This window comes from Microbacterium sp. Y356, from assembly GCF_059445355.1.
On record NZ_JCAIUE010000001.1, the window covers coordinates 1,944,244 to 2,056,194 of the forward strand.

At 63.9% G+C, this 111,951-nt stretch carries 115 protein-coding genes, 2 tRNA genes and 1 pseudogene (2 of these 118 cut by a window edge); 59 read left to right on the forward strand and 59 right to left on the reverse strand.

Going from position 1 to position 111,951, the window contains the following annotated elements; genetic code table 11:
* From AC1C2Q_RS09330 to AC1C2Q_RS09345, 4 genes are all read left to right on the forward strand, one after another.
* Positions 1–10, forward strand: partial view of an acyl-CoA thioesterase gene (locus tag AC1C2Q_RS09330; protein WP_495449876.1) — the end only. It extends 401 nt beyond the left edge of the window; the window shows 10 of its 411 coding nt (coding positions 402–411); the start codon falls outside the window, past its left edge; it ends in the stop codon at positions 8–10.
* Positions 11–177: 167 nt separating this feature from the next.
* Entirely contained in the window at positions 178–1,227 is a 1,050-nt protein-coding gene (locus tag AC1C2Q_RS09335) for a phosphotransferase family protein (protein ID WP_495449877.1), read from the forward strand.
* Complete coding sequence (locus AC1C2Q_RS09340) at positions 1,227–2,441, forward strand: acyl-CoA dehydrogenase family protein (RefSeq protein WP_495449878.1); 1,215 nt, start codon at positions 1,227–1,229, stop codon at positions 2,439–2,441. Before AC1C2Q_RS09335 ends, AC1C2Q_RS09340 begins: the two co-directional genes overlap by 1 nt.
* A gap of 56 nt (positions 2,442–2,497) precedes the next feature.
* Positions 2,498–4,072 carry an AMP-binding protein gene (locus AC1C2Q_RS09345; protein ID WP_495449879.1) on the forward strand — a complete coding sequence of 525 codons (1,575 nt, stop codon included), beginning with the start codon at positions 2,498–2,500 and terminating at the stop codon, positions 4,070–4,072.
* Here AC1C2Q_RS09345 and AC1C2Q_RS09350 read toward each other — a convergent pair.
* Entirely contained in the window at positions 4,038–4,976 is a 939-nt protein-coding gene (locus AC1C2Q_RS09350) for an MmyB family transcriptional regulator (RefSeq protein ID WP_495449880.1), read from the reverse strand. The two genes, AC1C2Q_RS09345 and AC1C2Q_RS09350, sit on opposite strands and share 35 nt — an antisense overlap.
* Positions 4,977–5,119: 143 nt before the next feature.
* Between AC1C2Q_RS09350 and AC1C2Q_RS09355 the strand changes: the two genes are divergently transcribed.
* The 3 genes from AC1C2Q_RS09355 (at position 5,120) to AC1C2Q_RS09365 (ending at position 7,137) form a co-directional block, all read left to right on the forward strand.
* Positions 5,120–6,100, forward strand: a complete 981-nt coding sequence (locus AC1C2Q_RS09355; RefSeq protein WP_495449881.1) for an SMP-30/gluconolactonase/LRE family protein — start codon at positions 5,120–5,122, stop codon at positions 6,098–6,100.
* A 171-nt stretch (positions 6,101–6,271) separates the two neighbouring features.
* On the forward strand, positions 6,272–6,751 hold the full coding sequence (locus AC1C2Q_RS09360; RefSeq protein WP_495449882.1) for a hypothetical protein: 480 nt from the start codon (positions 6,272–6,274) through the stop codon (positions 6,749–6,751).
* Positions 6,751–7,137, forward strand: coding sequence for a hypothetical protein (locus AC1C2Q_RS09365; RefSeq protein WP_495449883.1), 387 nt, complete (start codon positions 6,751–6,753; stop codon positions 7,135–7,137). The genes AC1C2Q_RS09360 and AC1C2Q_RS09365 overlap by 1 nt, the downstream gene beginning before the upstream one ends.
* Before the next feature lie 65 nt (positions 7,138–7,202).
* On the opposite strand, the gene AC1C2Q_RS09370 is transcribed toward AC1C2Q_RS09365, so the two are convergent.
* From AC1C2Q_RS09370 to AC1C2Q_RS09390, 5 genes are read right to left on the reverse strand one after another with little or no spacing between them, the layout of a single operon-like run.
* Positions 7,203–8,489 carry an ABC transporter substrate-binding protein gene (locus tag AC1C2Q_RS09370; RefSeq protein ID WP_495449884.1) on the reverse strand — a complete coding sequence of 429 codons (1,287 nt, stop codon included), beginning with the start codon at positions 8,487–8,489 and terminating at the stop codon, positions 7,203–7,205.
* Positions 8,490–8,501: 12 nt separating this feature from the next.
* Positions 8,502–9,662: a branched-chain amino acid ABC transporter permease gene (locus AC1C2Q_RS09375; protein ID WP_495449885.1), complete on the reverse strand. Its 1,161-nt coding sequence runs from the start codon at positions 9,660–9,662 to the stop codon at positions 8,502–8,504.
* On the reverse strand, positions 9,659–10,537 hold the full coding sequence (locus AC1C2Q_RS09380; RefSeq protein ID WP_495430825.1) for a branched-chain amino acid ABC transporter permease: 879 nt from the start codon (positions 10,535–10,537) through the stop codon (positions 9,659–9,661). The genes AC1C2Q_RS09375 and AC1C2Q_RS09380 overlap by 4 nt, the downstream gene beginning before the upstream one ends.
* Entirely contained in the window at positions 10,537–11,271 is a 735-nt protein-coding gene (locus tag AC1C2Q_RS09385; protein ID WP_495449886.1) for an ABC transporter ATP-binding protein, read from the reverse strand. Before AC1C2Q_RS09385 ends, AC1C2Q_RS09380 begins: the two co-directional genes overlap by 1 nt.
* On the reverse strand, positions 11,268–11,981 hold the full coding sequence (locus AC1C2Q_RS09390) for an ABC transporter ATP-binding protein (protein WP_495449887.1): 714 nt from the start codon (positions 11,979–11,981) through the stop codon (positions 11,268–11,270). The genes AC1C2Q_RS09385 and AC1C2Q_RS09390 overlap by 4 nt, the downstream gene beginning before the upstream one ends.
* A gap of 898 nt (positions 11,982–12,879) precedes the next feature.
* Here AC1C2Q_RS09390 and AC1C2Q_RS09395 point away from each other — a divergent pair.
* On the forward strand, positions 12,880–14,343 hold the full coding sequence (locus AC1C2Q_RS09395; protein WP_495449888.1) for an HNH endonuclease signature motif containing protein: 1,464 nt from the start codon (positions 12,880–12,882) through the stop codon (positions 14,341–14,343).
* An 80-nt stretch (positions 14,344–14,423) separates the two neighbouring features.
* Here the strand turns inward: AC1C2Q_RS09395 and AC1C2Q_RS09400 are convergent, their stop codons facing one another.
* The 9 genes from AC1C2Q_RS09400 to AC1C2Q_RS09440 all read right to left on the reverse strand — a co-directional run bounded on the left by AC1C2Q_RS09400 (position 14,424) and on the right by AC1C2Q_RS09440 (position 23,339).
* Entirely contained in the window at positions 14,424–15,059 is a 636-nt protein-coding gene (locus tag AC1C2Q_RS09400; RefSeq protein ID WP_495449889.1) for a flavin reductase family protein, read from the reverse strand.
* A gap of 63 nt (positions 15,060–15,122) precedes the next feature.
* Positions 15,123–15,857 (reverse strand): glucose 1-dehydrogenase, encoded by a 735-nt coding sequence (locus AC1C2Q_RS09405; RefSeq protein WP_495449890.1) that lies wholly within the window; start codon positions 15,855–15,857, stop codon positions 15,123–15,125.
* Positions 15,854–16,861, reverse strand: a complete 1,008-nt coding sequence (locus AC1C2Q_RS09410; protein WP_495449891.1) for an NADPH:quinone oxidoreductase family protein — start codon at positions 16,859–16,861, stop codon at positions 15,854–15,856. The genes AC1C2Q_RS09405 and AC1C2Q_RS09410 overlap by 4 nt, the downstream gene beginning before the upstream one ends.
* Positions 16,845–17,438: a TetR/AcrR family transcriptional regulator gene (locus tag AC1C2Q_RS09415; protein ID WP_495449892.1), complete on the reverse strand. Its 594-nt coding sequence runs from the start codon at positions 17,436–17,438 to the stop codon at positions 16,845–16,847. Before AC1C2Q_RS09415 ends, AC1C2Q_RS09410 begins: the two co-directional genes overlap by 17 nt.
* Positions 17,439–17,496: 58 nt before the next feature.
* Positions 17,497–18,255, reverse strand: coding sequence for an SDR family oxidoreductase (locus AC1C2Q_RS09420; protein ID WP_495430833.1), 759 nt, complete (start codon positions 18,253–18,255; stop codon positions 17,497–17,499).
* 190 nt (positions 18,256–18,445) lie between these two features.
* A complete protein-coding gene (locus AC1C2Q_RS09425; RefSeq protein WP_495449893.1) occupies positions 18,446–20,062 on the reverse strand; it encodes an amidohydrolase in 1,617 nt (538 codons plus the stop codon).
* Positions 20,063–20,150: 88 nt separating this feature from the next.
* Complete coding sequence (locus AC1C2Q_RS09430; protein WP_495449894.1) at positions 20,151–21,041, reverse strand: siderophore-interacting protein; 891 nt, start codon at positions 21,039–21,041, stop codon at positions 20,151–20,153.
* A gap of 44 nt (positions 21,042–21,085) precedes the next feature.
* Complete coding sequence (locus AC1C2Q_RS09435; protein ID WP_495449895.1) at positions 21,086–22,228, reverse strand: aminotransferase class V-fold PLP-dependent enzyme; 1,143 nt, start codon at positions 22,226–22,228, stop codon at positions 21,086–21,088.
* Between the two features lie 52 nt (positions 22,229–22,280).
* On the reverse strand, positions 22,281–23,339 hold the full coding sequence (locus AC1C2Q_RS09440) for an ankyrin repeat domain-containing protein (protein WP_495449896.1): 1,059 nt from the start codon (positions 23,337–23,339) through the stop codon (positions 22,281–22,283).
* 314 nt (positions 23,340–23,653) lie between these two features.
* Between AC1C2Q_RS09440 and ectA the strand changes: the two genes are divergently transcribed.
* The 5 genes from ectA to AC1C2Q_RS09465 all read left to right on the forward strand — a co-directional run bounded on the left by ectA (position 23,654) and on the right by AC1C2Q_RS09465 (position 28,154).
* Positions 23,654–24,103 (forward strand): diaminobutyrate acetyltransferase, encoded by a 450-nt coding sequence (gene ectA / locus AC1C2Q_RS09445; protein WP_495450565.1) that lies wholly within the window; start codon positions 23,654–23,656, stop codon positions 24,101–24,103.
* Between the two features lie 73 nt (positions 24,104–24,176).
* Positions 24,177–25,493 carry a diaminobutyrate--2-oxoglutarate transaminase gene (gene ectB, locus AC1C2Q_RS09450; RefSeq protein WP_495449897.1) on the forward strand — a complete coding sequence of 439 codons (1,317 nt, stop codon included), beginning with the start codon at positions 24,177–24,179 and terminating at the stop codon, positions 25,491–25,493.
* The gene (locus AC1C2Q_RS09455; protein WP_495430839.1) at positions 25,490–25,882 is read left to right on the forward strand and encodes an ectoine synthase; all 393 of its coding nucleotides are present in this window, start codon (positions 25,490–25,492) and stop codon (positions 25,880–25,882) included. The genes ectB and AC1C2Q_RS09455 overlap by 4 nt, the downstream gene beginning before the upstream one ends.
* Positions 25,883–25,935: 53 nt before the next feature.
* On the forward strand, positions 25,936–26,832 hold the full coding sequence (gene thpD, locus AC1C2Q_RS09460; RefSeq protein ID WP_495449898.1) for an ectoine hydroxylase: 897 nt from the start codon (positions 25,936–25,938) through the stop codon (positions 26,830–26,832).
* A gap of 224 nt (positions 26,833–27,056) precedes the next feature.
* Positions 27,057–28,154 (forward strand): 3-deoxy-7-phosphoheptulonate synthase, encoded by a 1,098-nt coding sequence (locus tag AC1C2Q_RS09465; protein WP_495449899.1) that lies wholly within the window; start codon positions 27,057–27,059, stop codon positions 28,152–28,154.
* Between the two features lie 32 nt (positions 28,155–28,186).
* Here the strand turns inward: AC1C2Q_RS09465 and AC1C2Q_RS09470 are convergent, their stop codons facing one another.
* The 3 genes from AC1C2Q_RS09470 to AC1C2Q_RS09480 are packed head-to-tail and all read right to left on the reverse strand — an operon-like array spanning position 28,187 to position 30,145.
* Positions 28,187–28,462, reverse strand: a complete 276-nt coding sequence (locus AC1C2Q_RS09470) for a hypothetical protein (RefSeq protein ID WP_495430842.1) — start codon at positions 28,460–28,462, stop codon at positions 28,187–28,189.
* A gap of 49 nt (positions 28,463–28,511) precedes the next feature.
* Positions 28,512–29,327, reverse strand: a complete 816-nt coding sequence (locus AC1C2Q_RS09475; RefSeq protein ID WP_495430843.1) for an ABC transporter permease — start codon at positions 29,325–29,327, stop codon at positions 28,512–28,514.
* Positions 29,324–30,145 carry an ABC transporter ATP-binding protein gene (locus AC1C2Q_RS09480; RefSeq protein WP_495430844.1) on the reverse strand — a complete coding sequence of 274 codons (822 nt, stop codon included), beginning with the start codon at positions 30,143–30,145 and terminating at the stop codon, positions 29,324–29,326. The genes AC1C2Q_RS09475 and AC1C2Q_RS09480 overlap by 4 nt, the downstream gene beginning before the upstream one ends.
* Before the next feature lie 97 nt (positions 30,146–30,242).
* On the opposite strand from AC1C2Q_RS09480, the gene AC1C2Q_RS09485 reads away from it, so the two are divergent.
* On the forward strand, positions 30,243–31,019 hold the full coding sequence (locus AC1C2Q_RS09485) for a TetR/AcrR family transcriptional regulator (protein ID WP_495430845.1): 777 nt from the start codon (positions 30,243–30,245) through the stop codon (positions 31,017–31,019).
* Here AC1C2Q_RS09485 and AC1C2Q_RS09490 read toward each other — a convergent pair.
* The gene (locus AC1C2Q_RS09490) at positions 31,003–31,368 is read right to left on the reverse strand and encodes an ArsR/SmtB family transcription factor (protein WP_495430846.1); all 366 of its coding nucleotides are present in this window, start codon (positions 31,366–31,368) and stop codon (positions 31,003–31,005) included. The genes AC1C2Q_RS09485 and AC1C2Q_RS09490 overlap by 17 nt on opposite strands.
* Before the next feature lie 145 nt (positions 31,369–31,513).
* Here AC1C2Q_RS09490 and AC1C2Q_RS09495 point away from each other — a divergent pair, with 145 nt between their 5' ends.
* Positions 31,514–32,197 carry an NADPH-dependent F420 reductase gene (locus AC1C2Q_RS09495; protein WP_495449900.1) on the forward strand — a complete coding sequence of 228 codons (684 nt, stop codon included), beginning with the start codon at positions 31,514–31,516 and terminating at the stop codon, positions 32,195–32,197.
* A gap of 57 nt (positions 32,198–32,254) precedes the next feature.
* Here AC1C2Q_RS09495 and AC1C2Q_RS09500 read toward each other — a convergent pair whose 3' ends face one another.
* The 14 genes from AC1C2Q_RS09500 to dnaA form a co-directional block, all read right to left on the reverse strand.
* On the reverse strand, positions 32,255–34,585 hold the full coding sequence (locus tag AC1C2Q_RS09500; protein ID WP_495449901.1) for a rhamnogalacturonan lyase: 2,331 nt from the start codon (positions 34,583–34,585) through the stop codon (positions 32,255–32,257).
* Between the two features lie 154 nt (positions 34,586–34,739).
* On the reverse strand, positions 34,740–35,303 hold the full coding sequence (locus AC1C2Q_RS09505) for a dihydrofolate reductase family protein (protein WP_495449902.1): 564 nt from the start codon (positions 35,301–35,303) through the stop codon (positions 34,740–34,742).
* Between the two features lie 372 nt (positions 35,304–35,675).
* Positions 35,676–35,748 (reverse strand) — tRNA-Ala (locus AC1C2Q_RS09510).
* A 27-nt stretch (positions 35,749–35,775) separates the two neighbouring features.
* Positions 35,776–35,849: transfer RNA gene (locus AC1C2Q_RS09515), tRNA-Ile, on the reverse strand.
* Positions 35,850–35,902: 53 nt separating this feature from the next.
* The gene (locus AC1C2Q_RS09520; RefSeq protein WP_495449903.1) at positions 35,903–36,748 is read right to left on the reverse strand and encodes a DUF4097 family beta strand repeat-containing protein; all 846 of its coding nucleotides are present in this window, start codon (positions 36,746–36,748) and stop codon (positions 35,903–35,905) included.
* Entirely contained in the window at positions 36,745–37,431 is a 687-nt protein-coding gene (locus tag AC1C2Q_RS09525; protein WP_495430850.1) for a response regulator transcription factor, read from the reverse strand. Before AC1C2Q_RS09525 ends, AC1C2Q_RS09520 begins: the two co-directional genes overlap by 4 nt.
* Complete coding sequence (locus AC1C2Q_RS09530) at positions 37,419–38,687, reverse strand: sensor histidine kinase (RefSeq protein ID WP_495449904.1); 1,269 nt, start codon at positions 38,685–38,687, stop codon at positions 37,419–37,421. Before AC1C2Q_RS09530 ends, AC1C2Q_RS09525 begins: the two co-directional genes overlap by 13 nt.
* 160 nt (positions 38,688–38,847) lie before the next feature.
* Positions 38,848–39,252, reverse strand: a complete 405-nt coding sequence (locus AC1C2Q_RS09535; protein ID WP_495430852.1) for a DUF3566 domain-containing protein — start codon at positions 39,250–39,252, stop codon at positions 38,848–38,850.
* Positions 39,249–41,834 carry a DNA gyrase subunit A gene (gene gyrA, locus AC1C2Q_RS09540; RefSeq protein ID WP_495430853.1) on the reverse strand — a complete coding sequence of 862 codons (2,586 nt, stop codon included), beginning with the start codon at positions 41,832–41,834 and terminating at the stop codon, positions 39,249–39,251. The genes AC1C2Q_RS09535 and gyrA overlap by 4 nt, the downstream gene beginning before the upstream one ends.
* A gap of 39 nt (positions 41,835–41,873) precedes the next feature.
* On the reverse strand, positions 41,874–43,943 hold the full coding sequence (gyrB, locus tag AC1C2Q_RS09545) for a DNA topoisomerase (ATP-hydrolyzing) subunit B (protein ID WP_495430854.1): 2,070 nt from the start codon (positions 43,941–43,943) through the stop codon (positions 41,874–41,876).
* Positions 43,944–44,061: 118 nt separating this feature from the next.
* Positions 44,062–44,553 carry a DciA family protein gene (locus AC1C2Q_RS09550; protein ID WP_495430855.1) on the reverse strand — a complete coding sequence of 164 codons (492 nt, stop codon included), beginning with the start codon at positions 44,551–44,553 and terminating at the stop codon, positions 44,062–44,064.
* A complete protein-coding gene (gene recF / locus AC1C2Q_RS09555; RefSeq protein WP_495449905.1) occupies positions 44,546–45,739 on the reverse strand; it encodes a DNA replication/repair protein RecF in 1,194 nt (397 codons plus the stop codon). Before recF ends, AC1C2Q_RS09550 begins: the two co-directional genes overlap by 8 nt.
* Before the next feature lie 66 nt (positions 45,740–45,805).
* Positions 45,806–46,948, reverse strand: a complete 1,143-nt coding sequence (gene dnaN / locus AC1C2Q_RS09560; RefSeq protein WP_495430857.1) for a DNA polymerase III subunit beta — start codon at positions 46,946–46,948, stop codon at positions 45,806–45,808.
* Between the two features lie 425 nt (positions 46,949–47,373).
* A complete protein-coding gene (gene dnaA / locus AC1C2Q_RS09565; protein ID WP_495430858.1) occupies positions 47,374–48,765 on the reverse strand; it encodes a chromosomal replication initiator protein DnaA in 1,392 nt (463 codons plus the stop codon).
* 321 nt (positions 48,766–49,086) lie between these two features.
* Here dnaA and rpmH point away from each other — a divergent pair, with 321 nt between their 5' ends.
* The 10 genes from rpmH (at position 49,087) to AC1C2Q_RS09615 (ending at position 56,203) form a co-directional block, all read left to right on the forward strand.
* Entirely contained in the window at positions 49,087–49,224 is a 138-nt protein-coding gene (gene rpmH / locus AC1C2Q_RS09570; RefSeq protein ID WP_439283287.1) for a 50S ribosomal protein L34, read from the forward strand.
* Between the two features lie 6 nt (positions 49,225–49,230).
* Positions 49,231–49,581, forward strand: a complete 351-nt coding sequence (rnpA, locus tag AC1C2Q_RS09575) for a ribonuclease P protein component (protein ID WP_495430859.1) — start codon at positions 49,231–49,233, stop codon at positions 49,579–49,581.
* The gene (gene yidD, locus AC1C2Q_RS09580) at positions 49,578–49,928 is read left to right on the forward strand and encodes a membrane protein insertion efficiency factor YidD (protein ID WP_495430860.1); all 351 of its coding nucleotides are present in this window, start codon (positions 49,578–49,580) and stop codon (positions 49,926–49,928) included. Before rnpA ends, yidD begins: the two co-directional genes overlap by 4 nt.
* 3 nt (positions 49,929–49,931) lie before the next feature.
* Positions 49,932–51,005: a membrane protein insertase YidC gene (yidC, locus tag AC1C2Q_RS09585; protein ID WP_495449906.1), complete on the forward strand. Its 1,074-nt coding sequence runs from the start codon at positions 49,932–49,934 to the stop codon at positions 51,003–51,005.
* On the forward strand, positions 51,002–51,505 hold the full coding sequence (locus tag AC1C2Q_RS09590; RefSeq protein ID WP_495430862.1) for a Jag family protein: 504 nt from the start codon (positions 51,002–51,004) through the stop codon (positions 51,503–51,505). The genes yidC and AC1C2Q_RS09590 overlap by 4 nt, the downstream gene beginning before the upstream one ends.
* Positions 51,506–51,536: 31 nt before the next feature.
* Complete coding sequence (rsmG, locus tag AC1C2Q_RS09595; RefSeq protein ID WP_495449907.1) at positions 51,537–52,184, forward strand: 16S rRNA (guanine(527)-N(7))-methyltransferase RsmG; 648 nt, start codon at positions 51,537–51,539, stop codon at positions 52,182–52,184.
* Positions 52,185–52,447: 263 nt separating this feature from the next.
* Positions 52,448–53,371, forward strand: coding sequence for a ParA family protein (locus AC1C2Q_RS09600; RefSeq protein WP_495430864.1), 924 nt, complete (start codon positions 52,448–52,450; stop codon positions 53,369–53,371).
* Positions 53,371–54,348, forward strand: coding sequence for a ParB/RepB/Spo0J family partition protein (locus AC1C2Q_RS09605; protein ID WP_495449908.1), 978 nt, complete (start codon positions 53,371–53,373; stop codon positions 54,346–54,348). The genes AC1C2Q_RS09600 and AC1C2Q_RS09605 overlap by 1 nt, the downstream gene beginning before the upstream one ends.
* Before the next feature lie 67 nt (positions 54,349–54,415).
* Entirely contained in the window at positions 54,416–55,858 is a 1,443-nt protein-coding gene (locus AC1C2Q_RS09610) for a sugar porter family MFS transporter (protein WP_495430866.1), read from the forward strand.
* A 9-nt stretch (positions 55,859–55,867) separates the two neighbouring features.
* Positions 55,868–56,203 carry a tryptophan synthase subunit alpha gene (locus AC1C2Q_RS09615; RefSeq protein WP_495430867.1) on the forward strand — a complete coding sequence of 112 codons (336 nt, stop codon included), beginning with the start codon at positions 55,868–55,870 and terminating at the stop codon, positions 56,201–56,203.
* 96 nt (positions 56,204–56,299) lie between these two features.
* On the opposite strand, the gene trxA is transcribed toward AC1C2Q_RS09615, so the two are convergent.
* The 4 genes from trxA to AC1C2Q_RS09635 all read right to left on the reverse strand — a co-directional run bounded on the left by trxA (position 56,300) and on the right by AC1C2Q_RS09635 (position 61,481).
* Positions 56,300–56,623 carry a thioredoxin gene (trxA, locus tag AC1C2Q_RS09620; RefSeq protein WP_495430868.1) on the reverse strand — a complete coding sequence of 108 codons (324 nt, stop codon included), beginning with the start codon at positions 56,621–56,623 and terminating at the stop codon, positions 56,300–56,302.
* A gap of 59 nt (positions 56,624–56,682) precedes the next feature.
* Positions 56,683–57,633, reverse strand: a complete 951-nt coding sequence (trxB, locus tag AC1C2Q_RS09625; protein WP_495449909.1) for a thioredoxin-disulfide reductase — start codon at positions 57,631–57,633, stop codon at positions 56,683–56,685.
* 91 nt (positions 57,634–57,724) lie between these two features.
* Positions 57,725–59,338, reverse strand: a complete 1,614-nt coding sequence (murJ, locus tag AC1C2Q_RS09630) for a murein biosynthesis integral membrane protein MurJ (protein WP_495449910.1) — start codon at positions 59,336–59,338, stop codon at positions 57,725–57,727.
* On the reverse strand, positions 59,331–61,481 hold the full coding sequence (locus tag AC1C2Q_RS09635; protein ID WP_495449911.1) for a DUF6049 family protein: 2,151 nt from the start codon (positions 61,479–61,481) through the stop codon (positions 59,331–59,333). The genes murJ and AC1C2Q_RS09635 overlap by 8 nt, the downstream gene beginning before the upstream one ends.
* A 98-nt stretch (positions 61,482–61,579) precedes the next feature.
* On the opposite strand from AC1C2Q_RS09635, the gene AC1C2Q_RS09640 reads away from it, so the two are divergent.
* Together AC1C2Q_RS09640 and AC1C2Q_RS09645 are read left to right on the forward strand one after the other, a co-directional pair.
* Positions 61,580–63,091: a class I SAM-dependent methyltransferase gene (locus AC1C2Q_RS09640; RefSeq protein ID WP_495449912.1), complete on the forward strand. Its 1,512-nt coding sequence runs from the start codon at positions 61,580–61,582 to the stop codon at positions 63,089–63,091.
* 201 nt (positions 63,092–63,292) lie between these two features.
* Positions 63,293–64,345, forward strand: a complete 1,053-nt coding sequence (locus AC1C2Q_RS09645; RefSeq protein WP_495449913.1) for an LLM class flavin-dependent oxidoreductase — start codon at positions 63,293–63,295, stop codon at positions 64,343–64,345.
* 13 nt (positions 64,346–64,358) lie between these two features.
* Here the strand turns inward: AC1C2Q_RS09645 and AC1C2Q_RS09650 are convergent, their stop codons facing one another.
* Positions 64,359–65,831 carry an alkaline phosphatase family protein gene (locus tag AC1C2Q_RS09650; protein WP_495449914.1) on the reverse strand — a complete coding sequence of 491 codons (1,473 nt, stop codon included), beginning with the start codon at positions 65,829–65,831 and terminating at the stop codon, positions 64,359–64,361.
* Positions 65,832–66,196: 365 nt separating this feature from the next.
* Here AC1C2Q_RS09650 and AC1C2Q_RS09655 point away from each other — a divergent pair, with 365 nt between their 5' ends.
* The gene (locus AC1C2Q_RS09655) at positions 66,197–67,624 is read left to right on the forward strand and encodes a CCA tRNA nucleotidyltransferase (protein ID WP_495450566.1); all 1,428 of its coding nucleotides are present in this window, start codon (positions 66,197–66,199) and stop codon (positions 67,622–67,624) included.
* A gap of 104 nt (positions 67,625–67,728) precedes the next feature.
* Entirely contained in the window at positions 67,729–69,051 is a 1,323-nt protein-coding gene (locus AC1C2Q_RS09660; RefSeq protein ID WP_495449915.1) for a GAF domain-containing protein, read from the forward strand.
* Between the two features lie 16 nt (positions 69,052–69,067).
* Here the strand turns inward: AC1C2Q_RS09660 and AC1C2Q_RS09665 are convergent, their stop codons facing one another.
* A complete protein-coding gene (locus tag AC1C2Q_RS09665) occupies positions 69,068–69,502 on the reverse strand; it encodes a MerR family transcriptional regulator (protein WP_495449916.1) in 435 nt (144 codons plus the stop codon).
* Positions 69,503–69,630: 128 nt separating this feature from the next.
* On the opposite strand from AC1C2Q_RS09665, the gene AC1C2Q_RS09670 reads away from it, so the two are divergent.
* A complete protein-coding gene (locus AC1C2Q_RS09670; RefSeq protein WP_495449917.1) occupies positions 69,631–70,356 on the forward strand; it encodes an SDR family oxidoreductase in 726 nt (241 codons plus the stop codon).
* A gap of 233 nt (positions 70,357–70,589) precedes the next feature.
* On the opposite strand, the gene AC1C2Q_RS09675 is transcribed toward AC1C2Q_RS09670, so the two are convergent.
* The gene (locus tag AC1C2Q_RS09675) at positions 70,590–71,714 is read right to left on the reverse strand and encodes a hypothetical protein (RefSeq protein ID WP_495450567.1); all 1,125 of its coding nucleotides are present in this window, start codon (positions 71,712–71,714) and stop codon (positions 70,590–70,592) included.
* Between the two features lie 109 nt (positions 71,715–71,823).
* Positions 71,824–72,684: a hypothetical protein gene (locus AC1C2Q_RS09680; RefSeq protein ID WP_495449918.1), complete on the reverse strand. Its 861-nt coding sequence runs from the start codon at positions 72,682–72,684 to the stop codon at positions 71,824–71,826.
* 112 nt (positions 72,685–72,796) lie between these two features.
* Here AC1C2Q_RS09680 and AC1C2Q_RS09685 point away from each other — a divergent pair, with 112 nt between their 5' ends.
* The 11 genes from AC1C2Q_RS09685 (at position 72,797) to AC1C2Q_RS09735 (ending at position 83,641) form a co-directional block, all read left to right on the forward strand.
* Positions 72,797–73,777: a glycosyltransferase family 2 protein gene (locus AC1C2Q_RS09685; protein WP_495449919.1), complete on the forward strand. Its 981-nt coding sequence runs from the start codon at positions 72,797–72,799 to the stop codon at positions 73,775–73,777.
* Complete coding sequence (locus AC1C2Q_RS09690) at positions 73,774–75,162, forward strand: polysialyltransferase family glycosyltransferase (protein ID WP_495449920.1); 1,389 nt, start codon at positions 73,774–73,776, stop codon at positions 75,160–75,162. The genes AC1C2Q_RS09685 and AC1C2Q_RS09690 overlap by 4 nt, the downstream gene beginning before the upstream one ends.
* Entirely contained in the window at positions 75,159–76,373 is a 1,215-nt protein-coding gene (locus tag AC1C2Q_RS09695; protein ID WP_495449921.1) for a cytidylyltransferase domain-containing protein, read from the forward strand. The genes AC1C2Q_RS09690 and AC1C2Q_RS09695 overlap by 4 nt, the downstream gene beginning before the upstream one ends.
* A 70-nt stretch (positions 76,374–76,443) precedes the next feature.
* Entirely contained in the window at positions 76,444–77,316 is an 873-nt protein-coding gene (locus AC1C2Q_RS09700; RefSeq protein ID WP_495430894.1) for an N-acetylneuraminate synthase family protein, read from the forward strand.
* Entirely contained in the window at positions 77,313–78,746 is a 1,434-nt protein-coding gene (locus AC1C2Q_RS09705) for a DUF6716 putative glycosyltransferase (protein ID WP_495449922.1), read from the forward strand. Before AC1C2Q_RS09700 ends, AC1C2Q_RS09705 begins: the two co-directional genes overlap by 4 nt.
* A 178-nt stretch (positions 78,747–78,924) precedes the next feature.
* Entirely contained in the window at positions 78,925–79,293 is a 369-nt protein-coding gene (gene rpsF, locus AC1C2Q_RS09710; protein ID WP_438253718.1) for a 30S ribosomal protein S6, read from the forward strand.
* Between the two features lie 5 nt (positions 79,294–79,298).
* Positions 79,299–79,826, forward strand: coding sequence for a single-stranded DNA-binding protein (locus AC1C2Q_RS09715; RefSeq protein ID WP_495430896.1), 528 nt, complete (start codon positions 79,299–79,301; stop codon positions 79,824–79,826).
* Between the two features lie 80 nt (positions 79,827–79,906).
* Positions 79,907–80,161, forward strand: a complete 255-nt coding sequence (gene rpsR, locus AC1C2Q_RS09720) for a 30S ribosomal protein S18 (RefSeq protein WP_017829850.1) — start codon at positions 79,907–79,909, stop codon at positions 80,159–80,161.
* 11 nt (positions 80,162–80,172) lie between these two features.
* Positions 80,173–80,625, forward strand: coding sequence for a 50S ribosomal protein L9 (gene rplI, locus AC1C2Q_RS09725; protein WP_495430897.1), 453 nt, complete (start codon positions 80,173–80,175; stop codon positions 80,623–80,625).
* 500 nt (positions 80,626–81,125) lie between these two features.
* On the forward strand, positions 81,126–82,499 hold the full coding sequence (gene dnaB, locus AC1C2Q_RS09730) for a replicative DNA helicase (protein WP_495430898.1): 1,374 nt from the start codon (positions 81,126–81,128) through the stop codon (positions 82,497–82,499).
* A gap of 641 nt (positions 82,500–83,140) precedes the next feature.
* Positions 83,141–83,641, forward strand: coding sequence for a hypothetical protein (locus AC1C2Q_RS09735; RefSeq protein WP_495449923.1), 501 nt, complete (start codon positions 83,141–83,143; stop codon positions 83,639–83,641).
* 315 nt (positions 83,642–83,956) lie between these two features.
* On the opposite strand, the gene AC1C2Q_RS09740 is transcribed toward AC1C2Q_RS09735, so the two are convergent.
* The gene (locus AC1C2Q_RS09740) at positions 83,957–84,712 is read right to left on the reverse strand and encodes an MBL fold metallo-hydrolase (protein WP_495449924.1); all 756 of its coding nucleotides are present in this window, start codon (positions 84,710–84,712) and stop codon (positions 83,957–83,959) included.
* A 21-nt stretch (positions 84,713–84,733) separates the two neighbouring features.
* Positions 84,734–85,177, reverse strand: a complete 444-nt coding sequence (locus AC1C2Q_RS09745) for a nuclear transport factor 2 family protein (protein WP_495449925.1) — start codon at positions 85,175–85,177, stop codon at positions 84,734–84,736.
* A gap of 96 nt (positions 85,178–85,273) precedes the next feature.
* Here AC1C2Q_RS09745 and AC1C2Q_RS09750 point away from each other — a divergent pair, with 96 nt between their 5' ends.
* Positions 85,274–85,867 (forward strand): TetR/AcrR family transcriptional regulator, encoded by a 594-nt coding sequence (locus AC1C2Q_RS09750; RefSeq protein WP_495449926.1) that lies wholly within the window; start codon positions 85,274–85,276, stop codon positions 85,865–85,867.
* Positions 85,868–86,514: 647 nt separating this feature from the next.
* On the opposite strand, the gene AC1C2Q_RS09755 is transcribed toward AC1C2Q_RS09750, so the two are convergent.
* The 3 genes from AC1C2Q_RS09755 to AC1C2Q_RS09765 all read right to left on the reverse strand — a co-directional run bounded on the left by AC1C2Q_RS09755 (position 86,515) and on the right by AC1C2Q_RS09765 (position 89,355).
* On the reverse strand, positions 86,515–87,399 hold the full coding sequence (locus AC1C2Q_RS09755; RefSeq protein WP_495449927.1) for a phosphotransferase: 885 nt from the start codon (positions 87,397–87,399) through the stop codon (positions 86,515–86,517).
* A 361-nt stretch (positions 87,400–87,760) separates the two neighbouring features.
* Complete coding sequence (locus tag AC1C2Q_RS09760; RefSeq protein WP_495449928.1) at positions 87,761–88,693, reverse strand: CPBP family intramembrane glutamic endopeptidase; 933 nt, start codon at positions 88,691–88,693, stop codon at positions 87,761–87,763.
* A gap of 20 nt (positions 88,694–88,713) precedes the next feature.
* A complete protein-coding gene (locus tag AC1C2Q_RS09765) occupies positions 88,714–89,355 on the reverse strand; it encodes a hypothetical protein (protein ID WP_495449929.1) in 642 nt (213 codons plus the stop codon).
* A 96-nt stretch (positions 89,356–89,451) separates the two neighbouring features.
* Here AC1C2Q_RS09765 and AC1C2Q_RS09770 point away from each other — a divergent pair, with 96 nt between their 5' ends.
* On the forward strand, positions 89,452–90,063 hold the full coding sequence (locus AC1C2Q_RS09770) for a TetR family transcriptional regulator (RefSeq protein WP_495430903.1): 612 nt from the start codon (positions 89,452–89,454) through the stop codon (positions 90,061–90,063).
* A 180-nt stretch (positions 90,064–90,243) separates the two neighbouring features.
* Here the strand turns inward: AC1C2Q_RS09770 and AC1C2Q_RS09775 are convergent, their stop codons facing one another.
* Positions 90,244–91,101, reverse strand: coding sequence for a helix-turn-helix transcriptional regulator (locus AC1C2Q_RS09775; protein ID WP_495449930.1), 858 nt, complete (start codon positions 91,099–91,101; stop codon positions 90,244–90,246).
* A gap of 85 nt (positions 91,102–91,186) precedes the next feature.
* Between AC1C2Q_RS09775 and AC1C2Q_RS09780 the strand changes: the two genes are divergently transcribed.
* From AC1C2Q_RS09780 to AC1C2Q_RS09795, 4 genes and pseudogenes are all read left to right on the forward strand, one after another.
* A complete protein-coding gene (locus tag AC1C2Q_RS09780; RefSeq protein WP_495430905.1) occupies positions 91,187–91,972 on the forward strand; it encodes an SDR family NAD(P)-dependent oxidoreductase in 786 nt (261 codons plus the stop codon).
* A 219-nt stretch (positions 91,973–92,191) separates the two neighbouring features.
* Positions 92,192–92,953, forward strand: coding sequence for a helix-turn-helix domain-containing protein (locus AC1C2Q_RS09785; protein WP_495449931.1), 762 nt, complete (start codon positions 92,192–92,194; stop codon positions 92,951–92,953).
* A gap of 118 nt (positions 92,954–93,071) precedes the next feature.
* A pseudogene (locus AC1C2Q_RS09790) lies at positions 93,072–93,536 on the forward strand (GOLPH3/VPS74 family protein); the annotation flags it as partial.
* A gap of 115 nt (positions 93,537–93,651) precedes the next feature.
* Positions 93,652–94,239, forward strand: coding sequence for a small multidrug efflux protein (locus AC1C2Q_RS09795; protein ID WP_495449932.1), 588 nt, complete (start codon positions 93,652–93,654; stop codon positions 94,237–94,239).
* Between the two features lie 63 nt (positions 94,240–94,302).
* On the opposite strand, the gene AC1C2Q_RS09800 is transcribed toward AC1C2Q_RS09795, so the two are convergent.
* On the reverse strand, positions 94,303–95,088 hold the full coding sequence (locus tag AC1C2Q_RS09800) for an SDR family NAD(P)-dependent oxidoreductase (RefSeq protein ID WP_495449933.1): 786 nt from the start codon (positions 95,086–95,088) through the stop codon (positions 94,303–94,305).
* A 96-nt stretch (positions 95,089–95,184) separates the two neighbouring features.
* Here AC1C2Q_RS09800 and AC1C2Q_RS09805 point away from each other — a divergent pair, with 96 nt between their 5' ends.
* The 7 genes from AC1C2Q_RS09805 to AC1C2Q_RS09835 all read left to right on the forward strand — a co-directional run bounded on the left by AC1C2Q_RS09805 (position 95,185) and on the right by AC1C2Q_RS09835 (position 99,508).
* Positions 95,185–95,811, forward strand: a complete 627-nt coding sequence (locus AC1C2Q_RS09805; protein ID WP_495449934.1) for a TetR/AcrR family transcriptional regulator — start codon at positions 95,185–95,187, stop codon at positions 95,809–95,811.
* A gap of 170 nt (positions 95,812–95,981) precedes the next feature.
* Entirely contained in the window at positions 95,982–96,551 is a 570-nt protein-coding gene (locus AC1C2Q_RS09810) for a dihydrofolate reductase family protein (RefSeq protein WP_495449935.1), read from the forward strand.
* A gap of 135 nt (positions 96,552–96,686) precedes the next feature.
* On the forward strand, positions 96,687–96,926 hold the full coding sequence (locus AC1C2Q_RS09815) for a hypothetical protein (protein WP_495430910.1): 240 nt from the start codon (positions 96,687–96,689) through the stop codon (positions 96,924–96,926).
* Between the two features lie 62 nt (positions 96,927–96,988).
* On the forward strand, positions 96,989–98,038 hold the full coding sequence (locus AC1C2Q_RS09820; RefSeq protein ID WP_495449936.1) for a LacI family DNA-binding transcriptional regulator: 1,050 nt from the start codon (positions 96,989–96,991) through the stop codon (positions 98,036–98,038).
* 26 nt (positions 98,039–98,064) lie between these two features.
* Complete coding sequence (locus AC1C2Q_RS09825; RefSeq protein WP_495449937.1) at positions 98,065–98,400, forward strand: ArsR/SmtB family transcription factor; 336 nt, start codon at positions 98,065–98,067, stop codon at positions 98,398–98,400.
* Positions 98,397–98,888, forward strand: a complete 492-nt coding sequence (locus tag AC1C2Q_RS09830; RefSeq protein ID WP_495449938.1) for an SRPBCC domain-containing protein — start codon at positions 98,397–98,399, stop codon at positions 98,886–98,888. Before AC1C2Q_RS09825 ends, AC1C2Q_RS09830 begins: the two co-directional genes overlap by 4 nt.
* On the forward strand, positions 98,885–99,508 hold the full coding sequence (locus AC1C2Q_RS09835; RefSeq protein ID WP_495449939.1) for a dihydrofolate reductase family protein: 624 nt from the start codon (positions 98,885–98,887) through the stop codon (positions 99,506–99,508). The genes AC1C2Q_RS09830 and AC1C2Q_RS09835 overlap by 4 nt, the downstream gene beginning before the upstream one ends.
* Position 99,509: 1 nt before the next feature.
* Here AC1C2Q_RS09835 and AC1C2Q_RS09840 read toward each other — a convergent pair whose 3' ends face one another.
* A complete protein-coding gene (locus tag AC1C2Q_RS09840; RefSeq protein WP_495449940.1) occupies positions 99,510–100,454 on the reverse strand; it encodes an AraC family transcriptional regulator in 945 nt (314 codons plus the stop codon).
* A gap of 112 nt (positions 100,455–100,566) precedes the next feature.
* Here AC1C2Q_RS09840 and AC1C2Q_RS09845 point away from each other — a divergent pair, with 112 nt between their 5' ends.
* Complete coding sequence (locus tag AC1C2Q_RS09845; protein ID WP_495449941.1) at positions 100,567–101,319, forward strand: SDR family NAD(P)-dependent oxidoreductase; 753 nt, start codon at positions 100,567–100,569, stop codon at positions 101,317–101,319.
* Positions 101,320–101,407: 88 nt separating this feature from the next.
* Here AC1C2Q_RS09845 and AC1C2Q_RS09850 read toward each other — a convergent pair whose 3' ends face one another.
* Together AC1C2Q_RS09850 and AC1C2Q_RS09855 are read right to left on the reverse strand one after the other, a co-directional pair.
* Complete coding sequence (locus AC1C2Q_RS09850) at positions 101,408–102,142, reverse strand: SDR family NAD(P)-dependent oxidoreductase (protein WP_495449942.1); 735 nt, start codon at positions 102,140–102,142, stop codon at positions 101,408–101,410.
* Between the two features lie 2 nt (positions 102,143–102,144).
* Positions 102,145–102,771: an NADPH-dependent F420 reductase gene (locus AC1C2Q_RS09855; protein WP_495430919.1), complete on the reverse strand. Its 627-nt coding sequence runs from the start codon at positions 102,769–102,771 to the stop codon at positions 102,145–102,147.
* Positions 102,772–102,993: 222 nt separating this feature from the next.
* Here AC1C2Q_RS09855 and AC1C2Q_RS09860 point away from each other — a divergent pair, with 222 nt between their 5' ends.
* Positions 102,994–103,656, forward strand: coding sequence for a TetR/AcrR family transcriptional regulator (locus AC1C2Q_RS09860; RefSeq protein ID WP_495430920.1), 663 nt, complete (start codon positions 102,994–102,996; stop codon positions 103,654–103,656).
* A gap of 68 nt (positions 103,657–103,724) precedes the next feature.
* Entirely contained in the window at positions 103,725–103,970 is a 246-nt protein-coding gene (locus tag AC1C2Q_RS09865) for a hypothetical protein (RefSeq protein ID WP_495430921.1), read from the forward strand.
* Positions 103,971–104,046: 76 nt separating this feature from the next.
* Here AC1C2Q_RS09865 and AC1C2Q_RS09870 read toward each other — a convergent pair whose 3' ends face one another.
* The gene (locus tag AC1C2Q_RS09870) at positions 104,047–104,583 is read right to left on the reverse strand and encodes an SRPBCC family protein (RefSeq protein ID WP_495449943.1); all 537 of its coding nucleotides are present in this window, start codon (positions 104,581–104,583) and stop codon (positions 104,047–104,049) included.
* A gap of 1 nt (position 104,584) precedes the next feature.
* Positions 104,585–104,932 (reverse strand): ArsR/SmtB family transcription factor, encoded by a 348-nt coding sequence (locus AC1C2Q_RS09875; protein WP_495449944.1) that lies wholly within the window; start codon positions 104,930–104,932, stop codon positions 104,585–104,587.
* A gap of 189 nt (positions 104,933–105,121) precedes the next feature.
* Between AC1C2Q_RS09875 and AC1C2Q_RS09880 the strand changes: the two genes are divergently transcribed.
* Positions 105,122–105,790, forward strand: coding sequence for an alpha/beta fold hydrolase (locus tag AC1C2Q_RS09880; RefSeq protein WP_495449945.1), 669 nt, complete (start codon positions 105,122–105,124; stop codon positions 105,788–105,790).
* An 85-nt stretch (positions 105,791–105,875) separates the two neighbouring features.
* On the opposite strand, the gene AC1C2Q_RS09885 is transcribed toward AC1C2Q_RS09880, so the two are convergent.
* The 5 genes from AC1C2Q_RS09885 to AC1C2Q_RS09905 form a co-directional block, all read right to left on the reverse strand.
* Positions 105,876–106,970, reverse strand: a complete 1,095-nt coding sequence (locus tag AC1C2Q_RS09885; protein WP_495449946.1) for an ABC transporter ATP-binding protein — start codon at positions 106,968–106,970, stop codon at positions 105,876–105,878.
* A 97-nt stretch (positions 106,971–107,067) separates the two neighbouring features.
* A complete protein-coding gene (locus tag AC1C2Q_RS09890) occupies positions 107,068–107,649 on the reverse strand; it encodes an NADPH-dependent FMN reductase (protein WP_495449947.1) in 582 nt (193 codons plus the stop codon).
* A 40-nt stretch (positions 107,650–107,689) separates the two neighbouring features.
* Positions 107,690–108,373 (reverse strand): NADPH-dependent F420 reductase, encoded by a 684-nt coding sequence (locus AC1C2Q_RS09895; protein ID WP_495449948.1) that lies wholly within the window; start codon positions 108,371–108,373, stop codon positions 107,690–107,692.
* A 23-nt stretch (positions 108,374–108,396) separates the two neighbouring features.
* Positions 108,397–109,482: an LLM class flavin-dependent oxidoreductase gene (locus AC1C2Q_RS09900; protein WP_495449949.1), complete on the reverse strand. Its 1,086-nt coding sequence runs from the start codon at positions 109,480–109,482 to the stop codon at positions 108,397–108,399.
* A 39-nt stretch (positions 109,483–109,521) separates the two neighbouring features.
* Complete coding sequence (locus AC1C2Q_RS09905; protein WP_495449950.1) at positions 109,522–110,634, reverse strand: LLM class flavin-dependent oxidoreductase; 1,113 nt, start codon at positions 110,632–110,634, stop codon at positions 109,522–109,524.
* An 89-nt stretch (positions 110,635–110,723) separates the two neighbouring features.
* Between AC1C2Q_RS09905 and AC1C2Q_RS09910 the strand changes: the two genes are divergently transcribed.
* Complete coding sequence (locus tag AC1C2Q_RS09910) at positions 110,724–111,209, forward strand: MarR family winged helix-turn-helix transcriptional regulator (protein WP_495449951.1); 486 nt, start codon at positions 110,724–110,726, stop codon at positions 111,207–111,209.
* On the opposite strand, the gene AC1C2Q_RS09915 is transcribed toward AC1C2Q_RS09910, so the two are convergent.
* Positions 111,193–111,951, reverse strand: partial view of a sugar nucleotide-binding protein gene (locus AC1C2Q_RS09915; RefSeq protein WP_495449952.1) — the 3' portion only. The gene runs 105 nt beyond the window's last position; only the last 759 of its 864 coding nucleotides appear in the window; its start codon lies beyond the right edge, outside the window — the gene reads right to left on this strand; it ends in the stop codon at positions 111,193–111,195. The genes AC1C2Q_RS09910 and AC1C2Q_RS09915 overlap by 17 nt on opposite strands.

Sequence of the window (111,951 nt, forward strand, 5' to 3'; positions counted from 1 at the left end):
CGTGCACTGACCCCGCACACCTGCAGGGCCGATGAACGGATGCAGTGCCATTCACCGGCGTTTCGCCCTGCATCCGTACGATCTCCTTGCATCTGTGCGAGGAGTAGTCGCACATACCGACCATCCGGTATGGTATTGGTGACGGCTCATCGACGAGCCGCAGGAAGGCGGGCGCAGATGCCTGAGGTACCAGGGCTCGACGTGACGGCGCTGACCGCATGGCTGGCTGCCGTGCATCCCGACCTCGCGCCTCCGCAACGTGCCACGGGTGCTGCGCTGCGCGCCGAGGTCATCGCCGGCGGGCGCAGCAACCTGACGTACGCCGTCGAGGGGGCGACGATTCCACTGATCCTGCGCCGTCCCCCGCTCGGACACGTGCTCTCCAGCGCGCACGACATGGGGCGGGAGCACCGCGTGATCTCCGCCCTCGCGCACACAGCGATTCCGGTTCCGGCGGCGGTGGATTTCGTCGACGACACCGGCGGGATCATCACCGGCAGCCCGTTCTTCCTGATGGAGCGCGCGCCTGGGCGTGTACTCGCATCGCCCACCCAGAACGCCGACTACTCCCCCGCGAGCCTGCACGCGCTGAGCCTCGAGCTGGTGCGACATCTCGCCGACCTGCACGCCGTCGACCCAGCGGAAGTGGGCCTGAGCGACTTCGGTCGCCCCGATGGGTATCTGCACCGTCAACTCGCCACCTGGCGACGGCAGCTCGATGCCTCACGCTCACGTGAGACCCCTGACCTCGACCGCCTGCAGGCGACGCTCGCCGGCGGCGTACCCGAGACGGTGCGCACCGGCATCGTGCACGGCGACTATCGCCTCGACAACGCGCTCGTCGATGGCCCGCGCGACCGCCCGCACATCTCCGCGATTCTGGACTGGGAGATGGCCACCCTCGGTGACCCGCTCGTTGACCTCGGCATCTTCGCGCTGTACTGGGACGTCGCCGATCTACCCGGTGGCGCCGGAGTCGTTGCAAGCGCCGTCGACCCGGCAGCCGGGTATCCCGCATTCGGCGAGCTCGCCGACGCATACGCGGCGCACGCCGGCATCACCCTGCCGAACCTCGACTGGTATCGCGCCTTCGCGGCGTACAAACTTGCCGTCATCCTTGAGGGCATCCACTACCGCTTTCGCGCAGGCGACACCGTCGGCGAGGGATTCGAACGCATGGGTGGGCTCGTCGAGCCGCTCGCGAGAAAAGGACTGCAGGTGCACTGATGGACTTTGCTCTGGATGCACGAACGATCGAAATCACCGCGCAGGTGCGCGCCTTCCTCGATGAGGAGGTGTTCCCGGCCGAGCCCACCCTCGACGCGCAAGTTGCCGCAACACCGGGCGAGTGGACGTTCCGTCCGATCGTTCGTGAGCTGCAACAGAAGGCTCGCGAACGCGGGCTGTGGAACTTGTTCCTGCCGGGCGACGCCGCCGCGACGGGAGCAGCCGGGCTGACGAACCTGCAATACGCCCCGGTGGCCGAGCTGACCGGATGGAGTCCCCGGCTCGCGCCGGTCGCGTTCAACTGCGCGGCGCCCGACACCGGCAACATGGAGGTGCTGAACGACTTCGGCACCCCCGAACAGAAGAAGCAGTGGCTCACCCCGCTGCTGAATGCCGAGATCCGCAGCGCGTTCTGCATGACCGAACCGGATGCCGCATCCAGCGATGCCACGAACATCGGCACCAGCATCCGCCGTGAGGGTGACGAGTACGTCATCAGCGGACGCAAGTGGTGGTCGACGGGAGCGATGAACCCGGGCGCCGCGATTTTCATTGTGATGGGCAAGACCGATCCGGATGCTGCCCGCCACCGCCAGCAGTCGATGATTCTCGTGCCACGGGACACTCCTGGAGTGCAGATCGTGCGCCCACTGACCGTGTTCGGTTACGACGACCGTGACCACGGCGGCCATGCCGAGATCGTCTTCGAGGACGTGCGCGTGCCCGTTTCGAACCTGATCGGGGAGGAAGGCGGCGGCTTCGCGATCGCGCAGGCGCGCCTCGGCCCCGGTCGAATCCACCACTGCATGCGCGCCATCGGCATGGGCGAGCGAGCTCTGTCGTTGCTGATCACTCGCGCCAACGAGCGGCACGCGTTCGGTCGCGCCTTGGCCGAGCAGGGCGTGATCCGCGAGTGGGTGGCCGAGTCGCGCATCCAGCTGGAGGCCCTGCGCCTGCTCGTGCTGAAGACCGCCTGGCTGATGGACACCGTCGGCAATCGGCAGGCATCGACGGAGATCCAGTCGATCAAGATCGCGGTGCCGCGCGCGGTGCAGACGATCATCGACCGCGCAATTCAGGTGCATGGCGGTGCCGGCGTCTCTGGTGACACCCCGCTCGCCGAGCTGTATGCCGGCATCCGCTCGCTGCGAATCGCCGACGGTCCCGATGAAGTGCACCTGTCGAGTCTCGGGCGCGCGCAGCTGCGCCTCTGACCGACTCTCAACCACCATCCGCACACGCACGCACCATTCACGTCAAAGGAGACATGATGACCCACACCCCTGACCCCGCCATCGACGGCCCTGGTTTCCCGACGCTGTCGGTCGCCGGGATCCTCGCCGAATCTGCCGTTCGGCACGCCGACCGCACGGCCGTGCATTTCGCCGGCACCGCGACCACTTACCGCGACCTGTGGGACCAGACACGTGCGTACGCCGGTGCCCTGCGAGACCGCGGCATCGGCAAGGGCGACCGCGTGGCGATGCTGATCCCGAACGTGCCCGACTTCGCCCGCGTCTACTACGCAGTGCTGTCGCTCGGCGCGATCGCGGTGCCAGTGCATCTGCTCTTCAAGTCAGAGGAGATCGCCTACGTGCTGCGCGATGCCGAGGCGGATCTACTCGTGGTCGCTGCCCCGCTGCTCGGTGAGGCGATTCCTGCCGCGCAGCAGGCTAGCGTTCCCCTGACCACCGTGCTGCTTCCTGCGGATGCCGGTATCGAGCTTCCTCGCCTGGAACGTGAGGCTGGTGCAGCCGAGCCGATCGTGCGGCACGTCGCGACCGGACCGCTTGACCCTGCGACCATCCTCTACACGAGCGGCACGACGGGCACCCCGAAGGGCGCGGTCGGCAGCCATCTGTCGATCATTGAGCAGGTGCACTGCACCCTCATTGATGCCTTCGACATCCGCGCGACCGACATCGTGTTCGGCGGGCTGCCGCTGTTTCACACCTTCGGCCAGACCGCGGTGATGAACATCGCGTTCCGGGTTGGCGCTGCGGTGATCCTGCTCCCCCGGTTCGATCCAGACGAAGCGCTCACACTCATGGTCGAGCATCAGGCGACCGTGTTCACGGCCGTACCGACCATGTATGTCGGGATGCTCGAGGCTGCTCGCCGCTCGCCCGCGCGTCCGCCGCTGCGGTTCGCAGTCTCTGGCGGTGCCGCGTTGCCGGTCGCCGTGCTGGAGGCGTTCCACGACGCCTATGGTGCGGATGTGCATGAGGGGTACGGTCTCACCGAGACTGCGCCGACGGTGTCGTCGAATCCGCTCGGCATTCCGATCCGACCTGGCACCGTCGGTCGCACCCTGTGGGGTGTCGATGTGGCGATCGCGGATGCCGAGATCGATGACCGCATCGTGCTCGATGAGCAGCCCGGCGCACTCGGTGAAATCGTCGTGCGCGGGCACAACCTCTTCAAGGGTTATCTCGGGCGCGCGGAGGCCTCGGCCGCCGCGGTCGTCGACGGATGGTTCCGCACCGGTGATCTCGGCACCTACGTCGATGGCGTGCTGACGGTCGTCGACCGCAAGAAGGACATGATCGTACGCTCTGGGTACAACGTGTACCCCACCGAGGTCGAGGCAGTGCTCGCCAGGCATCCTGGTGTCGCTTCCTCCGCTGTGTTCGGTGTGCCGGACGACGTCAAAGGCCAGGAGGTGCACGCCGCGGTCGTGGCCCTCGAGGGTGTGGAGCTCGACCCCGAAGAGGTCATTGCCTTCGTGCGCGAGCACATCGCCGCGTATAAGTATCCGCGCGTCGTGCACCTCGTTGCGGAGCTGCCCCTCGGCAGCAGCGGCAAGGTGCTCAAGCGTGCGCTGGTGGAGCAGTACTCTCGCTGAGCGCGCTCGGAACGGCGTGATCTAGAGCGGCACGGTCTAGAGCTGCATGGTCTAGAGCGGCATGGTGCAGAAGTGTCAGTCCCTCCCGCGATGCCGATCCGACCGGGGCGGTGTGCGTCACCAGCACCTGTGCAGAGATGCCAGGCGACTGCAACGACTGCTTCGTCACCGTGAGCGAGCCCACCAGCGGATGGCGCAGTTCGTAGACCACGGTGTTACGAGCCTGCACACGATTGTCCGCCCACAGCCGGGCGAACTCCGGACTCTTCATCGACAGCATCCCGATCAGCGAGGCCAACCCGGTGTCGTCCGGATACTTGCCGACGGCCAACCGAAGGTCGCCGACGACGGCGCGGCTCTTCGCCGGCCAATCCACGTAGAGCATCCTCAGTGCCGGGTCGAGAAAGACCAACTCTGCAAGCACGGGCCGAGACTGCGGATGCTGAGGGGTGTCGTAGCTGAGATGCGGAGTGAGCAGCGCATGACCGAGTCGATTCCAGGCGAGGACCTCGCTGCGACGCCCCAGTACCATCGCCGGGATGTCCGGCATCGAGTCGATTAGTTCGAGGAACGCCGGATCAGCTGATTCCACGCTGCGTGGAGCGCGAGCGCGAAGCGTCCCCGCATGATGTCCTGCCAAGGTGTGCAGGTGCGCACGCTCGTCGGCGTCGAGCAACAGAGCCGCTGCGAGGGAGTTGAGCACCTGCGCGGAAGCGCCACTTGCCTGGCCCTGTTCAAGGCGCGTGTAGTACGAGGCGCTGACTCCGGCCAGCATCGCAAGTTCCTCGCGGCGCAACCCCTCCACTCGGCGGTTGTCGCCGTACAGAGTCAACCCTGCCTGCTCGGGGGTGATCCTGGCACGGCTCGCACGCAGGAACATCCCGAGCTGATTCATCTCGGTCATCACCCCATTGTGCCTGCGACCGCCACCGTGTGGGTATCCCGCTCAGGGATACCCACACGGCGGGCTGGCCCGTTCTTGACCACGGTCGCACAGTGGAACCCGGGCATCCCCCGCACCGACACCAACCAAAGAGGTACACACTCATGTTCACCAATCGACTCGCCACTACCAGTCTCGGCCTGCTCACTGTGGGGGCTGCACTCACGCTCAGCGCCTGCGCTGCGCCAGCGGCCCCTGCCGACGCGACACCCGCAGTCTTCTCCCACGCGACCGACGCCAGCATCGTCGCGTCCTTCGACCTCACCGCCGGGCAGCTGCCCGAAAACATCGTGAGCACCGCCGGCGACGCCGTTGCGGTCACCTTCGCGGCCAGCCGCCAGATTGCCGAAATATCCGCCGCTGGCGACGTCGACATACTGGGCACGCTCCCCGCACCCGCCGGGAGCGGCACCGCCACCCCCGTGCTCGGTTTCCCCCTCGCGACCGGCCTCGCACTCGTCGACGACGCGTACTACGCGCTGTACGCAACCGGGGAGGCAGACACCACCGGTTTGTGGAAGCTCGACGCCGACGGGGAGTTCACACTGGTTGCATCGCTCCCAGCGACCGGTCTGCCGAACGGGCTCGCCTACGACGAGCAACACGACCAGTTCCTCGCCGCAGACTCGGTGCTCTCTGCGATCTACAGCATCACGCTCGACGGAGAAGTGTCGACCTGGTCGAAGGATGCCGAACTCGCTCAGGACGGTTTCCTTGGTGCGAACGGCGTGCAGTTGCACGGCGGTGATGTCTACGTCTCGAATCTCGACGCCGGAACGATTCTCCAGATCGACATCCAGGATGACGGGGCTGCAGGCGAGATCACCGTCGCAGCCGATGATCTTGTTGGCGTCGACGACTTCGCCTTCACCGGACGCGAGGACCAGATCGTCGCGACGCTCGATCCCAGCAGTGAAGTCGTCCTGGTGACCAACGGCGAGCGCACCACGGTACTCACCGAAGACGACGGCCTCAGCAATCCGACATCGGTGCTCGTGCAGGATGACACGATCTACGTGCCCAGCGCGGCCTATGTCACCCAGGACAACCCGAACCTGTTGACCGCCACCCTCACCGGAAAGTAGTAGGCGGCAGCGGGAAGTAGTCAACGGCACCGGGTAGTCACTGCCGTTGACTACTCGCTGCCAGCCGGGAGCCAGAGAGGCGTGAACCGCGGATGCTCTTGACAGCCTCCGACGCACCGTTCATCCTCACAACTAGATACACGCAGGTTGTGTCGAAAAGGATGTCTGCTCATGACGTCGTTCGCCCTCTCGCTCACCGCGCTCGTGCTGATCGCGCTCCTGCTCGGCGTGCATCTCACCGGCTACTTTGCATTGAACCCTGCACTGCGGATGATGGACGCGAGCGTCTACGTTCCGGTGAAGCGCGCGATCGACCTCACTGCGCCCCGCCTCGCGAAACCGTTGATGCTCTCGTGCCTCACAGTCACCGCCGCGGCGCTGATCGCAGCCGCCTTCACCGGCGCCGTGATCGTTGTGGCAGCCGACGCCGTCACACTCGCCGCCCTTGTGTTGGTCCTCCTCGCGATTCTGCGCGGCGACCTGCCAATCAACCGAGGGATGGCGAGCTGGTCGGCGGATGAACCACCTGCCGAGTGGCGCACAATTCGCGCCCGCTGGGAGCGCTTCTTCGGCCTGCGAGTCGCGGCGAACACTCTCGCGCTGCTCACAAGCGGTTTCGCGGTAATCGTCGGCGCGATAGGACTGGCCTGATGGCTTCGTGGGTACCCGTGACCGCACTCCTTGGGTGGATCGGGTTGTTCGTCCATAACCTCGCGGACTTGCCAGGTCAGACGATCATGAGCGCAGAATCACTCATCCCTCTGCTCATCACCGCCGCACTTGTCGCCCTCTGGTTCACACCGCTGCGCGCGGGCGCAGCGTGGGCACTGCTGGTGTGGGGAACGCTGAACCTCGCGGGTGCGATCGTCACCGTTCTGCCGCTGACGATCCTGCCCTTTGACCCCGACCAATCGCTCACCCACTACGCCTTTCACCTCTTATACGGGCTCACTCAAATGCCGATCATCGTCACAACCGTCATCTGGCTCCGGCGACGGCGCACACGGAAGAATGTTGCGCCCACGGCGATGAAGTAGCCGGGCCGTACACGAAGCGGCCCGGATCGGAGGATCCGGGCCGCTTCTTCGTGAGGGACGTGAAGTCAGGACCCTGGCACGCCCTCAGCGGTGAGCGCCACCGGCGCCGGTTCGGCCGAGGTGACTTTGCCATCCTCGACCGAGTACGTCGTGCCGACGTAGTCCTGCACACCCTGATCGACGGTGCTGATGCCGACGCCGAGGTAGGCGGCGTGGCTGTCCTCGCTGAATGAGAGCGGCAGGATGCCGTTGCCGGCGAGGTCACCGGAGCGCACAGCATCCACCAATGATTCGCGCGTCGGGTTCTCGCCTGCGGCCGCCAGCGCCTCGGCGAACAGATACGCGACACTCATGCCGTAGATCGTGTTGCCGTCGAACGGCGCACCATCGTTGTACTCCTCGTTGACCGTCTGGAACAGTGTCACCCAGTCACTGTCGCCACCGAGTGCGGGCAGGTAGTTCGTCCCCACGAATCCCTGCAGCAGCTGCGGTCCGACTTCTTCGCCGAGATAGCCGATGAGGGTCGGGTAGTCAGCTCCGGAGGAGGAAGAGAACCACTGCGGGAACCAGCCGAGCTGTGCAGCCGTACCCACCGCGAGAGCGGTGAAGCCGTTGATGGTTCCGAGGATGTTGATCTCGCAGCCGGCGGCCTTGAGTGCTCCGATCTGCGCGGTGACGTCCTGGTTGGAGGTCGAATAGCGCTCGACGTGGGTGAGTCCGCCCTCTCCGAGAACGAGTTCCGCGCCCTCGATCATCTCGTCGCCGAAGTCATCGTCCTGTCCGAGCAGACAGACCTTCTTGCCCGCGTACTCGTCGGTGGCGTACTGCGCGAGGGCTGCCGACTCGACGATGTAGTCCGCGTTGAATCCGAAGGTGAAGGGGTACTTCTCCGGATCGTTCCAGTTCGTGGAGCCGGAGGCGACGAACAGGTCTGGGACCTCGTTCTGGTTGAGGAAGTCGAGCACGGCCGTGTGCGGTGCGGTTCCCAGGCCGTTCACGATGGCGAATACCTCATCCTCCTGGACGAGCTCTCGAACGACCGTCTGGGTGGTGGCGGGGTTGTAGCCGTCATCCTTGACGATGTATTCAATCTCGCGCCCGTTGATGCCACCCTGCTCGTTCAGGTAAGCGAAGTAGGCGGTGGCCGCGGCCGAGATGGACGAGTAGCCAGCAGCTGCCGGGCCCGTGAGTGGCGTGTGCGTGCCGATCGTGACGGTGTCGTCGGTGACGCCGGGGGTTGCGGCGGCGGGATCATCTGCCGGTGCAGGAGTGCTGCATCCGGCGAGTGCGATAGCAACAGCGGATGCCGTAGCGATCAGTGCGATCCTTCGACGCGGGGTGTGCTGTGACATGGGTCACCTCTTTCATTGGGTACGGGATTGCAGGATTGGTTCAGACGAGAGCAGGGGTGCGGATGCCGAGGCGCCGGATGCCTCATCGGGGCCGGATGCCGTGACCGCCGCCGTCGGTGCGAGCGCTGTCGGCGTAGCATCCGTCGTTTGCCGACGTATCGCGCGCAGACGAAGGCTGGCGAGCCCGCCGGGCCGCACGAGCATCGTGATGATGAGCAGGGCACCGAAGATGAGCACGGGGAGGTTGCCGGCGAGGCGCTGCGCGATCTCTGTCGGTAGCGGAAGCGCCGAGGTCGCGGTTCCGATGAGCCACGGCAGCAGCACGATCAGCGCAGAGCCGATCGCGGCACCGCCGATGCTGCCGAGGCCACCGAGCACGGCAGCGACAAGCAGCAGCAGCGAGAACGCCAAAGTGTAGGCGCCAGGGCTCACCGACTGTGTGACGAAACAGAGCACCGCGCCGCCGGCACCTGCCGCGACCGCGCTCACCACGAACGCGGTGACCTTTACCTGTGCGGCGGCGACGCCGTTGAGCCTGGCCGCCGTCTCGTCATCGCGCACGGCGCGCATCCGCAGCCCCAGCGTGCCGCCGCGCAGCACCGCGAGCGTCGTGACGACGACTCCGGCGACGATGACGGCGACCCACGCCTGCCACTGCTCGAGGGCGATGATCGTGCGCAGTGCCTCCGGCACGCCGTCATAGGCGATCTGCAGCCCCTGGTCGCCGCGGAACACTCCGGAGAACACCGCAGTGACCGCAGGAACCGCGATCACGAGCGCCAGAGTGACGCCGGCGAGATATGGACCGCGCAGGCGAGCGGCGGCGAGACCCAGCAGCAGACCGAGAACGCCGGCCGCGAGGACGGCGACGATGAAGGCGATCAGGAATCGTGGCGCGCCCGCGACGCCTGCCTCAGTCAAGGCATTGGCAGTGAGGGCATAGCCGTAGCCGCCGGTCGCCATGAGGGCCGCGTGCCCGAGCGAGAGCTGACCGCTCTGGCCGACCAGCAGCGTGAGTCCTGCCACCGTGCAGAAGGTGGCGGCAATCGTGGCGAGCTGAAAGTTGCGGTACGGATCGAGCAGGAACGTGCCACCGATCGCGAGGATGGTGAGAATCACGCCGAACACGATCGTGCGACGCGGGCCGCGCAGCGCGGGCAGGATGCGGTTCATGCGCTGCGCGCCTCTCGTAGGGAAAACACTCCGCCTGGCCGCAACAGCAGCACGGCGACGAGCAGTACGAGTACGCCGATCGGGGCGACCGTGGCACCGAGGTATCCGGTGACGAGCGTCATCGCAACGCCGACGACAAGGCCGCCAAGCATCGCGCCGGCGGGCGAATCCAAGCCGCCGACCACCGCGACCGCGAAGGCGTAGACGAACAGCATGTCGGTGGAGTGCGGGTTCAATCCGAGTTCGGTCGGTACCAGCAGGATCGCCGCGAGGGCCGCGACGGCGCTCGACAGCATCCATCCGATCGTCACCATCCTGTTCACCCGCACCCCGAGTACGCGCGACACTTCGGGGGCGAATGCCGCTGCGCGCAGCTGCAAGCCAAGCGAGGTGCGGGTGAACAGGAGTGCGAGGGCTGCCATCACAGTCAGCGCGACGAGCAGGATGAACAGATCGTTCGGAGAGAACAGCGGCACTCCGCCGACGGTGATCGGTGCGTCGTCGAACGGCGCCGCCATGGGCCGATACTGCGGTCCGAACAGGATGCCGAGCAGTGACTGCAGCACCATGACGATCCCGATCGCGACGATCACACCGGTGAGCGGACTGGCATGCGGGGCGAATCGCATCACTCCGCGTTCGATGACGAGCCCGACAACCGCGCCGGCGATCAGGCCAGCGCCGAGTCCGGCGAAATAGTTGCCGGTCAGCGCGCTCACTGCGAAGGCGACGTAGGTGGCGACGAGCGCCATGGCTCCCTGCGCGAAGTTGATGATGCGCGCGGCACGCCAGATCAGCACGAGCGACAGCGCGAACAGCGCGAAGATAGCACCGCGGGCGAGGCCGGTGGCGAGAAGGAAGGCGAGACGATCCATCAGAACCCCAGGTAGGCGTGTCGGAGGGCGGCGTCGCCGGCGAGATCAGATGCCGGAGCATCCGCCACCACACGACCGAGGTCGAGCACGACGCCGCGATCGGCGATGGAGAGGGCTCCGGTGACGTTCTGCTCGGCGAGGAGCACGGTGATGCCGCGCTGCGATGCGGCATCGCGGAGGGTGCCCATCAGTTGCGCAACCACGAGCGGTGCGAGGCCGAGCGAAGGCTCATCGAGTGCGAGGACGCGCGGCTCGGAGACGAGCGCGCGGCCCAGTGCAAGCATCTGCCGTTCACCGCCGGAAAGCTGATGCCCATCGGCGGTGCGGCGCCGGGCGAGCGGTTCGAACATCTCGTAAATGCCATTGATCGCGCGCTCGCGAGCGGCACCGCGATGCCGCCATAGGGCGCCGAGGCGCAGGTTCTCCTCGACGGTGAGCTCGGCAACGACACTCTGACCTTCGGGCACCAGGGCGAGGCCGCGTCTCGCGCGATCTTCTGTGCGGAGGACGCCGAGATTGGTTCCGTCAAGCGTGATAGAACCGGATGCCGCAGGCACGAGCCCCGCGAGCGTTCGCAGCAGCGTGGTCTTGCCTGCGCCGTTGGCGCCGAGCAGCGCGACCACCTCACCGGGGCGAAGGTCGATGCTGACGTCGTGCAGAACAGGTGCGCCGCCGTACCCGACGGTGAGATCGCTGATGTTGAGGGCGGCGCCGGTGCGCGTGATGGTGGTCATGAGCTGACTTCCTCTGGGGTAGCAGCATCTGCCCTCACGCCGAGATAGGCCTCTTCCACGCGAGGGTCGGTTCGGACCTCGTCTGGGGAGCCCTGCGCGATGACGCGGCCGAAGTCCAGCACGACGATGCGATCGGCAAGCCCCATCACGAAGTCGACGTGGTGTTCTACGAGCAGGACGGCGCATCCGCTGTCGGTGGCGGCGCGCACGGTGGTGGCGAGTGCATCGATGTCATCGGTGCCCAGACCGCCGGCAGGCTCGTCGAGCAGCAACATGGTGGGGGAAGAGACAAGGGCTCTGGCGAGGGCGACGCGCTTGCGGTCTGGGTAGGCGAGCGCCGCGACCGGACGATCAGCGAGCGCCGTGAGGTTGAGAGCTTCGAGCTGCGCGCTCACGGTGGTCTCGGCATCCCGTCGTCCGGCGAGCGGAACCCGGACGTTCTCGCGCACAGTCAGGCCGGGAAAAAGCCCGAGACCCTGCAGGGTGCGTGCGAGCCCATGCCTGGTGAGGCGTGCCGTGCGGCGCGGTGCCGGACGACCGTCGAGCGAGATGCTCCCCCGGTTGCGCACGAGACCGCAGATCGCGTTGAACACGGTCGTCTTCCCCGCGCCGTTCGGGCCGATGAGGGCGACGATCTCGCCGGGTCGGACGTCGAAAGAGACGTCGTCGACAGCGGTGAGACCGCCGAAAGTCACGGTGAGATGACTCACCTCTAGCCTCGCGGAAGGCTGGTCGGATTGCTGGTTTTGCGGGTACATCGGCACCTCTTCGTGTCGTTGGTTCGACCACTGTACCTCAGAAACCGACCGGGCGGTATGTAAATGTTGCAGAGTGTTGGATGGACCGACTGAGTGTCAGCGAGAGGTGCCAACCACGTGCCACCATCAGCTAAGACTTCACCTGGCTGAACGGACCGGCCCACGGAACCTACGGCTACACCATCGGTTTCTCTGCCAATCACTCCACAGAAACCGAGTCATGCGATGCTTCCAAGTTCTCCAGAGAGCAACTGATCGCCCACGTGCAGAATTTTTTGAACTCGTTCTACGAAGACGGCGGAATCGGCCAGGAGGATTTTCCCGATCATGTCGCGGCACGGAGGCGTTGAGGCGGAGGCGTTGAGGCGGAGCCGTCTACTTCCGAGAACGTGTCTCATGACCTTGATGTCTCGAGACCCACGGGGATGCCTGGTGGCGGTGTCCCTTCGATGCAACAATCGAGTGTATGAGCACAGCAGCTGTAGCGATCGTCTGCGCACTCGGCATCCTCGTCCCAGTGCTCCTCGGTCTCCTCCCTAGTCAGCGCAAGCGGCACACCGCCCGCTGACGCATTCGGGTGCGGGGCTGCACAAGGCGTCAATCTAGGCGAGGACATTTGCTGAGCGCTGGGATTGTGCCGGGCCGGCTGGTTCGCATTCCGGCTCCTAATGGCGACCAATGATCCCACCCGGCCGCGGTCCCAACGAGGACCCGCCGCAGGCGCAACGGTCATCGAGCGTGAGCGCCTGCAATGAACGGATCACCGCCAACGGGAGCAACGTAGAAAAAGTTCGCTGACCTGGTCGAATATCGAGTTCGAATGTCTGTGGCCAGGTGTTCAATAGTAAGTATGAACAACGTCGTCGCACAGCTCGAGGGTCTCGATGAGACCCTCGCCGTGCTGACGCGCGACGCGTTCGGCCGCGAAGTCATTCCCGATCTCTCCGACGAGGATCTGGCTGCGCTGCTCGAGGCATCCGGTCGGATCCAGCGACGAATCGAGAGCCTGCAGATCGAGAGCGCGGTCCAGGTGCAGGAGCGCTCGGCTCCGATGCGCGATGACCGGATCACCCTCACCTACGGGTGCGCGACCGCGGTCGACCTCATTCGAATGCTCACCTTGGTCGACTCCCGCCAGGCTCACCGGCTGGTGCGGGCCGCCGGTTTCCTGAGGCGCACCCGCAGCATCACCGAGGGTGTATTCCTTCCTGCGCGCTACCCCGCGTTGCGCGAAGCGGTGATCGACGGGGCGCTGGGACTGTCCGGTCTACTAGCCGCGATCACTCCGCTGGAGCAGGCACGCGCGCGCATCCTCGACGATCAGCGGCTCGAGGCTGACCGGCGTCTCGCATCCATTGCCAGAGGGATCGACACAGACCTCGATTCGCCCACGGGCCGAGGCCCGCTGCCGACGCCGGAAGACATCGGTATTTTCTCCCAGGTCCTCGTCGCCTACCTCGACCCAGACGGCGCAGAACCCACCGACAAGCGTGCCGCCCGTGGGCGCGGACTCACTCTCGGGCGGCTGCGCGATGGGCGCGTCCCGATCTACGGCGACCTGCTGCCCGAAGTCGCCGGCCAATTGAACTTGCTGTTGGACAGCCTGCTGAACCCTCGGGTCAAGGGGCCGGATGACGCCAGCAACACCGGTGTGCAGTTCGTGCAGTCGACCGAGGACGACCATCAAGCCGAGGACGACGGTTCGACCGAGCCCGTCGATACGCGCACGCGCACGCAGAAGCGTCACGATGCATTCGCCGCCATTCTCAACACCGCTGCGCGTACTGGCGAGTTTCCGACGCTGGGCGGTGCTGCGCCAACTCTGGTGGTGACCGTCAACGCAGACGACTACGCCACCGGCACAGGTCACGCGAGCGTGTTGAACACCGGTGACCTCATTCCTGCAAATGTCGCCGCACAGACGGGATGCGCGGGCGGCATCCAACGCGTCCTCTTCGACAGCCAGGGCAGGATCGTCTCGATCGGCACCTCGGCCCGCATCTTCAACGCCCTCCAACGGCGGGCGATCACGCTTCGGGACGGTGGCTGCATCGTTCCCGGTTGCACGATTCCTGCCACCTGGTGTGAGATCCATCATGTTCGGGAGCACGCCGATGGCGGTCCGACACACACCGACAACGGCGTGCTGCTCTGTTGGTGGCACCACCGGAATCTGCACCTGTCAGAGTGGCGAATCCGCATGAGCGGCGGCGTTCCTGAGGTGCGCGGCCCGCTGTGGTGGGATCGCGAACAACGCTGGCGTCCGGCCGGGAATCTGCGTCCCCGCCGACGAAGACTCGCCACCGCCGAATGATGGTGGACCGGAACGAAGAGCGTAACGATTAGAAGAGCGCAACGATGCGAAGATCCTAGTGATGCGAAGAGTTCAGTGATCTAACGGTATTGCTCTTCGTCGATCGTCGACAGCCGTGAGGAGTGCACCTCTGCGCCCAGTCCGTAGAAGTGCTGGAAGCTCATGATCAACGGTCTCCACCGATCCGGATCGATGCGGTTCTTCGTTCCCGGCGCGCGAATGCTCTCATGCACATGAACTCGAGTGATGGCAACGGTCAGCAGATGCATGTCTGTGAAGTGATCGGCGATGAGTTGGGCTTCCATCGCTACCGGTGTCTGCGCCACGCGCGGCGCTGCGACAGTGTCGGAAGCGATCGAGTCCACGCCAGCCAGTCCGAACTTGTCAGCGTGGTGGCGATACCCCGCCGCGAGCTTCCATCTTTTCACCTCGGCTGCTCCAGTTGTCAGGGCAAGTGCGTCCACGAGATCCGCTTGTTCTGCGGATGGCAGGTTCAGAACGCATTCTCCGGTGCGCAACAGGTTCGCTGCGGTATGCGAGCTGCGGCCGAGGCCCAGAACGCCTGTATGGCCGAGCCAGAACGCGGACGACATCGGCGCCAGGTTCGCAGTGCCGTCTGGATTGATTGTGGAGATGAGGACCACGGGCGTGCCCCAGTACAGAATCGCGGGGTCGATTGTGATGTGGTGAGGGGACGTCAGCAGCGCGCGTGTCATGCGCTCAGTTCACCAGCGCGGCGGCCCCAATGCTGGCGGAAATCCGACGCGACATTGAAGATCTCAGCGGTGCGGGATGCCGGCGATCATGCCGCCGTCGACGACGAACTCCGCGCCGCTCGTGAACGACGACGCATCGCTCGCAAGGAACACGATCGTTCCCGCCAGATCCTCCGGCTCACCGGGCCGCCCGAGTGGAATGTCGAGATGTGCAGGGTCGATCCTGGTCGTCATCGAGGTATTGATGAACCCCGGATGCACTGAGTTCACCCTGATCCCGAACGGTCCGAGCTCGACCGCGAGCGATGCCGCGAGTCCGCGCACCCCAAACTTCGCCGCCGTGTAGCCATGCAGACCTGCGCTACCGCGCATCCCCTCGACCGAGGAGATGTTGATGATCGATCCCTTGCCCTGCTGCTTCATGATCGGCACCACCGCGCGGCATCCGAAGAAGGTGCCGGTGAGGTTCACCGCGATCACCGCATTCCACTTCTCGGTGCTGAGATGCTCGATCGGCGCGGCATTCGCGATACCGGCGTTGTTGACCAGCACGTCGACGGCGCCGAAGGCCTGCACGGCAGCATCCACCGCGGCATCCCACTGCGCCTCATCCGTGACGTCCAACGACACGAACAACGCACGCTCACCCAACTCCGCTGCGAGCGCGCGCCCGGCATCCTCAAGGATGTCGGCGATCACGACCCTTCCACCGGCTGCATGCAGCGCGCGGACGTACGCCTCACCGATGCCACGGGCGCCGCCGGTGACCAGCGCAACCCTGCCATCGAGATCGTTCATGACGAGACCTGGATGACCACGCGGCCCACAGTCGCACCAGTCGCGAGCTTGGTGATCGCAGACGGTGCATCGTCGAACGCCACCACGCTGTCGATCACCGGCGCAATCTTGCCCGCCTCGAACAGTCGGACCAGCTCCTCGTGCGCTTCATCGACGAGGTGCGGCATGCGCTCCTGATAGAGACCCCAATACAGCCCGAGCACGGCATAGTTCTTCACCAGCGCATGGCTCACCGCGAGCTGCGGAATCTCACCGCTCGCGAAGCCGATCACGACGATGCGTCCCTCGAAGGCGACCACACGGGTGGAGGCTGCGAACGCGGCCCCTCCCACCGGGTCGAACACCACGTCAACGCCTCGGCCGCCCGTGATGCGCTTGACCTCGCCGACGATGTCATCGCTGCGCAGAATGACGTGCTCTGCTCCCGCGGCACGAGCAACCTCGGCCTTCACCTCGTTGCCCACCACGCCGATCACCCTTGCGCCTGCGGCGACACCGAGCTGCACGGTGGCAGCCCCCACTCCACCCGCCGCAGCATGCACGAGCAACCACTCGCCCGCTTGCAGCTTCGCCCGACGATGCAGTGCGAACCATGCCGTCTGGTACGCGACGTTCAGACCCGACGCCGCCTCGAAGTCGAAGCTGTCGGGGATGCGGTGCACGGCTGCTGCATCCACTGCCGCGTACTCGGCGAGGACGCCGATCTTCCCCGCGATGACCCTGTCACCGACCGCGTGCGTAGAGACGCCGACGCCCACGGCGACCACTGTCCCGCTGCACTCCACTCCGGGAATGAAGGGGAGATCCGGCTTCACCTGATATTCGCCGCGAGCGAGCAGCACATCCGGGAAGTTCGCCGCAACCGCCGCGACCCGAATGAGCACCTCGCTTTCGGCGGGTACCGGTGTCGGCACGCTCTGCTGCGTCAGCGCATCTGCGGGTTCACCGAGACTGGTGACCTGCCAGGCGCGCATGGACTGCGGAACTTCAGTGGTGGACGGCATCCGTTCTCCTCAGACTGGCGAGGAACAGGTCGGTGATCTGCTCGGCGATGAGCGTCTTGCCTTCCGGTCCCTCGGGTGAATACCAATGCGACAGGTAGTGCACGTCGCTGAAAAAGTGCGCGACGAGCAGGGCAACCGGGATGTCGTCGCGGAAGATTCCATCGCGTTGTCCGGCCTCGATGAGGGCCGCGAACTCGTCGTGATATCCGCGGCGGCGGCGCGTGACATCCTGCTGCCGGGGCGCCGAGAGCATGTTCATGCTGCGGAAGAAGACCGCCCCCTCGGCGATGTGATCGATCGAGGTCTCGAGCACGTCGATGCACGCCGCGCGCAACACCTCGTCTGTCGCCCCACCGCGCGCGATGATCTCGTCGAGATGCGCCTTCTGCAGCGACAGCAGCGAGTCGTAGATGCCGAAGAGCAGATCGTCCTTCGACTCGAAGTAGTGGTACATCGCGCCCTTGGTGACGCCGGCAGCCTCGACGATCTGCTGCACGCTCGTGTTCGCATACCCGCGGATGGCGAACAGCTCGACGGCGGCGCGGGTGACGTCTTCTGCGACGTGTGAATCCTTCATACCCTCATCCTCCCGTGAATCCCGATCGCGCGTCGGACCTGCGCGTCAGAGCCATCCATCAGAGTGGACGGATGCTGGCGCCGCCATCGATCGACACCGTCTGTCCCGTCATCCATCCAGCGTCGTCAGAGAGCAGAAAGGCGACGGGACCGGCCACGTCAGCGGGTTCGCCGAGGCGTGCGAGTGGATAGCCCGCCGCGACCTCGCCCTCGTGTCCTTCGTAAAGCGCTCGCGCGAACGCCGTCTTGATCACGGCAGGGGCGACGGCGTTGACGCGGATGCCGGGGGCGAGCTCGTAGGCGAGCTGCGCCGTGAGGTTGATGAGCGCCGCCTTGGATATGCCGTAGAACGCAATGCCGGGGCTCGCGCTCAGCCCAGCCACCGACGCGATGTTCACGACACTGCGGGTGAGACCGGCAGAAAGCGCGGCTCGAGTCCAGTCGAGGGCTGCGACCACATTGACCTCGAGGATCTTGCGCGCGGCATCCGCGTCTACGTCGATGATCGGTCCGTAGACGGGATTGATTCCGGTGTTGTTCACGAGGTGATCGAGACGGCCATGCTTCTCTGCGATATGCGCGAAGACAGCAGCGCGGTGATCGGCGTCGTCGGCGCGGCCAGCGACGGCGGATGCGGCGGACCCGAGCTCCGCGACGGCAGCATCGAGCGCCTCCTGCTTACGGCCAGTGATGATCACTGAGCCACCCTCGGCGACGATGCGCTGAGCGATGGCGAAGCCGATGCCGCGGCTCGCCCCGGTGATCAGTGAGACTGTGTCGTTAAAGCGTGCTGTGCCGTCGAATCGTGCTGCGGACATGGCGCCTCCTTGCGCGATCTACATACCGTCCAGTCGGTTTGAGCAACTGTAGCATGTGGTGCGTGCCACCCCGCGTCCTGAGGTGGCGCACATTGCCGTCTCGCCGGCCGCGAAGCGACCATGTGCGACCCCTCCCGGGCGCGAAGCGACCATGTGCGACCCCTCGCGGCCGCGAAGCGACCAGACGCGCTCAGCCCACGAGCGCACCCGCCAGGTACGTCGCCCGCACCACGGTCTCGGCCAGATCCTCCGCAGAAACAGTCACCGGGTCGCGGTCGACGACGATGAAGTCGGCGAACAGTCCCGGTGCGAGCGCGCCGATCTCGTGCTCGCTGAACAGCTGCCATGCCGCGTTCGTCGTCTGGCCCGCGAGCGCCTGGGCGCGAGTGACCGGCGTGCCACCAGGCATCCGGAACCCGCTGCGAGTGGTGCGCGACTCTGCGACCGCCATGTTGCGGAACGGCTCGTTCGGAGTGACCCAGCCGTCGTTGTGGAACGTGGCGCGGTGTCCAGCGGCGAATGCCGCACCGGCATCCGCCCAGGCTCCGCCGTGCGCGGCGCCGAACAGGTCGTCGACGAGCACCTCGCCCCAGTAGGTGATGTGGTCGACGAACAGGCTGACGGTCACACCAAGGGATGCTGCGCGCTCGAACTGCGCCGGAGTCATCGCGCCGCAGTGCTCAAGACGGAAACGATGGTCGGTCAACGCATGAGCGGTGATGATCTGCTCGTAGACGTCAAGCGTGGAGTCGACCGCAAGATCGCCGTGCGCGTGACAGGCGAGCTGCCATCCGCCCGCGGCATAGGGTTCGGCGATCGCGAGCAGTTGCTCTGACGTGTAGTTCGCGGTGCCGATGTGGTGCGGCTCAAGACCCAGACCGCGGGTTGCCTCGGTGTCGAGGTAGGGAAAGGATGTGGCGATGTTGCCGATCCAGGGGGAGCCGTCCGACCAGGTCTTCACCCCGGTCTGACGGAACACCGCATCGTCATCTCCGCGAGGTGCCGCCGTGCCACCTGGCCGCGACATCTCGTACCAGCGCAGCCGCACTGGCAGTGCACCCTTGGCATGCAGCGCCTGGACGAGCGGGTTGAGATCGGGGTTCCACGAAAGATCAGCGACCGTCGTTATGCCCCGACGAGCCAGGTCGCGCAGATGGGTGACGAGCAGCTCAGGCAGATGCTGCTGCGCGCTACCGAGCATCGGGGCGACGACCTGCTCGACCGCTGCTTCTTCGAAAGCGACGCCGGCGAGGCCGCCACTCGCGTCACGAGCGAAACGCGCGCCGGCCGGATCAGGAGTGCTGCCATCGATGCCAGCCGCACGAGCGGCCGCGCTGTTGAAGTAAGCCGAGTGTCCGGAGTTGTGGATCACGACGAGGGGAGTCTCACCGGCGAACTCATCGAGCCAGTGGATGTCCGGATCGGGGAGCCCACGCTGCAGCAGCGAGTCCCACCCGTTCGCGAAGACAGCCTGCCCGTCGGCGTCCGCGACGGCCTGCTTCAGCGCAGCGAGGACGCCGGCTGCATCCGGGATCACCACCGGACGGATGTCGACGACAAAGATCGAGAGCAGGATCGACGAGTAGGCGGGATGACCGTGCGGCTCGATGAGTCCGGGCATAACCCATCCGTCCAGGGCGACAGTCTCGGCATCCGGGAACCGATCTGTCATCTCGATCACCGTGCCGAGCGCGAGGATGCGTCCGCCTTCGACGGCCATCGCCTCTACGAGATCTGCACCTGCAGCGCCGGGCGCATCGACGTCGGTCGTGAGCGGACGGATGTGACCGGTGAAGACTGTCGTCATGCCGTCAGTCTGGCAGGCGCACCCCATGCGTAGCGAGATTCGTGGGCAGCGCGCTCGTGCGCAGCGCGCTCGGGGCAGCGTATGAGCGTCAGTCCGCGAAGATCTGTCCGACGGGACTGCGCTTCTCGTTCTGGAACGCATCCTCGCTGCGACCGTAGGCCCAGTATGCCGATACGGACATTGCCCGACGCTCGATGCCCCACTCGCTGTGCAGGTGGGCGCCGATGCGCTTGATCGACTCGCGCTCTCCGTGAGCGAAGATATCGACCTCGCCATCCGGGCGATCGAGAGCCACCACCGCTGCGACCAGCAGCTCGCCGTAGGGCGTCGCCACACCCGAAACTATCCGATGCAGCCACCGCACCTCGACAGCGGCGGGGTAGCTAAGCTCGATCTGCTCGCTCGCATCCGAGACCTCGATCAGTGCGATGCCACGCGCCGTCGACGGCAGCGCCTCAAGGGCAGCGGCAACGGCCGGGATCGCGGAATCATCCCCGACGAGCAGGTAGGTGACATCGCCCTCAGCCGGTGAGTACTGCGCGCCGGGACCCGAGAGCGCGACGAGGTCGCCGGGCTGCGCCTTCGCCGCCCAGGGCCCTGCGAGTCCTTCGTCTCCGTGCACGACGAAGTCCACCGCGATGGTCTTCGCGTCATAGTCGACCGAGCGCACCGTGTAAGTGCGGCGCACCGGAATGTCGGCGGGGTCGAGCTCGGTGCGCAGGGCATCGAGGTCGTACGGCGGCTGCAGACCCAACTCGGGCTTGGCGAACTGGAACTTCACGTACTTGTCGGTCTTCGCAAGCTTCTCGTCGCCAGCGTTCGTGACGAATGCATCAAACGCTCCCCCACCCAGGTGCACCCGGACAAGCTGAGGTGCGATCAGCTCGGTGCGGACGACTTCGAAGACCTGCTGCACACCACGCGGACGGCCACCGCCTTCGTGACCACCCGATGTCTGCTCTGCGCGCCCTGTCGTCATGCTTCGAGGTTAGGCCATCCTCACCCGAACCTCGAACCCGCGGGTCAGCCTTGGATTCGGTCCAGCGCCGCTTCCAGACGAGCCACCGTGCCATCGATATCCGCGAGCTTGTCCAGGCCGAAAAGCCCGAGGCGGAAGGTCGAGAAGCCCTCCGGTTCGTCGCAGTGCAGCGGAACTCCGGCAGCGATCTGCAGACCCTGCTCCTTGAACGCCGCACCAGACTTCAGCGCAGGGTCAGCCGTGTGAACGACCACGACGCCGGGAGCTGCGAATTCGGATGCCGCCACCGAGGTGAATCCACGCCCGGCCAGTAGTGACCGAACGCGAGTGCCGAGCTCGATCTGCGCCGTACGCAGTGCCTCGAACCCGCGCTCGCGGGTCGCGATCATGGCGGCGAGGTTGTGAGTGAGCGGATCAGTGGGCATGGTCGCGTGGTAGGCCGCTCGTCCGGCGCGATATTCGTCAGCGATCGTCAACCACTTGGCGAGGTCGATGGCGAAGCTCGTCGAGACTCTGGAGCGTGCGGCATCTGCCCCTGCCTCACTGAGCATCACGAACCCGGCGCACGGCGATCCGCTCCAGCCCTTCTGCGGAGCGCTGAGCAGCACATCGACTCCGAGTTCCTTCATGTCGACCCACATCGCACCCGAGGCGATGCAATCAAGTACGAGGAGAGCGCCGACTTCGTGCGCAGCATCCGCGAGGGCGCGTATGTAATCGTCGGGCAGGATCATGCCGGCGGCGGTCTCAACATGAGGCGCGAAGACGACTTCAGGGCGGCGAGCGCGGATGACTCCGGTGACCTGGTCGATCGGCGCTGGCGCCCACGTGGCCTGCAGGTCATCGGTGTCAGGGCGGGCCGCGAGCACCGTGACGTCATCGCTGATGCCGCCGACCTCAAGGATCTGCGACCACCGGAACGAGAACAGACCGTTGCGCACCACGAGAGTACGCCGTCCGCTGGCGAGCTGACGAGCGACCGCTTCCATCGCGTAAGTGCCGCCGCCGGGGACGATCGCCGAAGTGTGCGCGTTGTACGCCTCCTCGAGGATCTCGAGGGTCTGCTGCATGACACCGACGAAGCGGGCTGACATGTGGTTCAGGGAGCGGTCAGTGAAGACCACCGAATACTCAAGCAGGCCATCCGGGTCGACATCATCGTGCGGCAGGTGCGGCTGGGTCATCATGCGCCCAGCATGCCACAGGCCGCGATCACTCGACGGGGACGATCTCCTCCCATCAGCGCTCGTACGAAACCTCGCCGAGGGGAAGAGGAGTGGGGTTGCGCCCGACCCAGACCACGGCATACCGGGCCAGGGCTGCGACATCGTCTTCATACGGTCGGGCCGTGCGCACGCGCGCGGCCCGTTTCGCAGCATCCGCCAGATCTTCATCATCCAGCGGGATGCCGCGACGCAACAGCACGAGGAGTGTGTCGACCATCCGTCGGAAGTGGTCGTCCCAGTTGATGCCTCCGTTGCCGTCGAGCTCGTTGACCACGCGCCCAGTGATGCGGATCGCCTCGCCCTGTGCCGTGGCCGCCGCACCCATCGCCGGGATGAGGGAGTCGAACAGGGCACTGTGCTGTTCGACCCAGTCACCCTCGGGGAGCAGGATCGGTGACGTACCGTCATGGCGCTCAGGGGCGACGATGGGTTCCACGCCGAAGAGTTCGTAGAGGCGGTTCAGTGCAGCATCCGTTGTGGGCAGCGACTCCTCATTGAAGACTTCGCGGATGTCTTCGAAGTTTGCCGCGATTCGGCGCACGGACTCACGCATCCCATCGTCGACCGCGTCACCCGCCGCGAGCAGCAGTTCGGCGATCTCAGCCATTTCCTCGATCGCCGTGGTCGAGCACCGCTGCAGTCCGCGCGCGAGCGGCGTCTGCCCGTCGTCGTTCCGGGCAAGCGCGTCGGCTCCGGCATCCAGCAGAATCCGGACGTTGTGAGTGTGGAACGGGACTGCCTCGTGCAGGACCGTCATCCCGTTGCTGTCGCGGGCGGCGATATCAGCACCGAGCTCAAGGAGCAGCGCGACCTTGCCGTTCCAGGCTCCGGCGTGCGCGATCAGCGGCGTCGCATCCTTCTCATCACCTGCTTCAAGATCAGCGCCCTCCGCGATAAGCCACCGAATGACGTCCTCATCAGCATCCGCGTATCCGATCGCCGTCTGCCGGCGATATCCCCCGTAGGCGTCCAATGCGCTCTTGTCGAACACCTTCTGCACGGCCACCAGATCACCAGATCGAAGGATCTCATCGAAGTTCTTCGGGAGCGTTTTTCGCTTCGTGCGTGCCATGCGGCCAGCCTACGAAATGCCGGGCACTCCCGATCACATATTTGCGGGGCGGAGCCGGGCCCAAATTTGAGGTCTTGGCATGAGCATGACAGTGTGAAGAGCGGACCGAAGCTGTTTCTCAGCGGAGTCCACTCCCCCATGAACATGAACTCGCCAGCGTTTCACCCCTCGATCCGGGATGGTGAAACGCTCTGACTTCCCCCGGCTCGATTGAGCCGAGCACGTCAGCACGGGCCGCGCATATCGATGCGCGGTCGGGCAGGACGAGCCTGATTCGGTCGCCAAGCGTCGCCGAAGGAATCGAGCTCTGGCGCATCGCGCGCGACTCTCAGACTCTCGATCTGAACTCCTCGTACGCGTACGTCCTTTACGCCCGAGACTTCGCCGCAACGTGCCGCATCGCGCTTGTCGACGACCGCCCGGCCGGATTCGTTCTCGGCTACCGTCGCCCGGCCGACCCAGAATGCTTGTTCATCTGGCAGGTTGCCGTCGATGAGCGCTTCCGCGGTCTGGGACTGGCAGGACAGATGCTCGACGATCTGATCCACGACACTGCTGTGCACCCGCCGGTGCGCACCCTGCAGACGACGATCACCGACGACAACATCGCCTCACAACAGACTTTCCGAAGCCTCGCGCGCCGCTGGAGTGACGCGCCCGTCGTCGTCACCCCACTCTTCGAGAGCGCACACCTGAGCCTCGACAGCTCGGATGCCGCGTCCCACGACCCCGAACGGCTGTACGAGATCGGTCCGCCGATGTAGCCGCCACCATCCGCCCGTTCAGGGCGGCGTGCACTCCCCCGCACGTGACCCTCAAGGAGAAGAACCACAGCAGATGAATATCTTCACCCAGCTTGAATCCGAAGTTCGCAGCTATTCCCGCTCATGGCCGGTCGTGTTCGACCGAGCCGTCGGCAGCGCGATGTACGACGAAGACGGCAAGGAATACCTTGACTTCTTCACCGGCGCCGGGGCGTTGAACTACGGACACAACAATCCCGCGCTGAAGAAAGTCCTCCTCGACTATCTGGCCGATGACCGCATCGTGCACTCGCTCGATATGTTCACCTCGGCGCGGCGGGACTTTCTCGAGACCTTCAACGATGTGATCCTGAAGCCTCGCGATCTCGACTACAAGGTCGTCTTCCCTGGCCCGGGTGGAGCGAATGCCGTCGAGGCCGCGCTGAAGCTGGCACGCAAGGTCACCGGCCGTGAATCGGTCATCAACTTCACCAACGCCTTCCACGGCATGACGCTCGGCGCACTGTCGGTGACCGGAAACTCGCTCAAGCGCGGCGGCGCTGGCGTGCCGCTCGTGCATGCGACACCTATGCCGTTCGATGACTACTTCGATGGCGACTACCCGGACTTCTTCTACTTCGAGCGCTTGCTCGAAGACACCGGGAGCGGATTGAACGCTCCGGCCGCCGTGATCGTGGAGACCGTGCAGGGCGAGGGCGGCATCAACGTCGCGCGTGCGGAATGGCTGCGCGCGCTGGCAGCACTCTGCAAGAAGTACGACATGCTGCTGATCGTCGACGACATCCAGATGGGCTGCGGCCGCACCGGTGAGTTCTTCAGTTTCGAAGAAGCCGGCATCGTCCCCGACATCGTCTGCCTGTCGAAGTCGATCTCCGGTTACGGCATCCCGATGGCGCTCACGTTGATCAAGCCAGAGTTGGATGTCTGGCAGCCGGGTGAGCACAACGGCACCTTCCGTGGCATCAGCCCCGGCTTCGCGACCGCAGCCGAAGCACTGCGGCGCTACTGGACAGACCACACGCTGCGCGACTCCACCCTCACCAAGGGGGCACGTGTCGAAGGGTGGTTCAACACCTTCGTCGCGCGGTACCCGCAGCACGACCTCGTCGCCAAGGGCCGCGGTCTCGCGCGCGGTCTGCAGTTCCCGTCGGGTGACATGGCGGAGGCCGTCTGCCAAGCGGCGTTCACACGAGGCCTGCTCATGGAGACCTCCGGGCCCGAGGGCGAGGTCATGAAGATCCTTCCGGCGTTGACGATCACCGATGCCGAACTGGACCGCGGCCTCATGATCATCGATGAATCGATTCGCGCCGTGCTGGGCGAGCCCGATCCGGATGCCGCAGACCACACCCACCACATCGCCGAGAGCAAGGAGCACACCCCCGCATGATCGTCCGCACCATCGATGAGATCACCGACACCGACGCCGACATCAAGACCGAGAACTGGCGCAGCAAGCGCATTGTGCTCGCGAAGGAGCAAGTGGGCTTCTCAGTGCACGAGACCACGCTGTACGCGGGCACCGTGAACCAGTTCTGGTACGCGAACCACATCGAGGCGGTGTTCATCGTCGAGGGCGAGGGCGAGATCACCGACCTGGCGACCGGAGAGACCCACCAGCTCGCACCGGGGTCGCTGTACCTGCTGAACAACCACGACAAGCACGAAGTGCGGCCGCGCACGCAGATGCGCACGGTGTGCGTGTTCAACCCGCCCATCACGGGGCGCGAAGTGCACGACGAAAACGGCGTGTACCCGCTCGTCGCCGAGCCCGCCTGACCCGATCCGATCCCATCCGAACGACACCAGCACGAGAGACAGGAGAAGGACGCATGACCACCACAACGACCGCAGAGGATCTGTTCCCGACCCGGTTGACCCAGCCCTCCGACTTCATCACCCGCACCCAGCCGGCGGTGTGGGGATCTCCGGATGACGGACCGTTCACCGAAGCCGCACTGAACGCGCACGAGCAACGCGGCTTCTCGATCCTTGACGACTTCATCTCGCCGGATGAGGTCGCACTGTATTCCGGTGAGCTCGACAGGCTCGCCGCAGACACGGCGCTCCAGAACGACGACCGAATGATCACCGAACGCAGCACTGGCACCGTGCGTTCGGTCTTCGAGGTCGAGAAGCTGAGCCAGGTACTCGATGCCCTCGCCCGCAGCCCCAAGGTGCTCGACCGCGCACGGCAGATCGTCGGGTCTGAGGTTTACCTGCACCAAACGCGGGTCAACTACATGCCGAGCTTCACCGGCACAGGGTTCTATTGGCATTCGGACTTCGAGACCTGGCATGCCGAGGACGGCATGCCGATCCCTCGAGCCGTCAGCCTGTCGATCGCGCTGACGGACAACTATCCGTTCAACGGCGGACTGATGGTGATGCCGGGTTCGCATCGCACGTTTGTGCCGTCCGTGGGAGAAACCCCCGACAACAACCACGAGCAGTCGCTGCAGTCGCAGGAGGCAGGGGTACCCAGCCATGCGGCCATCACGGCAATGGCGGACAAGTACGGCATCGACCAGTTCACGGGAGCTGCAGGTTCCGCACTGTGGTTCGACTCGAACATCATGCACGGCTCGGGAAACAACATCACCCCGTACCCGCGCTCGAACGTATTCATGGTCTTCAACAGCGTCGAGAACACGCTCGTAGAGCCGTTCGCGGCGAAGACGGCCCGTCCTGGACACATCGCGAACCGCGATTTCTCCCCGCTGACGTGAGTCGGACAGCATGCGCACGCACCCCGTGCGCATGCTGTAGGGTCGTTCGCATGACAACTCGTTGGTATGCGTATTTTCAGTCGGCTCTGGAGGAGCCGTCGCTGATCTAGCGCACACCGACTCCTTCAGAGCTGACAAGCCAGAGCATTTTGCTCTGGCTTTCGCCGTTTCGGCGGGCTCTGCATCCGGGGTCCGCCTTCGCACAGAAGACAGGACCCAGGAATATGAACGACGCCGCCACCATCGATGCCACCGCCTTTGAAGTAACCGCCGACATACACGTCGCGCAGTTCACCACACTCCCCACTCCGGCCGATATCGCCGCTGAGCTTCCGATCGGCGAGGAGCGCGCCTCGCTCGTGTCCCGCACCCGCGCCGAGGTGCGCGCGATCATGGCTGGCGAGGATGACCGACTCCTCGTCATCGCCGGCCCGTGCTCGATTCACGACCCAGCCGCCGGCCTCGAGTACGCAGGTCGGCTCGTGCGCGAAGCCGAGCAGCACCGCGACGACCTGCTGATCGTGATGCGCACGTACTTCGAGAAGCCGCGGACCACGATCGGGTGGAAGGGCCTCATCAACGACCCGCACCTCGATGGCAGCCACGACATCGAGGCGGGGCTGCGCCTGGCGCGCGGGTTCCTGCGTGACGTCACCGCACTCGGGATGCCGTGTGGCACCGAGTTCCTCGAGCCGATCAGCCCGCAATACACCGCCGACCTCGTCACCTGGGGTGCCATCGGCGCGCGCACCACGGAGAGCCAGATCCACCGGCAGCTCGCATCCGGGCTATCGATGCCGATCGGATTCAAGAACGGCACCGATGGTGGGCTTCAGGTGGCGCTGGATGCTGCAGCCTCGGCATCCGCCCCGCAGGCGTTCCTCGGGATCGGCGCCGACGGTCGGGCAAGCCTGGTGGCCACGACGGGCAACCCGGACACCTCCGTCATCCTGCGTGGCGGAGCGGACGGCCCGAACTACGATGCCGAGACCGTGCTGAGCGCGTCGCAGCGCCTCTCAGCAGCAATGCTCACGTCACGCGTGATCATCGACGCCAGCCACGGCAACAGTCGCAAGGACCATGTGCGCCAGGCCGAAGTGGCTGCCGAGCTCGGTGAGCAGATCGCCACCGACGGTCAGGCAATCGCCGGCGTCATGTTGGAGAGCAACCTCGTCGCTGGCGCCCAGAAGCTCGATGTGTACGCCGGCCGTACGCGGCTTGTGCACGGACAGAGCGTGACGGATGCCTGCATGGGCTGGGATGCCACGGCTGTCGCCCTGGGTCAGCTCGCCGAGGGCGTGCGCCGGCGCCGGTCTGCCTGAGGGGTGTGGGCTCCCGCTGGGCCTCGCCGGGCTCAGGTGTTGCGTACGTTGAGCAGTTGCCAGCCCTCGGGCACTTTGGCGAGCAGCGCATCCATGTCATCGGCGTCGATCTGCTGAATCTGGTCACGGCGGGCGAATGTGCCGGTCGCCTTGAGCATGTCCGCACCCTTGATCATCGCGACAGGTGCGGAGATGAGGTCAAAGCCTTCTGGCTTCTGCAGAGCGAGCTGGGTCTGCACAGCGGCGAGATCTGCCGCCTCGACGTCAACAGACTGGGTTTCAACAGGACGCATCAGACCGATCAGCACTCTTCGATCCTACGTTGACCAGGCACGAAGCCTCGGCGCACGCCCCCACCTACGCACGCAGGTTTCGGTAGGCGCGTGCCGAGAGTGGCAAGAACACGAGCGTGATGACGAGCGGCCAGACCGCGGCCATGAGTAGCGCGTTGTCGGTGAACCAGCCCTCCGTTATGCCGGTCGGGTTGCCGAAGAGTTGCCTGGCCGCTGTCGCTGTAGCTGAGATCGGGTTCCATTCCGCAATCGCGCCGAGCCAGGCTGGCATCGTTTCGGGTGCGACAAAGACGTTTGACAGGAAACCGACCGGCCACACGAGCACTTGCACGGCCATCGTCGCGCCCGGGGAGCGGAAGGTGAGCCCGAGAAAGATGCCGACCCAGAGCAGGGCGAAGCGCAACCAGAGCAGCAACAGCACCGCAAGCAGTGCGGATCCGACGCTCGCATTGATCGTCCATCCGATCAGCAGCCCGCCGCCGATGAGAACGGCGAGACTCACAACTGAGGTCGCCATGTCTGCGCCGGCCCGCCCAAGTGAGACTGCCGCGCTACCGATAGGTAGAGAGCGAAAGCGGTCGGTGATGCCCTTCGCGGCATCCGTCGTCATGGCCAGCATCGTGCCCTCGAGCCCGAACATCATCGTGAGTGTGAGTACGCCCGGTAGTAAGAAGGGAATGTAGGAGCCGCCACCAGGCACCGCTATCGCGCCACCGAACAGGAACGCAAACATCAGCAGCAGCATCACGCTGAATGCGATGCCGAAGATCGGTGTGGCGGGCTGTCTCGCCCAGTGCGCGAACTCGCGCTGGGTGAGGATCCAGCCCTCGCGCAGGGTATTAGAGCGTGCGCGGCCCATGTCTGTGGTGAGTTGGGTCATGCCGTGGCCTCCTGGGTTGAATCATTTTCGCTGGGATCTGCGGCTGCTCCGGCTGTGCGGGGTGCGCCCGTGAGTGTGAGGAACACTTCGTCGAGCGTGGGCAGCCGGCGTACGGTCTCGACGACTTCGCCACCCACCCGGCGCTTGAGCTCCTCCGGCGTGCCCTCGGCGATGACGCGCCCGTTGTCCATGATCGAGATGCGCTCGGCGAGCTGGTCGGCCTCGTCAAGGTATTGAGTGGTGAGTAACACCGTGGTTCCTGCTCCGGCCGCGTGGCGCACCGTCTCCCACACCTCGTTTCGCCCGCGGGGGTCGAGACCGGTCGTCGGTTCATCGAGGAACAGCACAGCGGGGCGCAGGATCAGGCTTGCCGCGATGTCGAGACGACGTCGCATTCCACCCGAGTAGCCCGCGACCGGGCGGTGCGCCGCATCCGTAAGCCCGAAGGTTTCGATCAGCTCATCGGCTCTGGTTTGCGCCGCCCGGGTGCGGAGCCCGGAGAGCCGACCAAACATGACGAGGTTCTGCCGGCCGCCGAGTACCTCGTCAAGTGCCGAACTTTGGCCAACGAGGCCGATACGTTCGCGCACGCGGGCGGGCGCGGTGCGCACATCGTGGCCGTCAATGGTCGCGCTGCCGTCGTCGAGATCGACCAGGGTGCACAGCGCGCGCACTGCAGTGGACTTCCCCGCGCCGTTTGGGCCGAGTAGACCGTGGATCGTTCCGGATTCGACCCTGAGATCGAAACCGTCGAGTGCCAACGCTGCGCCATAGCGCTTACGCAGGCCGCTCGCTTCGAGTGAATATTTGAGGGACACGTTCCTCCTAGATCGATCATTCGTCTTTACTTCGTACGCTGTACAAAGTTACTGAGATTGATTAGCGTACACCATACGGAGAAAGTAGGCTAGAGGGATGAACGACGATGATGCGGAGCTCGACGAGAACTCCCGAGTGGCGGATCGCACGCTCGCGCTGCTGTGGCGTCATCAGATCGGCGAGCCGCAGGGAGCCCGTGGCCCCAAGCAGAAGACCAGCGTCGATGAAGTCGTCAAGACTGCTATCGCACTGGCCGACGAGGAGGGTCTAGAGGCCGTGTCGATGCGTCGCGTCGCCGACATGCTCGGGCTCGGCGCGATGTCGCTCTACACCTATGTTCCAGGCAAGACCGAGCTGATTGAGCTCATGTTCGACTCGGTTGCCGCTGAAACGCCGCTCGATCCCCACGCGGGCCTGGTTCGGGCTCGCCTCGAGAACATCGCACGCCAGCAGTGGGCAGAGTTCGGCCGCCATCCCTGGCTGTTGCAGGTCGACTCGAGCAGGCCACCACTCGGCCCAGGAATCTCGGATCGCTACGAGTGGCAACTCGCTGCGGTCGATGGACTTGGACTCAGCGACCTCGAGATGGATCAGGCGCTCACCCTGCTGGTCTCCTTCGTCGCGGGCCCCGCGCGCGCGGCCCGTGACGCTCAGCGCACGAAAGAATCATCGGGTATGAGTGACCGCGAGTGGTGGGAGATCAACGCACCACTGCTCGAAAAGGTGATGGACGGCAGTCGTTTTCCGCTTTCCGGCCGCGTTGGCCAGAACGTCGGCGAACTCTACAACGGCGCGTCGGCTCCCACGCTGAGCTTTGAGTTCGGCCTCGCTCGCGTGCTCGACGGCATCGAGCAGCTCATCGCTTCGAAATAGAGGATGCTTCGCGGTTCGCTCCTGCGAGAGTCGCCTCGTGCTCATGCAGGACAAGGTCGAGCAGTCCAGGAAAACGGCGGTTAAGTTCCTCACGGCGCAACCAGTTTCGGTGACGGGTACCGTCCACCTCTTGCTTGATCACCCCGGCCTCACGGAGCACCCGCCAGTGCCTCGTCAGCGCGGACTTCGATACTCCGAAGTCCGATCCGCTGCACGCTGTTCCGGGCTCTTGAGCAATGTAGTAGACGATCGCACGACGGACCGGGTCGGTCAGCGCAAACATCGCCTGAAACAGGTCCAGCTCACTTTCGGCGGGGATTTCGAGTGGGTGCGACAAGCGACTTGCCACGATCCTCTTCCTTACGTTCCGGCCCGTACCTTATGTACGCGTTTGCATGTACATAAGGTACGGTGATGTACATACTGATGTGTACATCATGTCATGTCCGACGCCGCGGCAGTGGCGCGTGCTCAATGAAGGAAAGTGAGAGATTATGACGACCATTGGTTTGATCGGGAGCGGCAACATCGGCAGTGGTGTCGCTCGCTTGGCCATCGCGGCGGGCTACGAAGTGGTCCTAAGCAACAGCCGTGGCCCCGAGACCCTCGCGGGCCTTGTCGCCGATCTCGGATCGCGTGCTCGAGCGGCGACTCCGGCGGAAGCTGCTACGGCTGGCGACATCGTCATCGTGTCCATCCCATTGGCCGCCTACCCGCACGTGCCCGTCGCCGAACTACAGGGCAAGACGGTCATCGATACGAATAACTACTATCCCGATCGCGACGGCCACTACCCGGCGCTCGACGACGAATCAACGACGACGGCCGAGTTGCTGCAGGCGCATCTGCCGGAGTCGCGCGTGGTCAAGGCCTTCAACAGCATCTACTTCCCCCATCTCACTGGCCTAGCCCGACCGTCAGGAGACCCGGAGCGCTCCGTCCTTCCCATTGCCGGAGACGACCAGGCAGCAAAAGAGACCGTCACAGAATTTCTTGACGCAATCGGGTACGACACCCTGGACGCGGGCGTCCTATCGGAGGGATGGCGTTTTCAGCGGGACACTCCCGCGTACACGCGTCCATACTTTGGTTCGACAGACCCGAACGTCGGTCGTCCGGTCTCACGCGACGAGCTAGCTGCGCGACTGGCTGAGGCTAAGCGGTACCGCGACCTCTGAAACGCCATCGGGCTGGGGGTCTGCAAGACCCCCAGCCCGTCCGGTTGCTTCAGCGGCTCAGTGCTTGCCGCCCTTCTTGCCCGAGCCCAGTGGCACGTCGTCGAATGACATGTCCGAGGCGAAGTAGAACGACGGGTAAGCCGGCTGATTGTACGCCGTCTGCTGGCGCGCGATCTCGGCCCGATACTGCACGTCCTGCATGAGGGTGTACAGCTTGTGTGTCGTGACCTCGGTCGACAGGTAGACGCGCAGCGCGCTCGAGTCGGCCGTGCGCACGACCAGCTCTTCACGCCAGTCCCCGAGCACATCGGCCACGAGCGAGGGGTTTCCCTTCGTCCCGTTGTTGGTGCGGGTGTCGGATGCTGTGAGCACCGTGCCGTCGGTCCAGTCATCGATCGTTGGCGTGACCTCGAGGGCGCCGTTCACGAGCTGCGTCGTCAGGTCGCCGGACCACCGAATCGACATGTTGGTGCCGGGGTTCGTGGGCGACACGATCTCGCCGGTCGCCGACAGCAGGCCGGATGCGTCGGTGCCCGCGGGCATGCTCGACCAGACCTCGACACCCGGCACGTCGCTGCGGACGTCGCCGATCATGCCGCGACCGGTGTCGCGGCCCGAGTAGGCGCCGAAGATCACTTCGCCCGTCGCCGCATCGCGCAACGCAGTGCCGAACGGCGCCCAGGCGCCGCCCTCGTGCACCGTGAAGATCTCAAGACCGGGGCGGTTCGGGTCGATGTCGGCGACGTGCATCGCATCACCGTGGCCGAGCCGGGCCACGGCGCCGGGGTCGCCGCTGCCTTCGGGCATCACGTCGGACGATGAGTACAGCAGGCCGCCGTCGTCGTCGATCGTCGCCGAACCGTAGACGATCTCCTGTTTGCCGTCGTCGTCGACATCGGCTGCGCTCAGGCTATGGAAGCCCTGCGTGGTGATCGTGCCATAGACCGGATCGGTGCCGTCGCGGCCGTGCGGACCGTCGTTGAACGGGTTCGACATCGGCACGTGGCCACTGTCGACGAGCCAGCGCTGGCTCAGCTTCTTGCCGTTCCAGTCATACGTCGCGATCGTCGAGCGTGTGTAATAGCCGCGGGCAAAGACGGCGGAAGGGTGCTCGCCGTCGAGGTAGGCGACGCCCGACAGGAAGCGGTCGACGCGGTTGCCGGGCTCGATACGCGACATCGCGTAGTCTCCCCACAGCAGACCGTCGTCACCGCGTCCCGGCTCGTAGGTCACGGTCTGCAGCTCCTTGCCGGTAGCGCTATCGAACACCGTGAGGTACTCGGGACCGTCGACGATGAAGCCTTCGAAGGCTCGTAGCGCATTGCGCGCCGAGCGCGACGGCGCATAGACATCGATGAAGTAATCGGTGAGCTCCTCCGCGCTCTCGCGCGACAGCGGGTACTCGTGTGTCACCTCGGTGCCCCATGCCTCTTCGAGCGTGGCGGGCCACTGGCCTGAGACGACCTCTTCGCGCGCGGACCAGCCGAGGAACGTCTCGACGAGGTGCGCGTAATAGTCGTCTGCGCTCATCCGGTAGTCATCCTCGTGCGCGTACCCGGCCTTGCGGTCGGCCTTCGGCAGCGTGATGTATGACTCCTTTTTGACCGAGCCATTCGCGCCGTACTGCACCGACTTCGTGCCCGGCGCGGTCTTGAGGATCGTTTCGCTGCGGCCGTCACCATCGAAGTCGTACACGAGGAACTGCGTGTAGTGGGCACCGGCGCGGATGTTGACGCCCAGATCGATACGGTTGAGTAGCGTGCCGTCGAGCTCATACGTGTCGAGGAACACCGGGCCGGTGTAGCCGACCTGCGAGACGTCCTTCGCGTTGGAGGGGTCCCACTTGACGATGTACTCGTACTCGCCGTCCCCGTCGACGTCGCCGACCGACGCGTCGTTGGCGGAGTACGTGTAGGTCTCGCCGGTCGGCGTGACGCCGTCGGCGGGCTTGGTCAGCGGGATGTCGAGATACGACTGGTCGAGTGGCGTAACCTTGTCGCTCTTCTTGCCGGTGCGCCCCTTGACTACTGGGGCCACGCGGTACGTGGCGTCTGCCGAGCCCGCGGCATCCACATAGTTCGTGCTGTCGGTGACGGTCGCGATCTTGCGGTCATCTCGGTACACGACGAAGTCGGTGCCGGTCAGCCCGGTCTCGCTCGCACCGGTCGCTTCGGCTTTCAGCAGTCGCCAGCTGAGGAAGATTCCGGATGCCGTGTCGACGGCGACCAGACCTCGATCGAGGTCTTCGATCTGAGGGCTGGCGGACGTACCGCCGTGACCATGGCCATTCCCCTGACTTGAGGATCCGGCCTGTGCGGCTTGCGCCGGCAGGATCAGAGTGGTTGCCAAAGCCGCGACCAGTACGGTCGTTCGTAGGGGGGTTTTCATTCGCTTCACCTTTGATCGCTGAACGTTGGAATACGCTTTCCCCAGTCACCGCCTTCGAGACTAGGAGGACGCGTCGCGTCGTGTCAACGGTTTCTCTGAATCGTGTCAAAAGTGTCGCGCCTGTCCCGGCGAGAACACGGGTGGGTATCGGTACTCAGTCTCCGGACGCCGCCGCATCCCGCAGGACCCGGTAGCGGAGGTGAACCTCGCTGGCGAATGCGGACGTCTCCATGCGTTCGAGGCGAAGCTGACGCTCCAGGCCTGCGAAGAGAGGGATCCCTTCGCCCAGCACGACCGGCACGACATGCAGCCGGATTTCGTCCACAAGCCCAAGAGAGAGGCACTGCCTCGCGACGCGGCCCCCCAAAAGGCTCACCCACTTCTCACCGGCGTCGCGCCGCGCACGCCGCACGGCCTCTTCGATATCGTCCACGACGAAAATGAACCTGGTCCCGTCTTGCTCGACCGCCTCTTGCTCACGGTGCGTCATCAAGTACACCGGCACCTGCAGGAATCCGCCGTACGGGATCTCCCCCTCCTCGATGGTCTGAGTCTTGTTCGCGCCCCCGACGATGGATCCAATGTCGGAGCAGATCGTTGCCACGATCTGCTCGTCCTCGGGGGCGACGGGAAATCCATTCATCCAGTCCATTCCTCCGTCGGGATCCGCCATGAACCCATCGACCGACACCGTGGCGTGGATCATCACCTTTGACATGCTCTACCCCTTCGTTAAAGTGAGTCACACGACTCGCCATAACGAAAACGTATCCTTCCCTTTAACGTGAGTCGCTCGCGGAGATCGCCAGACAAGCTGGTGTGTCGAAGGCCACGCTGTTCAAGCAGTTCCCCACAAAGGCGGAGCTGTTCGAAGCGACCGTGCTCTCGGCCGGGAGCGTGCCGGGCACCGAACAGGTCGCTCCAGATCCTGAGGACTTCCTCGGCGGCGCTCAAAGACTTCCTCATCGCTGCATTGGACGCAGGGACTGTCGACTTCGACGATGCGGAGGCCATCGACGATGCTCTAGGAACGACGATGCTCTAGGAACAAAAAACCGGTCAGACGTGATGTCTGACCGGTTCTTATTTGTGGAGCCTAGGAGATTCGAACTCCTGACATCCTGCTTGCAAAGCAGGCACTCTACCAACTGAGTTAAGGCCCCAAAAGCTATTTAATTGTGGTGACGGAGTGGGGATACCGGGATTTGAACCTGGGACCTCTTCATTATCAGTGAAGCGCTCTAACCAACTGAGCTATATCCCCGTCAACCTCCAAGACTTTACCCGAGATTTCAGGAAAATCCGAATCGACGATGCTCAGCGGCCGGGGCGCAGAACCGCACTGCCAGCAGAGAGGCTGACCACGACAGAATTCCGCGCATTCGACGACGTCTGCAGGTTGTTGTCGAGGGAACCCGCGCTGACTTCCTGCTGCACGTCGTAGGCGACATCCGGAAGCGTCAGATCGAGAGAACCGGCGCTGACGTCGATGGTTACCTCACTGGGCGCCGTTCCAGCCAGCTCGGCCACGAGCTCACCGGCAGACACGACGAAGTCGGCTTCGTCCACGTCCGTGAGGTTGACGTCAGCTCGACCCGCGCTCATATCGACGTCAACAGATGACGCTGATCCACTCAAGTGGAGCCTGCCGGCCCCCAACTCTATGTCCAGGCCATCAAACGCTCCATCCACGTCGAGGCCCCCCGCAATCAACGTGATGTCAGCGTCCAGCCGGGAATCCTGCAACTCTTCCGGCAGCGTCAACAAGACGCGCTCGTCGTCATTGAACCAGTTGCCGAAGATTCCACCGCCGAACCAGCCGTCAAACAACTCCCTCGGACTCTGTACGATCAGCTCATCGCCGTCACGGCGCATCGTCCAACCACCGCGGCTACCCTCCATCTGGAGCTGCGCCTCGTCGACGTCACCGAAGCGCACGGTGACTCTGCTGGCGCTGACATCCATTTCCAGCGTCTCGATCCCGTCCACATCGATGGACTGGGTTTCGCTGGTGACCGTCGCATCATTCACGGCCGCGACTGCGGCCGTGCCGCCGGCTCCCAGCAAGGCGATGCCCCCCACGACCGCGGTGGTCACGGTGATCGCTGTGACTCTGGCGTAGGTGCGTGTGCCGTCAGGCGTGCGCTGAGGTTCGATGTTCATCGTGTCATTCCCGTCTGGTTACCGAGCGGGGGCGTGCCGCCGGTGTTCTCGATATGAGCAAGCGCTGCAAGCACGCGGCGGTTGCCGGCCTCTGGTTCGAGGCCGAGCTTCTGGAAGATGGCGGTGATGTTCTTCTCAACACTCGCCTCCGAGAGGAACAGCAGACCCGCGATTGTCTGATTCGATTTCCCCTCGGCGATCAGCGCGAGCACTGTGCGCTCACGCTCGGTGAGTTGCAGCATCCGATCGTCGCGATTGCGACGCGTGAGCAACTGCTGGACCACTTCCGGGTCAAGCACAGATCCGCCCTCAGCGATCCGCTCCACGGAGGCGAGGAACTCTGAGACATCTGCGACGCGATCCTTGAGCAGGTACCCGAGAGGCCCACCCTGTGCGGCAATCAGATCGCTGGCATACCGTTCCTCGACATACTGCGAGAGCACCAGCAACGGCAGCGCCGGATGCGTGGACCGCAGCGCGAGTGCCGCACGGATACCCTCGTCGGTGAAAGTCGGGGGCAGCCGCACATCGAGGATGCAGAGCTCCGGGTCCGTGCTGCGCACGGTTTCGGTTAGACCCTCGGTGTCGGCCAGAGCCGCGACCACCTCGTGTCCGGCATCCTCCAGCAGACGAACCAGACCCTCGCGAAGAAGAACCGAGTCCTCACAGATCAGGATGCGCATGGCACGCTCACCTCCAGCGATGTCGGACCGCCCTGCGGGCTGTCGAGGCGGAAGGTACCGCCGGCGGCCGTCACCCGATTAGAGATGCCATCAAGGCCACCGCCGGGCTGCACGTGCGCGCCTCCGATGCCGTTGTCTTCCACGCGGGCCCAGAGCACTCCGCTCTCGCGCATCCGCACGATGACTCGGCATTCGCTGGCTCGCGAGTGTTTGGCGGCATTCGTCAGCGACTCGGCAATGGAGAAGTACACCGCCGCTTCGGCGTCACGACTGCAGCGGCCGGTCATGCGCACATCGAGCTGCACCGGGATGTGCGATCTGCTGGCAATCGCTGAGAGCGCAGCATCCAGACCGCGATCGTCAAGAACAGAAGCATGGATGCCCCGGGCGAGCTGGCGCAGCTCAGTGATGGCGGCCTTCGTGGACGTGTGTGCCTCGCCGATCAGCTGCTTCGCTACTTCCGGATCGCTCTCGATCTTCTGGTGTGCGAGACCCAGGGTCATGCCGACCGAAACCAGTCGCGGCTGAACACCGTCGTGCAGGTCGCGCTCGATGCGGGTGCGCTCGAGATCTGCAGCGCGCACGGCGCCTTCACGCTGCGCACTGGTCGTGCGCACCTGCTCGGTGAGTTCGGCCTCGCGATTCGGCACGACGATCGCTCGAGTAAGAACGCGGTGGAGCAGCGCCAGGCCGACGATGCCGGCAGCAGCAGCGAGAACACCGAGGATGCCGATCACCGGCGCCCACCCGCCGCTCACGACCGCGCCGAATGGGCCGATCGAGGAGTCTCCGAACAGCGGCGAGAACGTGTAGATCGCGGACCAGAACATGCCCCAGAAGAGTCGAAGAACCAGTGTGCCGAAGATGCACGCGATTGCGAAGTTCGCCACTGCCCGCCACATGGTCGCATCAAGCGACTGGCGACCGAGTGAACGCAGCCAACCGCCGAAGCCGGGCCGCAAGCGTCGGCGCGGAGCCAGCGGCGGGAGTCCGAGACGGTAGAGCCCGTCAACGCGAGCGATCTCGAACCACGCCACGCCGTACAGCGCGTAGACCAGCCCGACGAGGAACACCGCGCCGATGCCGAAGGCGAACAGCAGCCCGACGCCGGTACCGAAGAGTGCGGCGAGGAGGCCGATAACACCGGAACCGATCACGCCGAGGCCGGCGAGTTGCAGAATTGTCAGGAAGAGCCGCAGCGGCGGCTTCTTCGCGGGGGGAGCGCCGACTGGGGCCGGGGCGGTCTGAGTGGTCATATCTCAAAGGTAGGCCGCACGCCCCGCTGCCAACACCGTGCCAGCCCGACGCCTAGGTTCGGGTTTCCCCTACTCCTAGATATGCAAATGGGCGCCTGTGGCGCTTCGCCGCAGCGAAGGCGAGCCACACACGCCCACTCGTAAAGGGTCGTACGGGGAACTAGTTCGACATGAAGCCGACGAGCAGGCCCCCGGTCACCTTCACCGCAAGGTTGTAGATACCGGCCACGACCGCGCCGAGCACGGTGACCACGATCAGGTTCAGGATCGATACAACTGCGGCAAACGCCATGACCTGGGGAAGGCCAAGCATCGACGAGATCGACACCGCGCCCTCGGTGATGTTGCCGACCAATTCGTCGGCCCCAGCCAGGATGCTTGTCGCCTGCAGCACCAGGAAGATCAGGAAGAACGAAACCATGGTCACGATTGCGAGCGCGACCGCGGCCAGGAACGAGAGCTTCACGGCTGACCAAAAGTCGATGTAGACCAGACGCAGTCGAACCTGCTTGCCACCGGTCTTACGCGTGGACTTCTTCGCCAGCTTGTCGGCTACTGTGCTCATTCGTCCGTGCTTTCCTCAGAGTTCTGTGTCGATTCGGGAGTCGCCGCCTCTGCGTCTGACTCCGCCTCTACCTCTTCTTCGGCAAGGCCCCGCTCACTGTTGCGGGCAATGGCGAGGATCCGGTCCTTCTCGGAAGTCCGGGCGAACACCACTCCCATGGTGTCTCGGCCCTTCGCGGGCACCTCGGCCACGGCAGAGCGTACCACCTTGCCGCTGGACAGAACCACCAGAACCTCGTCGTCCTCAGCCACGATCATTCCACCCGCAAGAGTGCCGCGATCGTCGTTGAGCTTTGCCACCTTGATGCCGAATCCGCCGCGTCCCTGCACGCGGTACTCCTCGACGGCAGTACGCTTCGCGAATCCGCCGTCAGTCACCACGAACACGAACTGGCCAGGCGAGGCGACGGATGCCGAGAGAAGGCTGTCACCCTCACGGAACTTCATACCCTTGACGCCAGCGGTCGCGCGTCCCATGGGACGCAGTGCCTCATCGGTCGCGCTGAAGCGCACCGACATACCGCGACGGCTGATCAGAAGGATGTCGTCTTCCGCATTGACCATGAGTGCGCTGACAAGCTCGTCCTCGTCATTCAGACGGATCGCGATGACACCGCCCTGACGGTTCGTGTCGTAGGCGTCAAGTCGGGTCTTCTTGACCAGGCCGTTGCGAGTTGCAAGAACCAGATACTCGGCCACGTCGTAGTCGCGGATCGCGAGCACCTGAGCGATACTCTCATCCGGCAACAATGCGAGCAGGTTCGCGACGTGCGTACCCTTCGCGTCGCGCCCGGCCTCCGGCACCTCGTAGGTCTTGGTGCGGTAGACGCGGCCCTTGTCGGTGAAGAACAGCAGCCAGTGGTGAGTGGTGGTCACGAAGAAGTGCTCGACGATGTCATCCGCGCGCAACTGCGCGCCCTTGACACCCTTGCCACCGCGGTGCTGCGAGCGATAGTTGTCGCTGCGCGTGCGCTTGATGTAGCCCTCACGGGTGACGGTGATGACCATCTCTTCTTCGGCGATGAGGTCTTCCATCGACACGTCACCGTCGAAACCGTGCAGGATGTGGGTGCGTCGGTCATCGCCGAAACGCTCGACGATCTCGGTGAGCTCGTCGCGGATGATGGTGCGCTGGCGCATTTCATCGGCAAGAATCGCCTTGAAGTCGGCGATCTTGATCTCAAGCTCGTTGGCTTCATCGACGATCTTCTGGTGCTCGAGTGCCGCAAGGCGACGCAACTGCATCGTGAGGATCGCATCGGCCTGGACATCATCGATGTCGAGAAGCTCCATCAACCCGGTACGAGCTTGGTCGACTGTGGGCGACCGGCGGATCAACGCGATGACCTCATCGAGCGCGTCGAGCGCCTTGAGGTATGCGCGCAGGATGTGCATGCGCTTTTCAGCCTCGCGGAGGCGGAACTGCGTGCGACGGACGATCACATCAATCTGGTGCGAGACCCAGTTCGTGATGAAGCCGTCGAGAGCGAGCGTTCGCGGAACGCCGTCGACGATGGCGAGCATGTTCGCGCCGAAGTTGTCCTGCAACTGCGTGTGCTTGTACAGGTTGTTCAGCACAACCTTGGCGACAGCATCCCGCTTGAGAACCACTACGAGACGCTGACCGGTGCGGTCGCTGGTCTCGTCGCGGATATCGGCGATGCCCGTGACCTTGCCATCGCGAGCCAGGTCACCGATCTTCACTGCGAGGTTGTCGGGGTTGACCTGGTAGGGCAGTTCGGTGATCACCAGGCAGTTGCGGCCCTGGATCTCTTCAACATTCACGACTGCGCGCATCGTGATCGAACCGCGACCGGTGCGGTAGGCCTCCTGGATGCCCTTCGAACCGAGAATCTGCGCACCGGTCGGGAAATCAGGACCGGAGATGCGTTGGATGAGTCCCTCGAGAAGCTCCTCACGCGGCAGACCGGGGTTGTCGAGAGCCCAGAGCGCAGCAGTAGCAACCTCGCGCAGGTTGTGCGGGGGAATGTTGGTCGCCATGCCGACCGCGATGCCGACGGAACCGTTGACGAGCAGGTTCGGGAAACGGGCCGGAAGGACCGTCGGCTCTTGAGTCTGGCCGTCGTAGTTGGGCTGGAAGTCGACGGTCTCCTCTTCGATGTCGCGCACCATCTCCAGCGCGAGCTGAGCCATCTTCGTCTCGGTGTAACGGGGTGCAGCAGCGCCCATGTTGCCGGGGGAGCCGAAGTTTCCCTGACCGAGAGCGAGCGGGTACCGCAGTGCCCAGGGCTGAACCAGACGCACGAGGGTGTCATAAATCGCCGTGTCACCGTGCGGGTGGTACTGACCCATGACCTCGCCGACGACACGGGCACACTTCGAGAACGCCTTGTCAGGACGGTAGCCACCGTCGTACATGCCGTAAATCACCCGGCGGTGCACGGGCTTGAGCCCATCACGCACGTCAGGCAGCGCGCGGCCGACGATGACCGCCATCGCGTAGTCGAGGTAGCTTCGCTGCATCTCCGACTGCAGGTCGACCTGATCGATCTTGCCGTGCTCGTGATAAGGCTGTTCGCGACCGGATCCGGTCGTTTCGCCCGTCGAATTGTCGTCAGTCATTTGTTTCTTTCAATCGTTCGCTGAGCGTTGCCTACGGCGTCAAATGTCCAGGAAGCGGACATCCTTGGCGTTGCGCTGAATGAAGTTGCGTCGAGATTCAACGTCCTCACCCATGAGCACGCTGAAGATCTCATCCGCAGAGGCTGCATCTTCGATGGTCACCTGACGGAGCGTCCGCGTGGTGTGATCCATCGTGGTCTCCCAGAGTTCCTTGGCGTTCATCTCGCCGAGACCCTTGTACCGTTGCACGCCGTCCTTGCCGATGCGCTTGCCGTTTTCCAAACCGTGCTTCATCAGCGCGTCGCGCTCGGCATCCGAGTACACGTACTCGTGCGGCTTGTTCGTCCACTTCAGTCGGTACAGCGGCGGCATCGCGAGGTACACGAAGCCGGCCTCGATGAGTCCGCGCATATAGCGGAACAGCAGCGTCAGCAAGAGCGTCGTGATGTGCTGGCCGTCGACGTCAGCATCCGCCATCAACACGATCTTGTGATAGCGGGCCTTGGAGATATCGAAGTCCTCGCCGATCCCAGTGCCGAATGCCTGGATCATTGCCTGGACCTCGCGGTTACCCAGAGCCTTGTCCAGACGAGCGCGCTCGACATTCAGGATCTTGCCACGCAGGGCGAGGATCGCCTGGGTGTGCGGATCGCGACCCTGCACGGCCGAACCACCGGCCGAGTCACCCTCCACCAGGAAGATCTCACTGATCGACGGGTCTTTGCTGGTGCAGTCCTTGAGCTTGTCCGGCATAGCCGCAGACTCGAACACGCTCTTACGACGGGCGGTCTCGCGCGCCTTGCGGGCGGCCATCCGCGCGGTTGCGGCGTCGATGGACTTACGGATGACGTTCTTCGCCTGCACCGGATTGCGACCGAACCAGTCACCGAGCTGATCGCCGACGACCTTCTGCACGAATGCCTTCGCCTCGGTGTTACCGAGCTTGGTCTTGGTCTGACCTTCAAACTGCGGTTCGCCGAGTTTGATCGAGATGACCGCAGTCAGCCCCTCACGCACGTCATCACCGGAGAGGTTCTCGTCCTTCTCCTTGAGCAGGTTGTTCGCGCGGGCGTACTTGTTGACGAGAGTGGTCAGCGCAGCGCGGAAGCCTTCTTCGTGGGTGCCACCCTCATGGGTGTTGATGGTGTTCGCGTAGGTGAAGACATTCTCGGTGTAACCCGTCGTCCACTGCATCGCGATTTCCAAAGAGATCTTGCGCTCGGTGTCTTCCGATTCGAAGTCGATGATCTCCTCATTGACGACCTCGGCGTGCCGCACCCGGTTCAGGTATTCGACATAGTCGACAAGACCGCGCTCGTAGAGGAAGACATCGGCGCGCTGCTTGGTGACGGTCGTGCCCTCTTCCTCGATCTCATAGGTGGCACCTTCACGCTCGTCGTTCAGCTCGATGCGCAGTCCCTTGTTCAGGAACGCCATCTGCTGGAAACGAGTGCGCAGAGTGTCGTATTCGAAGACGACGCCCTCGGTGAAGATCTGAGAATCAGGCCAGAACGTGATCGTGGTGCCGGTCTCATCGGTCTCGGCACCCTTGATGAGTCCCTGTTCCTGCGGTTCGCCACCGTTGGAGAAACTGTGATTCCAGACGTGACCCTGACGCATAATCTCCACGTCGAAACGCGTGGAGAGCGCATTCACAACAGACGAACCGACGCCGTGCAGACCGCCAGAGACGGCGTATCCGCCGCCGCCGAACTTTCCACCGGCATGCAGGATCGTGAGCACAACTTCCACACTCGACTTCGACGGGTCGGAGGAGTGCGGGTCGACGGGAATGCCACGACCGTTGTCGATGACACGCACGCCACCGTCTGCGAGCAGTGTGACGAGGATCGTGTCTGCGTGCCCAGCCATCGCTTCGTCGACGGAGTTGTCGACGATCTCCTGGACCAGGTGGTGCAGTCCTCGCGGCCCAGTCGAGCCGATGTACATACCGGGGCGCTTGCGGACGGCCTCAAGACCCTCGAGGACCTGGATCTCATTGGCACCGTACTCACCCTGCTGCTTCTGCTGGGGGGTTATGGTGCGCTCGGCGTCGGGGGTTTCCCCGGTTGTCGATTCAGGCTCGTCAGCAGGGGTTTCAGGCGTCATCAGAGGTGATTCTCCACATCGATATCTCGAATGCCCAGTCTACCCTCACTCAGACCCTAAACGTGGCTATACGGCCCTGTGTGGCCCTGAAATCGATCAAGTGGGGTCCGTTGATGCCCTACCCGTAGGTATCGCGCGGGCCCCGCCCTGGAACGGCTCTCGGCCCCCATTTCCAAGAGGGAACGTCCGGGCCGATAAAACGGAGGTTGTTGACTCCCGCCTGTGGATAGCGTCGTCCGATCTCAGTCAAGATGGTCGCGCGCATGAACTGCAGGTTCTTCGCCCAGGCTGTCGAGTCGCACTTGACGGTCAACATCCCATTCTCAAGTCCGACCGGTTCGGAGTGTTTCGCGGTGTCTGCGCCGGCGAATTCCGCCCACTGGCGCACTACATCTTCACGCGCCAGCGTGATCTCCCATCCGGATTCACGACTGAGCTTGTCGAGCACCGCACCGAGCGCCCCAGGGTCGCGACCGGGAGTGAAAGGTGCGTTGTCATCGTCATCTCGAATACGACGCTTGCGTTTCCATGATTTCGAGCTGGGCTTCAGCCCGCGAAGACGCAGGTAGGTCGCGACAGTTTCCGGAGTATCTGATGCTGATTCACTCATCGTCTTCCTCCTCATCATCCGTCTCGCTGTTGTCATTCTCGGCGCGATCATCGCTGATCATGCCGGCGTTGATGCGCACGACGTGTCGGTGCAGCGGCTCAGGGATATCTTCCTCCACCGCTGCGGTGACCACCACTTGCTCATATCCAACTGTCAGAGTCGCCAAGCGCTGCCGTCGATCGGCATCGAGCTCGGCAAAGACGTCATCGAGGATGAGGACCGGATCTCCCGCCGGCGATTCAGCGCGCAGAAGCTCAGCGGATGCCAGACGCAAAGACAGCGCAATCGACCAGGATTCGCCGTGCGAGGCATATCCCTTCACCGGGAGCCCCCGTACGCGCATCAGAAGATCATCCCGATGAGGACCGACAAGAGTGAGACCTCGGTCGAGCTCTTGCTTACGTTTCGCCTGCAATGCCGCGCGGAACATGTCGGCTATCTCGCCACGGGTATCGGATGCGCCTTCTTCGCCTTCTTCGGGGTCTCCTCCTCGAACAGAAAGTGCCCACTCGAGTTCGGGCTGATGGTCAGCGCCGGCGATGGCGGTGTACGCGTCGGCAAGTGGGCGCTGCAGGTCAGCCGCAAGCCGGAGGCGCGCGTCGATGATCTCGGATCCCAGTGCGACAAGCTTGTCGTCCCACACCTCAAGCGTGGTAAGTGCTTCGCCTCGGATGCCGCGTGCGCGGGCGGATTTCAGCAGCGCGCTTCGTTGCTTGAGAACGCGGTCATAATCACCGAGCACTGCAGACATCCGCGGTGCGCGCTGAATCAGCAGTTGGTCTGCGAATCGACGCCGGGATGACGGGTCCCCCCGAACGATCTGCAGATCTTCTGGTGCGAACAACACGACATGCGCGTAGCGGGGGAGTTCGTTGGTCTTGGATGGTGATCCGTTGATGCGGGCTTTGTTAGACCCTTGCCGATTGATCTGCACTTCGGCGAGAACCTTACGTTCTCCGACCGAGAGCCGTGCTCGGATGACTGCGAACTCTTGGCCGTCCCTCACCATCGGAGCATCCGACGACACCCGATGGGAGCCGAGCGTGGCAAGGAACACCACTGCTTCTGCAAGATTCGTCTTGCCCTGGCCGTTGCGGCCGACGAGCACATTCGGTCCAGGGTGGAGGCTGAGTTCTGCGGTCGCGTAGTTGCGGAAGTCCACAAGGCTCAGGTGCTCCACAATCACGGATTCACCCTACCTTTCGGGGCAGACACTCTCCCCGAATTCGCTCGTCGAGCGAGATGGAGACGATCAGCGCAGCAGAAGGTTCGGCTGCAGCAGGTACTTGTAGGAGTCGCTTCCTGCCTGGTCGACCGAGGTCTGGCTCGTGATCAGCACCGGGCTGAGCTTGTTCGCATTGTCGCTTGATGTGAATGTCACGCGCACAAACTCGCTCTTGACCGCGCTGAGCGCCTCGGTCAAATACTGCGGGTTCAAGCCGAGCGTCACATCGTCGCCACCGGTCAGGTGTGCGTCGACCGACTCGGATGCTCGAGCCTGCTCGCTGCCAGAGGCATCCATCGTCACGCTGTCAGATGTGAACGTGAAACGCAGCGGAGCTGCGCGATCAAGCACCAACGCCACACGCCGAACCGCTTCGATTAGGTCGGCGGTGTTGACGACCGCGTAGTGCTCGGTCTGCTCGGGAAACAGGCGACGAACCGGCGGGAAATTTCCCTTGATCAGGAGAGAAGTCACCGTCTTGTTGCCCGACGTGAACGCGATGATCTCGCGGTCGCCGGCGCCGGAGAACGACACCTGGATGGTTCCGGTGTGTCCGAACGTCTTTCCGACCTCGGTCAGCGTGCGCGCGGGAACCAGCGCAGTCTGCTCAGGTGCCTCGCCATCCCACGGCACGTTGCGAAGCGAAACGCGGTAGCGGTCGGTAGCGACGAGGCTGAGGTTGTTCTCGGTTACCTCGAGCTGTACGCCGGTGAGCACAGGAGTCACGTCATCACGAGACGCTGCAAACGCGACCTGCGCGATCGCCGTACCGAAATCGTCGGCCGGAACAACACCCGAAGTGCCAGAAACCTCAGGGATCGACGGATATTCCTCAACCGGCATTGCAGCCAGCGTGAAGCGAGCCGATCCGCAGGTGACGGTGATACCGCCGTCTTCTTCGACAGCAATCTCGATGGGTGCGTTCGGCAGTCGGCTCGCGATGTCTGAGAGCAGCCGCCCGTGAACCAGAATCGTTCCGGGTGTCTCGACCGTCGCCTCGATGGTCGTACGTGCGGATGCTTCGTAGTCGAATGCCGAGAGGGTGAGACCTGACTCGCCTGCTTCGATGAGCACACCGGCCAAGATCGGCTGTGGATTGCGCTGTGGCAGAAGTTTGACGACGAAGGAAACAGCTTCGCTGAAGACATCGCGGTTGACCTGGAACCTCACGGGCGCTCCCTCGTCGTAATTACAGGATCTGAGGAGCATGGGCTCACGTCAGGGGTTCCCATCGTATCCCCACAGCCCGGCTCTGCCATACGACGGGTTTCGACACCGTTGAGGTGCTCGGAATCCGCTCTCAAAGGGTTAACTCCTTAACAGTGTTAACACCTGTGGATACTGTGGATAACTCGGTGGATATCAATCGTCCGTAGGGAACTACATGCGTGTGAGATGTGGAAACCCTGAGGAAACCGCGCTTAAACAGGTGTGTGGTCGAAGCGGCCGTTTGTGGAGTTATCCACAGGTAGCCGCGATTTCCACACATTCGTCCCGATGTTAAGTGTATTCATCCACAAGTTATCCACATGTGTAAACAGGTGTGAATTGCATGGTATGGAGCGTGGTCGAAGCGGCCAATCGGCTGCAAATCGTCAGCGTCGACCGAGCTGCGTCGTGATCTCGGTGACCTGGTTGTAGATGGAGCGACGCTCTTTCATGAGGTCGCTGATCTTCTTGTAGGCGTACATGACGGTGGTGTGATCGCGGTTACCGAACAGCTGACCGATCTTCGGCAGTGAGAGGTTCGTGCGTTCGCGGCACAGATACATCGCGATCTGACGCGACGTCGCGATCTGCTGCGATCGACTTGATCCATACAGGTCGTCGACGGTGAGCTTGAAGTACTGAGCGGTGGCGGTGATGATGTCGGTCGGCGAGATGATGTTGTCTTCTGCCGTGTCGATGATGTCTCGGAGCACCGTCTGAGCGAGGGATATGTCGAGCGCAGAGCGATTCAGGCTTGCGAATGCGGAGACACGGATGAGCGCGCCCTCGAGTTCGCGGATGTTCGACGACACGACGGTCGCGATGTACTCCAGCACGTCGTCGGGGATGTGGAGCGCCTCGCTCTGTGCCTTTTTGCGCAGGATAGCGATACGGGTTTCGAGGTCAGGAGCTTGCACATCGGTGATGAGACCCCATTCGAACCGGCTGCGCATCCGGTCTTCGAAACCGGTCAGGTGCTTTGGGGCGACATCGCTGGTGATCACGATCTGCTTGTTGTGATCGTGCAGGGTGTTGAAGGTATGGAAGAAGGTTTCCTGCGTCTCGGCGCGGCCCTGCAGGAACTGGATGTCGTCGATGAGCAGGATGTCGACGTCACGGTAGCGTGCCTGGAATGCAGACCCACGGTTGTTGGCGATCGAATTGATGAAGTCGTTGGTGAACTCTTCGCTGGAGACGTAGCGAACTTTCACCCCCGTATAGAGAGACTGGGCGTAGTCGCCGATCGCGTGCAGAAGGTGGGTCTTGCCGAGACCGGAGTCGCCGTAGATGAATAGCGGGTTGTAGGCCTTCGCCGGCGCCTCTGCGACAGCAACCGCCGCTGCGTGTGAGAAGCGGTTGGACTGTCCGATGACGAAGTTGTCGAAGGTGTACTTCGGGTTCAGGCGCGATTCGTGGCGCAACTGAGTGGGCTGTTCGACCGGATAGTCGGTGCGCGGGGCCTCTGGGCGTCCGAAGTCCGCGACCGCGATCGGGGCGGTCGGGTGCTCGGCGAGCTCATGGTTGACGACCACACGGAAAGAGGTGACTTCTTCGCCGAGGTGACCGAGAGCCTCCATGATCGGAACGCGTAGTCGTTTGTTGATCTGCGCCGCGGTCAGGTCGTTGGGGACGTCAAGGTAGAGCGTCGCGCTCATGATGCCGGCAGGAACGGCGAGACTCAGGAAGCCCTGCAGTTGGGGGGTGACCCGGTCGTCATGGGCGAGTAGATCCAGAACCTCTGCCCAGATCGGAACGTCGGGCTGGTCAGGAGAGGGCATGGTGCTCCGGGTAAGGGCTCGCGGAGGACAGACCGATTTCGGCAGATCCCCCCTGTGGATAACTTCGGATGCAACGGTAGTCAGCCAACCTGTGAAGGGCAACTACCCACGGAAAATCAACGGTGTGTCGAGTACGTCGGTGGCGACAAGGTTGTGGATAATTATGGTGCGGCGCAACACAGCGCGAAACGGTATGGCGCGGAGATTTGCTCTCTGGGCCGGTACGACGTACGCTTAATCGGTTGACTTATGCCCGAAAAAGGGCAGATCCCTATGTCTCCGGTCGTACACATCCGGTGACAGCGTTCCCGGAGTGATTCCATGAGCAAGCGTACGTTCCAGCCCAACAACCGCCGTCGCGCCAAGAAGCACGGCTTCCGCCTGCGCATGCGCACGCGCGCCGGCCGCGGCATCCTCTCGGCCCGCCGCGCGAAGGGCCGCGTCGAGCTCTCGGCGTAAAGCTTCGTGCTCGCCCGCCCGCTCCGACTAACGCGAGGTACCGACTACCGGTTGGTCGTGCGTCGCGGAGTCCGGTGCGGGGGCGCGACGGTCGTCACCTCTTTGTTGACGACCGATGAAGCACGTGAACCCAGGTTCGGGTTCATCATCAGTAAACAGGTGGGCACTGCTGTGATCCGCAATACCGTGCGTCGACGGCTCAAAGCCGTGTGCGCGGACGCGCTCTCGATGGTGCCAGAGGGCACGGATGTCGTCATCCGTGCCCTTCCTGCGTCCGCCACCGCGACATTTGCCGAGCTCAACGCTGATGTGACGCGGTGTCTCGCACGACTCAACCGCACCAGGACGTCGGCATGAGTGCCCTGCCCTCCTACGCGATGGGATCGGCGCATCTGCATCCTGGTGACCTCGTGCGCAGCATCCCACTCGTTCCACGCAATCTCGTGCTGGGGTTTCTCACCGGATATCGCGCTGTAATCTCGCCGATCTATGGTGATGTGTGTGCGTACTATCCCTCCTGTTCGGCTTACGCTGTAGGTGCTGTGCAGCAGCACGGTGCTATCAAGGGAGCCATGCTCTCGGCGTGGCGCGTGCTGCGATGCAATCCCTGGACAAAAGGCGGCGTCGATGACGTTCGCCCCCACGACCATTTCCGATTCGACCTGACCGCTCGAGGTTTCGTCGTACCTTCTCGAAAGGACTGAACAGTGGGTCTTGACCTTCTGCTCGCCTCTGCGACGCCAACACCGCCCGCTGATTCCGGTGGTGGCTTCGATCTGCTCGGCACCATTCTGTGGCCGCTCAAGTGGGTCGTCGAACTTCTTCTCGTCGCCTGGCACTCGCTGTTCACCACGGTCGGACTGCCCGCAGCAGCCGGCATCACTTGGATCCTCTCGATCGTCGGTCTCGTGATCGTCGTTCGCGGTGCGGTGTTCCCTCTCTTCGTGCGGCAAATCAAGAGCCAGCGCAAGATGATGGAAATCGCTCCTGAGATGAAGAAGGTCCAGGAGAAGTACAAGGGTAAGAAAGATCAGCTGTCTCGCGAAGCAATGAGCCGCGAGACAATGGCGCTGTACAAGAGACACGGCACTTCGCCGATGTCGAGCTGTCTGCCGATGATCGTTCAGATGCCGATCTTCTTTGCCCTGTTCAGCGTGCTAAACGACGTCACCAAGCACGCCGATGCAGGCATTGGCGGTGTGGGTCTGCTGAGCGCGGATCTGACCAAGGAATTCTACGACGCGACGATCTTCGGAACAGTTTCGTTGCACGGCACACTCGGCCACGCTGTCGAGACGCAGAACACCGTTGCGATCGTGCTCCTCGTCATCCTCGTCGTGCTGATGATCGGTTCGCAGTTCTTCACGCAGCTGCAAATCATCTCGAAGAACCTGTCGCCAGAGGCCAAGACCGGCCAGGCGTACCAGATGCAGAAGATCATGCTTTACGTACTGCCGCTGGGCTTCATCTTCTCTGGTGTGTTCTTCCCGCTCGGCGTGGTTGTGTACTGGTTCATCTCGAACCTGTGGACTATGGCGCAGCAGTTCCTCGTCATCCGTGAGATGCCGACCCCCGGTTCGGAAGCAGCCAAAGCACGCGAAGAGCGACTTGCACGCAAGGGTAAGGCGATCGACTCATCCGGCAAGGTTGTTCCGATTGCGGCGTATGAGGCTGAGCAGCAGCGCAAGCTCGACGAGGTAGAGAAGGCCAAGCAGAACGCACCGAAGCGTCAGCAGCCGGTGGGAAAGAAGCGTTCGAAGAAGAAGGGTCCGAACTCATGACCAGCGAGAACGTCGTGGAGCGCACTGAGCGCACTGAGCCCACTGTCGAGCAGCTTGAGAATGAAGGCGATGTCGCGGCTGACTTCATCGAGGAACTGCTGGATATTGCAGACATCGACGGCGATCTGAATCTCGATGTGCGCCAAGGCCGCGCCTACGTCTCGGTCGAGGCCGAGGGTGAAGACATCTCCGTCCTTTCAGACCCCGACACTGTTCAGGCATTGCAGGAGATCACCCGCCTCGCCGTGCAGAACAAGACCGGTTCGTTCTCGCGACTGATTCTCGATGTGGGTGGATCTCGTGATGTTCGCAAGCGTCAGCTCGAGAAGCTGGTGGATGCTGCGCTGGTCAAGCTTGATGAAGGAGCATCGCAGGCATCGTTGCCATCGATGTCGAGCTATGAGCGAAAGCTCGTGCACGATATCGTCGCCGATCGCGATCTTGTTTCCGAATCGTACGGTGAGGGCGCCGAACGTCACACGGTCATCCGCCGCCGCTGATGTTTCACGTGAAACATCGTGAGGAGTGAGCTTGTCAGATACACAGGCAGAACCCGCGGTTGAGGCTGAACCGGAAGTTGCGGCATCACTCTTTCGCGATCGGATCGACGTCGCACGCGCCTTCACTGCGGCACTCGCTGCGCAGGGTGAGGAACGTGGACTTATTGGTCCGCTCGAACTGCCTCGTCTATGGACTCGACACATTCTGAACAGCGCTGTTGCAGCGCCGCTTTTCCATGGCTCGGCCGCGGATATCGGCTCCGGGGCCGGCCTGCCCGGCCTTGTCATTGCCATCGCACGGCCAGATGTGAAGTTGACACTGGTGGAGCCCATGGAACGTCGAGTCAATTGGCTCAACGAGCAGGTCAACGAGCTTGAGCTCGACAACGTCGTGGTCCTGCGGTCTCGTGCAGAAGATGTTCGCACCAGCGAAAAGTTCGACGTTGTCACGGCGAGGGCTGTCAGCGCGCTGCGCACCCTTCTCCCGTACACAGCACCTCTGGTGCGCGATGGGGGAGAGCTTGCACTCCTCAAGGGAAAGAACGCTGAAGTAGAGATTGACGCAGCCTCCAAGCAGATCAAGAAGTATCGGCTCAGTGATGTGCGGGTTGAGGTTCTGGGTATTGGTGTACTGGAGGAGACTACTCGCGTGGTTCGGGCTAAGGTGCGGGGCGCTTAGTCCTTGATGCGTACGGCCATCGGGTGAATGTTTCACGTGAAACATGAGTTCTCGCAGCTCAAAGTGGATGCGTGGACATCACAACTGAGACCCGGATGTTTCACGTGAAACATGGACTGCCGGAAGAGATCGCGGCACATGACTGCCGCGCAATAGTCGAAGTAGACATGCCGGGAAGCCCGAGTCCCAGTAGTTAGAAACCACAACTGTCCGGAACGTCTGACGCAGCGATTAGAGTGGAATACGGCCCTCGAAAGGAGTGGATGTTTCACGTGAAACAGTCCGAAAAGGTAACACCGAACAGTACTTTCGGGGTAGATACGCCACTGGCGCGAGAAATCGCCGATTTGAGCGCTCGTCGTCGCCGATTGGAAACTACCTCAATCGAATTCAGTGGCGAGACGCGTGTCATGACAGTGTCGAACCAGAAGGGTGGCGTCGGTAAGACTACCTCGGCAGTGAACACGGCATCCGCTCTTGTGGCTTTGGGTGCGAAGGTGTTGGTGATCGATCTTGACCCACAGGGAAACGCATCCACCGCACTCGGGGTGCCGCATAACGCAGACACCCCCAGCGTCTACGACGTCCTGATTGAAGATGTTCCGCTCGCAGACATCATCCAGCAGAGCCCGGAATCCGAGAACCTGCTTTGCGCGCCGAGCACGATTCACCTCGCCGGCGCCGAGATTGAACTGGTCTCCCAGGTGGCTCGCGAACATCGGCTACGCAACGCACTGGACGTGTACCTCCGAGAGAGTGCTCTCGACTTCGTCATCATCGACTGCCCTCCGTCGCTCGGTCTTCTGACGATCAACGCCTTCACCGCGGCATCTGAGGTTTTCATCCCGATCCAGTGCGAGTATTACGCGCTCGAGGGACTGAGCCAGCTTTTGGGCAGCATTCAGATGATTCAGAAGCACCTCAACCCTGATCTTCACCTCTCCACGATTCTGCTCACGATGTACGACGGACGCACCCGTCTTGCTCAGCAGGTTGCCGACGAGGTGCGCAACCATTTCCCCGATCAGGTGCTGAAGACGATGATTCCGCGTTCAGTACGTGTATCTGAGGCACCAAGTTTTGGTCAGACGGTGATCGCTTACGACGGAAACTCCGCTGGTGCGATTGCATACCGCGAGGCCGCTGTCGAAATCGCGTCCCAGAAGACGCAGAGCAAGGAGAACTGATGGCCAAGCGCACTGGATTGGGTCGAGGAATCGGCGCACTCATCCCCACGGCGGATCAGTCCGAGCGTCCGGTTGATGTGTTCTTCCCCGGTGCCTCACTTCGCCTGAAGGCGGATGCGGGCAGCTCTGACGTCTCTGCAGCGGTCACGGGGGCGCCCGACCTCGAGGTAGTTCCCGGCATTCATCTGATTCAGATCGACCCGAACAAGATCGTTCCCAACCCGCGTCAGCCGCGCACGCATTTCAGCACCGATGATCTTGACGAGCTTGTGCACAGCGTGCGCGAGTTCGGTGTCCTGCAGCCGGTGATTGTTCGCAAGAACTCCGATGGTGACTACGAGCTGGTCATGGGGGAGCGCCGCACGCGCGCCGCACGCGAGGCTGGTCTAGATGCGATCCCCGCAATCGTCCGCGAGACCGCAGACGAAGACATGCTTCGTGACGCGCTGCTGGAGAACCTGCACCGCTCGGAACTGAACCCGTTGGAAGAAGCGTCCGCCTACCAGCAGCTGCTCGAAGACTTCGGGATCACACAGGAGCAACTGGCGACGCGCATCGGCCGTTCTCGCCCGCAGATCAGCAACACGATCCGCCTGCTGAAGCTGCCTGTTCCAGTGCAGCAGCGTGTTGCCGCGGGTGTCCTCACCGCTGGCCACGCTCGCGCCCTTCTCTCCCTCGATGACTCCGCCGCGATGCAGAAGCTCGCCGACAAGGTAGTCAACGAAGACCTCTCAGTGCGGGCCACTGAAGAAGCTGCGAAATCCTTCCCGAGCGCCGGCACGAAGAAGGTCAAGGCGCAGCCCGGTGCCCGCCGTGCCTACCTCGACGAGGTGTCCGGCAAGCTCGGCGACCGCCTGAACACTCGTGTGAAGATCACGTTGGGTGCAAGAAAAGGCCAGGTCGCAATCGAATTCGCGTCGATTCAGGATCTCAATCGCATCCTGGCTGAGCTGGGCGAAGAGCAGTACGGATCCTGAACTTCTGAACTCTCGCTCGCCTTGTGGTGGGCGTGACTCTTAGAGTGGGCACAATAGGGGAGACAACATGGCAGATAAGAAGAGTCCGGCCGCACGACTCAACGGTCGGGTCATCGGGATCAGCATTGCCGCAGCACTCGGCGGATTCCTGTTCGGCTTCGACACGGCCGTGATCAACGGCGCGGTCACCGCCCTCGCCGGAGCATTCTCGCTCGGACCTGGGCTACAGGGCTTCGCCGTGTCTTCCGCACTGATCGGTTGTGCCGTCGGCGCGTGGTTCGCGGGAAGTTTGGCGAACAAGCTGGGCCGTATCCCGGTGATGGTGATCGCGGCCATCTTGTTCTTCATCTCGGCGATCGGCTCAGGCTTCGCGTTCGGGGTCATCGACTTGATCGTCTGGCGTGTGATCGGCGGACTCGGCGTGGGTGCGGCATCCGTCATCGCGCCGGCCTATATCGCGGAGGTCTCGCCGGCGAAGATTCGCGGGCGTCTCGGTTCTCTCCAACAGCTCGCAATCGTGACTGGTATCTTCACGGCCCTGCTCTCCAACGCCCTGCTGGCCAATATCGCCGGCTCCGCGTCATCCATTCTTTGGTTCGGCATCGAAGCGTGGCGCTGGATGTTTATGGTCGAGGCGATTCCCGCCGTGGTTTACGGGCTCATGGCCCTCCGACTTCCGGAGTCTCCTCGATTCCTGGTGGCGCGGGGACAGCTCGACAAGGCTTCGCAGGTTCTCTACGATTTCAGCGGCGAGACTGACGTAAATCTCAAGATCGAGGAGATCCGCGCCACATTGAACGTCGAGCAGAAGGAGTCGCTGCGCGACCTGCGCGGCGACAAGTTCGGGCTGAAACCCATTGTCTGGGTCGGCATTCTTCTTAGCGTCTTTCAGCAGTTCGTCGGCATCAACGTGATCTTCTACTACTCGACCACGCTGTGGCTGTCGGTGGGATTCGACGAGTCCCAGGCCCTGATGACCTCCGTCATCACATCGGTCACGAACATCGTCGTCACGATCATCGCGATCATGCTGGTCGACAAGGTTGGCCGGCGCCCGATGCTGCTCACAGGCTCCATCGGCATGGCCGTGACCTTGGGCATGATGGCTGTGGCCTTCTCGTTCGGCACACTGCAGGATGGCAACGTCGTGTTGCCCGAGCCATGGTCGCTGATTGCGCTCGTCTGCGCCAACGGATTCGTGGTGTTCTTCGGTGCCACCTGGGGCCCACTGGTTTGGGTGCTGCTGGGGGAGATGTTCCCGAACAGCATTCGTGCCGGCGCGCTAGCGGTGGCTGCGGCGGCCCAGTGGGTGGCTAACTTCTTCATCTCGACGACATTCCCGGCGTTCGCGGAGATCGGGCTGACCTTCGCCTATGGCTTCTACGCGTTCTTCGCGATCGTGTCGTTCTTCTTCGTGTACTTCCAGGTGCCAGAGACGAAGGGTCGAGAACTCGAAACGATGACGGATGTTGTGAACCTTCCGCGCCGAGGCGGGCATAAGCGCGCGTAGGCTTAAGGCATGTCAGAAGCTGTCCCGCGTCGCGCGAGTTTGGAAGTTCTACGCGCAGAGGCGTCTGACGAACTGGCGGTACTCGTGCAGGAGCGACTGTTGGGCGGCGAGGATCCGTGGGATTTCATGGAAGAACTCCCCAGCGTCGATGAGCTGGTCGTTTACCTCTTGCGCGCCGATAACATCGCCGCGAATGACGGTGTTCGGCCCAACGCCGCCCGCAACTACCGCGTGATGCGACAGATCGCGTTGGAGTATCCGGAGCTGACGCCAGCCGTCTGGGGACTGCTCGGCGAGAAGACGCGCCATCGCAAGTGGGACACCACGGTCGCTGACGTGTCCTGACGCGTCCTAGCGCCCGAAGCACTCAGCGAAACGACAAAACCACGCCGAAACAACACGTCTAAGACGTCGTTTCGGCGTGGTTTTGTCGTTTCAGGGTCAGGCGAGGAACGCGGCGAGATCCTTCTCGAGCGCGGGCTTCGGCTTGGCGCCGATGATAGTCGCCTTGACCTCTCCACCGTGGAAGACCTTCATCGCCGGAATCGACGTGATCTGGTACTTCATGGCAAGTTCGGGGTTCTCGTCAACATTGAGCTTGACGATGGTGATCTTGTCGGCGTTCTCAGCCTGGATCTGATCGAGCACCGGTGCGACCATGCGACACGGACCACACCACTCAGCCCAGAAGTCAACCAGAACGGGGCCTTCGGCCTGAAGTACATCCTGGTCGAAGGTCGCCTGGCTCGTTACCTTTGCAGTCATCAGTTTCTCCTTCAATAGAGGTTCACCCGCTACAACAGCGAGTGAAAGGATTGTGTTCCCTAGACGGATGCCCCGACCGGGGCGGTGTCCTCAAGGGCAGCAATGTAGTGCTCGGCGTCAAGGGCAGCAACGGTGCCGGTCCCGGCGGCGGTGATGGCCTGACGGTAGGTCGGGTCGATGACATCGCCGGCGGCAAAGACACCAGGTGTCGAGGTGCGAGATGAGCGGCCTTCGACCCAGATCGTGCCCTCGGGTGTGAGCTCGAGCTTCTCGTGCACCAGATGCGTGCGCGGGTCGTTGCCGATTGCGACGAACAGACCATCAAGCGCGAGATCTGAGAGCGTGCCGTCGACGGTGTTGCGCAGCTTCACGCCTGCGACGCTGTCAGCACCGGTGACCTCGGTGACCTCACTGTTCCAGATGAACTCGATCTTCTCGTTCGCGAACGCGCGATCCTGCATGATCTTCGATGCACGCAGCGTGTCCTTGCGGTGAATGATGTAGACCTTGTCCGCGAAGCGCGTGAGGAAGGTCGCCTCTTCCATCGCCGAGTCGCCACCGCCCACGACGGCGATGGTCTTCTGGCGGAAGAAGAAGCCGTCGCAGGTTGCGCACCACGAGACGCCGTACCCGGAGAGACGCTCCTCGCCCTCGACGCCAATCTTGCGGTACGCCGAACCCGTCGCGTAGATCAGCGACTGGGTCTCGTGCACAGTGCCACTGCCGAGTGTGATCGTCTTGATGGGGCCATCCAGATCCAGCTCGGTGACGTCGTCATAGACGACCTCGGTGCCGAACTTCTCCGCCTGCTCCTGGAACTTCGTCATGAGCTCTGGTCCCTGGATTCCCTCAGGGAAGCCCGGGTAGTTCTCGACCTCGGTGGTGTTCATCAGCTCGCCACCGACCTCGACGGAGCTAGCGATGAGCAACGGCTCGAGGTTCGCGCGCGCCGCATAGATCGCGGCGGTGAATCCGGCGGGGCCGGAGCCAATGATGATGACCTTGCGCATGTGCTCTCTCTCTTCGCCTGGGCAGGACGCTCCATTGCTTCAACCAATGGTAGCCGTGCGTCATTCCCGGGCCTGAGAGCCGCGCTGCACGTCAGCGTCCGGGCAGAACCCGCTTCAGCAGGTCAGCGCCCACCTTGAGCTCCGGTGCCCGCATCAGCGCGAGTAGCGCCACGTAGACGACAACCACGACAAGGCCGATGATGCAGGTGCCGATGGCTCCCAGGAGCTGGCTCTGCATCGTCCACCCGCTGGTGCCGCCGAGCAGGATGAACGCGCCCCATCCGGCGAAACCCGCCGGCACGGCGGCGAGGGCGAAACGACCGATTGCCGTCAACCAGGACCGGACCTGCAGTCCACCAATCTTCCGATGCAGCAGCCAGATGGCGAGGAATGTCTGCAGTGTGCTGGCGATGGACTGACCGAGCGCCACGCACGCCGCCAGGAGCGTCACTGGAATGACGTCGATTGAGTACAGGTACGACGCGAGCAGGGCCGTCACAACGACGAGCGAGGCCTGAAAGATCGTGAACCAGAAGGGTGTGCGGGTGTCGTCGTAGGCATAAAAGGTGCGCTGCACGATGAAAAGGATCGTCAGCGGCAGCAGACCAATCAGATACGCCACCAGAACTGGAGCGGCGGCGAAGGCCTCGATCGGTGTCTTGGTGAACACCCGGGTGGCCGGAAGGGTTGCCGCGGCGACAGCCGCAATGGCGGCCATGATGAAGAAGACAAGGGTGCGGATGCTACGGCTGATGTCCGCGCGCACCTCATCGTGACGCCCCGCCGAGGCGTGCTCGCTGATCTGCGTGAAGTACGGAGTCCCGATCGACAGCACGATGACGGAGTAAGGGAGCATAAACACCAGCCATGCGTTCGCCATGACGGTGGATGACGCGCCGGTGCCGGATGCTGCGGTCGCGATATTGCTCTGGAGGAAGCCGGCAGCGATGCCAGCGACAGCCATCAGCAGCGTCCAGCCAGCGAGGCGGCCGACCGTGCCGAGACCGGCTCCGCGCCAGCGAAAGTCCGGACGAAGTGAGACTCCGGCACGCCGCCAGAAGATGAGCAATACGAGGGCCTGAAGGACGATGCCGGCCGTGGCGGTGCCTCCTAGGACGGCAATCATCTCCGGTGTCCAGGCGGATGCGCGGGTCGGGATGTTGCCGAACAGCAGACCGAGAGCGAGGAAACCCGCGATCGACACGACGTTGTTGATGACCGGCGCCCACGTGAACGGGCCGAAGACCCGGCGTGCGTTCAACGTTTCGCCGAGTAGGGCGTAGATGCCGTAGAAGAGGATTTGCGGCAGGCACCAGTACGCGAATGCGGTCGCGAGGGCGCGCAGCTCCTGCTGCTTCTCTGAAGTGGCGAGCCAAACCAGGCCGGGGGCGGCGATCATCGCGATGACCGTGCAAATCAGGAGCACGACGACACCGAGGGTGAACAGCTTCGAGATGAACGCGCTACCGCCGTCGCGATGCGTCGTCGCCTTGACGATCTGAGGAACGATCACGGCGGTGAGGACGCCGACCGAGATCAGCTGGAAGACACTGTTGGGCAGCTGGTTCGCGACCGTGAAAGCATCCGCTGCTTGAGATATTGATCCGAGCACACCAACGAGAACGATGCTGCGCAGCAACCCGGTTACACGCGAAACCATGGTGCCGGCCGCGATGACGGCGCTGGCGCGCCCGAGGCTACTCACCGGTCACCTCTTCTGTTGAGTCGCCCGAATTTTCTGAATCCGTATCCTCCGCAGCAGCCTTCCGACGCCGCACCACGGTGCGCACCACGCCGAGCACCAGCAGGAGACCGATGATCCCACCGAGGATGCCGAGGCCGATGTTCTCCCATTCGGCGCGGACCGTCACCTTCGCCGTCTGGTCGACACCGATGGGTACGCCGGTAGGCGAGCTGAGGCTGAAGTTCACTTCGAGCTCGCCGCTTCCCACTCGCGCCTCGACCGGCACCTTGACACGTTCGTTGCTCGCGGGCTGTGCCACGAAGTCCTTCGTGGGCTGCACATCGAGGCGGGCATCCGAAGGCGTCGACGTGAGTCGCACATTCACAGGCCACGGCAGATCGTTGCGCACCCACACCGGCAGCGGAGCCGCTGACGTGAACAACTGGATGGGGCTTGGCTGCTGCACGCCCACTGCATTGAGTGTGGTGCTGGTCTCCACTTGATGCGCACTGGCATCCTCTGCATAGCTGTCGGATGCCCCGACGCCGATCAGGCGGAGGATCTGTAGGCGCTCAGGCGAGCGGAGCACGAGCGGGTCGTCGAGGATTGACGAGAACGCGGCCAGGTGCGCCTCGTCCGCAAGCAGTGCGCTCAAGGCCGTCACGCGCTCTGCCGAGGACTCCCCGGCGAGCGTGGCGGATGCCGGTGCCGTGGCCCGAAGCGCATCGAGGTCGATCGGGTCGGCGATCGCACCGAGCGAGAGGACCGTTTCACGCAGAGCATCGGCCGTGCGCGTCTCATCACGCTCGAGGCCGACGAGTAGGGGCGTTTGCGCACCGGCGAAAGCGAGCTGGGCGAGACCCTCCGCGATCTCGCGTTCGCGGAGACCGGCATCCTCCTCGGCGGCGGCATCCGATAGTGCGGCGGAGGCCGTGGCATCCATCACCAGCACATCGTTGCCATCGATCTCGACAACAGCGCCGGTAGCTGCAGCGATGGATGACGACGGCAGGACCGTCGTGAGATCGCTGTCGAAGTACGTGCTGAAAGTGGCGAGGTCGGCGGTGTTCACGTCTCCGAGGGGCCAGAGGATGCCGGATTCCTCAGCGCGAATCGCGGTCAGTTCCTCATCGGTCGGAAGGGTCGGGACGGACGGCGTCGATGTCGGGGACGGCGATGGTGATGGAGATGGTGAGGCGGTGCTGTCACTCTCGACGAAGTTCGCCACGTCGAGGTAAGACGTGAACGGCAGGGGAGTGAGCAGCTCCGGCAGCTCGGCCTGCGCCTGAACGGTGGCGTCTGCATCGCCGTACTGCAGCGCGAAGCGCTCATTGGAGAGTGTCTCAAGCCGGGCCAGCCACTCAGTCGCGGTCAGAGGTGCGGCAGAGCCGAGCACACGAATGGCGGCGGGAATCAGGGGGTCGACGGCGAGCACAGCCGTGGTGCCGGCGATGCCGTTCAGCTGCGCGGTGAGGGCGCCGTCGGGTGCGGTGAGTGTCGTGAGCTCGTCGGCCGTGAGTAGGGCGCCGTTCGCGGGCGTCGCCGTGATCGGCACCATGACGGTCACCTGCGTGGCCGTGCCCGCGGTGACGATAAGCACGCTGCTCGCGGTGAAGTTGCTGGCTGCCGGGGTGTCGGTGTCGGGCCCCTCGTCGGCGCCGGGCGCATTGCCAGTGGTGCCGTCATCGAAGGTCACTCGAAGCGGGTAGACGCCATCAGCCAGCTCTCCGAGCGCGGTCACAGGGGTGAAGACTGACATCGTGGACGACTCGGATGACGCGACGGCCGTGGAGATCTCGCTGCTGAGCGGGACGAATGTGCCGTCGGATTCGTCGGCATCGAGCCACGCCGTGACCGCCGCGCTGTCGATGAGCGGTGTGCGGTTGAGCTCGACGGTGACGCGCCCTGCAGGGAGCTCATCATCGCTGCTGTTGTCGATCGTGACGCTCGTTGTCAGAGGGACACCCGGTTGGATCACGCCATGCAGCCCCGCCGAGAGCGAGAGCTCGACGGTGCCGGGATCCGCGTCTTCGACGGCGGCTGTCGCCGGCGAGGCGACAAAGAACTGCGGTGCAGCCAAGAGGCCGGCGGCGAGTGAGAACGCGACGAAACCGCGTGCACAGCGCTTCGCGCGCGCACGACTGCCGGTTCGGGGGCTGATCAACGTCTCTGGTCTTCCTCGGGTGCCGTGGCGGCCAGCCCGTGAGTTGTGACCTCGTAATTCTAGGCGGGTGGCATCAGGGAACCCTGAAGGCGCGTAGAGTGACGGCCGTGTCCGACGCTCTCCCGCCTACGCCCGATCCGTTCCTCGTCGCCGCGCTGTCGGCCGATCTCGATGCCGCAGATTTCCGCTCAGAGCCGCTGCGACGGCTGTGGGGAGAGGAAGCAGACGACGCCATCGGACGCGGCGTGCGCGAACCGCTGCTGCGCGCGATCCAAGGTGACGATGGCGCCCTCGCCACGCTCGGTCGATTCTTCGTGCTTGGGATGCCGCAGCCGAGTGCGCTCATCGCATCAGCGCTGCCGCGGCTCGGTGTGGACGGCCTGGTCGGGCTCGGATTCGCCACGGTTTCCGGCACGGATGCTGCGCCATCGGTGCTCTTGCATCCGCAGTCCTTCGTCGATGCTGACGGTGTAGGGGAATGGTGGATCGCGAGCGACCTCGATGAACTTGCTCTCGGCGCAGCGCTGCCGGCGGATCATGTGCTCGGTGTGGGCGGGGCATCGCGCACGCTGGCCGAGCTGATCATCCCGAATCCGGTTGCGCGTGCGCTCGACCTCGGCACCGGATGCGGCATCCAGGCGCTGCTCGTCGCACGTCATGCCGGGGAAGTGGTCGCGACCGACATCTCCGCGCGAGCGCTCGCTTTTGCTGAGCTCAACGCACGCCTGAACGGCGTGAGCAACATCACGTTCCGTCAAGGGAGCATGTTCGAGCCGGTCGCCGGTGAGGCGTTCGATCTGATCGTCTCCAACCCGCCGTTCGTCATTACTCCGCGCGTCGATGGTCTGACCGCGTACGAATACCGCGATGGCGGGCTGATCGGCGATGCGCTCGTCGAGCAGTTCCTGCGTGAAGTGCCGGCCCACCTCACACCCGGCGGGGTGGCTCAACTGCTGGGAAACTGGGAGTCGCGCGCCACCGCAGGTCTTGAGCGCGTCGAGTCGTGGGTGGACGACGTCCTTGACGTGTGGGTTGTTGAGCGCGAAGAGCTCACGCCCCTCTCTTATGCGGAGTTGTGGATCCGCGACGGTGGCACCACCCCGCGCGAAGCGGCTTTCGGACGGATGCTGGAGGCCTGGCTCGATGACTTCGCGGCACGTGGGGTCACCGCGATCGGCTTCGGGTACGTGCTGTTGCGGCGTGCACCTGCTGGGCAGGACGTGCTCCGCCGCTTTGAGAGGGTGTCCCAGCCGCTGTCTGCACCGGGGCGTGCGATCCGCGACGGGCTGGCTGCGCACGATGTGCTCGGCGGCGGCATCCCATCGACCCTGATCACGGCGCCGGACGTCACCGAGGCCCGACACTTTATGCCGGGAAACGATGATCCGAGTGTGATCGAGTTGCGTCAGGGCGGCGGTTTCGGCCGCACGGTCTCGGTCGATCCTGCGTTGGCCGGTTTCGTCGGTGCATGCGACGGAGAGCTGACAGTCACGCAGATTGTGGCTGCGCTCGCCGATCTGTTCGAGGTGCCGCTGGTGGCGCTATGGCAGGATCTCGAGCCGCGCATCCGTCAGCTCGTGCTGGACGGGTTCCTCGTCGCTGGGGACTGAGCCACTTCGCCTCACACCGTTGGGCCACCTGCCTCGCACCGTTGGGCGGATTTCGCAGTCTTGGGCGGAGGAATCTCCCGGTTCGGTCCGCCTATCAGTGCGTTCTCCTCCCGAACGGATGCCGTAAGCACGCCTGATCGACGCGGCAAGCACGGCCGATACGCAGGGAATAACACAGCATCCATGCGGTTGAATACGAACATGAAGGCTTTCGGATTCCTCTCCTTCGGGCACTATGCGCCCGTACCCGGATCGGGCACGCGCACCGCGGGTGACATGTTGCACCAGACGATCGATCTCACGGTCGGCGCCGACGAGATCGGCGTGAATGGCGCGTATGTGCGGGTGCATCACTTCGCTCGCCAGGCTGCGTCTCCCATGCCGTTGCTCGCGGCGATGGCAGCGAAGACTGAGCGCATCGAGGTCGGAACCGGGGTCATCGACATGCGGTACGAGAATCCGCTGCAGTTCGCTGAGGAAGCAGCCGCTCTCGACCTCATCGCCCGCGGTCGCATCGCGCTCGGCGTGAGCCGCGGTTCACCCGAGACCGCGCTGCGCGGCTACGAGGCATTCGGCTACGTCGGCAGTGAGGATCCCCGCGGCGGCGACCTCGCTCGCGACAAGTTCGACCTGTTTCTCGAGGCGATCGACGGTGCGGGTGTCGTGCAGGGCGACCCACAGCAGGTCGGCGAAGGACGGTACCTTGCGATCGAACCGCGCTCCGAGACGCTGCGCGAGCACATCTGGTGGGGTTCGGGGTCTCGAGCCACCGCAGAAGAGACCGGACGCAAGGGTTTGAATCTGATGAGCTCGACGCTGCTCACCGAGGCGACCGGGGTGCCGTTCGACCAGCTGCAGCGCGAACAGATCGACCTGTATCGGGCCGCTTACAAGGCAGCCGGCCACACCGGCACGCCTCGCGTCTCAGTGAGCCGGAGCGTCTTCCCGCTTATGGATGACCGAGATCGAGGCTATTTCGGCCTGCGCAACGCCGAAAACGGCGACCAGATCGGCGTCATCGATGGCTTCCGCTCGACGTTCGGTAAGACGTATGCCGCAGAGCCGGATGTGCTGATCGAACAGCTCCTCGCCGACGAAGCCGTGATGGCCGCAGACACTCTGATGCTCACCATCCCGAACCAGCTCGGGGTGGACTACAACCTGCATGTGCTGGAGTCGTTCGCGAAGCACGTCGCACCGGCGCTGGGGTGGAAACCGAACACCGAGGGGCCGGTGCAGGGCGACCCCGTGTGATCCGAGGAAGGCGTCAGCTGGGCGAGCCGAACAACCCCTTGCCGTGTTTCTGCAGCAGGTTGTACGCGTCCTCGTAGGTTTGTGGTTCTTTCTCCTTGCCCGTCCCGTACCGCGCGAGTAGCAAGCCCAGCAGCCCGTTCGCCGGCGGAGTGAGCGGCTTGTCCTTGCTCGCGTGCGCCGGATGCGGCGGTGTCGCCTCTGGGTTCGGCGGCGTGAATCCGGGGATGGTCACGGGCCAGTCGGCTGGGTGGCGGGGCTCATCCAGGTTGATCACCGAGAACATGTCATTGGCGGTGTCGTCACGGTCGGTGAGCGGGGTGAGCCCATGCTGACGGTTCAGTGTGGCGATCACTGATCCGTGGTGCATCTCGTCGTGGACGATTGTTCCGCGGCGCGTGTATGCCGACACGGCGATCGCCGGCACGCGGCATCCGAGACGATCGAAGGTGAATCCCATCTCGCCCGGGCCGTCCGTCGACTTCGGCGGCGTCGCCGCGGGTGGGGGCACATGGTCGTAGCATCCGCCATGTTCGTCGAAGGTGATCAGCAGCAGGGTGTTCACCGCGTTGGAACCCTTGTCCGTTGAGCTGGTGCGGATCGCGTCGTAGATCTCGTGGACGAGCTCGTCTCCGGCGCGGACGTCCGACAGCGCACTGTCGACGACCTCCTCACCCTGGAACTCGCTCTCGCGCAGGTGGCCGAACGGCGGGTGGAAGTCGTTGTGGTTGTAGACCATACGCGGCTCGATGAATGCGTATGCCGGGAGGGTGCCGCCCTTCACATCGGCGTAGAAGTCCTCCATGGTGCCGAAGTGCTCTGTGCGCCAAAACTTCTCCAGCACGGGTGCATGCAGCACACCGGTGAACGAGACCATCTGCAGCTTGTCGAAGTAGACCTTCCAGCTGAGCCCGGCATCCTCAAGTCGGTTGAAGACGGTGGGTGCTTTCGGGGCATCCAACCACTTGTCATAGCCGCCGCCGTGCTTGTTCGTGACAAACCCGTGCGACGTGGAGGCATGGAAGAACGAGCGGTTGCAGAACGTCTGCGAGGGCACGGCGGCGTACCAGTTGTCGTACACCGCGAACTCTCGGGCGAGCGTCGACAGGGTCGGCAGCATCTTCGGCGAGAACGAGCCCATGATGTGCTTCGTCTCGTCGAGCGTCGGCTCCTTCCCCTTCTTGAGGCGTCGGAAGTTCACGACGTAGTCATTGATGAACCCGGACATCGTCGGCTGCTCGCCGTTCTGAGGCGTGTTGTACGGCGCCTTCATCTGCTCCACGAAGAGTCGGTCGTTGCCAGCCGGTTCGATCGTGTTGAAGATCTGCGTGTTGACGTGCGGGAACTCCTCGCCCGGATCCGGGTTCGGGTACCCCATGATCTTGTCCGTCTCGCCCTCGTAGACGTGGGCCGGGACCTCGGTGCCATCGGGAGCCGTGTTGCTGTAGTCGCCGAATGCGAGGCCGTCGAAGCTCTCACCATCCGGCAAGTCGTCTGCGGAGTAAAGGTAGCCGAGCAGATTGTCGAGGAGCGGTTCTCGCCCATCACCACGACGAGATGGTCGAACCCAGGCGCGTGCCGAGGGGAGAGGGCGCTGAACTCGGCCGTGCCGTCGGCGAACCCGTCCCGGCGGCCGATCGCCGCACCGATCGCGGCGCCCGCGCCGCCACCGACCACGGCTCCGGCGAGAGCGGCACCGCCCACCTTGAAGAATCCGCGCCGCGACGTGCTTCGGTCTGCGGGACGGGTGGGCTCAGCGTCATCGTGGGGCACACGCTGATCCTATTGCGCGGGTGGAACCGTGCTCAGTGCCCATGCGAAACGTCGATGAATCCGGCCGGTATTCTGGAACCCATGCTGAATATGGCCGAAGGACTCGCGCGCCTGAGCGCACTGGCCGAAGGCCCGATCGTCGCTGTAGTGGCCCGCGCCTTCCAAGAAGCGGGCTTCGAGCTCGCTGTCGTCGGCGGGCCGGTGCGCGATGCGCTGCTTGGGCGCTCCACGCATGATCTTGACTTCACTACGAACGCCTCACCCGACGAGATTCTGAAGATCGTCACGCCGATCTCGACCACCCAGTGGGATATCGGTCGGGCGTTCGGCACGATCGGCGCTCGCGTGCAGGGCGAGCAGGTAGAGATCACGACCTATCGCGCTGACAGCTATGACGGCGTGACGCGCAAGCCGACCGTCGAGTTCGGTGACACGATCGACGGCGACCTCGTGCGTCGCGATTTCCGGGTCAACGCGATGGCATTGCTCGTGCCCGAGATCAAGCTGGTTGACCCGACCGGCGGCGTGGAAGACCTCGTCGCCGGCATCCTGCGCACTCCGATCGACCCGAACGTGAGCTTCGGCGACGACCCGCTCCGTATGCTGCGTGCCGCCCGCTTCAGCGCGCAACTCGGATTCGATATCGACCCCGAGACCAGCGATGCGATCTCGCGACTGCGTGAAACGCTGAAGATCGTCAGCCCTGAGCGCATCCAGAGCGAGCTGGTGCGCCTCATGCAGACCGACGACCCAGTGCGCGGCATCCGCGTCTTGGTCGACACCGGGCTCGTCGAGGAGTTCATGCCCGAGGTCAGCGCGCTGCGCCTCGAGGTCGATGAGCACCACCACCACAAGGACGTCTACGAGCATTCACTCACCGTGCTGCAGCAGGCGATCGAGCTCGAGCACACCCGTCAGCCCGGCGAGGCCCCTGATGTGGCTCTGCGCCTCGCCGCCCTGCTGCACGACATCGGCAAGCCCCGTACTCGCAAGCTCGAGTCCGGCGGCGTCGTCACCTTCCACCACCACGATGTGGTCGGCTCTCGGATGGCGCGCAAGCGCCTGCAGTCGCTACGGTTCGATGGTGACACCACGGATGCCGTCGCCACCCTGATCGAGCTGCATCTGCGCTTCTTCGGCTACGCCGAGGGCGCGTGGACGGATGCCGCGGTGCGGCGCTACGTGCGCGACGCCGGTGACCTGCTGGAGCGCCTGCACATCCTCACCCGTGCGGATGTCACTACCCGCAACCGCCGAAAGGCGTCACGTCTCGCCAGCGCCTACGACGACATCGAGAAGCGGATCGCCGTGCTGCGTGAGCAGGAGGAGCTCGATGCCATGCGCCCAGAGCTCGACGGCAATCAGATCCAGGGCATCCTCGGCATCAAGCCGGGTCGCGAGGTCGGCGAGGCATACAAGTTCCTGCTCGACCTGCGTCTCGACGATGGCGTGCTCGGCCCCGATGTCGTAGAGCAGCGCCTGCGGGAGTGGTGGGCAGCGCGGGGTTGATCGCAGATCTCCTCAAGTCCGCATTTCTACGGTCAAGGGATGACATGCAGGCGCCGGACTCAATACACTGATGCCACATTCCGTCACTGTCGATTGGGGGGCAGTTGCCGTCGTCATGGTCGTCATCACGTGATGCTTCTCCTGAAGCCTCTCGCCTCATCATCGAGCGTGCACACGAAGAGCTCGTCGCCGGGAACCTGGGCGATCGGCGGCTTGAGCAGGTGCGTCCGCTCGTAAGGGAGTCCTGGGAGAGATCCTGGCGACAGCGCGTCGGAGCGGAAGGTCTCCCTCCCCTCGCGCTCGCAGCAGAGGAGCTCGAACGCTACCGTCTCGAGCATCCGCTCGCCGATGCGATGGCGATGATCCGTGGTCTGCTCCTGCCAGGCGACCCTTCAGAATCCGGCGTGATGGTGGCGGTGGGTGATCATGCCGGACGACTGCTGTGGGTCGAGGGAGATCTGCAACAGCGCATACTCACCGGTGAAATGGGCCTCGTCGCAGGGGCGAACTGGTCTGAAGACGCTACCGGCACCTCAGCGCCTGGCACGGCGCTCGCGCTCGGTCAATCGGTGCAGATACACCAGGCCGAGCATTACAACCGCCTCTTGCATCCGTGGTCATGCACGGCAGCTCCGGTGTTCGATCCGGAAAGCAGGAAGATTCTCGGGGTCATCGACGTCACCGGCGGGTCGGAAGTCGCGACGCACCAAGCACGCCTGCTTGTGGATGCCACAGCGAGGGCCGTCGAGTCTGAACTGCTCGTGGCGCGATTGCGCGCACGCAGTGCCGCTCCTGTCGTCGCGCCTCGCAAGTCCAGGCGCACCGCGACGCCGACGCGTGCGACGCTGCGGGTGCTTGGTCGGGATCGCGCGCGGCTGGAAATGTGCGGCGAGCAGTCAGAGTCGGTCGTCGAGCTCACGGCTCGGCACGCCGAGATTCTACTCATGCTGGCGATCCACCGGCAGGGGGTATCCGCCGATCGACTCGCTGAACTCGTATACGGCGAGGGCGCATCCCCCGACACGCTGCGGCCCGAAGTAGTGCGATTGCGCAAGGTACTGCAGCGTATCGGACCTGAGCTGGTGCCCGAGTCTCGCCCCTACCGGCTCACGGTCCCGTTGGAGACCGACGCACAGAACATGCTGTCGCTCCTTGGCCGTGGCGCGCACCGCGTCGCCCTGACTGCGTATCGAGGGCCGGTGCTGCCGGAGTCGACGGCCCCTGGTATCGAGGAATTCCGCACCACTGTGCGCGCCGCCCTGAGAGAGGCGATGCTCACAGAGGCGAGTGTCGACGTACTGCTCGCCTACGCCGACATCCCCGAGGGTGCAGAAGATGAAGAGATACTTCGGCTGTGTCTCGAGATGCTTCCGGCCCGATCGCCGCGCCGCGCGGGTCTTGTGAGCCGTATCGAGAAGCTCGAGTAGAAGAGCTGCGTCCGGGTCAGGCGGTCGCTGGCTCAGACATCGCCTGGGCGGGCTCGGTGGCGTCGTACGGTGCCCAGGCCGGGTCGCGCAGGGCGGGGCAGTGCTCGGGTGTCGGATGGTTTGCGATGTCGATGAGGCGGTCGAGGGCATCGCGTGTCGCTGTGAGGTCGACAATTGCGGCGGTGATGCGATTGCGCTCGTTCTCGAGCATCTCGAATGTCTCGGGGGTGCCGTGCCCGCTGTCGACGCAGGGCAGCAACTGCAGGATGGTGCGACTCGGCAGTCCCGCGGTGAAGAACTGCTGGATCAGTTGTACGCGTTCAACCGCAGACTCGGAGTAGATGCGCTGGCGGCTGGGGGTGCGCTCTGAGGTGAGCAGGCCCTGCTCCTCGTAATAGCGGAGAGCTCTGGTGCTGACCCCCGCCTTGTATGCGACATCGCCTATTCGCATCGCCGCCGCCCTTCTTGACTGATCTCGTGATCTTCGACTTGCCCTTGACGTCAACGTCAACTTTTAGAGTAGTCGACGCGGCGCCAAAGAGGCCCGCCGAACATCGAGAAGAACTAAAACGGAGAACTATGAACATCGCCGACCAGATCGCCCTCGTCACCGGAGCCAACCGTGGCATCGGCCGCGAATTCGTGCGTGAGCTGCTCGATCGCGGGGTGGGCAAGGTGTATGCGACAGCACGTCGTCTGGAGAGCATCGACTTCAACGACAGTCGCGTGGTCCCGCTGCGGCTGGACCTGCTCGATCACGAGTCGATCGTCGCGGCTGCCGCGGTGGCGAACGATGTGACCCTCCTCGTAAACAACGCCGGCATCTGGACCGGCGCAGCCCTCATCACGGGTGACCTCGATGAGGTCCGTCGCGAGATGGACACGCACTTCTGGGGCACGCTCGACGTGACTCGAGCGTTCAGTCCGATTCTCGCGGCGAACGGTGGTGGCGCGATCGTGAACGTGCTGTCGGCGCTGTCCTGGTTCGCAAGCCCAGGCACCGGATCGTACGCCGCTGCCAAGGCTGCGGAGTGGAACATGACGAACGGCGTGCGCCTCGAGCTCGCCGCTCAGGGCACGCTCGTTCAGGGCGTTCTCCTCGGCGCAGCAGACACGGCGATCTCGGCCCGTTACGACGGCCCGAAGATCGATCCGCGCGATGTCCCGCGCCTGTCGTTGGACGGCCTAGTTGCCGGCTCGATCGAGGTGATTGTCGACGACTGGACCGCGATGGTGAAGGGTGCGCTCGCCAGCGATCCGGCCGAGTTCTACGAGCGGATCACCGAGCTGCTCGGCGCGAGCTGATCCGCATGGTGGTGGGGCCTGACGGGTTCATCCGAGGTTGCAACCCACTGCAACCTGTTTTGGTATACCGTCGGGGTTATACGCCGCGATCGTTCAGCCCCCAGCTGACATCAGGCGTCGAACGGCCTTGGCCGTTCATGCGGAGGGAGTTCGTCTTCTTCTGATCCGGGGGGATGGGGTGGGCGTAGTTCCCCAGACAGCGCTCACCTCCACACCCGCCGATTCTTGAACGGTCAGTTCAGGAATCGCGGCAGGTACCAGAGAATCGCGACGACGACCACGATCACGACCGTCACCCACTGGCCTCTGCGCTTAAGGCGCCGTCCAGTCTGCGCCACGCCCGGTGGAGGCGTCAGCATCCCTGACGGCGCTGCGAACGGCAGCGTATGCGAGCCGGGCGGTGCCGCCTGCTGCGGCGCACGACCCTGCTCTTCGAGCAAGCGCTCATCGCGCCAGCGTGCCCACTGGTCGAGCTTCGTGATCAGTGCGCCGACGGCGCCGAACAGCCACGCCCATGTTGCAGGGTCCAGCGTGGACGCCTCGCGCTTCGTATAGAGGAACAGCCAGTCGTCCACGATCTCGACGTCGAGCTGCGCGGCGTTGTCGACGAAGCGGGCCATGATGTCGGGCGTGAACAGGTACAGCGCATCGCGCTCGTACCCCTGTGGGCAATACAGCGTGAAGTACCTGTCGAAGTCGCCCTCAAGAGACAGATGCTGTTCCTTGCGGAAGGATGCCGGCAGGTTGGTGCCGAACCCGTTGTTGCCGAGCGCATCCAGCACAATGTTGGGCAGGGGGACGTCGAGTTTGACGGCGACGTACCCCCATTTATGGGTCGTCGAGTTCTTGCCGGAGCCCGTCGTGTATTGGTAGTTGCCGAATTCGACGAACCGAGGGGTCGAGCCGCGGACGAGCCGCTCCGACTGCCGTGAATGACCGAGGCCGAAGATCATGCCGGGCAGCGCCGGGTCCTTGATTTGATCTTCGTAGGTCATGTTGTTCGCCGCGGCGAACTGGCTGATTCGATAGCGCGCGATTCGAGCGTTGCGGTTGGTGGACCAGATCAAAAGACCGAATCCGATCGCGAGCGCGGCGATGATCACAACAGGCAGCAAGATGAGGGGCGGCGCGCCACTGCCAAGCCCCGCGAGAAGCAATGACGTCATCGGGATCAGGCTCACGATGAAGACAACGCCGAGGAGAGAGAAGACGACGACCATCAGGATCTTGGTCCCGGTCATCGTCGATCCGCGGCGTGCACGCATCGCGGATACGAACGCGCTCACTGCCGCCGCGTTGACCGGATCGGTCAGCGGACGAGCATCGAACGTGATCGGCTGCGGGCCAGGAGTGGGCATGGTCACCCGTCCACGCTAGCCGCAGAGGCTGAGCCTGACCGCGAGAATGGTCCTACGGCATGAGAAAGGGCTGAGGAAGTCTCGTCTCATGCGGGAAGGCCATTCTCGGTCAGCGGTTGATGTCGTCGGCGTCCCAGTACAGCGAGGAGCCCTCGCGAAGCGGCAGGGCCTCGACCGACGGGTCAGTGCAGATCGCGCGGATCAACTCACTCGAGCCTGCGACGATCGTGGAGTCGTAGTCGATCTCAGTGACCACGACCCACCCCCGGTCAGCGGGCCACAGCAGGCTCAGTGGCTCTTCGTCCCATGGTGCGTCACGTCGCCAGTCGGGCCTTGCGAACATCGACGGCGCGGCTGAGAACAGCACGTGATCGCGATCGGGCAGCGCGAGTCGGGGACCTCTTGAGATCTCGTCAGACAGGATGCCCGGCTGCCACTTCGCACGTTGGAACGGACTGTCGAACGGATTCCGGATGCTCTGCTGCAGCATCTGCTGGTGCCTGGCATCCTCGCTGAAAGTCAATGAAGCCTGTGACGGACCCGTGCCCATATATCCGACCAGCCCGCCCCAGCCTTCCCAGACCGCTGCGAATCCGTCGTCCGGTGTGGTCGTGTGTGCGAGGAGATGTGTGGCGACGTTGCTCAGGACCGCGTCATCCAGATTCCCCTCGCTGGGAGCCGAGAACTCGCGCCCGTCCGGGGCGACGCGTGTATGCCAACTGGACTCCGGAGGCGTCCTCACTACGCGCTGCCAGGATGCCTGGCTGTGCAGGGTCGTGCCGAAGGCCGCCGCAGCATCCGCCCAAGTGGTTGCCTCTTCCACAGCATCCGCCGCCGATCGCACGTCAGGTGCGTGGAAAACGCGCGCGTACGCCTCGAAGCCATGCGGCGCGAAATGGTGGATGCTCCAATCCTCGCTGAGCCGCTCGCGCAGCCATGCACCGACCGAGACATCCGCAATCCACTCCATGTCGTCCACGGTACCCGTCGTGTGCTCGGACACCCGGCGTTCACCCGCACGTCGACAACAGGAAAGGCCCGGATGCGACCATGCCGGACACCGTCGACCCATCAGGAGCCCTGTGCGCACACCCCTTGTCACCGTCATTCTTCCGGCGAAGGATGCCGCGCCCTTCATAGGGACGACATTGGAGACCCTGCTGCGACAGTTCGATGACTCAGGCGCTCTCAAACTGGTCGCGATCGACGACGGATCCGGTGATGACACCGGTGCGCAGATGCGGCGATATGCGGAGAAGTTCGAGCACGCCGAAGTCATCACCAATCCACGTCCAGTCGGTTTGGCAAGCGCCCGCAACCAGGGGCTCGCGCACGTTGAGGGCGACGCGTTCTGCTTCATCGACGGCGACGATTGGATGCAGCCGCACCGACTGCAGGTGCTCGTTTCGCAACTGCGCGATCTGGACTGCGACTTTCTGCGCACCGACCATGTGCGCGTCACGGGCGCCGAGCGCAAGATCGTGCGCGCCCCGTTCGCCTGGCGTGGCACCGTCGCATCTCCTCGCGATGCGATTCTTCCGGCTGATGACACCACGATGGTCGACTACCCGTATGCCTGGGCAGGGATCTTCCACCGTCGCATCATCGACCGTGGGCTCGCCGCGTTCCCAGAAGGACTTTTCACCGCGGAGGATCGCCCGTGGATCTGGCGTCTGCACCTGCAGGCCGAGTCATTCGCGGTCGTGGACGCTCCTGCTCTTCTTTACCGCCGCGGCGTCTCGACGTCGCTCACCCAGGTGCGAGATCAGCGCCAGCTCGACTTCGTTCGCGCTCTCGCGCAGACGGTGGAGATCGTGAAGCAGGATGCCGAGGCGCCACGCTTCCTGCCGAAAGTGGTGCGGACCGCTCTCGCACTCAGCTCGCACCACATGGTCCGCTCGCGGCGGATGCCGCCAGTGCTGCGGGGGGAGATGCGCCGAGGCATCCGCGATCTGCTCGCCATTCTTCCGCCCAGAGACGTCGCCGCTGCCCTTGAACGACTCGACGGTCCCAGGCGTCGCGTACTCGCTCGAACCCTCCGAGGAACGGGAGAGATGAGATGACCCAGCTCTTCGTTCTGCATAGCGCCTACGGACTCGCCACGGCTGTCGCCGCCCTCGACGAAGGCCTCATCGAACCGCGCGGCCAGCGGATCCTCGTCCCGGTCAACTCCGCCCGAGTGCCCGAGACGAGCGTAGCGATCCATGAGCTGTCGAACCTCCAGACGCTGCGCGACCGGTTCGATCGCATCGAACCTCTCGACGACATCCTCTCGCCGCTGCATCCGAGTTCCTGGGAACCGGAGCCAGCCGACCTTCCGGTCTTGAACCGCCTGTTCACTCGCGCCTGGGAACTCGACGATGATCTCGAGCTGTTCGTGCAGAGTCCACAGGTGGCGCCAGCGCGTACTCTCCTGTCGTTGTTCACCGATGCGCGGATCACGATCATCGGTGACGGCCTGATGACCTACTCGCCGATCCGCGTGCAGTTGCCGCGCACTGTCGTCGAGCGGATCGGACGCGTCGTCTACGCGGATGTGGTGCCGGGCGTCGAGCCTCTCGTCTTCACGGGAGCGGCGGCGGTCGCCGGAGCGGATGCGGGAGCCAGCGCGGGAGCCGAGCGGGTGCCGGTGCCGCCGGCCGCTTTCCGGAGGGCGCTCGCCGAGACCGGTGCGGCCGACTCGCAGTTGGACGCCCTCGCGGACGGAACGCCTACCGCGCTCGTGCTCGGTCAATATCTTGCCGTGCTTGGCCTGGTCTCTGCCGACGAGGAGATCGCCATGCAATGCGACATGGTGGATCGCGCGATGGCAGTGTGGCGCCCGAAGCGGATCGTCTTCAAGGCGCACCCGTCCGCGCCACCGCTCATCTCTACTGCGGTGCGTGAGCGCGCGCAGCATCACGGCGCCGATTTCGTCGAGTATCGCGGCGCTGAACCTGCCGAACTCGTTGCCGAGCGGTTGGATGCGCTGGGGGTGGTCGCAGGGTTCTCCACCGCACTGCCAACGGTGCAGTCGTTGTTCGGCCGGCCGATCGCCGCCGCTGGCACAGCGCTCGTGCTGCGACGCCTGTCGCCGTATGAGAACAGCAACCGGGTACCCGCGACCATCGTCGACGCGCTGACCCGGCCCGCATCGCCTTACCGCGATCCGGAGCGGCTGCAGCTGCTCGTCGATGCGGTCGGCTATGCGATGCAACCGATCATCGCGGAGCACTTGCGTCCCCGGGCGGAAGAACTTCTCCGGCAGTTGGATGTGGCCGAACGTGATCGCTACTTTTCCCGTGCGCGACTCGCCGAGCTGCGTCTGCCTGGTGCGCCGCGGGAGGGGATCGTTCGTCGTGCACTCCGATCCGCTGGTGGTGTCGGGCGCGTCGAGGAGCTCCGATTGACGATCAAGGGGGCGCGTCGTCGTGCCGCTCAAGCATGGAAGGCGATACGAGGACGATGACGAATCAAGACATCAGGACACCGCCGGCGGGCGAGGGAATCACGGTCGCGATCATCCCCGCACGTGGCGGCTCCCAGCAGGTGCCCCGCAAGAACGTGAGCCGCATCGGCGGTATCCCTCTGGTTGAGCGCGCAGTGCGCTCTGCGGCTGCGGCCGACGGCGTCGACCTCGTTGTCGTCTCCACCGATGACGACGAGATCGCCGACGTCAGCACCGCGGCAGGGGCCCGTGTCATCCGGCGCCCGGCAGAGCTCTCCGGGAACACCGCATCATCTGAGAGTGCGATCCTGCACGCCCTGGATGAGCTTGAGCGCGGCGGAGACATCGTCGAAGTCGTCGTCTTCGTGCAGGCCACCTCTCCATTCATCCCCAGCGCAGGGATCGATGCCGCGATCGACGAGATCCGTTCCAACCGGTACGACAGCGTGTTCGCAGCTCATGAGACGTACGGGTTCCTCTGGCGCCGCGACGAGAACGATGCCGCGGTCGCGATCAACCACGATGCCGCACACCGTCCGCGCCGACAGGATCGTGAGCCGCATTATTTGGAGACCGGCGCGTTCTACGCCTTCAATGCCGAGGGGTTCCGGCAGGCGGGGCATCGCTTCTTCGGACGGGTCGGGATCGTCGAGGTTCCCGAGTGGTCGGCGGTCGAGATCGACGACGCGCAGCACCTTGCCGTGGCATCCGCTCTTGCGAATCTCGTCGACGAGCCGGGCCCAGCAGACGAGCCGGGCGACATCGACGTGAAGGCCGTCGTGACCGATTTCGACGGCGTGCACACCGACGACACCGCCCTGGTCGACAGTGATGGTCGAGAACAGGTGCGGGTCAGTCGGGAGGATGGGATGGGCGTGTCCCTGCTTCGGCGGGCAGGCATCCCGATGCTTATCCTTTCCACCGAGATCAACCCTGTGGTCCGTGCCAGGGCAAACAAGCTCCGTGTGCCGGTGCTGCACGGCATCGACGACAAGGAATCGGCGCTCGCCGAATGGGCGGCCGAGAACCAGATCGCGCTGTCGGACATCGCCTACCTCGGAAACGACGTCAATGACCTCGGTGCGATGCGCATTGTGGGCTGGCCGGTGGCGGTCGCGAACGCCCACCCGCTGGTGCGCGCACAGGCCCGAGTGGTGCTGAATCGTGCAGGCGGGCAAGGGGCGGTACGCGAACTCATTGAACGCGTTCTGACAGCCGACCGCCGCCGGTAACCCGGGATTCGCGTGGTGTTCATCATCGCGGCGTACTCAGGACAGAAGGCTTGACGACTGGAGGACGATTATGACTGTCAGCATCGGATCGCACGTGATTGGTGGCGGACGACCCGCGTACGTTATCGCGGAGATCGGCTTGAACCACAACGGTGATGTGGACATCGCAAAGCGCCTCATCGACGTCGCTGCGCGCGCCGGAGCGGATGCCGTGAAGTTCCAGAAGCGCACCCCCGAGATTTCCACACCGCAGCACATGCGCGACGTTCCGCGGGAGACGCCGTGGGGAACGATGACGTATCTCGACTACCGCCGCCGCGTCGAGTTCGGGCGCGACGAATACGTCGAGATCGGCGATCACGCCACACTCCAGGGGCTCGACTGGTTCGCCTCCCCGTGGGATGTGCCCAGTGTCGCCTTCCTCGAGGACCTGAACGTCGTCGCCCACAAGGTCGCATCCGCGAGCGTCACGGACATCGAGCTGCTCGACGCTATCCGTGAGACGGGGAAGCCGGTCATTCTCTCCACCGGCATGTCGACGATCGAGCAGATCGACCGTGCGTTGGACACCCTCGGCACCGATCGCGTCGTGCTCATGCACGCCACCTCCACCTATCCGATGGAGCCGGAGGAGGCCAACATTCGCGTCATCGCGACGCTGCGTGACCGCTACCCCGGCGTGCCGATCGGCTACTCAGGTCACGAGCGCGGACTGCAGATCTCGCTGGCGGCCATCGCGCTCGGCGCTGTCGCGATCGAGCGGCACATCACGCTCGATCGGACCATGTGGGGCTCCGATCACGCCGCTTCGCTCGAGCCGACCGGCCTGGAGCACCTCGTGCGTGACATTCGCGTCATCGAGACGGCTCTCGGCGACGGCGTCAAGCGGGTCTTCCCTGGCGAGCAGGCGCCGATGGCTAAGCTGCGCCGCATCCCGGCATGAGCATGGGCGAGTTGCGGGTCGTCGCGATCGCGGATGCAGATTCTTTCGTGAAGTGGTCCGCCTCGCTGCTCGACTCCGTCCCTGGTATTCGTCGGCACCTACTGGTCGTCCGCACACCGCTGACGGTGAGTGCGGCGCAGCAACAAGCGGCCCTCGTCGGCACGTCGTTTCAGGATGCGGCGGTCACGAGGCTCGGCTTCGACGAGTTGGGCGGCTGGTTGAGGGGTCACGTTCCCGACGTCGTCGTGCTGGCAGGGCGGGGGCCGTTCGTTCGGCTCGTCGCGCGACAGATCGACCGACTGACGCATCGCCCGGTGGTCGTCACTGGGCTACCGGGCATGTCGATCCCTGCGCAGCGCGGGGCTCTCGAATACCGCAGAGAGAGCGACTTGCTCGTGCTGCACTCGCTTCGGGAGGAGCGGGCGTTCGCCGAACTCGGCCGCCGGATCGGCGTGACGGTGCCGACGGCGCTGGCGACGCTGCCGTTCGCGCGGCCTACGCAGGGGGAACACGCGTCGGAGCTGCGGCCTGCACGACTCGATGTCGCGACGCCGGAACTCGTGGGAATGGGAGTCCGCAGAAGTTCGACCGCGAGGGGCGCGCTCAGCTCTTCGCGTGCGGGGGCCGCGAACGTCGAACCACTGGCTCCACGCGCATCAGGCACTGACCTCGTGTTCGCCGCCCAGGCGCTCGTTCCCGCTGAGCGCGCCGAGCGTGCCGAACTCGCCGGCATCCTGCGCCGTGCGGCCGAGGCCGATCCGACTCGACGCGTCGTGGTGAAGCTGCGTTCCCGGCCGGGGGAGGCTGAGACGCACCTCGAGCGGGATGCCTACGCCGATCTCCTTGCCGCACGCCCCGCGAACCTGGTGTTCTCCCATCAACCGATGGCAGCCGCTTTGGAGAGTGCTGAGGGGTTAGTAACTGTCAGTTCTACTGCGGTCGTGGAGGCGATTGCCCGTGGCATCCCGGTCGTCGCGCTTGACACATTCGGCGTGCATAAGCCGCTGTTGAACACCGTATTCCTCGGCAGCGGGCTGCTGGGAGGCGCGGAAGAGGTCATCGGCCGGCGATTCCGGCATGCGCACCCGCGGTGGATGCGCGAAAACTACTTCCATCCGGATGCCGAGTCGACCTGGTGGGGACAGGTGGAGGAACTGGTGGCTCTGCGTCGCGAGGGCAGGCTGCGACCGAGGAGCGTGCCGGTCGGGCGAGGTGGCGCGCTGCACGCGGCCTGGCACCGCAAGAGCGTGCTCGGCGTCGAAGATCGCTCGGCCGCGGGCCGTGTGGCACTCGGGCTCGGCAGTCCGTTGGTACGCACCGTCGTCGCGCTACGTCGTGCACGAGGGCGCGCGGGCGAGGACACCTGGGCAGACCCAACCACTGATTACACGCTCGAGCCGACGCCGCACCGGGATCCGATTCGGCGCTAGCGCGGCTTTGATCCGAGCGCGATGACGGGCCGTGCGGGTTCGCCACTGATTTCAGGTAGACTGTTGTGGTTGTCTGCCCATCGGCCTGCAATCCGCGGTCCGCGGACAGACACGTGCACACACCCTCCTGCTCTCGGGAAATTCCCGAAAGCCGTTCTAGTCCGAAGGAGGTGGGTAAGTGACGCACCAGTACGAACTAATGGTCATTCTGACCCCCGAGATCGACGAGCGCCAGGTAGCCCCTACGCTCGACAAGTTCCTCAAGGTCATCACCAATGATGGTGGCACTGTGGACAAGGTCGACATCTGGGGCAAGCGCCGTCTTGCATACGAGATCCAGAAGAAGACCGAGGGCATCTACGCCGTCGTCAACTTCACCGCTACGAGCGAGACCACTCAGGAACTCGACCGTCAGCTGGGTCTGAACGAGCAGATCATGCGCACCAAGGTCCTCCGTTCTGAGGAAGCTCAGGCGATGGTTGCATTCGAAGCGAAGCGCTCCGAAGAGAAGGCTGCTCGCAAGGCTGCCAAGGCAGCGAAGGCCTAAGACTCATGGCTGGCGAAACCGTCATCACCGTGGTGGGAAACCTCACGGCCGACCCCGAACTGCGATACACGCAGAACGGGCTGCCGGTGGCGAACTTCACCATCGCATCCACGCCGCGCAGCTTTGACCGTGCCGCGAACGAGTGGAAGGACGGCGATGCGCTGTTCCTCCGTGCGTCCGTCTGGCGCGAGTTCGCTGAGCACGTGGCTGGGTCTCTGACAAAGGGCATGCGCGTCATCGCGCAGGGACGCCTCCGTCAGCGCTCCTACCAGGACCGCGAGGGCAACCAGCGTACGTCGATCGAGCTGGAGGTCGACGAGATCGGCCCCTCGCTTCGGTATGCGACGGCGCAGGTCACCCGTGCGGCTTCCGGTGGTTCCGGCGCAGCTTCCGGCGGTGCCGGTGGCGGTGGCGGACAGGTGCGCCCCGCGCAGCAGCAGCAGTCGTCTGAGCCGTGGTCTACCCCCGGCTCGTCGACAAGTGCGGATGCGTGGAGCACTCCGGGCAGCTTCGGCGACGACACCCCGTTCTAACAACTTCTGGATCCGTTCTCTGACGCTTCGACACGCTCGGTGCGTCAAGGGTTCGAATCCGCTCATCATAAGGAAAAACCATGGCTGGAAAGTCGAGCGGCGACCGCCGCAAGCCGCGGAAGGGTGGCAAGCCCACCGCTCCCGCGAAGTCGATCCGGGTTGGCGTCATTGACTACAAGGATGTCGCAACCCTTCGCAAGTTCGTCTCGGAGCGTGGGAAGATCCGCGCCCGTCGTATCACCGGTGTCTCGGTGCAGGAGCAGCGTCTGATCGCTACGGCGATCAAGAACGCACGCGAAATGGCGCTCCTGCCCTACGCTGGCGCTGGCCGGTAAGGGGTACTGAGATGGCAAAGCTGATTCTCACGAACGAAGTTTCCGGGCTCGGAAGCGCCGGTGACGTTGTCGAGGTCAAGAACGGGTACGCCCGTAACTACCTCATCCCGCAGGGCTTCGCTACGGCGTGGACCCGTGGTGGTGCAAAGCAGGTCGAATCGATCCAGGCTGCTCGCAAGGCGCGTGCGATCCACGACCGCGACGAGGCAGTGGCACTCAAGGACGCGATCGAGGGCGCGAAGGTTCGCCTGGCCGTCAAGGCCGGCGCTGCCGGACGCCTGTTCGGTTCGATCAAGACCGATCACGTCGCTGCCGCTGTCGAGGCTGCTGGCCTCGGCTCGATCGACAAGCGCAAGGTGACCATCACCTCGCCGATCAAGTCGACGGGTAACCACGAGGCGACCGTGCGTCTGCACGAAGACGTCGTGGCCGTCATCACCCTTCAGGTTGTCGCGGCCAAGTAGTCCGCAACACCTTCGCGAAACGCCTTCTGCCCTCCGGGGCAGGGGGCGTTTCGCATTTCTTGGGCGACATTCGTGGCGGCGCGCCCGGGAAAACAGGGAACGCGCCCGAGAAAATCAAGACTTGACTTCTCCCCAGGTTGTACACAACTCCGCGCAACGGCACCAACCTTCAATCGCGAGTTTAAACAGAATCTCATCCACAGGGTGGGGAGAGTCTAACTGCCTGATCAGAGGCGATAAAGAAAGTTGAAGTTGCCTGTCGCCACAGGGTTATCCACACCTGTTTTACACAGACACTCCGAAGTTCTCCGCACACTATCCACAGAGTTATCCACAGGTGCTGTTGCGTGTGGAAAAGGTCGCTCGTAGCGTGGACGAGCGACGAGATGTCGGTGGTTAGTGGTTGGGTCATTGAAACCGCGGAACACGCCGCCGTCGTACGGCACTGGGGGTCAAAGACTCCTGTGCCACACCAGCCACAAGCGCACCAAAGGAGAACCGTGTCGATTGCCGACATCTCGGAGGAGCGTCTCGGCGGGAACCGCAAACCAGAGCGCGTGCCGCCGCATGACCTCCTCGCCGAACAGAGTGCGCTGGGTGGCATGCTGCTGTCGAAGGATGCTGTCGCCGATGTGATCGAGACGCTTAAAGGCGCCGACTTCTACATTCCGAAGCACGAGCTCATCTTCGAAGCGATCCTCTCGCTGTACTCGCACGGTGAGCCCACTGACGTGGTTGCCGTCACCGACGAGCTGATCAAGACCGGTGAGCTGGGCCGGGCCGGTGGTGCGGATTATCTGCATACGCTCACCTCGATCGTGCCGACCGCGGCGAACGCCGGGTACTACGGCAGCATCGTCGCCGAGCGGTCGATCCTCCGCCGCCTCGTCGATGCCGGCACGCGCATCGTGCAGCTCGGCTACGACGGTCAGGGCGACGCGACCGACCTCGTCAACAACGCGCAGGCCGAGATCTACGCGGTCTCCGGCACGCAGACCACTGAAGACTACGTTCCGCTGACGGTCGCGGTGGATGCTGCGATGGAAGAGATCGAGGCAGCCAGCGGCCGTGACGGGTCGATGACGGGTGTGCCGACCGGGTTCAAAGAGCTCGATGAGCTCACCAACGGCCTGCACGGCGGTCAGATGATCGTCGTGGCCGCGAGGCCCGCTGTCGGTAAATCAACGCTCGCTTTGGATTTTGCTCGTGCTGCGGCGATCGGCCACAACCAGCCGGCCGTGTTCTTCTCCCTCGAAATGGGTAAAAGCGAGATCGCGATGCGTCTGCTCAGCGCAGAGGGCGCGATTCCGCTACAGCACATGCGCAAGGGATCGCTCGATCCGCGCGACTGGACCACGGTTGCAGCGACCCGCGGGCGCATCAACGACGCGCCCCTCTTCATTGACGACAGCCCGAACATGACGCTGGTCGAGATCCGTGCGAAGTGCCGTCGTCTGAAGCAGCGCGAGGGCCTGCGCCTGGTCGTGATCGACTACCTGCAGCTGATGACCAGCGGTAAGCGCGTCGAGTCGCGCCAACAAGAGGTCTCGGAGTTCTCGCGTGCGCTGAAGTTGCTCGCGAAGGAGTTGCAGGTGCCGGTCATCGCGCTGTCGCAGCTGAACCGTGGTTCTGAGCAGCGCACGGACAAGAAGCCGCAGATCAGCGACCTTCGCGAGTCCGGCTCGATCGAGCAGGATGCCGACATGGTGATCCTGCTGCACCGCGACTCGGTGTACGACAAAGACGTGCGCCCGGGTGAGGCCGACCTGATCGTCGCCAAGCACCGCAACGGCCCGACTGCGACGATCAACCTGGCGTTCCAGGGTCACTACTCACGCTTCATGGACATGGCACCTGGCGGGGACTTCAACTGATGTAGGTTCCGCTTATAGATTGCGGATTCCGCGCGACTTTGCGGACGATTCTGCGATTCCGCAAACTGGCGGGGAATCGTTGCGGTGACGTACTGTCCCTTCTCGCTCGAGTTGACAGCGGACGAGCCGCGAAGCCCCCGGAATCTGTGACGAACGAGGCCACCCGGTGCCGGCGACTTGTCTCACGAGACATGTCAGTAGTTGCGTTCTGGCCTCACGCCTCGACTTGTCTGCCGGAAACGTCGCGGGGCCCGTTTCGGCGCGTTAGGTTCCGGAGGGGTGTTTCGGCAGCCAGTTAACTGGCGTGTCGGACGGGCCTCGAGCGGCGATCGGTGACCTGCCCAAAACGATCGTTTCGGCTGTCTCGCAACTAGTGGTTAGTACCCTGCAGGTTGCGAGACATAGATATGAGACCCCGCACGCCCCGGAATCCAGTCGGCTGTCTCTTGATCTGATGAGACGCCCCGTAACCGTAGGGTTACGAGACACCATCGCGGCACAACCCGGCGTAGCGCCACATCACCGAGGGTGCCGGCCTTCCCATAGGTCCCGCGCTGGCCAGTGATTAGCGGATCAAGCAGCGGCGTAGCCGCGGTGCCCGCGTGATTGTGGAATGGTGGAGTAAGGGAGGGACTTTCCCCATGGCCACAAAGAGCAACACCGCCACACGCGCGAGGGGCACCACCATCTGGGGGCCGTTCTTCCGGCGATGGCCAGCGGCCGCAGGATTCGCGGGCATGGTCGCTCTGGTCCCGGCGAGCATTGTCAGTCTCACCGTTCCGGGCCGGTTCGAGCTCCTGAGCATCGCGGGAACGTTGAGTTTATGGTTCTTCGGCGCAGGAGCGTTCGGAGGCACCGCAATCGCACTCCAGCACACCTTCCGCCAACCGCGAGTAGTTGCGCCGCTCTTCGCCGCTGGAATCGTGCTGCTCGTCGGCGGCATCCTGTGGGTCTCGATTGGCCTGCTCGACCCCAGGGCATACGCTCTTTACACTCTTGCGGTGATCGCGCCATTCGTCCTTGTGGTGGTCGTCATCGTGACGTTGACAGCAGTTCTAATACCGACCCGATACCGCAAATGGGTAAGCATCACGGCCGCGGTCGTCAGTGCTGCCATCACGGTATTGAGCCTTCTTACGTAGCCGAAGGCGCACCGAGTGGGTGTCTTGTAACCTCGATGTCTCGTAACGCATGGGTTATAAGACGCTGAAGTGTCTGAGACACATCCGCACATCGCCTGAGGAGATGCGCCCGCATGAGGATCCGTTTGAGGTCGCTGTCCCGGTGAACCTTCCGATTCGGATACGTCAGCGGCCGTGTCTCGCGTGCACTCGGTTGGTGGCGAAGACAACGACGCCGAACACCATCCTGGCGAGTGCCCGATTGCGGCTCCGTCCGTCGGGCCACGCTACCGAGATCAGTCACACGCTTGGGTCGGCGAACACGTCTCCGCTACTTCATGCTGGAACGACCAGACGCTGTCCTGGTTTGATCACTGTGACGGGAACGTCTGGGGCGAGTCGTCGGGCGGCATCGACGTAGAGCGTCGGGTCTTTGTCGCTTTTGAGGATGAGGCGGTCGCCGATGGGGCCGGCCGTGAAGGCGTAGTGCTGCGGGATCGCCAGCTTCGGTTTCAGGACGGATGTGAGTTCGGCGGCCTCCTCGGCGTTCATGACGACCTGTTTGTTGTGCTCCATGCGGATGTGCAGGCCGTTGACGGGGAGCAGGGTCACGTCGAGTGGGCCGAAACGGTCTGTCAAGGTGCGCAATTCCGGGATGAGGAGTGTGTCGCCGGCGAAGTAGACGCTACGGCCGCCACCACTGATCACATAGGTGACTTCGTGGACGCCGTGCTTGCCCGGCGCCGCATTGAAGGTGAGGTCACCAACCTTCGTCGTCTCCCAAGCCTCAAGCGGGGTGACGTTGGTGAATCCGACCTTCTTCGCCATCTGGACAACGGGACCGGCGACGATCATCGGCACATCCTTGTCCGGGTAGCGCTTGAACGCCTCGAGGTCAGCGTGATCGTAGTGCTCGTGGCTGATCACGACCGCATCGAGGTGCGGTAGTTCTTCCGGTTGGAACGCGATGGGTTCGCCGGGGTGATAGAAGGTCTTGTGTGAGAACCACGGGTCTGTGAGTACGGTCAGTTCTCCGATCTCGATCAGGTGGGAGCTGTGGGTGACGCGGGTGATGGCGAGCGACTCAGTCATGATTGTTCCTTTGTGTAGCAGTTAGCGGATGTTGGCGGCGACCACGTCACGGGGGCCCGCGGCGACGGGAGTGCCGAGAGGGGTGATGACCCGGCGACTGATGCGCCACACTCCGTGATGTCGTTGCAGGTCGTCGGCGTGGGACACGGCGCTGAGCGAGCCATCCGCCGTGATCATCAGCCCTCTGGACTGGACCGTCGCCGCGTCGTTCCCAGTGCTCGTCGCGATGATATTCGTCACAAAGTGCGCGAGCGGAGCGTGACCGCTTTCGGCCAGGCGTCCCGCCGCGACGCGGATCGCGTCGATTCCCTGAAATGCTCCAAGACCGCTCGCTGTGGCTGACATGTCGTAAACAGCATCCGGCGCGAACAGATCATCCAAACGATCCAACTGATTCGTGTCCACGATGTATGCGTGGAGCGCCAGAGTCTCGTTGATATCGAGGCGGTCCTGGATGGTGAGCATGAGTAGTCCTTCGTTCGTGAATTGTAATGGCACTCAGTACCATAACAGACTGAGTGCCATATGGCACCAAATACCTCTTTCGTATAGGCTCGAGCCATGTCGCAAACCATCCCCGCTGTTGAGTCCCTCAGGGAGCGCAAACGACGTGTCGTCCGGCAGCGCATCATCGAAGCCTCGGACGAGCTCTTCGCCGCGAAAGGCTTCGACAATGTCTCCGTGACGGACATTGCTGCCCGAGCAGATGTCGGACGCACCACGTTCTTTCGATATTTCGGCGACAAGGCCGAGGTTGTGTTCGCCCACGAGGAAGAGGTGCTTGAACAGATCACCCAATCCGCGGCGAGCGAGTCTATGGGGCCCGCCCGCACCGCTGCGGAGGCCGTCGAGCAGCTGCGAACTATCGTCGTCGCCCTTTGTAATTACGCAAGCGACAACATCGACGGGTATGCACTCCACTACGAGCTGGTTGAGAAGCACCTTGAATTGCGCGCACACGATGCCCTAAAGACGCAGCTGATCGCCGATCGATTTACTCAACTTCTCGTAGGGCGCGGTACGAGTGAGCCCACGGCGGTGTTCGCCAGCCAGGTCGCGCTGGCCTGCTATCAGACAGCCCGACGTCGGGCAACGAGTCCCACCCAGCTTGGCACCGAAACGCAAACCGCGTTCGACCAGCTAGCAGCGCTTTGAACGATCGTCGGGATTTGCGTCGACGAGCCACAGCCGCTGCCCACGTAGCTTTCTTTAAACAGCTAAAGAACGACGCGCGCATCGACACCGTCTCGGGCAGACTCGATCGAGACGTGCTTCCGCGAAGTGCAGGCGACTGACGCAATCACAATCGCAACGGGCTCGAAGTGTCTCGTACCTCGGTGTCTCATAACCCATGGGATACGAGACAGCTGCCGTCGCCTTGCCACGCGAGTACGGCGCTCAGCGCGTCGCCACAAGATCAGCCGGAAACCCTTGCCGTTTGGTGGTTTTCAGGGATGAGACGCTGCAGCTTCTGGCTCCGGGAGGTGGCTGAGGGCACCCGATGAGTATCCAAGGAGGCATGGACGTTCGCTCGCAAAACCCAGATGTAGGAATCCGCCATCTGGTGTGTAATCTTGCCCCGGAAACCACCGCCAACTACCGTGGAATCCTCGACAATCTCCGCAATCTCGACCGGGAACCTACACTGATTGTAGGTTCCGCGTATAGATTGCGGATTCCGCGCGACTTTGCGGACGATTCTGCGATTCCGCACACGTGGCGTGTCGGACGGGCCTCGAGCGGCGATCGGTGACCTGCCCAAAACGATCGTTAGCGGGAGGCACGGGAAAAGAGCGTCGTTCTTATCCCGTCGTCAGGTCGGCCACGTCGCTCAGCACGGCATCACGTGAGCGCCCGTATTTGGTAAACACCTCTTCGGGGGAACTGATGAGGGCCTTCCACAGCGCCCAGGCAGCTCCTCGTAACCATGCATCCTCCGGTAGCTCTAGCCGGTCGTGCAGTCGATCACGTTCGCGAGAACTGCAACTCAACCATGCGAAGGCCAGGTCGCCGGCGGGATCACCAACGCACGTCTGTCCGAAGTCGATAAGCGCCGCCAACTGGCCGCTGCTATCGAACAACATGTTGCCTGGCGCGACATCGCCATGGACCCACACCGGCGGCTCGGTCCACACCGTGGCCACGGCCGCATCCCAGAGTGCCCGACATCCCCCAGCGTGGCGTCTGGCCAGGAGGGGGAGCCGTCCCTGTACCTCCTCGCCAACCGCGCTGATGTGACAGCCGCGGTAAGCAGATGCGCTCCCCGCCCATGGGCCTCCGGCCGTGTCGCAGGCCTGCAACTCCCTCAGCGCGTCGCCCAAGCTACTGATGGCGCTCTCTCGCTCGCGCGTTTCAACCGCGGTTAGTGTGTGCCCCTCAATCCACTCGCGAACGGACCAAGGTCGGTTGAATGCCGCCGAGGGGGCCCCGGTCGCTACTACGCGGGGGATCGCGACGCGAAAGCTGGAGCCGAGGATCGCGAGGGTTTGCTCCTCTCGGACTAGGCCGGCGACGTAGCCGTCAGCGCTTGGGAGGCGGACAGTCATTCGGTTACCAAGCCGGAAGGTGCGGTTGTCCCACCCCTGAACTTCCACCGGGCGGATCGGCAACTCCGACCACTGAGGGAACTGCTCCGACACAAGGGAGCGAACCAACGAAGAAGTGATCTCTTCGGAAGCGGCAGCCATCGCGCCAGCTTAGTAGACGACCCCGCGAGCACTCGGAGATTCGCGTAAACGCCCGAAGCTGATCGTTTTCGATCGGACGAAGAATCCACGCGTCACCGATTGGCGGATTTGTACGGGCGAGGCCCCTGATCGCTGGTGAAGCTCCAGGTCGTCAGCGGCGGTCCCACGATCGTTTCCGGTGCGTGTCCGACCACCGGTCGGCGGTCCGCCATAAACGTGGCCCGATACTGCGGTCGATATGGGGCTGGTGGAATCGGACGTTGTGACGCCGGAGACCGTCGCTGAGGGCGGCTCTCCGGCATCATTCCGGTGTTTAGTGGCGAGTGTGGTGCTTTGTGCTTTGCGAGGTTGTTTTGACCGCTCAGCGCACGGGGGTGCGTGCTGGGCCGGTTTTCCGCGTGATCCACCAGACTGCAGCGGTGATCAGGATCAGTGCCGCGCTGGGGATGAGGTTGGCGACGGATCCTGAGATCTCTCCCCGGCTGTTGAGCGCGCCGCCGAGATCGACGTGCAGCGTTGTGCTGAGCACGAGGGCCGTCACGTTGTAGACGACGTGGAGGACGACTGCGGTCTCGAGCCCTCCGGTGCGCCAGGTGACGATCGCCAAGGATCCGAACAGGACGAGGTACGAGGTGAGGATATAGGGGTCGAGCGAGCCATGGAAGAGAGAGAAGAGGACCGTCGGGAGGACGATGCCGATCACCGCGCCGAGGCGTGCGCCGCGCGTCCAACCGCCGACGATGCGGAACATGAAACCACGGAATCCATACTCCTCGCCGGCTGCCGCCAGTGGTGTCAGCAGCATGCCGATCACGAAGTAAGCGACGAGGTCGAATGTCGACCAGGGGACCTGGTCGGCGGGTACCAGGAGGAAGACGGAGGCGAAGACGACGAGCAGTACCGGGCCGAAGGCGAGCAGCGCTCGTCCGAGCACTCCGTATCGGAAGCGCCCGATTACGGAGTGCATCGACCGGAATGGGATTCCGTAGAGCAGGCGCTGCAACAGCATGCAGTAGGGGATGAGCACGACGAGCGAGAGTGCACCCGCGGCTTGTTGAAGCGGCGTGAAGCCGGTGCGCCCGAGGAGCTCCGTGTCGACGAGACGCGCCCCGATCAGGAACAATTGCGCGAAGCCGACCAGCCCGACGAACACCAAGATGATCGCGAGGATGCCGCGGAGGATGCGGCGCTTCTCACCCGCGTAGACGCGATGGTATTCGACGGCGGGGGGAACACGAGGGCTGGGTACCGGATCGTCCAGCTGGAGGAGCCAGTTCGGTGTGGTGTTCGTCATGGGTGTTTCCTTTCGTGAGTTCAGCTGGCGAGTTCGTCGATCCAGCTCGATCGCATCCGCAACGCTCGCTCCGTGCTGCCGATCACGGCCCCGAGTCCTATGAGCAGGTTGATGTGGAGTGGGAATTGCACCGGGGAGGTGAAGGGTCTGATCGCGTCGGCGACGGCAGGGATCTGCGAGAGTGATTCGATGATCTGCGGCACTTCCACGCACAAACCAACGACGACGACCGCGGTCGAGGCCATGCCGATCAGCCGGCTCAGGCCGGGGTGCCTGTGGTGCAGCCGGGCGCGGCGCCCTTCTGCGGATGCGGGATCGGGAGTCAGTTGCTGCTCGGTGCCGTCTGCGCCCACATAGTGGCAGCGTTTGAGCCCGAAGCCTGTGATGGCGACCTCGATGTGTCCGCCCGGGACGGAGAAGCGGGTAGGCATCTTCGCGTACGACTGCAACGATCCGTTCACGTAGAGGCGTGCCCGGATCTCGCCGTCCGTCATGTCGCCGGCGTGGCGGACATCGACCGTGTAGGTGGATGTCGTGCCGTCGGCTAAGGGCAACGTGATCGACCGGAGCGATCTGCCGAACAGTTGCCACCAGCGATACCGACGCAGCGACTCACCGGATCCGGCGCGAACACGGCGGTTGCGCCAACGTCTGATTCCCATCTTCTCGATCCCCAATTCCGAACTAGTACAGCGTGATAGTCAACGATGGGCTAAACTAGCACACTGTAATAGACAGATGCCAGCAGAAGGGTAGACATGGACGCTGAAACCAGGGAGCCAGGTACGCGCGACAAGATCCTGATCGCTGCGGCGACCATGCTCGGAGAGAATCCGACCGCGCGGCTGAGCGTTCGAGCGGTCGCCTCTCGCGCCCAGGTGAGCACGGGCTCGCTGAGGCACTTCTTTCCCACGCAGCGGGACCTCATCGACACCGTCATCGCCGCGATCTACGACATCGACATCCCCGATGACCCCATCAATGACCACACGATGACGGCGACCGAGCGCCTGATCGCGGGTTTGCGACTGATCCTCGCGCAAGTGGGTGTCGGCGACCGCGCCCGAGCGCAATGGGGCGCTCTTTACGAGGCGTACGTGGCATCGCCCCCTGCAGATGACGAGGCGGCCACCTATATCGCGCTCGAGCGGATGGGTCGCCGCCGTATCGAACGATGGTTGGCGGCTCTCATTGAGGAAGGCGCGATTTCTCCGGGGGGAATCGAGCAGCGAGCGCGATTCCTCGCGACCGTGATGAGCGGCCTCCTGACGGAGCGCGCTCTGCCGGACGAGGCGGCGCGGGTCGAAACCGAAGGCGAGACGCTCCGCCTCGCCGTCCACGCTGTAACGGCTGCATGGAGCGAGGCCTGAATTACTTCGCTTGAGGCTACCGGCGGAGTTCTTCGTCGATCCTCTGCCAAATCTGTGCGCAGAGAAGCCCGATAGACCCGGCGACAGCCGAGATGACGATGGCCATGCTCGCTGAGTTCGCCATGTCGAGCAGGAACCTACATCGACTGAGTTGAAGGTTCCATCTCAACTCGGCAAGACCTATCCGACGTCCTCGGTCGTCACTTTTTGCGTTCCAATGATTGCCAGAAGCGCCAACTTGTCGGCGTCCGGGGTGCCAAGGGGAGCCGTGTAGAGAATCACGTGCTGGTCCAGTTCGGTGAGCGACAGCGAATCGCAGTCGACCGTGATCTGTCCGGCGGGGGTGTTTCGAAAAGTCTTCCGCAGAGCGGGAGATGCGGCCACGTCGTGCTGTTGCCACAACCGCGCGAACTCGGGGCTGCCCTCGAGGAGTTCGGCCACGAGACCGCACACGATCGGATCCGAGGGGTAGCGGGTGAGAGTTGCGCGGAGTTCGGTGACCACGCTGTGGCGAAAATCGACGTCATCGGAGATTCCGTAGAGCCGGTCGCTAGACGGCTCGGCGCCTAGAAAGGCCTTGCGGGCCAGGTTACGGTCACGGGGGGAGAGGTTGGCGAAGTCTTCCATAAGTGCAGCGGCGAGATCGTTCCAGGCGAGGACTTCGAACGCTGCCGACATGACGATTCCGGCAGTCTGGGGTAGTCGTTCCAGAAGAGCGAGGATGCTCGGCCGAACATCCCGTCGGTGCAGGCCGGATCTCGCGGGTGCGGTGCCGGCGAGAGCGTGCAGATGGTCGGATTCGGTATCCGTGAGGCGCAACGCAGCCGCGATTCCCCCCAGCACTTCTGAAGAGGGGCGTGGAGCACGGCCTTGCTCGAGGCGCACGTAATACTCCGTCGAGATGTGCGCGAGCACGGCGGTTTCTTCACGGCGCAGACCCGGAGTTCGGCGGCGGGGCCCAGACGGAAGCCCCACGTCTTCAGGTCGGAGGCGCTCGCGCCGGCTACGGAGAAACGCTCCGAGTTCTTGCTTGTCCATGACTTCATTGTCGTCCCGAAGCGATTCCGGACCCTAGTACCGTTTGTGCCTGTATCCGGATTCATCGCCGATTGACACTTGAAGCATGACAGACAACACCAAACCCAGTTCAGGTGGCCTCCTGGCCGGAAAAGTCATCTTCATCACCGGCGCAAGCCGAGGAATCGGCGCTGCCGCCGCTCACCTTTTCTCCTCCGAGGGTGCCGCCGTTGTGCTCGCAGCCCGTAATACCGAGGCACTCGACCGGCTCGTCGCGGACATCCGAACGGCGGGCGGCACCGCCGACGCCGTTTCCATGGATCTCACTGACGCGGCCAGCATCCGCGCCGCAGTCGCCCGCGTCGAAGAGCTCCATGGACGCCTCGACGGCGCCTTCAACAACGGAGGCGTGAACCAGCAGCAGATCGGCCCGCTCGACACCACAACCGACGACGACATCGACCAGCAGTTCACTGTCAACTTTCGCGCCCACTGGACGGCGATGAATGCCGAAGCCGCCCTCATGCGCGTGGGCGGAGGCGGCGCGATCGTCAACACCTCGAGCATCGGCAGCCGCCGCGCCGTCCCGCCGCTTCCTGCCTACGGGGCGATGAAGCGGGCGCTGAACAGCATCACCGAGACCGCAGCTGTCACCTGGGCCCCCGAGGGCATCCGCGTCAACGGCCTAATGCCCGGAGGAACCGCCACAGAAATGATGGACGAGTGGGAAGCAAAAACGCCGGGGGTCATCGCAGCCAACACCGCCTCGTCGCCGATGGGTCGCATGGCCGAGGCCAGCGAAGTCGCCGAGGCCGCCGCATGGCTCCTTAGCGACAGGGCTTCCGCGGTGACCGGCGCGATCGTGCCCGTCGACGGCGGCTCGGGAGCCTGAGACATTCCCGGACCCGACGCAACTCCCACCAGCGCCAAAGCGACCCGGCGAAGTCGCTTGCCGCGCAATACGCCTGGAACGTGGGTAGCGGTTACGGCGCGTTCTCGGGGGATCGGCTACTGAAGTCCCCTTGACGATGTTGCTACAACACGGTGTCTACTGATGGACGGAGGGCAGCGGGACTAGCCCTCCGCAACGCGAACTGTGAAGGAGGCGACTGTGGCGTGGAGTACGCGCGAGCTGGCCGAGCGTGCCGGGACGACGGTGAATACGATCCGTCATTATCATCGCCTCGGTCTGCTGGAGGAGCCGGAGCGCGAGTACAACGGATACAAGCAGTACGAGGTGCACCATCTCGTGAGCCTGCTGAGGATCAGGCGTCTCGCCGATCTCGGGGTACCCCTTTCGCAGATCCGTGCTGTGCGGGCGGGCGCGGACAGTACGCCACAGACGTTGCGCGAACTCGACGCCGAACTCGAAGAGAGTATCCGGCGACTTGAGAAGGCGCGAGCGGACATAGCCACCATCCTTCGAGATGACGTTCCCGCCGACACTCCCGCCGGGTTCGGGTCGGTGGCATCCCGGTTGTCAGAGAGCGACACGTCAATCATTCACATCTATACGCAGTTGTACGACGAGTCGGCGCTGGCTGACATCCAGAAGATCGCTGAGGATGCTGAGGATGTCGGCGCCGACCTCGACAGGTTGACGGCCGATGCGGACGAGGACACTCGACTTCCGCTCATCGCAAGGCTCGCCAAAAGCCTTGCGCAGAATCTCATCGACTACCCATGGCTGAACGATCCCGCGGCCCACTTGTCCAAGAGCGCGTACATCACTTCACAGACCATGGTGGATGCCATCAACGAGCTGTACAACGATGCGCAACTCGACGTGCTGGTACGAGCGCATGCCGCCGCAAAGGACCAACTGCGGAGATTCCAGGAGGGGACGAAAGAGCCGGCGGATGATGTGACTTGACCCGGTCCTGGGAACACGGCCGAGACTGCACGGGAGAGCCATCCGCGAAGACGAGAAGGGGTTTGAGAATGACTGATGAAGATCGAGAGCCGCACGTCTCCGGCCCGGAGCGGACCGACAGCGCGCCACCTGGGAGTATGTGGCTGACAAGCCCCGAGGGGTGCAGACGGTCCTGGCGGCGATGGGACCCGCCCTGCGTGAGCCGCTCCTGGACCGACTTGTCGAGCACGGCGACCTTCGTCGCCGCACACGCAAGGCTCTCGGCTTCATCGAGACCTCGGTGATCGAAGAAGGGGACTCTGGGCATCGTCGGATGCTGCTCGGCGACGTCCGCGCCGTGCTCGTTGACGGAGCCGAGCCAACGCCCCGGACCGCGGCGCTCGCCGCACTGCTCTACGGCAGCGGCACGCTGCCGCAGTTCGATCGCGACATCCCGTGGACATCGCCGGTCATCGGGCGAGCGGAGGAGCTCAAGGACGGGAACTGGGGAGCGGGAGCAACGGCGAAGGCCGTGGCACGCACCGTCACCTCGATCATCGTCAGCAACGTCATCGTCGCCGCTGCTGTCCTGCCTCGCAATTAGCGCGAGCCTCGTCGACCGATGCTCTCTCTCCGCTTGACCCTGTTCTGAGAACACAGGTTTTACTGGGTCACGCATACACGAAATGACGCACAACTATGGAGAGGAAGTACAGAGAATGAATCCGATTGAGGAACTAGTCCGGGGCTTTCAGGAGCTCGTAGCTCAGGTACCGGAGTTGGTGCAGCCACTGGTCGTCATGCTCGCCGGGGCGATTCCATTCATCGAGGGCGAGGTAGCGGCGATGGTGGGCGTCGTAGGCGGAATCAACCCGATCATCGCCGGGGTCGCCGCCGCGGCCGGCAACTTCATCTGCGTCCTCCTCGTCGTCCTCCTCACTTCCCGTGCACGCACGGCAGTAATGGACCGTCGAGCAGCGCGCATCATGGCGGGCGCCGCTACGGGCGAATCCGAGGAGGTGTTCGAATCCGGGGAGGCCTTCGAATCCGGGGCGGTGTTCGAATCCGAGAAGCCCGAGTCGAAGGGTCGCGCGAAGTTCAAGAGGTACCTTGTGCGATTCGGCGTGCCGGGGGCCAGCATTCTCGGACCTCTGGCGATCCCGACACAGTTCACCTCCGCTATCCTCGTCGCTGGCGGTACTCCCCGCGGCTGGGTGCTGCTGTGGCAGGCCGTGGCCATCGCCATCTGGACGACGGTCGGAACGGTGTCTATCTGGGCCGCCCTGACTTTCCTTGTCGGCGTCTGAACACTTTGTCGTCGATTCCGGGCACGCCGTCCTCCGGCAGGTGCGCATCTTCCGCGTGGTGTATCAGACACTCTTGTCGACGCCAGCGTCCACAATCCAGTTGGAGCCGTGAACGCTGGATGCGAGCGGTGACACCAGGTAGGTGATGGCCGTTGCGATTTCTCGCGGTTCGATGAAACGGCCGGTGAGCATGCCCATTTGTGTGGGAAGCGCTTCGATGAGTTGCTGCTGCGTCACGTTCATCACCGACGCCAGGTCCGCGCCGAAGCTCTGCTCCCCCTCCCACAGCGCCGTCCGGGTCGAGGACGGAGACACGGTGTTGAACCGTACCCCCTGCGGCCCGAACTCTTCTGCCAGTCCTTTCGTGACCGCGTTCAGCGCCGCTTTCGCCGCGCCATACGGCACCGGCGCGGTGTGTGGTCGGCGGGCACTATCGGAGGACACATTCACGACTGCCCCACGGGAAGCAAGCAACGCGGGCAACGCGGCCCGCGTCACCCGGACGGCCGCGAAAACGTTCAGGTCGAAAGTCGATGACCACAGCTCATCGGTGAAGTCCAAGAACCCTGCCCCGAGCGGGGTCCCGTCGCCACCCCCGACATTGTTGACGAGGATATCCAGCGTGCCCGACACCCCGAGGGCGTCCGCGACGATCTGCGCGGGAACGTCGGGGTCCGAGAGGTCGCCGGTCAAGGTCACCGCCCCCGTCGCAGCAAGCTCCGGGGTGATGGTGCGTGAGGCGGCCACCACGGTGACTCCCTCCTGCTGGAGTACGCGCACCACCTCCAACCCGATCCCCTTGCTCGCACCGGTCACGAGGGCAATTTTGTCCGCAAGTTGTAAGTCCACGATGTCTTCTTCCGTTCAGGCCGACCCAACGCCGACTCATTAAGTGGAACATGCATGACGCAGTTAAGTCAATAGGTGTGACAGTAGACTGTTGTCATGTCGGACATTCCCCAACGATCCCCTCGGCCTCTGCGCGCCGACGCCGAGCAATCAATCGCCCGCATTCTCACCGCGGCAGAGCAGGTGTTCGCCGCCGATCCTTCCGCGACCCTCGAAGCCGTGGCCACCGCAGCCGGTGTGGCACGCACCACCGTGCACCGCCGCTTCTCCTCCCGCGACGATCTCCGAGACGCTCTCGTCGACGTCGTAAACACGAAACTCCGCGACGCCGTCGCCGCCGCGAACACCGTCACGGCGCCCCCTCTCGTCGCCTTGTATCAGCTGACCGTCGCCACCCTCGACCTGAAAGCCGACTGGCGGGCGTCCTGGCAGTTGATCGACCTCGGCGCCAACGCCCAACGAGGAATCGACCCCAGCAATATCGCCCACCTCGATGCTCTCCTGCAACGCTCCCAAGACGCCGGGCTTCTCCGCCCCGGAATCGACATCCCGTGGGCACGTGGCGTGTACATGGCGTTGATCCATGAAGCAGCCACCATGCGCCCAGAAAACGAACCCGCATCCCGCTGGGCAAACCGCATCATGCAAACTCTCCTCGGCGGTATCGGCAACACCGGACACGACCTCGAAGCGCTCCTCGCCCATCCACCCACCCCGCACTAAGGCAACTGGAAACTGAAGCCGCAGGGATCTGTCTTTAGGAATCCGCTATCTATCGTGGAATCCTCGAGGCGCCGGATCGTTAGGCTGGTCGGCACGCGACCGGCGTGGTTCGCGGACGAGACGAGCTCCCTACGCAGGGAGAACACCGATGCTCGAGGGAGAGCAACGAGATGAGACCACTTCGATACTCGATTAATGTCACGCTTGACGGTTGCTGCCATCACGAGGCCGGGCTCCCGCCAGACGAGGAGTCGATGGGCTACTGGACCGCCGAGATGGAGCGCGCCGATGCACTGCTATTCGGCCGGGTGACCTACGAGATGATGGAATCGGCGTGGCGGAAGCCGACCACGGGCGTATGGCCTGACTGGATGGATGAGTGGGAGATCCCGTTCGCCGAAACCATCGACCGGGCGAAGAAGTATGTCGTGTCGAGCACGCTGAGCGTGGCCGATTGGAATGCCGAGTTGGTACGGGGCGACCTGGGGCAAGCGGTTCAGCTGCTCAAACAAGAGCCAGGCGAGGGCTTGTGGGTGGGAGGAGTGACGCTCCCCTTGGCGCTGGCAGATCTGGGACTGATCGACGAGTACGAGTTCGTTGTGCAACCGGTTCTTGCCGGACACGGGCCGACATTGCTCGCAGGCCTGCGCGAGCGTATCCAGCTCGAACTCGTGGATCGCCATGAGTTCCGGTCCGGAGCGGTCGCCCTGCGGTACCGACCCACGCGAGCAGCGGCCTGACGCGACCTGCCCTGGCACGTTGGTCGCTGCCTCGCTGATCGCCGGGGTCCGACCGCGTGATCATTCGCGGAACTACTAGCGATCTTTGTACCGGTATAGTAACGTCCTTCTGTACCGATACAGAAGGAGCTGGTGATGGAACATCAGATGATTGCGGCACTCGTCCTTGTCGAGCGCCGAGCTGAGAATCAGGTCGCAGCCCGTGAGCAACGCATCGACGCCCTCCGAGCACGGGATCGCGCATTCGCAGCGCGTTCCAGGGCAGATTGGCGCAGGCGCATGCGAGCGACTCTGGCTCGCGGACTCCGGCGCGTGGCTGAGGCGGTCGAGCCTCGATCTCCGGTGCGCGTCTCCAGCGCGCTCGATCCGTGCTGATTCCCGCCGGGCTGATCTCCCCTTCAGGCAGAATGGGAGAGGAGGTGGTCGAGGTGGCGCGAGTGACGTTGAAGACGATCGCGGAGCACGTGGGCGTGAGCCGTATGACGGTTTCGAACGCCTTCTCCCGGCCTGACCAACTCTCCGAAGACCTTCGCGCACGGATCCTGAGCGCTGCCGACGACCTGGGCTACGCGGGTCCGGATCCGGCTGCACGTGCGCTCGCCCGCGGACGCACCGGCGTCATCGGCATGGTGCTGACGAACTCGCCGCGAGATGCCTTCACCGACGATGTTGCCGTCGGCTTCGTCCGCGCGGTCGCGGGATCGCTCGCCGACGCCGGGTACTCCCTCGTCCTGCTGCACGCCTCCGGGGGCGACGGCGTGGTCCCCGCGCGGGATATCGCGATGGATGGTGCCATCGTGTACTCCTGCGCTCCGGCGATGTTGGCCTTCGCCGCTCTGCGGGAACGGAGGTTACCGATCGTGAACGTCGAGGGTGCACCTGTCCCCGGAGTGCCGGACGTCGGCATCGACAATGCCACGGGTGCCTACCAGGCGGCGAAGCACCTCATCGATCTGGGCCACTCCCGCATCGCGATCGTCGTCGCTGCGCTCGACGCAGACAATCTTCCATCATCAGGTATCTCGCTCGACACGACGTCGCCCACAATCGCCGGACGACTGGACGGGTGGATGCGCGCGCTCGATAAGGCCGACGTCGTCCCGACCGTGATCGGGACTCCAGGCCTCGCGGTCGATGGCGTCCTGCGTGAGCGGATCGACCGGATGCTCGATGACCCTCCGACCGCTGTCCTCGCCTTTTCCGACCTCGCAGCTCTCGAGGTGATGGAGCGGGCGAGGGACCGGGGCATCCTTGTCCCCGAGCAGATGTCCGTCGTCGGTTTCGACGATAATCCGCTCGCGGCACGCGTGTCTCCGGCGCTGACGACCGTTCGCCAGGACATCGATGCGAAGGGGGAAGCGGCCGCGCAGACTCTGCTCAGCCTGCTTCGAGAAGAAACTGCGGTCTCTCCGCAGCGGCTTCCCACCACACTGGTGGTCAGGGCGTCTACGTCTCGCCCGCCGGATCACGCAATACCTTGCCTCTGAGCAAAGTATGCGCAATACTGTTCCGCATGGCTAACTATTCGCAGCCGCTGGACGAGGTCTTCGTGGCGCTCGGCGACCCAACCAGGCGCGAGGTTATTCGCCGTCTGGGGCGAGGGCCGGCGAGCGTGGGGGAGTTGGCGCGTCCGTTCGCGATCACGTTGCCGTCCTTCATGAAGCACGTGCGGACTCTGGAGGCTAGCGGGCTGATCCGCACGGCGAAGTCCGGGCGGGTGCGCACTTGCACGCTCAACCGCGAGCGGCTCGCACTCCTCGATGACTGGCTTGCCGAGCAGCGGCTCGTCTGGGAGGACCGCACCGATCGCCTCGAACAATTTCTCACGAACCCGAAGGAGACACCGTGACCATCGCTGAAATCGATCCGGACTACGACCTCACTTTGCAGCGCGTGATCCGCGCATCGCCCTCCGACGTCTGGCGAGCCTGGACGGATCCCACGCGGCTCGCACAGTGGTGGATTCCCACGCCGATGATCACCAGGGTCGACCAGCTCGACGTCAGCCCTGGCGGAGGGTTCGTCACCCGCATGAGCGAGGACGGCGAGGAGTTCGTGGCGCATACGGACTCGGTATTCCTCGTCGTCGAGGATGGACGGCGGCTGGTATTCACCAACGCGGTGACCAGCGCCTGGCGGCCCGCTTCACCAGAACCGGTCGCGATGACGGCGGAGATCATCCTCAACGAGCATCCCGAAGGCACCGACTATCAGGTCATCGTGCGGCACGGGGATCCCGCGGCTCGCGCGCACCATCAGGAGCTGGGCTTCTTCGACGGGTGGGGCTCGGTCACCGCGGCCCTCGCGGCCCTCGTTGAGCAGGAGGCGGCAGCGTGAGAATCAACATCACTCAGTTCGTCACCCTCGACGGCGTCAGCCAGGGGCCCGGATCCGCCGACGAGGACACCAGTGACGGTTTCGAGCGGGGCGGATGGTTCGTGCCCTACCTGGACGAAGCCTTCGTGAAGACGGCATCCGACTGGCTGGATCTCGCGGACGGGCTCCTCCTCGGGCGCCGCACATATGAAGCGTTCGCACGAGACTGGCCGCACATCCCTGAACCCGACCCGTTCACCGCCCGCATGAACGCCCTCCCGAAGTATGTGGTGAGCAACACGCTCGGCAGCGGTTCCTGGAATCCGACCACGGTTCTCAGCGGCGACCCCATCGAATCGGTGACGTCGCTCAGGAGTCGCCCCGGTGGCGAGCTCCAGATCCATGGCAGTTCTCGTCTCGGCTCCGCGCTGCTCGCCGCGGGGCTCGTCGACAGCCTTCGATTGGCAGTGGCTCCCGTCATCATCGGCCAGGGGCGCCGGCTGCTTCCGCATCCGTCGGCGGATGCCGGGCTTCGCCTCGTGAAGCACGAAGCAACTCCGACCGGGTTGCTCGTGCTCGAGTACGAGACGACAGGCGCGGCGCCGCTCGCTGACTACGAGGGCAGCCCCGCCCTGCCGTGATCTATGCGGCCGAACTCGCTGACTCCCGTGCCGTCTTTCGGAACTGTGCGGGCGATGAGCCAACCACGCGACGGAACGCAGTGCTGAATGCGCTTTCGGACAGATAACCTGTGGCCCAGGCGAGTTCGGAGATAGACATGGTGTCGCGCGCGAGTGCGTCACGCGCGAGGCTCATTCGCCATTGGATGACGTACTCGAGGGGCGGGACGCCGACGTGGTTCTTGAAGGCGTGCGCGAATGCGGAACGCGACATGTGGCTGATCTCAGCCAGTTCCTTGAGGCTCCACGGGTAGGCCACGTCCGCGTGCACGGCACGCAGGGCGGCACCAATGCCGTCCTCGTTGAGGGCGCTCAGCCAACCAGAGGGTCGGTCGGTCTGAGCGGCGTGGGCCCGCAGCATGTGCACGAGCAGAATCTGTGCGAGATGATTTTGTACGAGCGGGCCGCCAGCGGCGGCGATGCTGACCTCCGTCGCAAGGAGATTGATCAGTTGCGCGAGTCGTGCGCCGTGCGGATCGGTCGCGCGGACGATCACGAGCGGAGGCAGAAGATCCGTGAGGAGGGCCGCGTTGTTGTCGTCGAACGCGATATGTCCGGTGCAGAGGTAGAGGTCCTCCTCGGACTCCGGTCCGATCCGCACGAGCTCGTCCTCGATACCCGCCGCCCACGCCGCCGCCGCCGGGCGCGGATCTGCTTCGAGCGTACTGGCGAGCATGTAGGACGGCGGGTTGCCCAGCAGAAACGTGTCGCCCTCCTCTAGGACCACAGGTTCGTGTCCTTCGAGGATTAGCCAGCACGTTCCGCGTACGAGACCGCCGATCCGCACATGCGGGAAGGTCTCAAAGCGCAGCGCCCACTCTCCCGCGGCGCGGAGGATGGGTTCGATGACTGTGCGGGGCCGGAGCAGACCGATCGCGTCAGCTACCGGATCACCGTACCCGAGCATTGGGCTCCCCTTGGACGATCTGTAAAGAAAAGTGGACGCTGTTTAAGCGATCATACGTCATTGGGCGGCAGGATTGATGTGTCAGTTCGATACAAGGAGTGGAGACAGTCACATGGGTCAGTTTGATGGCAAGACAGCGGTGGTTACCGGGGGAAGCAGCGGAATCGGTTTGGCCACCGCTACGCGGTTGGCAGGCGAGGGCGCATACGTGTTCGTCACCGGCCGACGCGAGGCGGAACTGGCGGCCGCCGTCGAGACGATCGGAGCGGACCGGGCTACCGCAGTCGTCGGTGACGTATCGAACTTGGACGATTTGGACGGGCTCTACGAGGCAGTTCGAACGCGTGGAAAGGGTTTGGACGTGCTTGTCTCGAACGCTGCCATCGGCACGTTCATGACGCTGGAACAGACCACCGAAGACCACTTCGACCAAACCTTCGGGATCAACACCCGCGGCACTTTGTTCACCGTGCAGAAGGCATTGCCGGTGCTCAACGACGGAGCTTCCATCGTCCTGGTTGGTTCGACTGCAGCTGACCGCGGTATCGAGGCTTTCGGCGCATATGCGGCTTCGAAGGCGGCCGTCCGGTCGTTTGCGCGGACGTGGTCCACTGAGCTCAAGGGCCGTGGCATCCGGGTGAACGTCGTTTCACCCGCATGGATCGAGACTCCCGGAGGTACTGCGGCTTTCGGCGATGAGGAGACCGCTCGGGCCATGAAGGAGCACGTCGTCGCGACCGTTCCCAAAGGTCGCATGGGTCATCCTGACGAGGCCGCCGCAGTCGTGGCCTTCCTGGCCTCGGAACAGAGCAGCTATGTCGTCGGATCGAACCTTTACGTCGACGGAGGTGCGAACCAGATCTGAGTGGGTGCCGGCCGGTGGGGAAGTCGCGAGGATCGACTTCCCCACCAAGCACGCCACGTGCGGGCGGTGATGCCCGCCGGCGGTGCGCTCAGATCACCGTGGTGCCGCCATCGGCGACGAGCTCCATGCCGTTGACATAGCTCGAGTCGTCCGAGGCGAGGAACAACGCCACCGACGCGATCTCGTCAGGGCGACCCATCTCTCGCCGGGGGATTACAGACTCGAACATCGCCTTCATCTCCCCGCTCAGGGCGTCGCCCATCATCGGCGTAGCAACCTGGCCGGGGGTCAGCACGTTCACTCGAATCTTTCTGTCCCTCAACTCGGCCACCCACACCCGTGCGTAGGCGGGTAGCACCGCCTTGCTCGCTGCGTACACACTCCAATCCGGGTAACCCCGCAGCGAGGCGTTCGACCCGGTCATGAAGATCGAGCCTCCATCGTTGAACAGCGGCAGCGCCTTCTGAACCGTGAACAGCGTGCCGCGTGCGTTCAGCGAGAATGCGGCATCGAACTGCTCCTCCGTGATCTCGCCGAGCTTGCCCTGCTCGCCCCCGCCAGCACTCGTCCACAGCACATCGATCGCGCCCTTCTCCTGCTTGACCGTCTCGAACAGACGATCAAGATCGTCGAGATTGGCCGAATCGGCCTGCACGCCGGTCACGTTCCGGCCGATCAGCGTGACGGCTTCATCCACCGCCTCCTTCCGCCGGCCCGAAATGAAGACGTGAGCTCCTTCAGCAACGAACAACTTCGCACCGGCCAGCGCCATCCCACTTGTCGCGCCCGTAATCACCGCGACCTTGCCATCGAGCTTTCCCACTACTACTCCGTTCGTCCGAGGTTGATACCGAGGGAGATGTTGAAGCCCAGCCCGTTGCGGGCCACGCCCATCTCCAGCAGGCTTGCACTCTCCAGCCAGTGCGCCATGCTGAGGTCACCGGCATCGCGAGGGTGAAGTCCGAGGCTCGTGATGAACGCAGAAACGCTCGCCTTGGCCTGCGCGTTATCGCCGGCCATGAACACATCTACCGGGTCGCCCGCGGCCAGCACGTGGCTGAAGAGGGTGTTAAACGCCTTCACGACGTGAGTGCTTGCAGGGGCAACCTCGGCAACCATCTGCGCGACGGACGTATCTTCAGAAATGGCTAGACCGGAAGCGTCAGCGTTGAAAGGGTTGGTGATGTCGACGACGATCTTGCCGGCGAGTGCCTCCCCGTACTCGGTGACGACCGGTACGGCGCTGGCGAACAGTACGGCCAGGATGACGATGTCCCCGGTTGGTGCGGCTCCCCATGTTCCGACCGAAGCGCCGTTGCCGAGCGCCCGGGCCAGAGACCCGGCCTTGTCCGCATCCCGACCTATGACCTCGACAGTGTTGCCGCCTTTGAGGGCCAGGGTGCCGATGGCGTTGGCCATGTTCCCCGCGCCGATGATGCTGATACTGCTCATGATGTGCTCCTTCGTGATGTCTGTATCGGTTGGCCGTGAGGTCTCGGTTGTATCGAGTGGAGCATCAAGGTGAGGCACCCCTCCGGTTAGTGGGTTAAACCGGAGGGGTGCCTCATGTATTCCGACGGTGTGAAATTTCTCAGAAGGCCGTCCCTGACGTTGTGTGGTGCTCCCTGAGGCGGAATCGGAGGGTACCCTCCGATTCCGAGCTAAAATAGTTGCATGAGCATCAGCAGTGTTGAGCGGACGCGGACGCCCAGACGCCGCGACGCGCAGGAGCGTCATGTGAGGCTCATTGCCGCGGCACGGCGCGAGTTCGCCGCGCGAGGCGTGGATGCCTCTTTGGAAAGAATCGCTCGCGACGCCGAAGTCGCCATCGGGACGCTATACCGCCACTTCCCGACGCGCATGGACCTGCTCCTGGCCGCACTTGAGCCTCAACTTCGGGAGTTCCTCGACGGGTCCAAGGAGGCTCTGGAAATCGATGATCCGTGGGAAGGGTTCGTCTACTACCTGGAGAACCTGTTTCGCGTGCAGGCGGGGGACCGAGGTTTCAACGACTTCCTGTCCCGTCGTTTCCCTGGCAGCGCTGACACCGAGCGCATCCACGACGAGATGTGTCGACAAATCGAAGACGTGCTCACCCGAGCCCAAGAGGCTGGCGAGGCGCGCCCCGACATCACGCGGGCCGACATCGTCAACCTCATCTGGTCCAACGGCCGGATGATTGACGCCACCAGCACCACCGCCCCGAACGCCTGGCGGCGTCACCTCTACCTCATGCTCGACGCCTACCGGGCTGAGCGGGCGCATCCGATCCCCGAGCCGCCGATGACGGAGACGCAGCTCTACGACGCCATGGTCCAACTCAATACGGTGGGCTAGATGTGTTCCCCGCCGCGGCAACGTCAAATCCTTGACAGTGTGCCGACGACATGGTGTGAGATAGCCGCATGACAACAAGCGACGTTCAGCACTGGTTCACACGCTGTGGAAAGACCGCGCAGGATTGGCTTCTGAGCAATCCCGGCTCAGCCCTCACCACGTCGGCTCTTGACGCGGTGATCGGGGCGGGAGGGATGCCTGTGCGCGGAGGCACAACCGAGGATGCCCAGTCGGAGGCGTACTACCTGCGCCCCGCAGACAGCGCGTACCTCGTGGAGTTGCGCGCGGCAGGCTTCGGGAGTGACGGTCGGTAACACGTCGAGCTCTGCAAAGTAGAGGCACAGCCGCCCGCAACACGGCTTCGCGGCGTTTCGGACTGTCCAGGGGCGCTCAAGAACCTACTCGAGGAAGGCGCGACATCCTTCCGATGTTCTGGCTCTCGCCGGAAGATGGCACCAGCCGCTCGAGTGTGACGATCCAACCCTCCCGCATGCCAGTTCCGAGCCAGCTTCGCACCTGCTCCGAATCGAGGTGCTCGGGAAGCGTGACGGTGAAGAGCATCTCCGTGCCGCCATCGAGCTCGCTGAACTGCAGCGTCACGACGGGGGCGTCGTCCACGGCACTCCCGCCAAGCTCGGGCCATCCGCCGACTGCTCCCCAGGTAAAGACCAGCCGCTCCACAGGGACAATTTCGCGGTAGATGCCTCCCGTCGTGTACTCGGTCGCCTCGTCGACCACCATGAGTTGGCGCCATGCGCCGCCGACGCGAAGGTCGACTTCAATGGGCGCGGCGGGCTCAGGCATGGACGGGTTGAAGAACCAGCCCAGGTGGCGCGGGTCGGTCCACGCCTGGAAGACGAGCTCTCGGGGTGCGTTGAACCAACGAGTCTCGGTGAAACCGCTCTCGTGGCCGGGAGGCTGGGTCATGTCATTCCTGCTTTCGTTCACTGTCGCGCTCGGCGACCATAGCGGTGAGGTGGTCTTCCAGACGATCGAATCTCAGGTCGAAAAACTCTCGGAAGGGCGCCATCCACGCGTCGACGACCTGTAGCTGTGACGCCTCGAGGCGGCAGGGACGCCATTGCGCAGAGCGCCCCTTGCTCACGAGGCCCGCGTGCTCGAGCACCTTCAGATGTCGGGAGATCGATGGCAGGCTCATCGCGTGCGGCGCGGCGAGTTCGTTGACCGTCGCTTCACCGCGCGTTAATTGGGCGAGGATCGCACGCCGCGTCGGATCCGCCAAGGCGGAGAAGGTCACGCTCAACACGTCGGTCATAATTTCGCTTCTTGTTAATTAGCTAAGTAGCTAAATGCTGGCGCGATCCAATGCGGCTGTCAACCCTCAATCTCCAAAACCGTGGCGCTGACGTAGACCTAGCGGAGAACCGGCTGAGGGGATAGGTTTCGAACCGATCCCGGTGGGCACCGGGATCTGCTGGCATTCAGAGCGTTAGGGAAGGCGACCATGGCAACATTCGCGCTGATCCATGGGGGCGGTTCGTCCGGATGGGACTGGCACCTTGTCATTCCCCTCCTCGAAAGCGCGGGCCACGAGGCAGTCGCCGTTGACTTACCCATTGAAGATTCACACGCCGGGCTCGAGGACTACGTTCGCGCCGTGGTCGATGCGATCGGCGGAAGGCACCACGTCATCGTCGTAGGTCATTCATTGGGAGGTTTCACGGCGCCTCTTGTCGGCGACGAGATCGACGCTGACGGGCTGGTCTATCTTGCCGGCATGATTCCAATGCCGGGGGAGAGCTTCACTGACTGGTGGGCCAATACGGGTCACGTCCACGAGTCGGTCGACGATGACCCGGCCGTGTCGTTCTTCAACGACGTACCTGAAGCGCTCGCCGCCGAGGCGCAACAAAGAGAACGTGACCAGCAGGGCAACTGGATGTCGAGTCCCTGGCCCGCGGCCCACCGTCCCGATATCCCCACGAGGGCCATCCTTTGCACGGAAGACCAGTTCTTCCCTGCACCGTTCATGAGGAGGCACATTCGCGAGCGCCTGGGGATCGTGCCTGTCGAGATACCGGGCGGACATTACGCGGCGCTGACCGAGCCCGCGGCGGTGGCGGCGGCGCTGAACGATTTCGCAATCGAGATCGCCTCTGCAGAGAGCAGCTGATTGTCGACGAATCATGTTTGTTCGCGGGGAGTGCGCCGCCGGTGTGGTGGCGGCGCACTCCGAGTGAACTGCAGGCGATCGCTGCTCAGCTGACGATCCCGGGGTTCAGCCGTTCTCCGCTGTCCACGTCGAACAGGTGGATCCGTCCTGGTTTGGGTGTCGCCGAGACCGTGTCGCCCGCCTTCGGGTGCGTCCGCCCGTCGACGCGCGCGGTGACGTTCACCCGCTCGTCGTCGATGATCGCGTGCCCGTAGAGGTAGCCGTCGGCGCCGAGTTCCTCGACGAGATCCACCGTTATCGTGAGCCCTGGCTCTGTCTCGACCCCAAGGGTGATGTCCTCCGGTCGGATGCCGATCGTGACGCGGGTGCCGGCCGCGTCCCGTATCTCGCGGTCCACCGCAACCGTCTGTGTGCCGAAGCGCACTCCGCGTTCGTTCACATCCGTGGTGAACAGGTTCATCGCCGGCGAACCGATGAACCCCGCGACGAAGACGTTCCTCGGGTTCTCATACAGATCGCGAGGCGTGCCCAACTGCTGCAGCGTGCCGTCGGCGAGCACCGCGATTCGATCCCCCATGGTCAGCGCCTCTACCTGATCGTGAGTCACGTAGACGGTCGTGACGCCCAGCCGGCGCTGGAGTGAGGAGATCTGCGTGCGGGTCTGCACTCGCAGCTTCGCGTCGAGGTTCGACAGCGGCTCATCCATCAGGAACACCTGCGGACTGCGCACGATCGCCCGGCCCATCGCGACGCGCTGGCGTTGACCGCCGGAGAGGGCCTTCGGCTTGCGCTCCAGGTACGGGACAAGATCCAACAGCTTCGCGGCATCGAGCACGCGCTGCGCGCGCTCCTCTTTGCCGACCCCGGCGATCTTGAGGGCGAAGCCCATGTTCTCCGCGACAGTCATGTGCGGGTAGAGCGCGTAGTTCTGGAACACCATCGCGATATCGCGATCCTTCGGGGGCACGTCGGTCACGTCGCGGTCGCCGATGAGAATGCGCCCGCCATTGACCTCTTCAAGGCCTGCGAGCATCCGCAGCGACGTGGACTTACCGGAGCCGGAGGGGCCAACGAGAACCAGGAACTCGCCGTCGGCAACCTCCAGATCCAGCTTGTCGACGGCGGGGCGTTGCACTCCGGGGAACGTTCGTGTTGCCTGGTCGAACCTCACGGTTGCCATTTCTTCTTTCCTTTCACCGGCAGGTACGTGCCGGACGATCCGTTGTGATGAGGAAGGGCTCTGAGGTCGGCCTCAGGCCCCGGGTTCTGAGGTCGACTCAGGCTGCACGCTCGACGAGCTCGGGGTTGCGTACGTCTTCGAGAGCCTGCGACCACGCGATGAGCTGGTCGAACAGGGTGTTCAGGAGGACGCCTTGAGAGTCGCCCGGGGTGAAGGTGGTGTAGTTCTCGAACTCGGTCGTGAGCGAGAGCGTCAGAGTCTGGCGCACTGTGGCGACGTGGAGTTCGGCCAGCACGAGCCGCAGGTGCTCGATCGCGCGAGCCCCACCGACGCCGCCGTATCCGACCAACGCGGCGGCCTTGTTGTTCCACTCCCGATGCAGGTAGTCGATTGCGTTCTTGAGGACGCCGGAGGTGGAGTGGTTGTACTCGGGGGTGACGAAGATGTATCCGTCGAACTCGGCGATCTTTTCGGACCACTTCCGGGTGTGGTCATTCTTGTACTGGCCTGTTGTCGGCGGCAGCGGCTCGTCGAGGTGCGGGAGCGGGTAGTCGATGAGATCGACGAGCTCGAACTCCGCGTCGCTGCGCCGGGCGGCCTGCTCGAGCACCCAGTCCGCGACCTGTTTTCCGTTGCGACCGGGGCGAGTGCTACCGAGGATGATGGCGATCTTGGTCATTGTGACGGTTCTCCTTCTTGGTGTGGCTGGTCGGTCGAGGTCAGAACGTAGTGGCGGTCGATGAGCCGGCGGAGGCCGTGGCGTCGATGAGTTCGCGCAGGTCATCGATCGGGAGGTTGGCACCGAATGTGGGATTGCCCGGCTGCAGGACGACCCCCGCGGCGAGAGGGCCGGCAATGACGGGATCGAATCCCAGCGCGTCGATGAACTCTGCGATGCGTACGAGGTCACTCTCCCGGTCGCCGGCGATCGCGATCGCCTTGCGGCTCGTGGAGCCTGCAGGCTGAGCTTCTTCCTCGAGGTCGTGGTAGCCCATGTGGTTGAGCGCTTTCACGACGTGTGAACCGGCAAGAAACTCTTGGACAACCTCACTCGTCGACGTGCGAGGGTCGTTGAGGTCGTCTCGGATTCCGTCGGTCTCCCACCAGTAATTCATCGTGTCGACCACGAGTTTGCCGTCGAGCTCTGCCATCGGAACGCTGCGGTACTTGCCGAGAGGAAGCGCGAGCAAGACGATGTCGGCCTCGCGGGCAGCCTCTTCTGAGCGGACGGCAGTCGCGCCTGGCGAGAGCACATCTATCGTGAGCGCGATCCGCTCTGGGTCTCCGGAGCCAGAGATCAGCACCCGGTAGCCCGCGGCGACCGCCAGACGGGCTAGAACCGTGCCAACCTTGCCGGCCCCGAGGATGCCGAGGGTCTCGCGGTCGCCGATGCTGCTGTCCATGTCATTCCTCCCGTTCATCGCGTTCATCGCTGGAAAGCCGCGCCGGTCATGGGCGATTGTGCGGGCGTCTCGGCGAGCAGTTCACGCACCATCGGGATCACCTTCGTGCCGTACAGCTCGACGGCACGAAGACGTGCGCTCGCAGACATGGCGCCGCCGGCTGAGTAGATGAGGTCGAACCGACCGGCATCCAGCGTGCGGATGGCGGCGGCCATCTTCCGGGCGACGGTCTCTGGCGAGCCGATGTACAACGATCCCTGCGCAACGTCGGCCTCGAAGTCGGATCGACTCAGGGGCGGCCAGCCGCGCAACGCACCGATCCGGTCTCGGACCACTTTGTACCCGGGGTAGAAGGTCTCCTTGGCCTCTTCGTCTGTCTCGGCGATGAAACCGGGGGAGTGCATACCCACCGGGTGGGCGGTGGTGCCCAATTGCTCGGTCGCCCGCCGATACAGGTCGACATACGGTGCGAACCGGTCAGGAGCACCCCCGATGATGGCGAGCATGAGTCGGAACCCGTATTGCGCCGTGCGGATCACGGACTGCGGTGAGCCACCGACGCCCACCCAGGTACGCAGCCGTCCCGAATCGGTCTTCGGGAAGACGTCCGCCTCGTGCAGAGCGGCGCGCGTCGTCCCTTCCCAGGTGACCGGCTTCTCGTCGAGCAGGGCATGGAAGAGGTCGATCTTCTCATCGAAGAGCAGCTCGTAGTCGGAGAGGTCATAGCCGAACAGCGGGAATGACTCGGTGAAGGATCCTCGGCCGAGGATGATTTCGGCGCGCCCGTTCGAGAGGGCGTCAACCGTCGCGAAGCGCTGGAAAACCCGCACCGGGTCGTCAGACGACAGCACGGTGACACCGGAGCCGAGACGGATGCGTTCGGTCGCCGTCGCGATTCCGGCCAGAACGGTCTCCGGTGAGGAGATCGCGAATTCGGGGCGGTGGTGCTCTCCGATGGCGACCGCGTCGATGCCCAGGTCATCGGCGAGCACCGCTTCGTCCAGGGTTGCGCGGATCGCCGCGCCGTACGAGACGACAGCGCCCTGGTCATCGCGGGGCAAGTCTCCGAATGTATCGATGCCGAACTCGAGCTTGGTGAAGTCGTTCATGATCTTTTTCCTTTCGCGGGTTTCAGGCATTGGTGGGGTTCAGGCATGGGCGGCTTTGCCGCCCTTGACGATCTCGGCGGCAGTTCGCCCGGTGAGTCGCCAGTCGCCGCGATCCTGCTCGAGCAGTTCGCGCACTCGAGGGACGACGCGTTCGCCGAACAGGCGGATGCTGTGCTCGCGGGCGTCCCGCGGAAGATGCAGCAGGTCGTACTTCAGGTCGAAGCGGGACAGATGGTTGGTGCGGATGATGCTCGCGATCTTCTGCGACACCGTCTCGGGTGATCCGACGTATAGCGCGCCCGTGTTGACTTCCACCTCGTACCGCTGGGCAGTGGGCGGGTAGAAGCCGCGCTCCTCGCTCATCGCGGTCACGACGGGTTCCCAGTACTTCCAGTGGATGTTCTTCGCCTCCTCATCGGTGTCGGCGATGAAGCCGAGGGAGTGCTGACCGATCGGAAGTTCTGGCCGACCGAACTGGGAGAGCGCGCGCAGATACAGCTCGGCATGCCCGGCGAACCGGTCGGGACGTCCGCCGATGATGGCCATCATCAACGGGAGGCCGTTTTGTGCTGCACGTACGACCGAATCGGGGCTTCCGCCGATCCCAATCCAGGTGGGGATCCCTCCCTGCGGCATCCGCGGATGCAGGCGTGCATTCTCCAGCGGCGCGCGGTGCTGGCCGGTCCAGGTCACGCGATCCTCATGCATCAGACGCAGAAACAGGTCGAGCTTCTCGTCGAAGATCTGCTCGTAGTCGGCGATGTCGTATCCGAACAGCGCAAACGACTCGATCGCGGAAGCGCGTCCGAGCACCAGTTGCGCCCGCCCATTTGAGAGCCCGTCGACGGTGGAGAACTGCTGATACAACCGCACCGGATCCTGCGTCGACAGGACAGTCACCGACGTTCCGAGCCCGATCGTCGATGTGGCCTGTGCGGCCGCGGCGAGGATCACAGGAGTGGCCGAGTCGACCATGCCCTCCCGGTAGTGCTCGCCCACGCTGAACACATCGAGTCCCACGGACTCCGCCAACTGAGCCTCATCGACGAGCAGCCGCAGCGTTTCAGCATCCGACATCACACGCCCGTCGTCTGTGGCGATGTCGCCGAAGGAGTTCAGCCCGAACTCGATGTCATCGATCTGAATCACCATGACCAGCGCCCTTCTCGTCTCCGGACTATCCGAATTGACGTGTCAATGCTGCAACATTGGTATTGACACATCCATTCCAAGGAGACGAAATGGCCGAGAATCACCGGACGATGCCCACGCGAGAGCAGTTGCGCATCTGGCGGGACTACATCGAGACGTCGCAGACGCTGCGCACGCGCCTAGACAGTCGGTTGCAGAGCGAGTCGTCGCTGTCGGCGAGGGACTACCAGGTGCTGCTCGCTCTGACGGAGGCGCCGCGCCATACTTTGCGGTCCTCGGAGCTGGCAACGCTGATCGGATGGGAGCGCAGTCGGCTCTCACATCATCTGGGACGAATGGAGAAGCGTCACCTGATCCAACGCGTCCGCTGCGCCGACGTTGTGCATGGGGTGGATGTCACCGCGACGGAATTCGCTCGGACGGCCTTCCGGGCCGGGTCTGTTCCGCACCTGCGCGCGGTGCGCGAGCTGTTCGTCGAGGCTCTCACCCCGGAGCAGCTCGCCCACCTCGATGACATCTCTGCCGCGCTTCGTCGGCATCTGGGTGTGGATGCCGTGCTCAGTGACCCCGACTGACCCGCCCACCATCTTGGCGCGTCGACTCTGCGATCATGTCGGCATACCCCTCAACGTACGTCGGGTACTCGAGAGGGCCCAACAGGGATCGGAGCAACGATCCGTCGTGTACCAGCCCGATCGGGTCGGCTGAGGCGTCGTCGGGCGGCGGGTCGACGCCGAGCGTGCGGGCGATGTATTCGACGACCTCTCCCAGTGGGACGGGCGCCGCATCCACCGCGTGCAGGAGCGGCGGCGGCTCCGGCATCCGCAGCAGCAGATCCAGCGTCCGTACGAGGTCGTCCTCGTGGATGCGGTTCGTGCGTCGACGATGGTTCACAACGGCGCCTTCCCGCACCTGCCGCAGGAGGAATCCTCGACCCCGACCGTAGATCCCGGCGGGGCGCACGACCACCGCGGAGAACAGCTCGATCGCCGCCCGCTCGCCGTCATACAGTGCGCGTGCGCGCTCGCTGGTCGGTGCAGGTTCGTCCTGCTCCGTGATCGGATGTGCGGATGCCGAGCCCTCGAAGACGCCAGTCGATGAGACGAAGAGCGTGCGAGGGGGAACGTTCGGGAGAGCATCCGCGAGGTGTGTCAGCGCCGTGCGGTAGCCGGAGACACCTCCGGGTGGTGGCAGAGTCACAATCATTGCGTCGACGGACGGCAGGCGTTCCTTCAGCGGAGTTGTCAGATCGCCGCGGATGCCGACGACCCCGTTCTGCAGGTCCGCGTCGCTACGGCGCAGTCCGATGACGGCGCC

Bases quoted from the DNA above. Each gene is read 5' to 3' on its own strand.
- AC1C2Q_RS09400 (WP_495449889.1), bottom strand. From the start codon at position 15,059: ATGACACGCGCGCTGCTGACGTCCCCTCACCACATCACAATCGACCCC.
- AC1C2Q_RS09895 (WP_495449948.1), bottom strand. From the start codon at position 108,373: ATGGACAGCAGCATCGGCGACCGCGAGACCCTCGGCATCCTCGGGGCC.
- AC1C2Q_RS09435 (WP_495449895.1), bottom strand. From the start codon at position 22,228: ATGATGACCCAGCCGCACCTGCCGCACGATGATGTCGACCCGGATGGC.
- AC1C2Q_RS09825 (WP_495449937.1), top strand. From the start codon at position 98,065: ATGGCTAACTATTCGCAGCCGCTGGACGAGGTCTTCGTGGCGCTCGGC.
- AC1C2Q_RS09765 (WP_495449929.1), bottom strand. From the start codon at position 89,355: ATGGGAATCAGACGTTGGCGCAACCGCCGTGTTCGCGCCGGATCCGGT.
- AC1C2Q_RS09465 (WP_495449899.1), top strand. From the start codon at position 27,057: ATGAACGACGCCGCCACCATCGATGCCACCGCCTTTGAAGTAACCGCC.
- AC1C2Q_RS09610 (WP_495430866.1), top strand. From the start codon at position 54,416: ATGGCAGATAAGAAGAGTCCGGCCGCACGACTCAACGGTCGGGTCATC.
- AC1C2Q_RS09695 (WP_495449921.1), top strand. From the start codon at position 75,159: ATGACGAATCAAGACATCAGGACACCGCCGGCGGGCGAGGGAATCACG.
- AC1C2Q_RS09615 (WP_495430867.1), top strand. From the start codon at position 55,868: ATGTCAGAAGCTGTCCCGCGTCGCGCGAGTTTGGAAGTTCTACGCGCA.
- AC1C2Q_RS09860 (WP_495430920.1), top strand. From the start codon at position 102,994: ATGAGCATCAGCAGTGTTGAGCGGACGCGGACGCCCAGACGCCGCGAC.
- AC1C2Q_RS09395 (WP_495449888.1), top strand. From the start codon at position 12,880: ATGAACAACGTCGTCGCACAGCTCGAGGGTCTCGATGAGACCCTCGCC.
- AC1C2Q_RS09385 (WP_495449886.1), bottom strand. From the start codon at position 11,271: ATGACCACCATCACGCGCACCGGCGCCGCCCTCAACATCAGCGATCTC.
- gyrA (WP_495430853.1), bottom strand. From the start codon at position 41,834: ATGACTGACGACAATTCGACGGGCGAAACGACCGGATCCGGTCGCGAA.
- AC1C2Q_RS09455 (WP_495430839.1), top strand. From the start codon at position 25,490: ATGATCGTCCGCACCATCGATGAGATCACCGACACCGACGCCGACATC.
- AC1C2Q_RS09340 (WP_495449878.1), top strand. From the start codon at position 1,227: ATGGACTTTGCTCTGGATGCACGAACGATCGAAATCACCGCGCAGGTG.
- AC1C2Q_RS09530 (WP_495449904.1), bottom strand. From the start codon at position 38,687: ATGACCACTCAGACCGCCCCGGCCCCAGTCGGCGCTCCCCCCGCGAAG.
- AC1C2Q_RS09855 (WP_495430919.1), bottom strand. From the start codon at position 102,771: ATGAGCAGTATCAGCATCATCGGCGCGGGGAACATGGCCAACGCCATC.
- dnaA (WP_495430858.1), bottom strand. From the start codon at position 48,765: ATGCCCTCTCCTGACCAGCCCGACGTTCCGATCTGGGCAGAGGTTCTG.
- trxA (WP_495430868.1), bottom strand. From the start codon at position 56,623: ATGACTGCAAAGGTAACGAGCCAGGCGACCTTCGACCAGGATGTACTT.
- AC1C2Q_RS09360 (WP_495449882.1), top strand. From the start codon at position 6,272: ATGACGTCGTTCGCCCTCTCGCTCACCGCGCTCGTGCTGATCGCGCTC.
- AC1C2Q_RS09865 (WP_495430921.1), top strand. From the start codon at position 103,725: ATGACAACAAGCGACGTTCAGCACTGGTTCACACGCTGTGGAAAGACC.
- AC1C2Q_RS09590 (WP_495430862.1), top strand. From the start codon at position 51,002: ATGACCAGCGAGAACGTCGTGGAGCGCACTGAGCGCACTGAGCCCACT.
- AC1C2Q_RS09425 (WP_495449893.1), bottom strand. From the start codon at position 20,062: ATGACGACAGTCTTCACCGGTCACATCCGTCCGCTCACGACCGACGTC.
- AC1C2Q_RS09700 (WP_495430894.1), top strand. From the start codon at position 76,444: ATGACTGTCAGCATCGGATCGCACGTGATTGGTGGCGGACGACCCGCG.
- AC1C2Q_RS09375 (WP_495449885.1), bottom strand. From the start codon at position 9,662: ATGAACCGCATCCTGCCCGCGCTGCGCGGCCCGCGTCGCACGATCGTG.
- ectB (WP_495449897.1), top strand. From the start codon at position 24,177: ATGAATATCTTCACCCAGCTTGAATCCGAAGTTCGCAGCTATTCCCGC.
- AC1C2Q_RS09500 (WP_495449901.1), bottom strand. From the start codon at position 34,585: ATGAAAACCCCCCTACGAACGACCGTACTGGTCGCGGCTTTGGCAACC.
- AC1C2Q_RS09410 (WP_495449891.1), bottom strand. From the start codon at position 16,861: ATGCCGTCCACCACTGAAGTTCCGCAGTCCATGCGCGCCTGGCAGGTC.
- AC1C2Q_RS09780 (WP_495430905.1), top strand. From the start codon at position 91,187: ATGACAGACAACACCAAACCCAGTTCAGGTGGCCTCCTGGCCGGAAAA.
- AC1C2Q_RS09495 (WP_495449900.1), top strand. From the start codon at position 31,514: ATGACGACCATTGGTTTGATCGGGAGCGGCAACATCGGCAGTGGTGTC.
- AC1C2Q_RS09745 (WP_495449925.1), bottom strand. From the start codon at position 85,177: ATGCTCACCATCCAGGACCGCCTCGATATCAACGAGACTCTGGCGCTC.
- rpmH (WP_439283287.1), top strand. From the start codon at position 49,087: ATGAGCAAGCGTACGTTCCAGCCCAACAACCGCCGTCGCGCCAAGAAG.
- AC1C2Q_RS09755 (WP_495449927.1), bottom strand. From the start codon at position 87,399: ATGGCTGCCGCTTCCGAAGAGATCACTTCTTCGTTGGTTCGCTCCCTT.
- AC1C2Q_RS09665 (WP_495449916.1), bottom strand. From the start codon at position 69,502: ATGCGAATAGGCGATGTCGCATACAAGGCGGGGGTCAGCACCAGAGCT.
- gyrB (WP_495430854.1), bottom strand. From the start codon at position 43,943: ATGACGCCTGAAACCCCTGCTGACGAGCCTGAATCGACAACCGGGGAA.
- AC1C2Q_RS09750 (WP_495449926.1), top strand. From the start codon at position 85,274: ATGTCGCAAACCATCCCCGCTGTTGAGTCCCTCAGGGAGCGCAAACGA.
- AC1C2Q_RS09475 (WP_495430843.1), bottom strand. From the start codon at position 29,327: ATGACCCAACTCACCACAGACATGGGCCGCGCACGCTCTAATACCCTG.
- AC1C2Q_RS09740 (WP_495449924.1), bottom strand. From the start codon at position 84,712: ATGACTGAGTCGCTCGCCATCACCCGCGTCACCCACAGCTCCCACCTG.
- AC1C2Q_RS09760 (WP_495449928.1), bottom strand. From the start codon at position 88,693: ATGACGAACACCACACCGAACTGGCTCCTCCAGCTGGACGATCCGGTA.
- AC1C2Q_RS09805 (WP_495449934.1), top strand. From the start codon at position 95,185: ATGTCGGACATTCCCCAACGATCCCCTCGGCCTCTGCGCGCCGACGCC.
- trxB (WP_495449909.1), bottom strand. From the start codon at position 57,633: ATGCGCAAGGTCATCATCATTGGCTCCGGCCCCGCCGGATTCACCGCC.
- AC1C2Q_RS09430 (WP_495449894.1), bottom strand. From the start codon at position 21,041: ATGACGACAGGGCGCGCAGAGCAGACATCGGGTGGTCACGAAGGCGGT.
- AC1C2Q_RS09815 (WP_495430910.1), top strand. From the start codon at position 96,687: ATGGAACATCAGATGATTGCGGCACTCGTCCTTGTCGAGCGCCGAGCT.
- AC1C2Q_RS09380 (WP_495430825.1), bottom strand. From the start codon at position 10,537: ATGGATCGTCTCGCCTTCCTTCTCGCCACCGGCCTCGCCCGCGGTGCT.
- AC1C2Q_RS09675 (WP_495450567.1), bottom strand. From the start codon at position 71,714: ATGCCCACTCCTGGCCCGCAGCCGATCACGTTCGATGCTCGTCCGCTG.
- AC1C2Q_RS09735 (WP_495449923.1), top strand. From the start codon at position 83,141: ATGGCCACAAAGAGCAACACCGCCACACGCGCGAGGGGCACCACCATC.
- AC1C2Q_RS09705 (WP_495449922.1), top strand. From the start codon at position 77,313: ATGAGCATGGGCGAGTTGCGGGTCGTCGCGATCGCGGATGCAGATTCT.
- AC1C2Q_RS09655 (WP_495450566.1), top strand. From the start codon at position 66,197: ATGCTGAATATGGCCGAAGGACTCGCGCGCCTGAGCGCACTGGCCGAA.
- AC1C2Q_RS09680 (WP_495449918.1), bottom strand. From the start codon at position 72,684: ATGGAGTGGATTGCGGATGTCTCGGTCGGTGCATGGCTGCGCGAGCGG.
- AC1C2Q_RS09405 (WP_495449890.1), bottom strand. From the start codon at position 15,857: ATGAACGATCTCGATGGCAGGGTTGCGCTGGTCACCGGCGGCGCCCGT.
- AC1C2Q_RS09910 (WP_495449951.1), top strand. From the start codon at position 110,724: ATGGCCGAGAATCACCGGACGATGCCCACGCGAGAGCAGTTGCGCATC.
- AC1C2Q_RS09550 (WP_495430855.1), bottom strand. From the start codon at position 44,553: ATGAGTGAATCAGCATCAGATACTCCGGAAACTGTCGCGACCTACCTG.
- AC1C2Q_RS09795 (WP_495449932.1), top strand. From the start codon at position 93,652: ATGAATCCGATTGAGGAACTAGTCCGGGGCTTTCAGGAGCTCGTAGCT.
- AC1C2Q_RS09420 (WP_495430833.1), bottom strand. From the start codon at position 18,255: ATGTCCGCAGCACGATTCGACGGCACAGCACGCTTTAACGACACAGTC.
- AC1C2Q_RS09345 (WP_495449879.1), top strand. From the start codon at position 2,498: ATGACCCACACCCCTGACCCCGCCATCGACGGCCCTGGTTTCCCGACG.
- AC1C2Q_RS09870 (WP_495449943.1), bottom strand. From the start codon at position 104,583: ATGACCCAGCCTCCCGGCCACGAGAGCGGTTTCACCGAGACTCGTTGG.
- AC1C2Q_RS09690 (WP_495449920.1), top strand. From the start codon at position 73,774: ATGACCCAGCTCTTCGTTCTGCATAGCGCCTACGGACTCGCCACGGCT.
- AC1C2Q_RS09905 (WP_495449950.1), bottom strand. From the start codon at position 110,634: ATGGTGATTCAGATCGATGACATCGAGTTCGGGCTGAACTCCTTCGGC.
- AC1C2Q_RS09335 (WP_495449877.1), top strand. From the start codon at position 178: ATGCCTGAGGTACCAGGGCTCGACGTGACGGCGCTGACCGCATGGCTG.
- AC1C2Q_RS09365 (WP_495449883.1), top strand. From the start codon at position 6,751: ATGGCTTCGTGGGTACCCGTGACCGCACTCCTTGGGTGGATCGGGTTG.
- AC1C2Q_RS09355 (WP_495449881.1), top strand. From the start codon at position 5,120: ATGTTCACCAATCGACTCGCCACTACCAGTCTCGGCCTGCTCACTGTG.
- AC1C2Q_RS09845 (WP_495449941.1), top strand. From the start codon at position 100,567: ATGGGTCAGTTTGATGGCAAGACAGCGGTGGTTACCGGGGGAAGCAGC.
- AC1C2Q_RS09880 (WP_495449945.1), top strand. From the start codon at position 105,122: ATGGCAACATTCGCGCTGATCCATGGGGGCGGTTCGTCCGGATGGGAC.
- AC1C2Q_RS09525 (WP_495430850.1), bottom strand. From the start codon at position 37,431: ATGCGCATCCTGATCTGTGAGGACTCGGTTCTTCTTCGCGAGGGTCTG.
- AC1C2Q_RS09605 (WP_495449908.1), top strand. From the start codon at position 53,371: ATGGCCAAGCGCACTGGATTGGGTCGAGGAATCGGCGCACTCATCCCC.
- AC1C2Q_RS09885 (WP_495449946.1), bottom strand. From the start codon at position 106,970: ATGGCAACCGTGAGGTTCGACCAGGCAACACGAACGTTCCCCGGAGTG.
- rplI (WP_495430897.1), top strand. From the start codon at position 80,173: ATGGCAAAGCTGATTCTCACGAACGAAGTTTCCGGGCTCGGAAGCGCC.
- AC1C2Q_RS09520 (WP_495449903.1), bottom strand. From the start codon at position 36,748: ATGAACATCGAACCTCAGCGCACGCCTGACGGCACACGCACCTACGCC.
- AC1C2Q_RS09600 (WP_495430864.1), top strand. From the start codon at position 52,448: ATGTTTCACGTGAAACAGTCCGAAAAGGTAACACCGAACAGTACTTTC.
- AC1C2Q_RS09370 (WP_495449884.1), bottom strand. From the start codon at position 8,489: ATGTCACAGCACACCCCGCGTCGAAGGATCGCACTGATCGCTACGGCA.
- AC1C2Q_RS09810 (WP_495449935.1), top strand. From the start codon at position 95,982: ATGAGACCACTTCGATACTCGATTAATGTCACGCTTGACGGTTGCTGC.
- AC1C2Q_RS09670 (WP_495449917.1), top strand. From the start codon at position 69,631: ATGAACATCGCCGACCAGATCGCCCTCGTCACCGGAGCCAACCGTGGC.
- AC1C2Q_RS09440 (WP_495449896.1), bottom strand. From the start codon at position 23,339: ATGGCACGCACGAAGCGAAAAACGCTCCCGAAGAACTTCGATGAGATC.
- AC1C2Q_RS09535 (WP_495430852.1), bottom strand. From the start codon at position 39,252: ATGAGCACAGTAGCCGACAAGCTGGCGAAGAAGTCCACGCGTAAGACC.
- AC1C2Q_RS09715 (WP_495430896.1), top strand. From the start codon at position 79,299: ATGGCTGGCGAAACCGTCATCACCGTGGTGGGAAACCTCACGGCCGAC.
- thpD (WP_495449898.1), top strand. From the start codon at position 25,936: ATGACCACCACAACGACCGCAGAGGATCTGTTCCCGACCCGGTTGACC.
- AC1C2Q_RS09350 (WP_495449880.1), bottom strand. From the start codon at position 4,976: ATGACCGAGATGAATCAGCTCGGGATGTTCCTGCGTGCGAGCCGTGCC.
- AC1C2Q_RS09900 (WP_495449949.1), bottom strand. From the start codon at position 109,482: ATGAACGACTTCACCAAGCTCGAGTTCGGCATCGATACATTCGGAGAC.
- AC1C2Q_RS09775 (WP_495449930.1), bottom strand. From the start codon at position 91,101: ATGGACAAGCAAGAACTCGGAGCGTTTCTCCGTAGCCGGCGCGAGCGC.
- AC1C2Q_RS09645 (WP_495449913.1), top strand. From the start codon at position 63,293: ATGAAGGCTTTCGGATTCCTCTCCTTCGGGCACTATGCGCCCGTACCC.
- yidD (WP_495430860.1), top strand. From the start codon at position 49,578: ATGAGTGCCCTGCCCTCCTACGCGATGGGATCGGCGCATCTGCATCCT.
- rpsR (WP_017829850.1), top strand. From the start codon at position 79,907: ATGGCTGGAAAGTCGAGCGGCGACCGCCGCAAGCCGCGGAAGGGTGGC.
- AC1C2Q_RS09875 (WP_495449944.1), bottom strand. From the start codon at position 104,932: ATGACCGACGTGTTGAGCGTGACCTTCTCCGCCTTGGCGGATCCGACG.
- AC1C2Q_RS09485 (WP_495430845.1), top strand. From the start codon at position 30,243: ATGAACGACGATGATGCGGAGCTCGACGAGAACTCCCGAGTGGCGGAT.
- AC1C2Q_RS09505 (WP_495449902.1), bottom strand. From the start codon at position 35,303: ATGTCAAAGGTGATGATCCACGCCACGGTGTCGGTCGATGGGTTCATG.
- AC1C2Q_RS09770 (WP_495430903.1), top strand. From the start codon at position 89,452: ATGGACGCTGAAACCAGGGAGCCAGGTACGCGCGACAAGATCCTGATC.
- AC1C2Q_RS09890 (WP_495449947.1), bottom strand. From the start codon at position 107,649: ATGACCAAGATCGCCATCATCCTCGGTAGCACTCGCCCCGGTCGCAAC.
- AC1C2Q_RS09840 (WP_495449940.1), bottom strand. From the start codon at position 100,454: ATGCTCGGGTACGGTGATCCGGTAGCTGACGCGATCGGTCTGCTCCGG.
- AC1C2Q_RS09415 (WP_495449892.1), bottom strand. From the start codon at position 17,438: ATGAAGGATTCACACGTCGCAGAAGACGTCACCCGCGCCGCCGTCGAG.